The organism is Bacteroides congonensis (genome assembly GCF_900130125.1).
Lineage (GTDB): Bacteria > Bacteroidota > Bacteroidia > Bacteroidales > Bacteroidaceae > Bacteroides > Bacteroides congonensis.
On record NZ_FQXY01000008.1, the window covers coordinates 576716 to 692058 of the forward strand.

Genomic DNA, 115343 nt, shown 5'->3' on the forward strand with positions numbered 1-115343 from the left:
TTGAAGCGTCCTTTGACGTTGGCCGAGAAAATTTTGTATGCTCATCTGTATGATGTAGCCGATGTAAAGGATTACAAACGAGGAGAGGACTATGTGAATTTCCGCCCCGACCGGGTGGCTATGCAGGACGCGACTGCCCAAATGGCGCTGCTCCAATTTATGAATGCAGGCAAAGACCGGGTAGCAGTGCCTTCGACTGTGCATTGTGACCACTTGATACAAGCCTACAAAGGAGCGAAGGAAGACATCGCTACCGCAAGAATGACCAACGAAGAAGTTTATGATTTCCTTCGCGATGTATCTTCCCGCTACGGTATCGGCTTTTGGAAACCGGGCGCAGGCATCATCCACCAGGTAGTGCTTGAAAACTACGCATTCCCCGGCGGAATGATGGTGGGAACGGACTCGCACACTCCGAACGCAGGTGGTCTTGGCATGGTGGCTATCGGTGTCGGTGGCGCGGATGCCGTGGACGTGATGACCGGCATGGAGTGGGAATTGAAGATGCCGAAGATTATCGGTGTCCGCCTGACCGGAAAACTGAACGGATGGGCCTCTCCGAAAGACGTGATTCTGAAACTGGCGGGCATCCTCACCGTAAAAGGCGGAACGAACGCCATCATCGAATATTTCGGTCCCGGCACCGAATCTCTTTCCGCCACCGGAAAAGCAACCATCTGCAACATGGGAGCCGAAGTAGGGGCTACCACCTCACTTTTCCCGTTTGACGGGCGCATGGCTACTTACCTGAGAGCCACAGGAAGAGACTGTGTTGTCGACTGGGCGGAATCTGTCGGCGCCGACCTTCGGGCGGACGAAGTGGTGACGGATGAACCTGCGAAATATTACGACCGTGTCATTGATATTGACCTGTCGGAACTCGAACCTTACATAAACGGCCCTTTCACGCCGGACGCTGCTACGCCTATCTCCGAATTTGCGGAGAAAGTATTATTGAACGGCTATCCTCGTAAAATGGAAGTCGGACTCATCGGTTCGTGCACCAACTCTTCTTACCAGGACTTGAGCCGTGCCGCTTCTTTAGCGAAGCAGGTAGCCGAAAAGAATTTGAGCGTAGCCGCCCCGCTGATTGTGAATCCGGGTTCGGAACAGATTCGCGCCACTGCCGAGAGAGACGGAATGATCGGTGCTTTCGAGCAAATCGGAGCTACCATTATGGCAAACGCCTGCGGCCCTTGTATCGGCCAGTGGAAACGTGAGACGGACGACCCGACACGGAAGAACTCCATCGTCACCTCTTTCAACCGTAACTTTGCGAAACGTGCCGACGGCAATCCCAACACCTATGCTTTCGTCGCTTCTCCCGAACTGACTATGGCACTGACCATCGCGGGCGACCTCTGCTTCAACCCCTTGAAAGACAGATTAGTGAACCACGATGGCGAAAGAGTAAAATTGGCTGAACCTGTCGGCGACGAACTTCCTTTGAAGGGCTTTACACAGGGCAACGAAGGCTATATCGCCCCGCACGGAGCAAAAACGGAAATCAAAGTGAAACCGGATTCCCAACGCTTGCAACTGCTGACTCCTTTCCCTGCCTGGGACGGTCAGGACTTGCTGAATATGCCCCTGCTCATCAAGGCGCAAGGCAAATGTACCACCGACCATATCTCTATGGCAGGCCCGTGGCTTCGTTTCCGGGGACATTTGGAGAATATTTCCGACAATATGTTGATGGGAGCTGTCAATGCCTTCAACGGTGAAACGAACAGCGTTTGGAACCGTTCGACAAATACCTACGGTACAGTTTCCGGTACAGCGAAGTTGTATAAGACACAGGGGATTTCTTCTATTGTCGTTGCCGAAGAAAACTACGGCGAAGGCTCCAGTCGCGAGCACGCAGCTATGGAACCCCGTTTCCTGAATGTCCGTGTGATTCTCGCCAAGAGCTTCGCCCGTATCCATGAAACGAATCTGAAGAAACAAGGAATGCTTGCCCTGACATTTGTTGATAAAGCCGACTACGACAAGATTCGCGAACATGATGTTCTCTCCGTGCTTGGTTTGGTGCATTTCGCGCCGGGACGTAATCTCACCATCGTTCTCCACCACGAAGACGGAACGAAAGAGAGCTTTGAAGTACAGCACACATACAATGAACAGCAGATAGCCTGGTTTCGTGCCGGCTCTGCCTTAAATGCAAGATAACCATGAATAAAATAACCATGAAAGCAGATGGTACGCTGCTGGTGCCCGATGTGCCTACCGTACCTTATATTACCGGAGACGGAGTGGGAGCTGAAGTGACTCCTTCCATGCAGGCCGTAGTGAATGCGGCCGTTCGGAAAGCCTATGGCGGCAAGCGCCGCATCGAATGGAAAGAAGTGCTGGCAGGTGAACGTGCCTTCAATGAGACAGGTTCCTGGTTGCCGGATGAAACGATGAAGGCCTTTCAGGAATATCTGATAGGAATCAAAGGCCCGTTGACAACTCCCGTTGGTGGCGGCATCCGTTCGTTGAATGTAGCTCTGCGCCAGACGCTCGACTTATACGTTTGTCTCCGTCCCGTCCGTTGGTATCAGGGAGTGCAGTCGCCTGTGAAAGCGCCTGAGAAAGTGGATATGTGCGTATTCCGTGAAAATACGGAAGATATTTATGCCGGTATCGAGTGGGAAGCCGGTACTCCGGAAGCTGAAAAGTTCTATAAATTCCTCAAAGACGAGATGGGCGTGACGAAAGTCCGTTTCCCGGAAACATCTTCTTTCGGCGTGAAACCTGTCTCCCGTGAAGGCACGGAACGTCTTGTACGTGCAGCCTGCCAGTATGCGCTCGACCATCATCTGCCTTCCGTGACGTTGGTGCACAAAGGTAATATCATGAAATTCACCGAAGGCGGTTTCAAGAAGTGGGGCTACGAACTGGCGCAGCGTGAATTTGCCGATGCCTTGGCAGATGGCAGACTGGTGATAAAGGACTGTATCGCCGACGCTTTCCTGCAAAATACCTTACTGATTCCCGAAGAATATTCCGTAATAGCCACCTTGAACCTGAACGGGGACTACGTCTCCGACCAATTGGCAGCGATGGTAGGCGGCATCGGTATTGCTCCGGGAGCGAATATCAACTACAAGACAGGTCACGCCATCTTTGAAGCCACCCACGGAACTGCCCCGAACATTGCGGGAAAAGACGTAGTGAACCCTTGCTCCATTCTGCTTTCGGCAGTGATGATGCTCGAATATTTTGACTGGAAAGAAGCGGCGGCTCTTATAGAGAAAGTCTTGGAACAAAGTTTCCTTGAAGCTCGCGCTACACATGATCTAGCACGTTTTATGCCGAACGGAATCTCCCTCTCAACTTCCGCTTTCACACGCGAAATAGTGGAACGAATTGAAAAGTAAAAGCAACGAATAAAAACAAAGAAAAATGAAGAAAGAGTACTTGATTTACAAGCTTTCCGAAGATATGAAGGAAGCAACCCGGATTGATAATGAATTGTTCCCCAAGTTTGACGTGAAACGCGGACTGCGTAATGAAGACGGCACAGGTGTATTGGTAGGCCTTACTAAAATCGGTAATGTAGTTGGCTACGAACGTATTCCGGGCGGCGGACTGAAACCCATACCGGGCAAATTGTTCTATCGTGGCTATGACGTGGAAGATATTTCACACGCCATCATCAAGGAGAAACGCTTCGGCTTCGAAGAAGTGGCTTACCTGCTGCTCTCCGGCCGTCTGCCGGATAAGGAAGAACTGCTCTCTTTCCGTGAACTGATTAACGACAACATGCCGTTGGAACAGAAAACGAAAATGAATATTATCGAATTGGAAGGAAACAACATTATGAATATCCTTTCGCGCAGCGTACTCGAAATGTATCGTTTTGATGCCAACGCGGATGATACTTCCCGTGATAACCTGATGCGTCAGAGCATCGATCTTATCTCGAAGTTCCCGACCATCATCGCCTATGCTTACAATATGCTTCGCCACGCCACTTTCGGTCGTTCCCTGCATATCCGCCATCCGCAGGAAAAACTGTCTATCGCCGAAAACTTCCTGTATATGCTGAAAAAGGACTACACCGAACTGGATGCCCGCACCCTCGACCTGCTGTTGATTCTTCAGGCAGAACATGGTGGTGGTAACAACTCCACATTCACCGTCCGTGTCACTTCTTCTACCGGAACAGATACGTATTCGGCCATCGCCGCGGGTATCGGTTCGCTGAAAGGCCCGCTTCATGGTGGCGCGAATATCCAGGTTGCCGACATGTTCCAGCACTTGAAAGAAAATATCAAGGACTGGACTAGTGTAGACGAAATAGACACTTATTTCACCCGTATGCTCAACAAAGAAGTGTACAACAAAACGGGATTGATTTATGGTATCGGCCATGCTGTCTACACCATTTCCGACCCTCGTGCGCTCTTGCTGAAAGAACTTGCCCGCGACCTTGCCCGTGAGAAAGGCAGAGAAAGCGAATTTGCTTTCCTCGAACTGTTGGAAGAACGTGCCATCGCCACTTTCGGTCGTATCAAGAACAACGGAAAGACCGTTTCCAGTAACATCGACTTCTATTCGGGTTTCGTCTATGAAATGATCGGATTGCCGCAGGAAATTTTCACTCCTTTGTTTGCCATGGCACGTATCGTAGGTTGGTGTGCACACCGCAATGAGGAACTGACTTTCGAAGGCAAGCGTATCATCCGTCCTGCTTACAAGAATGTGCTCGAAGATTTGGCTTATGTACCTATCAAGAAGCGTTGACAAAGACAAATCCTTTTGTTGAATATATAAAAGTACTCCCCGAACGAAGATTGAATTTCAACTTTGTTCGGGGAGTTGTGATAAATAAGAAACAGTTCAAAACTGTGCAGAAATGAGCCAAGTATTTAGCTTCATCAAGATTTAAAATGATATAATTATCTTGCACACCTACACTCTTTGCATCTATTCAATTGATACATAGAAATATAAGTATGTGCAAGATACCGTTGCAGATGCGTGCAAGATAAAAGTATCTTGCACGCTGTCTGCTGTGATTACTTAGCTATTCATTCCTGTTGACGGTAGTTCCCATTTGTTTCAAGTACTTGAAACAAAGTGTTCATAGGCTTGAAACAAAGTGTTTACTTACTTGAAACAAAGTGTTTCTCTATAGCAAACACTTTGTTTCATTACTTTGAACAAGTCATTTGATGCCTTGATTCTATAAATGACTGCATAGTTTTCGGGAATTATCAGGAACTTTTTGAAAAAGACAAAGCGTGCAAGATACTTTTATCTTGCACACATCTGCAACGGTATCTTGCACACGCTTATATCTCTATGTATCAATCAAGTAGATGCAAAGAGTGTAGGTGTGCAAGATAATTATATCATTTTAAACTCTATGTAATGCAGGAACTATTATGATTTTGTTCAAAACCTGTACTGTTATGAGTTAATCTCAATTGGTCTTTATTTATTTTCTGCGTTCAATGAATTTATCTCTAGTATGCATAACTCATTCGTCTGGCAACTGTTTCTTTTTGGAGTTTGTAATTAAAAAATGTACAGCTTGTGGTGAGTTTTTTATTTAAAGGGAATTTTGTGTTGTAATTCCTTTCATTTTTGTTATTTTTGCGCATTACATAAAGACTTTTAATATGAGTTTGGCAGCCTTTAATCTGTTCCTGGGTGTGATGAGTTTGATTGCCCTGGTGGTTTTTATCGCGCTTTATTTTGTGAAAGCGGGATACGGTATTTTTCGCACGGCGTCATGGGGAGTAGCTATATCCAATAAAATAGCTTGGGTACTGATGGAAGCTCCGGTCTTTTTGGTGATGTGTGGTATGTGGATGTATTCCGAACGTCGTTTTGAACCGGTAATATTGACTTTCTTTTTGTTTTTTCAAATTCATTATTTCCAGCGTGCCTTCATTTTCCCGCTGTTATTGACCGGAAAAAGTAAAATGCCACTGGCAATTATGTCAATGGGGATTCTTTTTAATCTGCTGAATGGCTATATGCAAGGTGAATGGATATTTTACCTTGCTCCCGAAACGATGTATCAGCCCGACTGGTTTACGTCTCCGTGGTTTATAGCGGGTACTCTGCTGTTTTTTGTGGGTATGCTGGTCAACTGGCATTCGGATTATGTCATCCGCCACCTGCGCAAACCGGGAGACACACGCCATTATCTGCCGCAAAAGGGAATGTATCGCTATGTCACGTCCGCCAATTATTTCGGTGAAATAATTGAATGGGCAGGTTGGGCAATACTCACTTGTTCGCTTTCCGGACTTGTCTTTCTTTGGTGGACGATTGCCAATCTTGTTCCGCGTGCCCATGCGTTGTGGTGTCGCTACCGCGAAGAATTCGGTGACGCGGTAGGAGAGAAGAAACGGGTATTTCCTTTCCTTTATTAAGAATGATTGTTATCACAAATTAAATAAGACTTGAATAATTCTCACTACTATGAAATCTAAGCTTTTTACTCCGGTCACTTTCGGGCCTTTGACGTTGCGGAATCGGACGATTCGTTCGGCGGCTTTCGAGAGTATGTGTCCGGAGAATACTCCTTCACAAATGCTATTGGATTATCACCGCTCGGTAGCTGCGGGCGGGGTAGGCATGACGACAGTGGCCTACGCTGCCGTGACACAAAGCGGACTTTCTTTCGACCGCCAGTTGTGGCTGCGTCCATCCATCATTCCCCGTTTGCATGAATTGACCAAAGCTGTGCACGACGAAGGCGCTGCCGTAGGCATACAGATAGGACATTGCGGAAATATGTCCCACAAAAATATTTGCGGTGTCACCCCCGTGTCCGCTTCTTCGGGATTCAATCTCTATTCTCCCACGTTTGTCCGCGGACTGGAAAAAGAAGAGCTTCCGGAACTGGCGCAAGCCTATGGAAACGCTGTCAATCTGGCAAGGGAAGCCGGATTTGATGCTGTGGAAGTCCATGCCGGACATGGTTATCTGATTAGCCAGTTCCTGTCTCCCTACACGAATCACCGGAAAGATGAATTTGGCGGTTCACTGGAAAACCGGATGCGTTTTATGGAACTGGTGATGGAAGAAGTCATGAAAGCGGCAGGCAGTGACATGGCTGTTTTTGTGAAAATGAATATGCGTGACGGCTTCAAGGGCGGAATGGAAATAGACGAATCCATCCAGGTAGCCAAACGTTTGCTGGAACTTGGCGCTCATGGATTGGTGTTGAGCGGCGGTTTCGTAAGCAAAGCGCCGATGTATGTGATGCGGGGCGCGATGCCCATCCGTTCGATGTCTTACTATATGAATTGCTGGTGGCTGAAGTATGGAGTGAGGATGTTTGGAAAATGGATGATTCCGTCAGTCCCTTTCAAAGAGGCTTATTTTCTCGAAGATGCGTTGAAGTTTCGGGAAGCTCTTCCGGGAGCTCCCTTGATTTATGTCGGTGGCCTTGTTGCCCGTCAGAAGATAGATGAAGTGCTGGATGCGGGTTTTGACGCTGTGCAGATGGCGCGCGCTTTGCTCAACGAACCGGGATTTGTCAACCGGATGGCACAGGAAGAGCAGGCTCGTTGTAACTGCGGACACAGTAATTACTGCATCGGACGTATGTACACCATAGAAATGGCTTGTCATCAACATTTAAAAGAACCAATCCCTTCTTGTTTGCAGAAGGAGATTGAAAAACTTGAAAAGCGATGAGTGAAGTAAAATGGGCAATCATCACCGGTGCCGACGGAGGAATGGGACGGGAAATAACACGTTCTGTAGCCCAAGCCGGTTATCGGATAATAATGGCTTGTTATAATCCGTCAAAAGCAGAAATTGTCCGTCAGCGTTTAATCGAAGAAACCGGAAATCCGAACCTGGAAGTGATGGCTATTGATTTGTCTTCCATGCGCTCGGTAGCTTCTTTTGCCGGACAGATTCTGGAGCGTAATATTCCGGTTTCCCTGTTGATGAATAATGCAGGGACGATGGAAACAGGGTTTCATGTTACCGCCGACGGATTTGAACGGACGGTGAGTGTGAATTATGTAGGGCCTTATCTGCTTACGCGGAAATTGGTTCCCGCAATGGTGCGGGGCGCGCGTATTGTGAATATGGTTTCTTGTACTTACGCAATCGGGCATATCGACCTGCCTGACTTTTTCCATCGGGGAAAGGTGGGAAAGTTTTGGAGAATCCCTATCTACAGTAATACGAAACTGGCTTTATTATTGTTTACCCTCGAACTGGCTGAACAGCTCCGTGACAAGGGTATCACTGTCAATGCGGCTGACCCGGGGATTGTTTCTACAAATATTATTACTATGCATCAATGGTTTGACCCATTGACCGATATTTTTTTCCGTCCTTTTATCCGCAAACCGAAGAAAGGGGCTTCTACGGCCATCGGACTGCTGCTGGATGAAAAAGAAGTAGGAGTGACGGGACAGCTATATGCAAGCAATCGCCGGAAAAAACTGTCTGACAAGTATGCTCATCATGTGCAACAGGAACAGCTTTGGGAAAGTACGGAGCGGACGGTAGCGCAATGGTTGGAATAAAAATAAGAAACGAAGGCGTATCCAAAGCCTTTATAAAAATAGAAAACACCCGCGCTACATCTATTTGCAACGCGGGTGATTTTGTTAAAAAGGGAGTTTTGATATTCCCTCATTATTTCTTTTTTCTAATGATTGGATGAAACTTCTTTCGTTTAGATAGAAAGTTCTTTCAATACATTCACAAGATCTCTTTTTATCGGCTTGTCATTCTTGATAGCCTTGCTGAACGGTACATAAACGATTTCGTCATGTTCGATACCAATCATTACGTTGCGTTGGTCTTCCATGATAGCGTCGATAGCGGCAGCACCCAGGCGACTTGCCAGGATACGGTCGTGAGCAGTAGGACTACCACCGCGCTGCAAGTGTCCGAGGATAGTTACACGTACATCGTACTGCGGATACTCGTTTTTCACACGTTCCGCGTAATGCATGGCCCCGCCGGTCAGTTCACTTTCGGCTACCAGTACGATACTGCTATTCTTTGACTTACGGAATCCGTTCTTGATAAATTCTTCCAGTTGGTCGACTTCCGTGCTGAATTCCGGGATAATGGCTGCTTCAGCTCCCGAAGCAATCGCTCCGTTCAGCGCGAGGAAACCGGCATCACGTCCCATTACTTCCACAAAGAACAAACGTTCGTGCGAAGTGGCTGTGTCGCGAATCTTATCCACTGCATCCAGGATGGTATTCAATGCTGTGTCGTAGCCGATAGTTGTGTCAGTTCCGTAGAGGTCGTTGTCAATCGTTCCCGGTAGTCCGACACAGGGCACATCAAATTCCTGCGCGAAAATACGCGCGCCCGTCAGCGAACCGTCACCACCGATGATAACCAAGGCATCGATGCCTTCTTTCTTCATATTATCATAGGCTAGTTGGCGTCCTTCGGGAGTAGTGAACTCCTTACAGCGGGCTGTTTTCAGGATTGTTCCACCCAGTTGGATGATGTTACTTACGTTTTGGCTTTTGAATTCCTTGATTTCGCCTGTCACTAAGCCTTTGTATCCTCTATATATACCTTTAACTTGTAATCCGTTATAGATGGCTGCACGTGTCACTGCACGTATAGCTGCATTCATTCCCGGAGCATCACCCCCGGAAGTCAAAATTCCGATACATTTCACTGTTCCCATATCACAATCTTTTCATTAATTAGTTTGATGTGGCAAATGTACAATAAAAAGTTGAAAGCAATGTTTACGAAGTTTTTTTTCACTTGATGAAAACATTAAAAAAGTGCAAATGTCCGCTTTTTGCTTTCTTTTTATTCTTATCTGTTACTTTGCTGTTACTTTTTTATAAGCGTCTGAATGTGATTGTATATCTTTTCCATCAGCCATTTAGGGGTGGAAGTAGCCCCGCATACACCAATCGACTGTACGTTTTGGAGCAAAGAAGTATCTATCTCCTTTTCGTTGTCTATCAAATGTGAGTTAGGATTCACTTTCAGGCATTCTTCAAACAGCATTTTCCCGTTCGAACTCTTTTTCCCGCTGACGAAAAATATCAAATCATGCGTAGCTGCAAACTCCCTTAACTTAGGCATGCGATTGGCAACCTGACGGCAAATCGTATCGTAATACTCGAAAGTCGCGTCCTGAGATATATTCTTCTTGATATACTCTACAATTTCCTGAAATTCGTCGAGTGACTTGGTTGTCTGCGAAAAAAGACGGATGTCCTTGTTTAAATCCAGCTTCTTCGCTTCTTCGGCTTTTTCGATGACAATCGCTTTTCCGTCTGTCTGCCCCACCAGTCCCAACACTTCTGCGTGACCGGTTTTACCGTAAATGATAATTTGCTTTTCTTTATTTCCGTCTTGCAGGAACTCCTGCTTGATACGCTTCTGAAGGCGCAATACCACCGGACAAGTCGCGTCTATGATTTCAATATTATTCTCGCGGGCAATCATGTAAGTTTCCGGCGGCTCCCCGTGTGCCCGCAGCAGTACCTTTGCGTTTCGCAACTGCTTGAACTCTTCGCGGTTGATGGTGATTAATCCCATTGTTTTCAGCCTGTCCACTTCCCGGCTGTTGTGCACGATATCTCCGAGACAATAAAGCGTTTCTCCCTTTGCCAACTCTTCTTCCGCCTTGTGAATGGCTGTCACTACCCCGAAGCAGAATCCTGACCCTTCATCTATCTCTACCTTAATCATAAAGAAAACTCCTCAATTTAGATAAGAAACTCCTTAAAACTATACGGAAAAACTACTTTCCCACCTTATTAAAATGCTCGAACAGCCATCCTTTCTGTTGCTCGATTGTCAAGTCCGTATTGTCCAGTAACAAAGCATCATCAGCCTTACGCAGCGGACTTACTTCCCGGTTCTGGTCAATATAGTCCCGTCGCTTTACATTCTCCAGGATTTCGTCGAAACTCGTTTCCTGTCCTTTCGCTTTCAGTTCGTCGTAACGGCGTTGGGCACGGACTTCAGGCGTGGCAGTTACAAAAATCTTCAATTCGGCATCCGGGAAAACCGTGGTTCCGATGTCCCTTCCGTCCATTACAATGCCTTTTTCTTTTCCCATCGCCTGCTGTTGGGCCACCATTGCCTCACGCACGAAGTCGAGCGCACTGACAGGACTTACTTTGGACGAGACTTCCATCGTGCGGATTCTGTTTTCCACATTTACCCCGTTGAGGTAAGTGTCCGGACGCCCCGTTTCAGGGTTCAGACGGAAAGAAATATGGATATTTTTGATTTCGTTTCTTAGTTTTTCCGTGTCGATGACATCTCCGTTGAAAATTCCGTTCTCCATACTATATAAGGTGACCGCCCGATACATGGCTCCGCTGTCAATGTAAATGTATCCCACTTCACGGGCAAGATCCTTGGCCATAGTACTTTTTCCACAAGAGGAAAAACCGTCGATTGCTATTACTATCTTTTTCATATTCAGTTCATCTAATTTGTCCGCCAAAGATACGCTTATTTTGAAAATCAGCCATATGTTTGCCGTTAAAAGGAAGCAGGCAAGTACGAAAGAATTAAAAAAGTTAAAAAGCCGGATAAAAAGACCGGAAGAAACAGACGGTTAACTGAAAATGTACTATATTTGCCCGGAGACACATAGGAAGACACTTTTTTTATTAATCTATTATATTAATTATTTTATGGAAGTTAAAAAATCACCCAAAGCAGACCTGGAAGGCAAGAAGTCTACATGGTTGCTCGTTGGTTACGTGGTAGTGTTGGCTTTCATGTTCGTGGCGTTCGAATGGACCCAGCGTGACGTGAAAATTGATACAAGCCAGGCAGTAGCTGACGTTGTGTTTGAAGAGGAAATCATTCCTATTACCGAAACCCCTGAACAACAAGCTCCACCACCACCCGAAGCCCCGAAAGTGGCCGAATTGTTGGAGATTGTCGACGATAAGGCCGAAATTGATGAAACAACAACCATTATCAATGAAGATAATGCTGCTCCGGTAGAAGTAAAATACGTGCCGGTACAAGTTGTTGAAGAAGAGCCGGAAGAACAGACCATTTTCGAAGTTGTAGAAAACATGCCGGACTTCCCGGGCGGACAAGCAGCTTTGATGCAGTATCTGGCTAAGAACATCAAATATCCGACTATCGCTCAGGAAAACGGAACTCAAGGACGTGTTATCGTACAGTTCGTTGTTAACAAAGACGGTAGTATTGTAGACGCGAAAGTTGTACGCAGCGTTGACCCGTATCTGGATAAAGAGGCTCTCCGTGTGATAAACACCATGCCGAAGTGGAAACCAGGTATGCAGCGTGGTAAACCGGTACGTGTTAAATTTACGGTTCCTGTAATGTTCAGACTGCAGTAATTTGTAACACAATAATTTAAGAGGCTGCTTCACGGCAGCCTCTTTTTTCATTCATTTATATTTTTCATCCATCATGTTCACAGCTTCTCAATTACTTGATAAAATAAACACTCATATTTCTGAAATTCAGTTTACCCGGACACCGAAAGGACTCTATGAACCGATTGAATATATCCTTTCTTTAGGGGGGAAGCGGATACGTCCCGTATTAATGTTGATGGCGTATAACTTGTATCGCGAGGATGTCGCGTCTATCTACGACCCTGCCACCGCTATCGAAGTTTACCACAACCATACGTTGCTACATGATGACTTGATGGACCGTTCCGATATGCGCAGAGGAAAGCCGACCGTACACAAGGTCTGGAATGACAACACTGCCGTACTCTCGGGAGACGCTATGCTGATTCTGGCGTTTCAGTACATGACAGCGTGCCCGTCGGAGCATCTCAAGGAAGTGATGGAACTGTTCAGCCTGACTACACTTGAAATTTGTGAAGGACAGCAACTGGATATGGAATTTGAATCCCGTTGCGATGTCACTGAGGATGAATATATTGAAATGATTCGCCTGAAAACAGCCGTATTACTGGCAGGCAGTCTCAAAATCGGTGCTATTCTGGCAGGAGCGACTGCTGAGGATGCCGATAATCTTTATAATTTCGGAATGCAGATAGGAGTCGCGTTCCAGTTGCAGGATGATTTGCTGGATGTCTATGGTGACCCGGAAGTGTTCGGTAAGAAAATAGGCGGTGACATCCTTTGCAACAAAAAAACATATATGCTTATCAAGGCGCTGCACCGTGCGGACGAGAAGCAAAGAGAAGAACTGGATCGTTGGCTCAATGCTGATACTTATCAGCCTGCCGAAAAAATAGCTGCGGTGACAGAACTGTACAATCAACTGAATATTCGCAATATCTGCGAAAACAAGATGCGCGAATATTATACACTCGCCATGGAAAGCCTTTCGGCAGTAGCGGTGGCAGAGGACAGAAAAAAAGAACTGAAGAACCTGGTGAAAGTACTGATGTATCGTGAAATGTAACTAAGTTCTTGATAATATGCCATACAGACGACTACCAAATACAGACCAGGCAAGAGTTCGGGCGTTGAAAACAGCGGTCGAAAAGGGTGAACTGTATAATGTGCGCGACCTGGCAATTACACTAAAGACATTGTTTGAAGCGCGCAATTTCCTGCAAAGGTTTGAAGCGGCACAAATTTATTATACGCAATGTTATGAAAATCAGTCGCGGGCAAGCAGGAAGCATCAGGCAAATGTGAAAACCGCCCGGCTGTATATTTCCCATTTCATCCAGGTGCTCAACTTGGCGGTACTCCGTGATGAAATAAAGGTAGCCCACAAAGAATTATATGGTCTGCCCAATGCAAATACCGTGCCGGATTTGTTAAGCGAAGCCGCATTGGTGGAGTGGGGGAAGAAGATTATTGAAGGTGAGCAGCGGAGAACGTCACAGGGCGGCATACCGATTTATAATCCTACGATTGCACGCGTGAAAGTGCACTATGATATTTTTCTTGACAGCTACGAACGGCAGAAGAATTATCAGGCATTGACCAGTCGGAGCCTTGACGAACTGGCTTCCATGCGTGACCGTGCCGATGAGTTGATACTGGATATATGGAATCAGGTGGAAGCCAAGTTTCAGGACGTCACTCCCAATGAAGCTCGCTTGGACAAATGCCGTGACTACGGCCTGATATATTATTATCGCTCCAATGAAAAAGTAAAAGAAGAAAACGAAATATCATGTTGATAGACACTCATTCCCATCTTTTTTTAGAAGAATTTTCCGAGGATTTGCCACAAGTGATGGAACGCGCACGCGAAGCCGGCGTCTCCTATATTTTTATGCCGAATATCGACAGCACGACAATTGATTCGATGCTGTCCGTATGTGCCGATTACCCGGACTTTTGCTATCCGATGATCGGATTGCATCCTACCTCGGTCAATGAAACATATGAACAGGAACTGGCGGTAGTACGCGAGCAGTTGGCAGGGAACAATCAGTTTGTCGCCATCGGTGAAATCGGACTTGATCTCTACTGGGACAAGACTTTCCTGAAAGAGCAGTTGCTGGTCTTTGAAAAGCAGATTGAGTGGGCGCTCGAATACCGGTTGCCGATAGTCATTCATTCAAGGGATGCGTTCGAGTATATATATAAGGTAATGTCGGCCTATAAAAACACCCCTCTCACCGGCATTTTTCATAGTTTCACCGGAACGCCGGAAGAAGCGGCGAAATTGTTGGAGTTTGAGGGCTTTATGCTAGGCATTAACGGGGTTGTCACTTTTAAGAAATCGACTCTGCCGGAGACATTGCTCACAGTCCCTTTGGAACGTATCGTGCTCGAAACCGACTCGCCATATTTGACTCCGGTGCCGAACCGTGGCAAACGGAATGAAAGTGCCAATGTGAAAGATACCCTTGCGAAAGTGGCGGAAATTTATCGAATGTCCTCTGAATACGTGTCTCAGGTCACTTCAGTAAATGCACTAAAAGTGTTTGGAATCCGCAAATAATGTTCGCAAGGTTTTAAAATATATTAATTTGCAGTATTTATTCAAGATAAAAAAGGGATAATGCTTCACGAAAAGAAAAAAAAGGATACATTTGTAGCTGAAAATGCGGAAAACTCATAAGGAGAGATGCTCGAGTGGTTGAAGAGGCACGCCTGGAAAGCGTGTATACGCCTAAAGCGTATCCGGGGTTCGAATCCCCGTCTCTCCGCAGAATTGAAAACGGAACGAGAAGTAAAAACAATAATAATAATCAATTAATTAATCTTAAAAATTAGACACACAATGAAAAAGTTATTCGCAATTGTTGCTGTGATTGGTGCCTTTACATTTGGCTCTATTCAACTTGCTCAGGCTCAAGATGCTCCTGCAGCAGAACAAACTGAACAACAAGCTGTTGCTCCTGCCGCTGAAACTACAGCTGCTGCTCCTGTTGCAGAAGAAGGTGGTATTCACAAGGAAATCAAAGTTAAATTCATTGAAGGTACTGCATCTTTCATGAGTTTGGTAGCTATCGCTTTGGTGATCGGTTTGGCTTTCTGTATCGAACGTATCATCTATTTGAGCTTGGCTGAAATCAACACAAAGAAATTCATGGCATCTATCGAAGCTGCTTTGGAAAAAGGTGATGTTGAAGCTGCTAAAGACATCGCTCGTAACACGAGAGGTCCTGTTGCTTCTATCTACTACCAAGGTTTGATGAGAATTGACCAGGGTATCGATGTTGTTGAAAAATCAATTGTTTCTTACGGTGGTGTACAAGCCGGTTACCTTGAAAAAGGATGTTCTTGGATTACACTGTTTATCGCAATGGCTCCGTCACTCGGATTCTTGGGTACTGTAATCGGTATGGTGCAGGCATTTGACAAGATCCAACAGGTAGGTGATATCTCTCCGACGGTTGTTGCAGGTGGTATGAAAGTAGCCTTGATTACAACTATCTTCGGTTTGATCGTTGCTTTGATTCTTCAGGTATTCTACAACTACGTACTTGCTAAGATTGAAGCTCTTACAAGCGAAATGGAAGATTCTTCTATCTCTTTGCTTGACATGGTAATCAAATATAACTTGAAATACAAAAAATAATATAAGATGAGTAAGTTAACATATAAAGCATCGTATTACGCACTTTATGCGATGTTTGCCATTATCCTGATCGTTATGGCACTCTTCTTCTTCGGGGGAAACGCTACAGGCGATGCAGTGATAGCGGGAGTAGATCCCGAAATGTGGCAGCCTGCCCAAACAGATTCCTTACTCTATCTGATGTATGCTTTGTTTGGCCTTGCTGTTGCTGCTACTGTTCTTGGTGCTATATTCCAATTCGGTGCAGCTTTGAAAGATAACCCGGCAAATGCAATTAAGTCTTTGCTTGGCTTGGTTCTTTTGGCTGTTGTTTTAATTGTAGCTTGGGCTATGGGTGATGGCACGCCGATGCAAATCCCGGGTTATAGTGGTACAGACAACGTTCCTTTCTGGCTGAAACTGACTGATATGTTCCTTTATTCTATTTACATCCTGTTGTTTGTAACTGTAGTTGCAATCATTGTGAGTGGTATAAAGAAAAAATTATCGTAATCAATTGGGAAAACTCAATTAAATAAGTAATTACAATGGCAAAAGGAAAAAGAAAAGTTCCTGATATTAACTCAAGTTCTACGGCGGATATCGCTTTCTTGTTGCTGATCTTCTTCTTGATTACGACATCAATGGATACGGACCGTGGTTTGGCAAGACTTTTGCCACCGCCACCCGAAGATCAAGACCAACAGAACACGGATAAGATCAAAGAACGTAACGTTTTGCAGGTTTATCTGAATAAGGATGATGCATTGATGTGCGGAAATGATTATATCGGCGTTGATCAGTTGAGAGATAAAGCCAAAGAATTTATTGCTAATGTTAATAACGCAGAAAATATGCCTGAAAAGACACAAGAAAATGTGGAATTCTTCGGTACATATATGGTTAACAACAAGCATGTAATTTCTTTGCAGAATGACCGTGGATCTTCTTATCAGGCATACATCAGTGTGCAGAACGAATTGGTTGCTGCATATAATGAATTGAGAGATGAGTTGGCTCAGGAAAAATTCGGAGTTACATATGCAGAGTTGAGCGACGCGCAGCAGAAAGCTGTTCGTGAAATCTATCCGCAACGAATTTCTGAGGCAGAACCTAAAAAATACGGAGAAAAAAAGAAGTAAGTAATGGGAAAATTTAATAAGACTGGTAAACGTGAAATGCCGGCATTGAATACTTCTTCGTTGCCTGACCTTATCTTTACTTTGTTGTTCTTCTTTATGATTGTAACAACAATGCGTGAGGTAACATTAAAGGTGCAGTTTACACTTCCGCAAGGTACTGAACTCGAAAAACTGGAGAAGAAATCACTGGTGACATTCATTTATGTAGGTGAACCTACTCAGGAATATCGCGCGAAAATGGGTACTGAAAGTCGTATTCAGCTTAACGACAGCTACGCTGAAGTTGGTGAAGTACAAGACTTCATTTTCCAGGAACGTGCTAGTATGAATGAGGGGGATGCAGCTAAAATGACTGTATCTCTGAAAGTAGACCAAAAGACTAAGATGGGTATTATTACTGACGTAAAAAATGCTCTTAGAAAATCTTACGCTTTGAAGATTAACTATTCTGCTACTAAACGTGGTGAGAAATAATTAGTTAATTCAATATATTAAAGAAAGGGCTTCCAAAATGATTTGGAAGCCCTTTCTTTATTTAGGAATATCCCTATTTTAGCTATTTCTACTACTAATAAGGCTTTTACTACTGCTGCTCTGCTAATAATATCCTTTATTTTCTTTTATTCTTTTACTCCGTAAACGATTGTGTGAAGTTTCTTCCTTATCATTTCGTAGTCTTTATCCGGGTTGAGGTTGCCGTGTACCATTAGATACATAGGCAGGAAATCGTCTCCCGGCTTGTAAGGTGGCTGGTAATAGTCTTTTTCCCACAAAACGAACCCCTGGCGTTGATAGAATCCGATACGGCGTTTTGCCATCTCCTCTACCGGGCGTTCCACTTCGAGTACAATCGGTTGCTTCAAGTAGTTGCACAAGTATTCGAGGGTGCGTTTTCCATATCCGCCGTTTCGCAGGGCAGGGTTGGTTGCGAAGTGCTCTACGTAGTAGAAGCTGTCAAAGTCCCAGTAAGTGATAAAGCCGATAGGCAAGTCATCATCAAAGATAATATTATTGTAAAAGTTACCTGTGCGGTCAGTGTACTCACGTAATTGGTCTAACTCACGGTATTCTTCCGGTGGAAATGCATCGATAAGTAACTCTTCCATAAACTTGTAATGCTGGAAATCCGATGTACTAATCGGCTGAAATCTAATCATACGGTTTGGGTTTTAAGTTTGTACTAATAGTGTATTCTTTATATTGATATTATATTTTGTACCCTTTTGTATCCATATAACCTTTAAGGGATATAGAATTCAATCACGCGGCGGATGGCGCGTTGGCAAACCGGACAGAATTCCGGGTAACCGTTTGTTCTCATACGACAGTCGTAGGCAGGACGATAGATGCCTTTGGCTGAGTATCCGCCTCCTTCATAGACTCCTACCGGATATTTTTTCCTTTCGGTGGCAGGGGTGGGGATGGGAGTACCTTTGGTGAGCATATTTTCCCACTTGGAAGCGAAATCTATGCGTGTCGAGATATTCTGTTCCCATGGTTCAATATCCAGTGGATAGGTATCTGTCATTGTGTCGTCCTCATAGAAATACTCGTCGGCTAATCCTGCAAAGCTGTGCCCGAACTCGTGTACCACTACGGGCTTGAACATCGGATGATGGGCAGTAGTCAGCGTATACGAATTATAAATACCGCCACCACCGTATACGTCAGTGTTGGCGAGAATAATAATGTGTTCGTAAGGGATGCCGGCTAAGGCGTTATGGATAGATTTTACCCGGCTGGTAGTCAGGTAACGATCCGAATAGAAAGTATCGAAATGAGAGTGTACGGCCGTTTGTTTCCATTGGTTTTCGCGGGGCACACTGACACCACTGTCCGTAGACGGACTGGCAACGGCAATGATATTGAACTTATCTTTCATGGAGAGGAACGGTTCATGTGAAAACAGGCTTTCACAAGCGTTTTGCGCATCCTGATAGAACAAGTCCATTTCCTTCCCGGTATATCCTTCAGCAAGGATGGCGATGTCGATACATTCTTTCTCGTTGCCACTTTGGAGCATATAGCGATGCGGAGTGACGTGTGACACTCCCCGTTTATGAATCAGGATATCGTCAGGGCGGACTATATGCTTGTAGTTGGCCATCACTTCCCTGCGCGGAGAATACAGGACGATTTCCACTTCTACCGGTTGTTTGGGATAGGGCAGAAGAAAACTGTTCTCGAATCCCTTTGCCGTTTCTTTGGCTTCGTCCGTGGTGAGCCATTCCTGAAACAGGGAAGAGAAGGAAGTCTTGTAGATGCACTGTTTGGTAGCAAGGTCTTTCACGATGATTTGACCGTTGCCTTCCAGTGGGAGTTCGGATAAATGATGCTGGCGACCTGCCCAGGAAGGAAGTTGTGACAGTTCGTCGAGATAGATAGCCTGTTGCCCGGTATCTCCGGTGAAGATGTAGTCCACCCGCAATGTTTTGTCTTGAAAATAATCGTCAAAGTTCTGTGCATAACCTTCCACAAAAGTGAAGAAAAATAGAACAATACAGCAAATTTGTCTCATATAAATGGTATATTTATGTTTTTTGCAAAGATACAAACTATTGTTGATTTAACTGCTTCGTATAAATAAAAGTAATAGTTTATAGCATTTGTTGCCGGAAAATCGCTAACTTTGCACAAAAGATTCACTGATTAAAACAATTTGATTTAAGAAATGGGACATCATCAATTAGATACGCTGGATGAACAAATACTGAAACTGATTGCCGGCAATGCACGTATTCCTTTTTTGGAAGTGGCGAGAGCTTGTAATGTTTCCGGTGCCGCGATTCATCAACGTATTCAAAAACTAACTAACTTAGGGATACTCAAAGGTTCAGAATATGTCATTGACCCCGAAAAAATAGGATATGAAACTTGTGCTTACATCGGTATCTATCTGAAAGATCCCGAATCTTTTGATTCGGTAACAAAGGCTTTGGAAGCTATTCCCGAAGTAGTGGAATGTCATTTCACTACCGGAAAATATGATATGTTCATCAAGATTTACGCAAAGAATAACCACCACTTGTTGAGTGTTATCCATGATAAATTGCAACCACTGGGATTGGCGCGTACAGAAACGTTAATCTCCTTCCACGAAGCCATTAAGAGGCAGATGCCTATCATGGTCGAGGTGGACGAGGAAGATTAATTTATCTCACTTTCTTACGTAATCTACAAAGGCATAGGAGCAGAGATGTTTCTCATCCGCAGGGTGAGTTTCTCTGCTTTTTTCTTGCCAACTCTTCGAAGAAACTTCAGGGAAATATACGTCGGCTTCGGGAGCAGTGCTGTCTATCTCTGTCAGGCAGAGTTCGTCAGCAAAAGGAAGTGCTTGCCGGTAAATGCTTGCACCGCCGATTATATACACATGTTCCTCTTCTTTGCAGCTTTGCAAAGCCGCTTCAAGCGATGGGAACACTTCTGCACCGGGACATTCCGTAGCCGGATTAGAAGACAGTACAACGTTTCTGCGATTGGGCAATGCACCTTTCGGTAGAGATTCGAAAGTCTTGCGGCCCATTATAATGGTGTTTCCGGTAGTCAACGCCTTGAAACGCTTCAAGTCGTTGGGCAGCCAGAAAAGAAGTTTATTCTGAAAGCCTATTGCCATACGCTGGTCTATGGCGGCGATAATGGATACTTTACTCATAGGAATTATACGGCTACTACTCCTGCGATATGCGGATGCGGGTCATAATTTACTAATTCAAAGTCCTCAAATTTGAAATCGAAGATACTTTTCACATCCGGGTTGATTTTCATTTGTGGCAGCGGGCGAGGTTCACGCGACAGTTGCAGTTTCACCTGTTCCAGGTGGTTCAGGTAGATGTGGGCATCACCGAACGTATGAACAAAGTCACCTGCTTTCAATCCCGTCACTTGCGCCATCATTTGCAATAACAATGCATAAGAAGCGATGTTGAAAGGAACGCCGAGGAAGATATCGGCACTGCGTTGGTAAAGTTGCAGGCTCAATCGTCCGTCTGCTACGTAGAACTGGAAGAAAGCATGGCAAGGCGGGAGATTCATCTTGTTCAGATCTGCCACGTTCCAGGCACTCACGATGATACGGCGTGAATCCGGGTTATGCTTGATTGTCTCTACCACTTCGCTGATTTGGTCGATGAATCCACCGTTGTAGTCAGGCCACGAACGCCACTGGTAACCGTAGATATGACCTAAGTCACCGTTCTCGTCCGCCCATTCATTCCAAATACGCACTCCGTGCTCTTGCAGATATTTCACGTTAGTGTCTCCTTGCAGAAACCAAAGCAACTCGTATATGATTGATTTCAGATGCAGCTTCTTCGTTGTCAGACAGGGAAAACCGTCTTCGAGGTTAAAACGCATTTGATGGCCGAAAACGCTGATGGTTCCCGTTCCGGTGCGATCACTTTTTTCCGTGCCTTCCGTCAGTACACGGTTGAGCAAATCCAGGTATTGTTTCATAATGAATAAATTTTCAAATCATTGGTGTATTCACGGAGGAACTACACGCTTGCGCAAAATTACAAAAATGGTGTGAATAAATTAGCAAACCATCCGACGAACTTCTTCCAAGGTGAACGCTTTTTCCAAAATTCAGGTGTCAGTTGGGTGCAGTGTTCGATATCTTCATGGAACATGGTATTCAGTTCGGCTGTCGTTTTCTTGTCAAAGATGAAAGCGTTCGTCTCGTAGTCGTATCGGAGGCTTCGGCTGTTTAGGTTGGCAGTGCCGACTGTGCAGAACAGGTCGTCGACCATCATGATTTTCGAGTGATGAAATCCGCCGTTGTACATATAAACGGTAGCTCCCCTTTTCATCAACTTATGCAGCTTATAAAGCGCGGCATCCGGCGTAAACGGAATATCAGAAGCGGAAGAAACCATAATTGTCACGTCCACTCCCCGGTCAATGGAGCGGTTCAGTGCTTTCTTGATGGAAGAAGTCGGCACGAAATAAGGATTGACGATGTGTACATTCTTTTGCGCCGAATAAATACTCATCGCATATGCGTGGCTCAACATACGACTGTTCTTCTTCGGAGTACGGTCTACGATGGCGACTACAATATTGGTGCTGTCCGTCTGTCCCGCATGTTGCGGAAAATAAGCTTCCCCGCCTATATTCTGTTTCGTCTCTTTGTTCCAAATCGTGAGAAATATTTCCTGCAGGTCGTTGACGGCATCCCCTTCGATACGCGTGTGCATATCCCGCCAGGTTCCGATTTTGGGCAGACCGTTGATGTAATAATCGGCGATATTCATTCCGCCCGTATAAGCCACTTTTCCGTCGATGACGGCAATCTTCCGGTGGTCGCGGTGGGCGGCGTGGTTGATGTAAGGGAAGGTAAACGGGTCGAACTTGACAATTTCGATGCCCCGTTCACGTATTTTCTTGAGATGTTTCTTTTTGAGCGGCTTGTTATTCGACCAGTTGCCGAAGGCATCGAACATAGCCCGCACTTCAACGTCTTCTTTTACCTTTTCGGCCAAGAGGTCGAATAAAGCATTGGCGATGGAGTCATTGCGGAAATTGAAATATTCAAGGTGAACATGGTGTTTGGCTTCCCGTATGGCTTCAAATAAATCGATAAACTTCTCCCGTCCGCTTTTCAGCAGCTTGACTTTATTGTTATCGGAGATGGGAATACCTGATTCTTGCAGGAAATGTAATACTAGAGAATCACTTGTTAGTCCGATAGAGTCCCGTGGATGCGTCATCAAACTGTCGATGACATCCGCCTGGGCGCGTAATAAAGACAAAAACAGAAATAAAATAAATATACGTAGTTTCAAAACTTTTCTCTCTATTTTAGTTTACAGAACAACAAAGATACAACATCTAAGTTTGGGGCGACTTGGAATAAAGGGTAGATTTATCATTGTTTAACAGATGGAGCGGCTCATAAGAATTTCTTTGTCTAAAGAATAAAAAAATCCCGGAGATACACAGAATTCCGGGATTGTAATTATATATCCTTTTGATGGCGCTTATGCCAACGAAGCCACTTTACGTGTCGCCATAAACAGCAGGACGACGGTAGCGATAATTATTGATTTCGGGTCAAGGCTTGTAGCGCCATGATTAATCATACCGATAAACACTTCCCTGATGGTTCCCCAAGCAGCTTCCAAACCGCCCATCCAAACGAAAAGTACAGTTGCAATCGCCATTACGAAAACACTCCAAAGACGTGCCAGCCGATAGCTGCGGTCGGGCAAGTGGTGCATGACACGGCGACTGAATCCGTTGTCCGCTATTTCCTGCTTGTTTTCTGCGAAGAAATCGCGCAAGAGCTTATCATTGTCTACTTCTTTCATAACCGTTTTGTTTTAAATACGTTGCCAATTTCTCTTTACCACGCGACAGATGGCTTTTCACCGTCCCTGCCGGTATTCCTGTTATCCCCGCAATCTTGTCGATGCTTACATCTTCCATGTAGAACAACGTGATGCAGGTTCTTTCCACTTCTTTGAGCGTCTTGAGCGACTGGTAGACATCCATTTTCTGACCGACATTCTCCTGCTCGGTACTGTTGATGGCGTCTATTTCCCTTGTATCCAAGTCAGCCGTTTCCTTCCGGCTGCGAATATAATCATAAAAAACATTGTACGCAATACGATACAGCCACGTGGAGAAGCTTGATAAGTTTCGGAAAGAAGCAATATTCGTATACGCCTTGATGAATGTATCTTGTGCCAAGTCGTCACTCAATTCGTTGTCGCCGCAAGTCAGATTCAGGAAGAACCGCCGGACAGGCGACTGGTACTTCCCCACCAACTGGTCGAAGGCCCTGGTGTTCTTGAACACCACGACCTGCGCGACTAGCGATATATCGTTGAGTTGGCTCATTTTTCTTCTTCGGGCTTTTCTTCATTCAGCCCATTACCTTTGTTTTCGGATTCGGGGGAGAAGATATTGGAACTGTCGGTTTTGATGTTGTCGTTTTGATTTTCGCTTTTATTGATATTGCGCATCCATGCATCGGATGCTTCCGGATTTTGCTTCTGCTTGTAACCTATAATCCATTGCCCGATGCCCATAAATGCAACTAGCAGTCCGATAGTTCCGATTCCGAATTCTCCTGTAATTGCCCAAAGGAAGATGAAAAGTCCGATACCGGTAAATGTGTTTTTGATACCTTGTGAGCATGGGTCGGCAGGTTTGTTTTCCCGGATAAAGTCTGCCGGCAACGGTTGTCCTGTCGCAAGTGCCTGTTCGGCAAGGCGATAGCGTGCCTTCCGGTTCTTGTAGCGGAAGAAGAAGACTATGAACAGGATCAATACTGGCGAGCCGAATACAGAGATTATAGCTATGATCGGTATTAAAAGGCCGCTAACGGCATTTTCGAAATCGTAGAATGGAAAGTCATCGTCATCCGTATTGATTGAGAAACTGGCGCTACCGTGACTCACACTGCTTGAGTCAGCGTCAATGTCGGTGGAATCAGCATCCGTAGCGTCTATGCCAACCACTGTTACAGCAGTGTTATTCGCGTTTGCTTTGTTGCTTTTCTTTACGCTGACTTTTACGTTTCCAACAGAATCTTGTACGACAGTCGTATTATTTTGGGCGATAGCCAATGTGCAAGTGGTCAGTACGACCATCAATGCAAGTAGAAAATTCTTCATATAAATAGTTTTTTTATTTGTTTCTTTGTCTGTTAGACGTAGTTAATATCCAGGAAAGTTGCAAAGAGACGAAATATTTTTGATATTTGCGAAAATTAATAAACGAAAATGAATTTACCCGCTTCTTTCATAGATTACACCCGCTCTTTATTGGGCGACGAAGAATACGACAAACTGGCTGCTGCCTTGCAACAGGAACCGCCTGTCAGCATAAGGTTGAATAAGTTGAGAATGGACTCTCAACTTCTCCCGGTTCCCTGGTCATCTGAGGGATTTTATCTCGATGAGCGTCTTACTTTTACGTTCGATCCTTTGTTTCATGCAGGCTGCTATTATGTTCAGGAAGCCTCTTCCATGTTTGTAGAACAGGTGCTTCGGCAATACGTCACAGAACCGGTGGTGATGCTGGACTTATGCGCTGCTCCCGGTGGAAAATCGACTCATGCCCGCAGTGTGCTTCCTGAAGGAAGTCTGCTGGTTGCCAATGAAGTTATCAGAAACCGTTCGCAGATTTTGGCGGAGAATCTGACTAAGTGGGGACACCCGGATGTCGTTGTAACTAATAATGACCCTGCTGATTTTTCATCTTTGCCCTCTTTCTTTGACGTGATTTTGACTGATGTTCCCTGTTCGGGCGAAGGTATGTTCCGCAAAGACCCGGTGGCGGTTGAAGAATGGAGTCCGGAAAATGTAGCGATATGCTGGCAACGGCAACGGAGAATTATCGCAGATATCTGGCCTAGCTTGAAGCCCGGTGGAATCCTTATATATAGTACATGTACTTATAATACAAAAGAAGACGAAGAAAATGTTCGTTGGATTCAGCAAGAATTTGGGGCAGAACCGTTGGCTCTTGAGGTAGGGAAGGACTGGAATATTACAGGAAATCTTTTGCGGGACGAATCTAACAATTCTGAGAACTCTGTGCAAGAAGCACCGGTCTATCATTTCTTCCCTCATAAAACCAAAGGCGAAGGCTTTTTCTTAGCCGCCCTTCGCAAACCGGAAACGGAAGAAGACGCTACACCCGCCTTTTCTTTTGCTAAAGGCAAAACTGCAAAGAAAAAGGACAGGAAAGGCGGAGCAACGCCGTCACTTGTCACCAAAGAACATCTGAATATGGCTAAGAACTGGTTGAATGAAGAAAAATCCGCCGGTTATCTGTTATCCACAGAAGGAACAACTATTCAAATCTTTCCGCAACAATACACTGACGAACTGGCGGCCATGAAGCAAAGCCTGAAAATCGTGTCGGCAGGTGTCGGAGTGGGAGAGGTGAAAGGAAAAGATTTAATCCCCGGCCATGCTTTGGCAATGAGTTCCGCACTGTTGCGCCGCGAAGCTTTTGCAACCGAAGAAGTAACTTACGAACAAGCGATTGCCTACTTACGGAAAGAGGCCATTACCTTATCGGCAACAGCCCCTCGCGGTTATGTTTTACTTACCTATCGGAATATCCCTCTCGGCTTCGTAAAGAATATCGGCAACCGTGCAAATAATCTTTATCCGCAAGAGTGGCGTATCCGTAGCGGATATTTACCGGATGAGATAAAAACGTTATAGTTTACTCTTGTAAATCCGTGCCATCGCCTTCTGATACTGATTTTCCAGTTGCAGATAGTTCTGGTGGCTTTGGTAGATTACAGATACTTCTACGAAGTACTCAATCATGCTGATTTGTCCGCCGGTCAACGCCTGCTTCAACAATGCCAGGTCTTGTTGTGACTGGAAAGTCTTGCTGTATTCTTCCATCGAAGCGTGCAATGCCTTGGCTTCGCGGTAAAGCTGTGCCAGTTCGGATTCCACTTGCAATGTTGCGTTATCCTTTTGCAAGTCGATATTCAGCGCCTGCGCTTTGGCAATCTTCACCTTATTCCGGTTCTCGAAAAGCGGGAAAGAAAAGCCGACTACCACGCCATTGAACGGTACTCCCGTTTCTGTATTCCGTCGGTACCCCAGCTCCAACTTCGGCAACCATTGGGACTTATTGACAGCAATCTGTTTGCGGGCAACCAAACTTTCGTTGCCGAGAGCCATCAACGTGCGGTCTGCGGACATCATTTCGGATTTCAGAATCTGATAGTCAGACGGGAAAGGTACAGACGGGTATTGGTTTTCCTCGAAAACTACCGGGATATTTCCGTTCAACGTATTCAGCTCCTGCAATTTATTGCGAAGTGCCGTTTCGTTCAGCGACGTTTCCGTCTTGACGTTCAGCAATTCCAGATTAATCTTGTTCGTCTCGAGCGCATTCGCATCCCCTGTTTGCAGACGTTTGGCATACATCTTCGCAAGCTCTTCCGCATTGCGAAGACGTTCTTCCAATATATTTTTCTGCTGACGGAGCATAATAATATCCAGACAAAGTTCTTTCGCCAGTAATAACTTCTCCTGGCGGAAAACATCTGCCTGACTGTCATAAGCTCCCGCTTTCAAGCGGTTCAACTTATTGCGTGTCACGTATAAACTCGGAAAATCGAAGCTCTGTGAAACAACCAGTTCACCGATTGTCTCACTCTTATCCTTCGACCCCCAAAGATGCGCATAGGAAAGTGTAGGATCCGGCAGATTATTATCCGTTTTAGCTTCCAGTTTTTGCGACTGAATCAGTTGCCCGTTCGCCTGCAACTCCTTATTATTTGTTTCTATATTTTTTAAAACTTGGTCTATGCTGCTCTGCGCCTGCATATTGCCTGTCAGGGCAAAGAACACAGTGACAGCGAAAGAGCCTATAATGATAATTCGTTTCATACTTTCTTGTTTTTTTATTATATATCACGTTAAATGATAATTTTTAGGCACGGATTACGCGGATTTCACGGTTTTAGGAAATGCGGTTTATAAAACAATCGTGTAATCCGTGCCTGAAATGCCTTCATGCCGCAAGGAAATCTTGCTCCAGCGTTACGCTGACTACTTTGGTGCCGCAGGGGAACTTTGCTCCAACACTACGCTGGCTCCATCGGTGCCGCAAGGAAACTTTGCTCCGGCGCTACGCCGGTGGTGCATTAGTAGGTAAACAATCGGGACGATGAAACCGTTCAGGAATGTAGACGTTAACAGTCCGCCCAAGATAACTTTGGCCATCGGACTCTGTATTTCGTTGCCCGGCAAATCACCGCCCAAAGCCAACGGAATCAATGCCAGCGCGGAAGACAAAGCCGTCATCAAAATTGGATTCAAACGGTCGAGAGAGCCTTGAATCACACTGTCGTAGACATTCAGCCCCTCTTCCTGTTGCAGATGGTTGTAATGACTAATCAGCAACATACCGTTGCGAGTCGCGATACCAAACAGAGAGATAAAACCGATGATGGCGGGGATACTGACCTCACCTGTCGTAATCACCAGTGCGAAAACACCGCCAATCAACGCGAGCGGCAGATTCAGCAAAATAACTCCCGACTCCTTTACACTGCGGAACTCATGGTAAAGCAATAAGAAAATGACAGCAATACTGATAAACGAAGTCAGCGCCAACGTCCGGCTGGCCGCCTGTTCACTCTCGAACTGTCCACCATACTCGATATGATACCCTTCGGGTAACTGCACCGACGAATCAATCTCTTTCTGAATATCATTCACCACACTGCGCAAGTCACGGTCGGCTACATTGGCAGAAATCACGATTTTCCGTTTCACATTCTCGCGGTTGATGGTATTCGGGCCCATGGCCGATACCACTTCCGCCACATAACTCAAAGGAACTTTGCGGCCATCATTCGTATCCACCATCAGATTGCGAATCTTCTCCATCTCGTCACGAGCATCATCCTTCACCTTCACAATCAGGTCGAAACTCTTCCCCTGCTCGTAAACTTGCGAAATCACCTTTCCCGCCAAAGCCACATTGACATATTCCGAAAACTCCGGCAACGTAATCCCGAACTTGGCCAACATCTCCCGTTTCGGCTGAATTTTCAACTGCGGACGCTCAATCTGCTGTTCCACATTCAAATCCGCCACACCGGGAATATCACTGATAGCCTCTTTTATCTGATTGCCCAACGAGAACATCTTGTTCAAATCATCTCCGAACAACTTAATCGCGATATTCGCCTTCGTCCCGGACAGCATAGCGTCGATACGATGGCTGATAGGCTGACCGATTTCAATATTCGCTCCCGTAATCGTCCCCAACTTCTCGCGCACCTCTGCCACCAATTCACCGCGCGGACGGTCTTTCAACTCAAACGGAGCCTCTATCTCCGACACATTCACGCCCAGCGCATGCTCATCCAACTCGGCACGTCCCGTTTTGCGGGCCACCGTCTGTATCTCCGGAATCGTCATCAGCAACTCTTCCGCACGCTGCCCCATTTTATTACTCTCTTCCAGCGAAATACCCGGCAGAGAACTGATATTAATAGTAAACGAACCCTCATTGAAAGAAGGAAGGAAACTGCGTCCCAGCGTAAAGAACACCCCTAACGCAACGAGAAAGAGCGCAATCGTTCCGCCCAATGTCACCCGCTTGTGTGCCAGCACCCAAGTCAGCGCCTTCCCGTAAATACCTTTCATCCAACGCGCTACAAAAGATTCTTTCAGTTCCTTATTCGTCTTGTTGCTTCCCAACAGATACGAACAAAGCACCGGAGTCAACGTCAGCGCAACCACCGTAGAAGCAAACAGCGCCACGATAAAAGCAATCCCTAATGGCACGAGCATCCTGCCCTCCATGCCACTCAGGAAAAACAACGGCACGAAGCTGACCACAATAATCAGCGTCGAATTAAGAATCGGCATACGTACCTCTTTCGAAGCATTGAAAACCACTTGGATTGTACTCAGCCTTTCCGCTTCCGCCTTCAATCGGTTTTCGCGTAGCCGCTTGTACACATTTTCCACATCGACAATCGCGTCATCCACCAGTGAACCGATAGCTATCGCCATACCGCCAAGGCTCATCGTGTTGATAGTCAGACCCATGTAATGCAGCGTCAATATGGAAACCAACAACGAAAGCGGCAATGTCACCAACGAAATCAGCGTAGTCCGCACATTCGCCAGGAACAGGAACAGGACGATAACGACAAAAATACCTCCTTCCAAAAGCGACTTCTTCACATTGCCGATAGAACTTTCGATAAAACTGCTCTGACGGAAAATGTCCGTTGATACCTTTACATCCGGCGGCAGATTCTTCTGAAGGTCTTTCAAAGAAGTCTCCAATTTATCCGTCAACTCCAACGTACTGGTGGCGGGCTGCTTGGTAACGGTCATTAGCACCGCCGGTTTGCCACGTTCCGAAGCCGTACCCAGTTTCGGGGCTTTCGGGCCGATGGTCACATTCGCGATATCTTCCAGCGTGACAGGGAAACTGTTCACCGTCTTAACCACCGCCTTACCGAGCTGTCCGGTCTGCGTGGTGGACAGTACGCCACGTACAATATATTCATTTCCAAACTCATAGAGCACACCACCGTTCGCGTTCAGGTTCATGTCCTGCGTCACGGTCATGACTTCGCCCATCGAGATGCCATAGTGGCGCATCCGTTCCGGGTCTAGCTGAATCTGATATTCTTTAATATCTCCACCGAGCACAGCCACCTGCGCCACACCACCGGTAGACAGCAGACGGGGACGGATTGTCCAGTCGGCAATCGTCCGGAGATCAAGCATCGAAGTCGAGTCGGCAGTCAGCCCGACGATAAGCATCTCGCCCAGGATAGAAGATTGTGGGCCGAGAGTCGGCTTGCCGACGTTGACAGGCAGCGATTCGCTGACTACCGCCAGTTTTTCGCTCACAATCTGGCGGGCAAGATAAATATCCGTTCCCCAGTCGAACTCTACCCACACAACAGAAAAACCATTGGTAGAAGAAGAACGCACGCGGCGTACACCGGTAGCGCCGTTTACGGCAGTTTCAACAGGGAAAGTGACGAGTTGTTCAACTTCCTCGGCCGCCATGCCGTTCGCTTCGGTCATGATGACCACTGTGGGGGCGTTGAGGTCGGGGAATACGTCTACTTCCGTATGCATGGCGGTATATGTCCCCGCGATGAGCAGGAGAATAGCCGCACAGAGCACGACCAACCGGTTGTGCAGGGAGTAATGTATAATTTTATTAAGCATGATAATTCATTCGTTGAGTTATAAAAAAGGATAGATGCGCCGCAAGAAAATCCGGCTGCGGCACGTTGCCGCTTAATGTTCGTGGCTGTGTGCGGGAATCGCATTGCTTGCGCTTGCCAGTCTCACCTGATAAGCCCCTTCGGTCACCACGCGGTCGCCGGGCTTCACACCTGTAAGAATTTGCACACTCTTGCCATTGTCGGCACCAATCGTAACTTCTTGTTTTTTATAACCCTCCTCGTCCAGTTGCAGATATACGAAATAAATGCCCTGTTCCTCTGTCAGCGCAGTGCGCGGAAGCGAAATCACATTCTCCATCGGCGAAGAAAGTAGGAATACTTCTACAAAAGAACCGGGAATCACCTCACCTTTATTGTCAAACTCGAATGTGACAGGCACATAAAAGGAATTATCTCCGGCAGCCTTTCCGAAAGAAAGCAGTCTGCCGTTCAATGCCTTCAGTTCGTACACCTGATTATTATAAGGTGTCTGAAAGTTTGCCGAACTAATTGTACGAAGATACGTGTAATACTTCTCCGATACCTCCGCGCGAAGGAACAGACGACGGTTCTGCGTCACACTTACCAACGGCTGGCCGATAGTCACGTAATCTCCTTCTTTCACGAGAATACTTTTCACGTATCCGGCAATAGGAGCGGTGATATTTTGTCCGATAGCCGAATGGTTCTTGGAGAGGGCTTCGTAGCTGATGCGTGCGTTTTCGTAACTCTGTTCAGCCTGCGCAAAATCCTTGTCGGATACAATCTTGTTTTGGACAAGCGCCTTCATGCGTTCGTACTCCTTCTTCGACACTTCGTAGGCGATACGTGCACGCTGCACCGGGTCGCCGTCGGCAATGTTGTGCGAAGAAATCGTGATGAGGGGAGTGCCGTTGCCTACGCTCATTCCTTCCGTAACCTTTCCACGGAAAGAAACAACGCCGGCTACCGTAGCTACGGCAACCGATTCGTCTCCCTGGGCAGCCAGCACTTGTCCGCTCGTCTTAATCACCTGTTGGAAAGGAGCAGGCTCAACGGTACTTACCTTCACTCCGGCTGCGTCGGCTTTCGCTTTCGGAAGAATAATTTCATCACTGTGGGCTTCTGCGCCTTCCTTGTGACTGGCGGTTGCTCCGTGGCTGTGGTCGCCGCTACATTCGCTGCCGTGGGCGCTGTGGTCGTGGCCTTCAGCTTCATGGTTGTGACCTTCCGCTTCATGATTATGACCCTCTGTCGCATGATTATGTCCTTCCGCTTCATGTTCATGCTCGTTGTGCGTGTGTGTGACGGTGCTATTACAAGCCCCCAAGACGAACAGTCCCAGGACTCCGATAAAAATAAATTTCTTCATAAATGATATTTTCCTACTAAATTTTACTGTTTTTGATTTACGCTACAAAGATAAAGTAACGCGGATGCAACAGATTTGCATTCACGTTTTTACGCAAAAACAGAGTAGGGAGGGGCGCGAAGGGAAGTGGCACGGGGAGTATCCGTACCATGCAGAGAGTCTCGGTAGACGTAGTAGTTCTTGACCCGTCTCTCTTGCGGTCGCAGTAAATGTTCTATGATTACATCCGTAAACAGGGTAGCGATGAATACGTAATCCGGGCCGCTGTCAGTGTGTATGGATGGGATAGGCGATTGAAACCTTGTCAGGCATTCGCTGTTGCAGCAGGAATCGCTTCCGGGCTGATGGTTTTGGTGGTGATGGTGATTATGCATGGGACACTGCTGTTCGACCGGCAAGTCCTGTTTCATGCAAATCATTCCGTTGGGGTGGTGATGATGGGGAATAACTGCCGCCACCAACATGATAATGTTGATAAAAAACAGCAGAGTTACTATAATTCGTTTCTTCCCTTTCATCCTTTCTTTTAGAGAAATTATTTTTTTAGTGGTTCTTTTTCCTTTTCCTGCAAGCGTTCCAGTAATTCGGTTGCTTTCCAAGTCCTGCTATATTAATGTGCACAAATATACAAATACTTTTCTTTCCTCTTCTAGCCATCACCCTCTTTTTATTATTTATTAGGGTGTTCAAAGTTGATAAGTTCAGACATAAGAACAAAAGAACATAAGAGTTGCGCTTAGAAAATTATTCCTGCTGTTTATTTAACTACTGTTTTAATTTTTGTTCTTATGTTCTTCTGTCTAAAAAATATTATTTCTTTTCCAACTCTTGCAGCGAATCCATTTTCTTCTTTTCGAGGAACTCGTAGATGCCGCAAAGGTGCTCCGTCACCTTCTGATTGCCAAACTCATACACCTTCGTCACCAGTCCGTCAAGGAAGTCACGGTCGTGCGAAACGACAATCAGCGTGCCGTCAAAATCGAGCAGCGCCTGTTTCAGAATATCCTTCGTCTTCATGTCGAGATGATTCGTCGGCTCATCGAGAATCAGCAGATTAACCGGCTCCAACAGCAACTTAATCATCGCCAACCGCGTGCGCTCGCCACCGGACAACACTTTCACCTTCTTCATCGACTCTTCCGGCCCGCCAAACATGAAAGCACCCAGCAAATCCCGAATCTTGTTCCGAATCTCTCCCTTCGCCACATCATCAATCGTCTGAAATACCGTCAGATTCTCATCCATCAGCGAAGCCTGATTCTGCGCGAAATACCCGATCTGCACATTATGTCCCAGTGTCAGCGTACCCTCATGCTCTATTTCCCGCATGATACACTTCACGAGCGTAGACTTACCCTCACCGTTCTTGCCTACAAAAGCCACCTTATCCCCGCGCTCAATCGTCAGATTCGCGTTACGGAACACTGTCTTCTCACCATATGTCTTGCCGACATTCTCCATTATCACCGGATAACTGCCCGACCGTGGCGAAGGCGGGAACTTCAACCGCAATGCCGAAGTATCCTCCTCGTCCACTTCGAGCAATTCCAGTTTCTCCAACATCTTCACGCGGCTCTGCACCTGCAACGTCTTCGAGTACGTACCCTTGAAACGTTCGATGAACTCCGTCGTCTCGGCGATAAACTTCTGCTGCTCGTCATACGCCTTCTGTTGCTGCACCCGGCGTTCCTTGCGCAGTTGCAGATATTGGGAGTAATTTACTTTATAGTCATAGATGCGCCCCATCGTCACTTCGATGGTACGCGTCGTGATATTATCCACAAACTTGCGGTCGTGACTAATCACAATCACCGCCTTACCATTATTGATCAGAAAATCTTCCAACCACTGGATAGATTCGATATCCAAGTGATTCGTCGGCTCATCGAGCAACAACACGTCCGGTTTCTGCAACAGCAACTTCGCCAGCTCGATACGCATCCGCCATCCACCGCTGAAATCACTCGTCTGACGCTGGAAATCAGCCCGCTTGAACCCCAGTCCGAGCAAAGCCTTTTCCACATCCTCCTCATAATTCGTGGCATCAATCGAATAAAACTTCTCACTCAATGTCGACACTTCCTCAATCAGTGCCATATAACTGTCGCTCTCGTAATCCGTCCGCGTCTCCAATTCCTTGTTCAACCTCTCGATTTGCGCCTCCATTTCGTGCAGATGAGCGAACGCCTGTGCCGTTTCTTCAAACACCGTCCGTCCGTCTTCCGTCATCAAGTGCTGCGGTAGATACGCCACCACGCAATCTTTGGGAGCCGAAACCCTGCCGCGGGTAGGCTGCCGCGCACCCGCCAGAATCTTCAGCAGTGTACTTTTACCAGCCCCGTTCTTGCCCATCAGGGCGATGCGGTCTTTCTCATTAATTACGAAGGAAATGTCACTAAATAAAGTAGTGCCGCCAAATTCTACGGCCAATCCGTCAACAGAAATCATACTATTCTTTTAAATTGAAGCGCAAAGATAGCGAAATATATGAATCTTTTTTATAACTTGCGGGCTGAAAAGGAATGCAACCTTTAAAAACAGATAAAATAACAATAGTAAAACAATATGGAAGGCGTACAAACTAATGAATTCCGTCCACTGATTCTGGTGGCTGAGGATGATGACAGCAACTTCAAATTAATAAAGGCTATCATAGGTAAAAAATGTGATATTGAATGGGCTAGAAACGGAGAAGAAATGGTGCAGTTGTTCAAGCAGCACCACGAAAAAGTCAAAGCTATGCTGATGGATATCAAGATGCCCGTGATGAACGGACTGGAAGCAACGAAAATAATCCGTGAGTCCAATACAGAAATTCCCATTATCATGCAGACAGCCTATGCTTTCAGCTCCGATAAGGAGAACGCGATGAACGCGGGGGCGACGGAAGTGCTGGTGAAGCCGATTACTTTGGGAATTCTCCGCACTACACTGAGTAAATACCTGCCCGACTTGCAATGGTAGAATGGATATTTAAAAAAAATAAATAGGGTAAGCAGATAGAAATGGTATCTGTCAGTAGAAAAATGGTATCACAACGTATGCCGGATTTCCACTTTCCCGGTCTGTTTGTCTTCTGAATTTAAGAAATAAATGCCGGCGCATAAATAAGGATGAATTGCGATACGCGGTATATAAAAAGTAAAATAGGCGAACCTCACGGTTGGCCTATTTTTGTTCGCTTCTGTTAATTTGTTAGAGTCAGAAACGACGCAATGTAAAGTCTCTCCTTTGAGAGATGTAAAGTACGGTTATCGGCTTCCGCCAGCCCACCAGACAGGTTCGCTATATACATAGTCACCGTTGCCGTAGGCAGCCTTCACTTCCGGGTTGGCAGTGGTGTCACTGTTGCCGTAAGAGTAGCGCAGCGGGAATTTAGTCGCGTTGAGAGGGTTGGACAGCGTAATGAAATTCTCGTTCATACCCTTCATACGACGGATATCGTTGTACGTTTCCGTAGCTTCGCCCGAAGTTCCCCACAGGGCAAAATACTTCTGAATCATTGTTTCCTGCAACGGATTGGCAGTATATCTCGCTTTCACTACATTGTCGAAATATGCTTCGGCGTTGGTTGCGTCAAACGGTGCAGAGCCATTCGTGTTCAATGCAGTTCCCAACTCCTTGATAGAGATAGAAATACTGTTTTCAGCATTGAGCAATCCGGCAACTACCGCGTCTTTCAGAGCCGCTTCCGCGTCACGTCCCAAACGAGCCAGTGCTTCTGCTTTCAAGAACAACAGTTCGTGATAGCTCAACAGTAGTGTAGGCGCAGTCTTGGCGTACATAAACGCGGAAATTCCGTATTTGGAAGTACTCTGGTCGGGCGAACCGTTGGGTGCAGGCACTAAGGCAGCGTCGTTGGCAGCCACTTGTGTACGTTTCTGGTTGGCAACCGGAGTGAAGAAAGCACGTCCTGCGCGCGGGTCGTTATTGGCAATCAGCTTGTTGCACAAACTCTGACTGGCTCCGAGAGCGGCACGGGCAGTATAAAATCCGTAGAACGGATTGATGTTCGTTGCGTCGTAAAGGCTGAACGCAGCCTGCTCGTCGGCCGAAGTGAAAGACTTGCTGACGTATTCGAGCACCTTTTCCAAATCAGCGGTCTTGTTGCTCGAACGGTGGATAAGTCGCATCGTATAACGCGCTTTCAGACCGTAAGCGAATTTCAGCCACTTCGCTGCATCCCCGTCGTAGAGGAAGTCCTGACCGGATACGTCCGCCAAGTCATCCTTCTGAAGATTCACGATAGCATCGTCCAGATACGCCATGATTTGCGTATAAATCTCCTGCTGGGTATCCATTTTCGGAGTCAGGTAGACCGGCGAACCGTATTCATCTACCAGCGCAGCCTGACTGCAAGGGGCGTCTCCGAAGAAATCCGTCAGCAGAGCGCAGTTGTAGGCAGCCATCACTTCGCCCATGCCTTGGGTGAGGTAATTTCCGTGGTCTCTTCCGCCTTCGCCGCACTGCTTCACGATGATTCGTGCGTTTTTTAGCGTAGAGTAGATACCGTTCCATACATTATTATAGGTGGACGAAGCAGAAGGTTCGCTTTCACGCATTTCGGCGTAAAAAAGCTGGTTGTCAACGCCTACTTCATATTCCACGTAAGCCGAAGCATACGTGTTGAGGTCACCGCTGGAGTTGGAGAAAGCGGTGGAAGTGATTACGTCTGCCAGGATAAATCTTGCGGCAACGCTAGTGGTGTGGTCGTTGTCCTTGTTGATTCTGTCCATGGCGTCCTCTGAACAAGCGGAGAACAGAGACAGCGCGGCAACCGCCAGCACACCTGTTATTTTATTGTATCTTTTCATAATTTCTTTCGTTTAGCTAATTAGAATTTCACATTTACACCAAAACCGTAGCTGGCAGTTCCCGGCAGGGAGAAACGCTCGAAAGCTCCACCCATGTTGTCGTTACCTTGCGATGCTTCGGGGTCGAATCCTTTGAGTTCAGACCATACGATGAGGTTACGTGCAAACACGTTCACGTCTACGTTCAGCCATTTGCTGTTGTACACCGGATAGCTCACCGAGAGTTCACGCAGCTTGATGAATGACGAGTTGTAGATGTAAGACTCGTTGATGGAGCGCAGACGCGTATAGTAAGATTGCGCGTCGGTCACAGCGATGTCGTTGGTTGCATACGTCGGGTTGCCTTTCGCGTCCGTACCCGTTTCCTTCACGGAGTTGGGGACTACGAAACTGCCGCCGTTACGCTTGTCAGCCGTCTCTTTGGTGACACCGTAGAAGTTCATTTCGCCTGCCGTACCGCAGTACATCTGTCCGCCCTGCTTCCAGTCGAAAACGGCAGAGATACGGAATTTGTACAGTTCGATATTCGTATTGAATCCCAGACGGAAATCCGGAGAAACGCGGCCGATAACATCATCCTCGCCCACTTGCGGAAGTCCGTTGGCGTCTACTACGATTTGTCCGGCACTGTTGCGCTTGTACGTGCTGCCATATACGACGGGGAATTTCTCACCGATACCGGCACGCACCTGTGGAGTGACGAAACCACCCAGATAGATGCTTTCCACGCCCGGAGCCAGTTCGTCCACGTAGTTGTCAATCTTCGAGAAGTTGAAAGCGAAGTCGAGCTTGAAGTTGCGGTTGTTCACCGGCGATACGCCCAGCGTGATTTCGTGAGCGTTGGTGTGAATCTTACCACCGTTCATAATCATACTGTCATAACCCGTAGAACCGCCCAAGGGCACTTCAAATATCTGGTCTTTCACGTTCTGGCGAGAATAGGTATAGTTCAGGGTGAACAAGCCGTTGAAGAACGTCAGGTCGGCACCGATTTCGTAAGATTTCGTGTTCTGCGGTTTCAGGTTGGGGTCGTACACCTTATAATAAGGTATATACGCCATCGTACCGTTGAGCGGATACGTAATCGGCGTGCCGTTGAAGAATCCGCCGCCGTAAGTCGGGGTGTAGTAGTAACTTTCCATGTAGTCGCCCGCCATACCTACTTCGGCATACGAAGCACGTAGCTTACCGAAGGTGAGGATGTTGTTTTTCAACGGTTCCAGTTCGGTGAACACAAAGCCCAGTGACACGGACGGATACGTGAACGAACGGTTGCCGCGCGGCATGTTCGAAACAACATCGTTACGGATGGTTCCGTTCAGGTAAACCATGTTCTTCCAGGCGATGGAGAGATTGGCGAAGTTACCTACGGTACGTTTCTTCTTGTACGACTTGTCGCTCAGATAGCTCGATGCGTTGTTCAGATTGTTCCAGCCGGGGAAGTTGAAGTTCGCGCCGTACGAGTAGTTGTGCTGCGTCTTCTTCTCTACAAGCTCATTACCGATTAAGGCGTCCAGTACCCAGTCCTGCGTGATGTCCCAACGGTAAGAAGCAGTGAGCAGTGAGTTCAGTTCGTTGATGGTGTAGGAGTATTCGATGTCCTCGCCGTAGTCAGCCATCGTGCTGCCGTATCCGTAGATTTCGCTGTAATTGCTCGTGTAGGCGTCGTCACCGATTTGGTATTTAACGTCCAACTTATGGTTGTCCGTACCGAATTTGGTGGTGAACTTCACGAACGCGTTTCCGAAAAAACGTTGTGAACGTTCGGTGAATACGTTGTTGTCTACCGCCCAGTAAGCGTCGTCAATCCATGCCTGGCGATAAGTGTTCTGCGTGTAAGGGTCGCCTTCGATGTGCGAGGGGATGCCTTTCATGTTGTAGCTCACGGGAGCGTTGTAGATGGTAGCCGTCACGCCGGAGTTGGCGGTAGACTGCTTCTTGATTTTGGAAGTCACGAAGTTACCGTTGAAACCGGTCGACCAGTTGGGGCTGAGCTGCACTTCGGCAGACAGCTTGGCGTTGTATCTGTCCATACCTGTGGTGGGGATGATGCCTTCCTGATGCGTGTTACCCAAGGAGAAAGAGTAGCTGCCCTTCTCCATATTCTGGGAAACGTTGATGTTGTTGCTCCACGTGACACCTGTTTCGAAGAAGTCTTTCATGTTGTTGTAAGCCTTCGGGGTAGCCCACGGGTCAAGTCCGGCTTCGGCGCGTTGGGGAACGTAGTATTGTCCCTGATGCTTGCCGAGGCTTTGTGTGTAGTCGTTGACCGTGTTGCCGCCGTAAACGGGGTCGTTGGCGAGTTCCGAGATTTTCGGGCCCCAACTGTGTCCTGAGTACGGAGAGTACTCGCCGCCGCTACCTTGCGCAAATTCCTTTTGCAGTTCGGGCAACGTAGATACCACGTCGAAAGAGACATTGCTGCGGAAGTTAATCACCGGCTTGCCTTTGGCAACGCCTTTACCGCTCTTGGTGGTGATAAGAATCACACCGTTCGAAGCACGCATACCGTACAGGGCGGACGCTGCCTGACCTTTCAGGATGTTGATGCTTTCGATGTCGTTGGGGTCGATGTCCACCGAACGGTTCGCGTAGTCGGTACCGTAAGCACCGCCGTTGGCGTAGTCCGTAGTAGACACATCGGCTGCCGAAGCGATAGGCATGCCGTCGATAACGTAGAGCGGTGTATTGTCGCCTGTGAACGAGCGCGAACCGCGGATAGTAATTTTGGACGATGCGCCCGGCATACCGGAAGACGGAGCGATGTCCACACCCGATACTTTACCTTGCAAAGCTCCGGCAAGGTCGGTGTTCGCCGCGCGTGTCAGGGCGTCGGACTTCACGTCTTGAACAGCATACCCCAGCGCTTTCTTTTCGCGTGAGATACCCATTGCCGTGACTACCACCTCATCCAAGGCCTTGGCATCACTTTTTAATACTACTTTGATAACTCCGGGCTTGATAGCCACGTCTTGCGAAACCATTCCTACATAGGAAACGCGCAAAGTCTTAGAAGAACTTGGTAGACGGGCTTTCCGCTTTCACTATCGTTAATAGTCCTTTCGTATATTTATAGGTGAAAAATGACGAAATGTTAGCCGAATGAGTGGATTTATAATGTTTTTGTTTTGAAAATCTCCGTTTTTAACACTTTCTTTCTGCTAGTGATGATGTTTTAAAAGTTGCTAAATCAGAAATGTTTTGTTTTAAACTCTCGTTTTAAGGTATTCTAGTGCTTATAGTATGATAGTTTTTAGTTAAAAGTGTAACGCTTTTTTCGGTTTTCTATAATTTGTGTTATCTTTGCAACCTGTTAGAGACAAAAAATCTGTTTATAGGTTAAATTTAAGAGAGAATTTATGAAAAGAAAATTGATGTTCTTTATGACCTTCCTTTTTATAGGTATAGGTCTGATGACAGCGCAAACGTCTGGAGTTACCGGTTTGGTAACCTCTGAAGAAGATGGGCAACCTGTCGTAGGTGCTTCAGTATTGGTGAATGGCACTTCCCTTGGTACTATCACTGATATTGACGGTAAGTTTACAATCAACAATGTACCAAGTTCTTCTAAGACTTATTAGCCTTTTTTCTCTCTATTCTTCTTTCACATTTTCTCTATCTTATTGTTAATCAGCTTTTCTGTTTCGTATTCCGCAATTTAACATTCCATCTTGTTTTCTATTACTGAAACTGGTACTTCATGCTCTTGTGATATGAGTGGTCTTGTCTCCTTTTTACTTTTTGTGGACGGGTGCTGAGATTCTACCCGGTTGGTTGGAATGGCTAAGGGCAAAATATTGCTTTTCTTGAGGAGGAAAACACCTACTTGACTATGAAACAATATGTAGAAGACTTGATGCTGACAAGTACTACGTTCAGGTAAATGATGTAGGAGACTTAGGTAATTCTGATACATGGTTTCATCTGTTTCTGTACTACAATCCCATAATTATGTTTAAGCGTTTTCAGTGCAGTGAACAAGAATTTTCAGTGCAGTAAACTATAATCTTTTATGTAGTCGGGAAGTTGTCACCTTGCAATGTGACTATTGTCATCTTATAAGGTGATAAATGTCACTTTATAAGGTGCTATTTGTCACTATGCAGAATGACTGGTTGTTTGGAAAAGACAGGAAACACTAAAGATACGAAATAAATTGGCGAAAAACAAGAGGGGGGAGTAAATATTACTTCATGTAGCGTACATTATGTTCTTTTGTTTTTGGGTCATGAGGTTGTGTCAAAACGCTGACACAGCCTTTTTTTATGCGCAAAGCCCAGACTTTCTCAAGCCCGGGCTTTGTTATTACCCAAAGTTTTCGTATCTTTAGGTATAAAGTTTTTCGTTATGGCAAAGTTACATTTTCGTCCTTACATTCCCAACCAAACCGTTCTTTTTCCACAAAGAATTGATGAAAACATAGCTGCGACCGACCCAGTCCGCATCGTGAATGCTGTTATTGACAATCTCAATCTTGAGAGTTTCAAGAAGCTTTATAAGGAAACGGGCCGTTGTCCTTATCATCCTAAAATGATGCTTAAGGTGATAATCTACGCCTACATGAATAATATCTATTCTTGCCGTAAAATAGAGAAGCACCTCCTTCGTGACATTCATTATATTTGGCTTGCCGGTAATGAGCATCCGGATTTTATCACGATCAACCGTTTTCGTAACCGTGTAAAGGAGGAAATAAATAATGTATTTACCCAGTTGGTTCTTGTCCTTGCCGATAAAGGTTTCATCAGCCTTGATGTAGAGTATATCGACGGCACCAAGATTGAATCCAAAGCCAACAAATATACTTTTGTCTGGCGCAAGACAGTCGAACGGAACCGTACGATACTAATGGATAAAATCCGTATTCTCTTGGAGCAGGTGGATCAAGCCATTGCACAGGAGAACTCTATAAAAGACACATCCGTGGAGTTTACTCCCTGCAGGCTCTCTGACATAGTGGATGAACTTAAAGAAGCCCTGGAACGCCAGCCTGCAACAAAGGATAAGGAAGAAAAGAAAGCCCTGCGCAAAAAGAAGAAGCAGGTCATGGAACTTGAAGGGTATCGTGACAAGCTGATAGAATACAACAATCACCTTGATACCCTTGGAGAACGTAACTCCTATTCCAAAACCGATCCTGGTGCCACATTCATGCGCATGAAAGAAGATGCCATGAAGAACGGGCAGACCAAACCCGGATATAATCTGCAAATAGGTACTGAAAACCAATTCATCACAGACTTCCGTCTGTTTCCCAACCCTACCGATACACTGACCCTCATACCTTTTTTCCACTCTTTCCAGTACCGCTATAACCGTTTACCGAATATCTGTGTGGCAGACTCCGGTTACGGTTCGGAAGAAAATTACCGGTTCATGCAGGAGAATGGGATAGAAGCCTTCATCAAGTACAATTACTTCCATAAAGAACAGCGTCCTCGTTATACTCCCAACCCGTTCCATGCCGAAAGTCTCCATTACAATGCCCAAGAGGATTATTACGTTTGTCCTATGGGACAGCACATGAACCGTATAGGAACCAAACGTGACAAGACAGCGAGCGGATACATCATCGAAAGTGCCCGGTATAAAGCAAAAAGATGCGAAGGTTGCCCTTTGCGTGGCAGTTGTTTTAAAGCTCGGGGGAACCGTATTATAGAAGTCAACCACCGATTAAATCAATACAAACGGCAGGCACGGGAAAGGTTGCTCTCAGAAGAAGGTATCAAGCATAGAGGCAGGAGGTGTATAGAACCAGAGGCTGTGTTTGGACAAATGAAATACAACATGGCATACAGAAGATTCCGGCATGTGGGAGAAGACAAGGTTACAATGGACTTTGCTTTCTTTGCTATAGCCTTTAATATCAAAAAAATGTGTGCTAAACTGATAAAAGAAGGAAAGGGGCTCATTACAGTTGCCAAATATATGTTTATGGGACTATTTATAACCCGATATAATTGGAATATAGCAACTTGTTGCCAAATGCATGAGGAAAAAGCAGCATAGCCAAAAGAAAATATAGCAGAACTGTAAAATATAAAAGAGGTTGTGCCAACGTTTTGACACAACCTCATGACTTTTTTTAGTATCTGTCTGTTCAGGATATAGCCGGTGGGCTCTATGGCATTTCATTTTCCATCTGGAACTTGCGGCTTACTTTCATCAGGTTGATGGTGTAAGTCACTACGTTCTGCGCTTCCTGAACCATTGTCAGATAGACCATGCTCACGCGGATGCTTCCCGGTTGGCTCTGGATACGTTGGAGTTCCTTGCGTTTCAATAGGGAGAGTTGACCGTTGAGGTCGTTGGCACGGCGGATTTCTTCTTCCAGATTGTTGTATTCGTTGTTTTCCAACTTCTTGCGGCATTGCTGTATCAGGTAGGTGATGTCTTCGGTGGCATCGCTGAATTCGCCTTTCTGAATAGCGTCCAAGGGGTTGAAGTTGTTGTCGATATGTTCCAGACACGGTTCGCAGAGACGGGAGATGCTGTACACCAGTTCGCTGGCGAAGTCATTGCCTTGGTAGTAATAGAGTCCTTTATCGAGTACGGTGTTGTTGTCAAGACGGCACATGGCTACGGTTCCTGCGCGCTTCATCTGTTTGATAAGTTGCTTCTCGAACTTCGTGGAACCCATGGCACGGCGCAGTCCGCGGAGGTTCTCGTGCAGGAAGGAGGTGACGGTGAGTTCGAAGTTCGTTTCTGCGTATTCCAGTACTTTGGCGAGCTCTTCGCGGGTGTGCTTGCGCATCAGTTGGAGGGCTTCTTCGGAGTTGGAGGTCTGCATAAGTTGTTTCAGGGTTTCGTTGCCTTGGGCTTTCGCTTTGCGTTTCTTGTACATCACTTGGCTGCGTATCAGGATGAATACGGCGAGGGCGATAAGGGCGATAATGGAGATGTTGCCACCGTAGTGGAGCACGAGGGCGACGAAGAAACAGATGGTGAAGGCTGCTCCGGCGGTGATGAACCAGCCACCGATGACACTAAGTACGCCGGTGATGCGGTAGACGGCGGAGTCGCGTCCCCAGGCACGGTCGGCAAGCGAGGTACCCATGGCTACCATGAAGGTGACGTAGGTAGTGGAGAGGGGAAGTTTCAGTGAAGTTCCGAGGGCGATGAGCAGACCTGCCAGTACGAGGTTGACCGATGCGCGGACAAGGTCGAAGGCGGCTCCGTCAGCGATGATGGCTTCGTCTTTGCGGAAGCGGGAGTTGAACCATTCTTTTGTGCCTGAAGACATGATGCGGGAGATACTGTTGGCCATTGTCATGCTGATGCGCACTACGGTGCGGGCTATCGGGGTGCTTCCGAAGGTTTCTTCGCCTTCATCCTGGCGGGAGAGGTCGACGGATGTCTTGATGACGGCGTGGGCTTTCTTGGAGGTGCAGAGGGCGTAGACCATGACGGCACCGGCGCCGATGAGGAAGTACCACGGGGTTTTGGCGGGGCCTAGCAGTGAGGTCATCAGGAAGCCGTTGGCGTTGCCTGCCCCGTTGGCGGTATAGTCCATGAAGGAGGAGAAGCCTGCGAGGGGTACACCGATGAAGTTGACGAGGTCATTGCCGGCGAAGGCGAGGGCAAGGGCGAACGTGCCCATGAGGACGACGACTTTGAAGACGTTGACTTTGAGCCAGTGGAGCACTTGCATCAGTATGGTGAAGAATACGAAGAACGTGGCAATGAGAAGCCAGGTGTTTTCTTGTATCCAGAGTTTGTTGTCGGGAGTCATGAAGGAGCTGTCTTTCAGTCCTTTGATGAGCATGAAGTAGATGATGGATGTAGCAGCGATACCGCCGAAGAGGGCGATGCTGTATTTCATCTTTTTCTTATAGTTAAAGGTGAAGATGACGCGGGCTATCCACTGAACGAGCATTCCGAAGAAGAAGGCGATGGCTACGGACACGAAGATGGCCATGATGACGGAGAGGGCTTTGTCGGTATTGATGAGGTCGCCCAAGCCGAGGGTGTCGCTGTTGTGTACTTTGATGAGGGAGAGGGCGAATGTTCCGCCTAGAAGCTCGAAGACGAGGGAGACGGTGGTAGAGGTGGGCATGCCCATGGAGTTGAATACATCGAGCAGCACTACGTCGGTCAGCATGACGGCGAGCAGGATGCACATGATTTCGGCAAAGTAGAAGTGCTCGGGTTGGTAGATACCGTGACGGGCGATGTCCATCATTCCGTTGGACAAGGCGGCGCCAATGAAAATGCCGATGCCGGCTATGAACAGGATGGTTTTGAACGAGGCTGCTTTGGCGCCCACCGCGGAGTTCAGGAAGTTGACTGCGTCATTGCTCACGCCGACGATGAGGTCGAACACGGCAAGAACGAAGAGGAAGATGATAATGCATAAATAAATTGTCTCCATAAATAATATATGTGTGTATGTTACTTTATTCGGGGACAAAGGACGGAATTTCAGGTTGCAGGGAGGTGTCATATGTGTTACATTTGTGTTACAATGGGGAGTGTTCTTTCTTTTCTCTTGAAAGAAAAGAAAGAACCAAAGAAAAGTTCAAGGCTTACTTTTTTCTCCTACTCGCTTCCTGCACTACGCTAAAGGGCAGAAACTCGCTACGCTCAAACAGTCTGCCCTTCTTAACGCTTCGTTACGGGCACTCGCTTGACGGAGGAAAAAGTAGGCCGGGAGACCATTCGGGTGGGGCTTGTTGCGGAAGGGATTATATGGTGGGATAGGTGGGGAAAGTATTTATTCCGTTCTGTTTGTTTGGATGATGGAAAAGTGTATCTTTGTAAAAAAGAAAAGGAGGATAGCATATGGATGCGATGTTAAATTTGAGTTATAATCAGATATTGAATCTGGTTCAACAACTTCCGCCACGTTCTAAGTTGAAATTAGGACGGACACTTACCCAACAGGCAACAAGGGCGGAATTGAAACATTTTCTGGATACTTTCCGTACGGATGAAATAACTGAGGATGATATATTAGCTGAAGTCAAACAGGTTAGAAAAGAAAGATATGAGCGTCGTAAGAAAGAAACGGGTAATCGTTGATACGAATTGCTGGATTAGTTTTTTGATTGGACGACGGTTGGGAAAACTTGTGACATTGTTGTCTGACGAGAGAATAGAGCTCGTGTTATGTTCGGAATTGTTAGAAGAATTGCTTGAAGTAACCCAACGACCTAAATTTACCCGTTATTTTCCGTTAGAGGAAGTTGAGTCTTTATTGGAGTTCTTACGTTTACGTTGCTCTTTTTTTACTCCGACGGAAAATATAAAACTTTGTCGGGATATAGAAGATGATTATTTATTGAATTTGGCACACGTGGCTAAAGCACACTATTTAGTAACGGGCGACAAGGACTTATTGGTTCTAAAACGCATAGAACGTTGTAAAATAGTTGATGTAAAAGAGTTTGAAGAAGTATTCCGTGAGAAATGATATTTTTTTATGGAGTGATGATGCGGCTCTCGCTTTATTGTTCACTAATACTGGTACACATTCGGATTTGTTTTTAAGGAAATACTAATATATGTATGGAAGAAAATGAGGGTGCTCGAAGCACTCTCATTTTTTATTTAACCAGTCATAGAAACTGTATTGCGCCCGGACGGTGGGGGTGCCGGGTGTTCTCTTTTTGAATACGTTTTGGAGGCGGTCGTCCACCCAGCAGGCTTTTTGGTTATCGGCGAGTTGGATATTGAGCATTTCAATCAGGCTGTCGCGCAGGTCGGGGGCGAGGATGGGCGTGATGGCTTCGATGCGGCGGTAGAGGTTACGACGCATCCAGTCGGGCGAGCCCATGAAGACTTTGGGGTTGCCGTTGTTGCCGAAGTACCAGATGCGGGCGTGCTCGAGGAAACTGTCTACAATACGGGTGACACGGATGTTGCGACTGTATGACTGGCCGGGGATGAGACAGCAGATGCCACGGACGATGAGGTCGATTTGTACGCCGTGTTCGGATGCTTCGTAAAGGCGGTCTATCATGGTGGGGTCTTGGAGAGCGTTCATTTTGAGGATGATACGGCCTTGCTTGCCTTCGTCGGCAAGGGAGATTTCACGGTCGATGAGGCGGTTCAACTCGGGAATGAGGTTGAAGCGGGCGACGAGGAGGGTGGTGAATTTCGGGCTTTCCTTGCCTTGGAGGGTGCGGAAGAGGTTGTAGAGGTCGTTCACTATCTCCTTGCGGCAGGTGAAGAGTCCGCAGTCGGCGTAGAGGGTGGCGGTCTTCTCGTTGAAGTTGCCGGTACTGATGTAGGCGTAGCTAGGGAGCTTTTCGCCGTTCAGGCCGCGGCGGCGGATGAGGGCTACCTTGGCGTGGACTTTCAGGCCGGGGATGCTGTATATTATTTTGATGCCGGCGGCTTGCATCATTTCGGCGGTGGCGAGGTTGTTCTCTTCGTCGAAACGGGCTTTCAGTTCTACGAATACGGTGACTTTCTTGCCGTTTTGGGCGGCGGCTATCAGGGTGTTGATGACGGCGGAATTTTCGGCTACGCGGTATTGCGTCACCATGATTTCACGGGTTTCCGGGTTGTGAACGGCTTCGTAGAGAAAGTGGATGAAGTGCTCGAAAGAGTGGTAAGGGTAATATAAGAGCAAATCCTTTTGGGCGACATAGTTGAAGATGGATTCCTTTTCGTCAAGGATGGTGAGCTTCATCGGTTTCGGTTTCTCAACCGTGTGCAGGGATTTGTTCGGGTTGGGGAGATGGCGCAGGTCTTCCAGGTTCAGGTGCTTGTCGCCGGGGACGAGTTCGTCACGGTGGATGTGGAAGGCATCTACGAGGAAGTCAAGGAAGTCTTGCGGCATGGCACGGTCGTAGACAAAACGGCATACGTCGCCTATCTTGCGTTTCTTAACTTTTTTCTTCAGTTGGGCTACGAGGTCGGCACTGCTGGCGGTGTCGTCAATCAGGATGTCGGCATCGCGGGAGATTTTGATGCAGTAGCTCGAGTCGATGTCGTAGCCGGGGAAGATGAGGTTGAGGTTTGCCTTGATGATGTCTTCGGTGAACATCAGGTAGTGGTTCTTCTCGTGAGACGGGAGTTCGATGAAGCGGGGGACTTTGGCGTACGGTTGCTTCATGACGAAGTAGTAGGGGATGCGTTGGGCGTTTTCTTTTGGGGTGTCTGCCTTGTCGGTATCGTTTTTCAGATAGACACGAATGGCAAGATAAAGCCGGTTGTCTCGGAGGAAGGAGACGATTTTATCTTTGGATACGGGTACCGGTTGCAGGTAGGGGAAGATTTCTTCTTTGAAGAAGTCTTTGATAAATTTCTGATGGAACGGTTCTACGTGTCTGTCCTGATAGAATATGATATGGTTTTTGCGCAGGGCGGGCAGTATCTTTTGCTCGTAGATAAGCACACGGTCGTCCAGTTGCCGATTGACTTCCCGGTTGATTTCTTCTACGAGTTCGCGGGCGGATTGTACGGTTTCTTCGTCGCTTTCCGTGGCTCCCGAAGCGACCGCCTTATGGTCGGCCACACGGATTTTGTAAAATTCTTCGAGGTTGGAAGAGTAGATGGAAATGAAATTAATGCGCTCGTAGAGCGGGAGATGCTCGTCCAAAGCCTCCATCAATACGCGGTAGTTGAATGATAGCCAACTGATATCTCGCTTAAAATAATTATATTTGCTTTCCATGTGCTTTAAGATTTTTCCAAATATAGTATCTTTGTGGGATTAAACAAAGAATTTTATGACAAGAATTGGATTATTATCAGATACTCACGCTTACTGGGACGAGAAATATCTGGAATATTTCGAGCCGTGCGACGAGATTTGGCATGCTGGAGACATTGGTTCAGTGGAAGTTGCGGAGAAGTTGGCGGCGTTCCGGACGTTCAGGGCGGTCTATGGAAATATAGACGGGCAGGAAATCAGGAAACTGTTTCCACAGGTGAACCGTTTTACGGTGGATGGCGCGGAGGTGCTGATAAAGCATATCGGCGGTTATCCGGGGAAGTATGACCCTTCGATAATCGGCAGTCTCATGGCGCGTCCGCCAAAACTTTTTATCAGCGGACATTCGCATATATTAAAGGTGAAGTATGACAAGACGCTCGACATGTTGCATATCAATCCGGGGGCGGCAGGGATGTCCGGCTTTCATAAGGTGCGGACGTTGGTGCGGTTTGTAATCGACCAAGGGGCGTTCAGTGACCTGGAAGTTGTCGAACTGGCGGATAAATAATGTGTTAATTCACCAATGTGATGCTGTCCGATTAAACGACAAGACAGTAAATAGGCAGGTCGGCATATTGAAATATTGGCTCATTATTTTTGTCATTTCAGATTTCTTTCCGACCTTTGCACGCAGTTAATGATTTAACTCAGACGAACATGAAAGGAATTATTCTCGCCGGGGGAAGTGCCACCCGTCTTTATCCGCTTTCTAAAGCGATTTCCAAACAGATTATGCCTGTGTATGACAAACCGATGATTTATTATCCATTGTCTACGTTGATGTTGGCGGGAATACGTGAGGTGTTGATAATCTCGACTCCGCGTGACTTGCCGATGTTTCGCGACTTGCTGGGAACGGGTGAAGAGTTGGGAATGTCCTTCTCTTATAAGATTCAGGAACAGCCCAACGGACTGGCACAGGCTTTCGTCCTGGGGGCCGACTTTCTGGACGGTGAAGCGGGATGCTTGATTCTGGGTGATAATATGTTCTACGGACAGGGATTTTCCGCTATGCTTCGTCGGGCTGCCAGTACGGAGAAAGGGGCTTGTATCTTCGGTTATTACGTGAAAGACCCGCGCGCTTATGGTGTCGTGGAGTTCGACGAACAGGGAAATGTGATTTCTTTGGAAGAAAAGCCGGAAGTGCCTAAAAGCAATTATGCCGTGCCTGGACTCTACTTTTATGATGCCAGTGTGACGGAAAAAGCGGCGGCTCTCCGCCCTTCGGCACGTGGAGAATATGAAATAACGGATTTGAACCGCCTTTATCTGGAAGAAGGTACGTTGAAAGTGGAGCTGTTCGGACGCGGATTCGCTTGGCTGGATACGGGAAATTGCGACAGTCTGCTGGAAGCTTCCAATTTTGTCGCTACCATTCAGAACCGTCAGGGTTTCTACGTGAGTTGTATCGAAGAAATAGCCTGGCGTCAGGGATGGATTCCTACGGAACAGTTGCTTCTGTTGGGACAGCGGCTCGAAAAGACCGAGTATGGAAAATACCTTATCGAATTGGCGAAACAATCCTAAAATCAACATAATAAATAACATATGAAAACTTATCTAGTGACCGGTGCCGCAGGTTTTATCGGCGCGAATTACATTAAGTACATCTTGGGCAAGTATAGCGACGTCAAAGTCGTGATACTGGACGCTCTGACGTATGCGGGTAACTTGGGGACGATTGCCAAAGACATCGACAACGAACGCTGCTTTTTTATCAAGGGAGATATTTGCAGCCGCGATGTGGTGGACGGTCTTTTTGCTGAGTATCGTTTTGACTATGTGGTGAATTTTGCTGCCGAAAGTCATGTAGACCGCAGTATCGAAAATCCGCAACTGTTCCTGATTACGAATATTCTCGGGACACAGAACTTGTTGGATTGCGCACGTCGCGCATGGGTGATGGGTAAAGACGAACATGGTTACCCGACCTGGAGAAAGGGTGTACGCTATCATCAGGTATCTACCGATGAGGTGTACGGTTCGCTCGGAGCTGAAGGGTATTTCACCGAGGCTACCCCGCTTTGTCCTCACAGCCCGTACAGTGCTTCCAAAACGAGCGCGGATATGTTCGTAATGGCTTATCATGACACGTATAAGATGCCGGTTACGATTACCCGCTGTTCAAATAACTATGGCCCGTATCATTTTCCTGAGAAGTTGATTCCGTTGATAATCAAGAATATCCTCGAAGGAAAGCATCTGCCTGTCTACGGTGACGGCAGCAACGTGCGCGACTGGCTTTATGTGGAAGACCACTGCAAAGCGATTGACGTCGTAGTGCGTGAAGGTAAGGAAGGTGAAGTGTACAACGTAGGTGGACACAACGAGAAGACAAATCTCGAAATTGTGAAGTTGACTATCTCTACCATTCACCGTCTGATGACGGAGAACCCCGAATATCGCAAGATTCTCAAGAAGAAAGTGAAAGATGCCAACGGTGAGATTTCTATTGATTGGATTAACGAAGACCTGATTACTTTTGTCAAAGACCGTTTGGGACACGACCAGCGTTACGCTATCGACCCGACGAAGATTACAGATGCTTTAGGCTGGTATCCGGAAACGAAATTCGAAGTTGGAATTGTGAAGACTATCGAATGGTATTTGGAAAATCAAGCCTGGGTGGAAGAAGTTACCAGTGGCGATTATCAGGGATATTACGAAAAGATGTACGGAAAATAAAGAAGAGTTCTTAAATTGAATGAATGAAGAGTTTTCTTCATTCTTCATTTTTAAAGAACCATTCCGATAGATAAAAGAATACCCATAAGCAGCATATTGCGTGAAGTCTCGCCTAATATGCTGTTTAATTTTTTGCCACTGTATATATTTACCATCCGTCTCCAGGTGAGGAAATGCGGAATCAGGTAAAGTTGCGGGAGAAGGGCGGCATAGATATGTCCTTCAAAAAGGAAAAACAGGCAGAGGAGAGAAGCCGCAATTCCTAGTGTCAGATAGAAATAGCGTCCGAACTTCTCACCGAAACGGACAATAACCGTTCGTTTTCCGCTCCGTGCATCCGCTTCGCGATCCCGATAGTTGTTTACTACCAGTAAAGTGTCGATAAGCAGTCCGCAGACAAGGGAAGCGACGGTGACATCCGGCGTCCATGTCAACGCTTGCACATAATAAGTTCCGCCCACGGGTACGAATCCAAAAAAGACAATGACCAGTATATCTCCCCAACCATTGTAGGAGAGGGGATAAGGCCCCGTAGTATAAAGGAAAGCGAATAATACGCAAAGTACTCCGACAATAATAAGCTCCCATCCGGCAAAGAAAAGCAATGTGCAACCGATAAGACAGGCAAGGGCAACGGTCACAATAATTCCTGTTTTCATCGCTTGCGGAGAAATCCATCCTTGCGCGCAGGCGCGTTCAGGGCCCAGGCGGTCTTCACGGTCGGTTCCTTTGAGAAAGTCGAAAAGGTCATTGATGAAATTGGCGGCAATCTGCATCAAACTCGCAAACAGGCAGCAGATAAGTGCGGGCAACCAATGAAAATGTCCGTCCATCGTGGCGAGTGCCGTACCTATCAAGACTGGTGTAATGGCTCCTGTGAGTGTCTTGGGACGTGCTGCTAATATCCATGCTTGTAATGAGTTACGCTTTACTGCTTCCATACTTTTATATATTATAAAGAGTTTTGACGGACAAAGATACATGATTTTTCGTATCTTTACGCCCCAAAAAACTTCAAACTATAGAGAATATATGGAGAAGATTGAGGAAATATGTAAAGAAGATTAAGAAAGTATGCAGAGAAAACTAAGAGCAATAGAAAAATAACTAAGAGAAAAATAGAGAGAATATTAAGAGATAAATAAATAGAAAATGAAGAAAACAATATACCCTTTTATCCTGTTGACGTTGCTTTTGTTGGTTTCTTGCAAATCGAAAAAGAACCTGGTAGCAACCTTGCCACGCCCAGTTTTGAACATCGACTCCGTTTCCACGGATATAACGGATACTACCGGCGCCATTGCCGAAATGTTCAATCCCGACCATTCGCAACTCAAAGACTTGGACGTCTCAAAAAACAAGAAACGTACACCCAAGAAACAAGAAACCCTTGCCGACGACCAACACTCTGACTGGGTGCTTCGTGGCACAAAGATAACCTCTTCGACAGTCAAACTCTCTTCTGCCTATACGGGCATAGACCGTGTCGTGAACTACGACTTTACTCACCGTGACGTTCCCGAAGCATTCGAGGGTTTCCGCATCGCTTTCATTTCCGACTTGCACTATAAGAGCTTATTCAAAGAACAAGGCTTGAACAGCCTTGTCAATCTCTTGATTGCTCAAAAGGCGGATGTTCTCTTGATGGGCGGTGATTACCAGGAAGGCTGCGAATACGTAGAACCTCTATTTGCCGCACTTTCGCGCGTAAAGACACCGATGGGAACTTATGGAGTGATGGGGAATAACGACTATGAACGTTGCCACGACGATATTGTACGTACGATGGAATATTACGGAATGCGTGTGCTGGAACATAAAGTGGATACGCTTCGCAGAGACGGCCAGCAGATTCTCATCGCCGGAGTGCGCAACCCTTTCGACCTTGCCCGCAATGGCGTATCACCGTCTTTGGCACTTTCTCCCAAAGACTTCGTGATCCTGCTCGTGCACACACCGGATTATATAGAAGACGTTTCGATAGCCAACACCGACCTCGCCTTGGCGGGACATACACATGGCGGACAAGTCCGTATATTTGGAGTTGCTCCGATACTGCCCTCGCATTACGGCAATCGTTTCGTGACCGGACTGGCTTATAACTCGGCAAAGATTCCCTTGATTGTCACCAATGGTATCGGTACCTCACAAATGCCAATCCGTATCGGTGCTCCGGCAGAAATAGTAATGATAACGCTCCATCGGCTGACGGAGTAAGTACACTTTCTTGCATCACTTTCTGTAGAATATCACACTTTTCTGCACGACTTTTTGCATGTTTACTACACTTTTCTGTACCACTTTGTGTTAAATCCTGCACTTTTTGGTGCGACTTTTTGTAAGTCTCCTCTTTGCTGTTTATATTTGTATCTCATAAGTAGTTGATAATAAAAGAAAAGAAGAATGAGAAGAGACGCAATGCAGCAGTTGTATGATTGGAAATCAAAGGCTTCGAGGAAGCCTTTGATAATTCGTGGTGCACGCCAGGTGGGGAAAACATGGCTGATGAAGGAATTTGCTGCAACTTCGTATAAACAGTTTGCTTATATCAACTTCGAAGATAACGAAGTGATGAAGGACGTTTTTCAGAAGGATTTTGATATTGAACGTGTTCTGATGGCTATACAGTTGGTCACCGGAGTAGTAGTGGATACTGATACATTAATTATCTTTGATGAACTTCAAGAGGCATCGCGCGGACTGACAGCTTTGAAATATTTTCAGGAGAAGGCGCCACAATATCATGTGGTTGCGGCAGGTTCTTTGCTGGGTATTGCTATGCACAAGAATGACTCTTTTCCGGTGGGAAAGGTTGATTTTATAGATTTGTATCCGCTTTCTTTTTCCGAGTTTTTGGAAGCTGCGGGGCAGGAGTCTTTTGCCCGCTTACTTGTAAAACAAGACTGGAAGTTGATATCTGCTTTTCGCTCGAAGTTCATTGATTTTCTAAAGCAATATTATTTTATAGGTGGAATGCCCGAGGTAGTGAATGCTTTTATAGAGCATAAAGACTATGCGGAAGTACGCCGGTTGCAACAAAATATTTTGGATTCTTATGACCGTGACTTCTCCAAGCACGTGCCAATTGTCGAAGTACCCCGTATTCGTATGGTGTGGCGTTCGGTGCCGGCGCAGTTGGCGAAAGAGAATCGTAAGTTTATCTATAGAATGGTGAAAGAAGGGGCAAGAGCTAAAGATTTTGAACTGGCTATAGAGTGGTTGATGGATGCAGGACTTATTTATAAGGTAAACCGGGTGAAGAAAGGCGGGATTCCTTTGTCCGCCTATGAAGACTTTTCGGCTTTTAAATTGTTTCTGCTGGATACCGGACTGATGGGGGCAATGAGTGGACTGCCGCCACAGGCTTTACTAGAGGGTAATGTCTTATTTACTGATTATAAAGGAGCAATAACCGAGCAATATGTATTGCAGCAATTGAAGTCTATAAAAGGATTGAATGTATATTATTGGTCTTCGGATACTTCCAGGGGAGAATTGGATTTTCTTCTGCAAAAGGATATTCGGATTATTCCGGTCGAAGTAAAAGCTGAGGAGAATTTGCAGTCAAAAAGCCTGCGTTCTTTTATTGAAAAGAATACAGCACTACATGGTGTTCGATTTTCTATGTCCGATTATCGGGAGCAGGATTGGATGACAAATTACCCGTTGTATTCCGTCGGATATGTGCTTTAAGTATTTCTCAAGCCTTTTATAGCTTCCCAAACTTTCGGATGCAGAAAATATCGGATATCTTTTCCTGCGTCCAAAGCCTCACGGATAAATGTAGAACTGATTTCGAACACAGGGGAGTGAACGAGACGTACCGTTTCCGGCAATTCCTCTTTATTCACGGGAAAGCCCGGACGGGGGTAAATGATGATTTGGTTCTCCTTGATGATACGCTCCGACTGATACCAACGGTCGAAGCGTGCCCAATTATCCGAACCGATGATAAAATGAAATTCACGTTCGGGATACGCTTCGCGCAATTTCTCCAATGTATGTACGCTGTAAGAAGGGCGTGGCAGATGACACTCGAAATCCGAGACTTGAAAGCGAGGATAATCACTGATAGATAACCTGACTAATTGAAGACGGAGCTCGTCACTCCATAACTCATCCTGCGTTTTTAAAGGGTTTTGCGGGCTGACCATAAACCAAATTTCGTCCAATCCCTCGTACTCACAAAGATAATTGGCTAAAGCGAGATGCCCGATATGAATCGGATTGAATGACCCGCTAAAGATTCCAATTTTTGGTTTGCTGACTTTTTCCGCCATCCCTCTACTTCGTTATTTTTCCAAGAATTCCCTGATAACCTTCAAAGCTTCCCCCTTAGCTATTTCCAAATTATCATTCACGATGACACAATCAAACTGCGGAGCAAAACCTAATTCATACTCTGCCTTCGCGATGCGGCTTTCAATCACCTCAGGCGCATCTGTTCCGCGACCTTCCAACCGGCAGCGCAGTTCTTCCACCGAAGGCGGCTGTACGAACACCGACAAAGCCCGGTCGCCATAAAACTTCTTGATATTGCACCCGCCTACCACATCGACATCGAATACCACATTCTGTCCGGCTTCCAGTTGCTTCTCCACTTGTGCTTTCAGCGTGCCGTAATAGCGGTCTTTGTATACTTCTTCGTATTCAAGAAATTCATTGTTCTCTATGCGGCAGCGAAACTCTTCGGGAGTAAGAAAGAAATATTCAATCCCGTGCTGCTCTGTTCCACGCGGCGGACGACTGGTGGCAGAGATAGAAAACGCAAGATTCAAGTTCTGCGTCAGCAGATAATTGATGATAGTAGATTTGCCTGACCCTGACGGAGCAGAGAAAATAATTAATTTGCCTGTCATTGGTGAAATGATTTGAATTACACTCAAAATTTAAATTACATTCAATGTTTAAATTACATTCAAGACTTGAATTACATAACGTTCAACACCTGCTCCTTAATCTGTTCCAACTCATCCTTCATCTGAACGACGATTTTCTGCATTTCTGCGTGATTGGACTTGCTGCCCAGCGTATTGATTTCACGCCCCATCTCCTGAGCGATAAATCCGAGTTTCTTGCCCTGTCCGCTACCACTTTCCATCGTACTGATAAAATATTTCAGATGATTGCCCAAGCGTTGCTTCTCTTCGTTCACGTCTAGTTTCTCGATATAATAAATCAACTCCTGTTCCAGGCGGTTCTTATCGTAATCCACGCTCAAAGTCTTTTCGAGAGCATCCGTGATACGTTCTTTCACCTTCTCTACACGTTCCTTCTCGTACGGAGTGATTTTTTCGAGCAAGCTGTTGATATTCGCAATCTTCTCACGGAATTTCTTTTCCAGTGCGGCGCCTTCCTGCTTGCGGAAATCCACCAGATGGCCGACCGCTTCGAGTACAGTGGCATGAACCGTATTCCATTCCTCTTCCGAAAGTTCCTGAATTTCCGTTTTCGACATCACGTCCGGCATGCGGAGCAATACCTGAAGCCAGTCTCCCGGTTCCGGACGAGGAATACCCAGTTCGTTGCAGATTGAATCCAGTTGAAGATAGTAATTTTCAAGAATTGCTTTATTGACAGGGATAGCGTCCGCACCCTCTTTCTTCTCAATCCACAGGCTGAAGTCAACCTTTCCACGTTCCAGCACTTTCGAAATCTCGTTGCGGATTTCAATCTCTTTTTCACGGTAAGCCGGAGCAATACGGGTGGACAAGTCCATCGCTTTGCTGTTGAGCGACTTGATTTCTACATTTATTTTTTTATCGGGGAGTTCGGCCGTAGCTTTGCCGTATCCTGTCATAGACTGTATCATAAACTTAAAGTTTTGTGCAAAAGTACACGAATATTTTAAGAATTGGAAATAATCACGTAAATTTGCGACAATTTAATAAGTTGATTTTTATGTCGTGTATACTGAATATTGAAACCTCTACCTCTGTTTGCTCGGTAGCGGCCAGTCAAGACGGACAGACGATTTTTGTGAAAGAAGACTTGAAAGGCCCTTCACACGCCGTGTCTCTGGGAGTATTTGTAGATGAAGCGTTGTCTTTCATTGACAGTCATGCCATCCCGTTGGATGCGGTCGCGGTGAGTTGCGGCCCGGGTTCTTATACAGGACTTCGGATAGGGGTTTCGATGGCAAAAGGAGTTTGTTACGGACGCAATGTCCCCTTGATAGGAATACAGACGCTTGAAGTATTGAGCGTCCCCGTGCTGTTGTATCACGACCTGCCCGAAGACGCGTTGCTCTGCCCGATGATAGATGCACGCCGCATGGAAGTCTATGCAGCCATCTACGACCGGGGCTTGAACGTGAAGCGTGCCATCGCCGCCGACATCGTCGACGAAACGTCTTATCTGGAATATCTCGACCGCCAGCCTGTCTACTTCTACGGCAACGGAGCCGCCAAATGCCGCGAAAAGATTACGCATCCCAACGCGCATTTTATCGATGACATCCACCCGCTGGCAAAAATGATGTTCCCGCTGGCAGAGAAAGCGGTAGCCACCGAAGATTACAAAGACGTGGCCTACTTCGAACCTTTCTACCTGAAAGAATTCGTAGCTTCCATGCCTAAAAAACTATTATAAGACTTGCTTGTTATGAATTATCCATCATCCATTGTAGAATTATCCATTAAAGATATGCAATATAACACTCAACAGAAAAGAATGCCGCTTCCTGAATACGGACGCAGCATCCAGAACATGGTCGATTATGCATTGACTATCCAGGATCGTGCAGAACGTCAGCGTTGTGCCAACACTATCATCAACATCATGGGAAATATGTTCCCTCATCTGCGTGATGTGCCCGATTTCAAGCATAAATTGTGGGATCACCTCGCCATCATGTCCGGTTTCGAACTGGATATCGACTATCCTTATGAAATTATCCGTGAAGATAACCTGGTGACACGTCCAGACCACATTCCTTATTACACTTCCCGTATGCGTTACCGTCACTACGGACGCACATTGGAAATTCTGATAAAGAAAGCCATCGAATTTCCCGAAGGAAACGAAAAGAGAAACCTCGTAGCCCTCATCTGCAACCACATGAAGAAGGACTACATGGCATGGAACAAGGATACGGTAGACGACAAGAAGATTGCCGAAGACCTCTACGAACTTTCCGACGGCAAACTTCAGATGACGGATGATATCGTCCGCCTGATGGCAGAACGTTTGAACCAGAACTATCGTCCGAAGACGAACTATACCAATAACCGTCAGAACACTAAGAGAAGATATTAGGAAAAAGTATTAGGGATTAAGTAAATACCTGATATTTAATGCCTGCTACTTTGATACATGACGCTAATACTTAATACTTAAAACTAAATATCAATGGCTTCATTTGTAATTGAAGGGGGACATCGGCTCTGCGGGGAAATTCATCCGCAAGGTGCCAAAAACGAAGTTTTGCAGATAATCTGTGCCACGTTGCTGACCAGTGAGGAAGTGACAGTGAACAATATACCTGACATTTTGGATGTCAACAACCTGATACAGCTCCTGCGTGAGATGGGTGTCACAGTTGCAAAAAAAAGCATTGACTCTTATAGCTTTAAGGCTGAAAACGTAGACCTCGCTTATCTCGAAAGCGATGAATTTCTGAAGAAATGTTCCAGTCTGCGTGGTTCTGTGATGCTAATCGGGCCGATGGTTGCACGCTTCGGCAAAGCACTGATATCCAAACCGGGTGGAGACAAAATCGGTCGCCGTCGCCTGGACACTCACTTTGTCGGCATTCAAGCCCTGGGTGCGGATTTCCGCTACGACGAGGAACGTGGAATCTACGAAATCACCGCCGACAAGCTTCGCGGTAACTATATGTTGCTCGACGAAGCATCCGTCACCGGAACCGCCAATATAGTGATGGCCGCCGTACTTGCCAAAGGCACTACCACCATCTACAACGCTGCCTGCGAACCGTACTTGCAACAGCTCTGCCGCCTGCTCAACCACATGGGAGCGAAAATCAGCGGCATCGCATCCAACCTCCTCACCATTGAAGGCGTGGAAGCACTGCATGGCGCGCAGCACACCGTACTGCCCGATATGATTGAAGTCGGCAGTTTCATCGGCATGGCAGCCATGACAAAAAGCGAAATTACCATAAAGAATGTCTCTTACGAGAATCTGGGCATCATCCCCGAGAACTTCCGCCGTTTGGGCATCAAGCTCGAACAAAGGGGAGACGACATTTACGTTCCCGCGCAAGAGACATACGAGATAGAATCCTTTATCGACGGCTCCATCATGACCATAGCCGACGCCACCTGGCCGGGACTGACACCTGACTTACTGAGCGTGATGCTCGTAGTAGCCACCCAAGCCAAAGGAAGCGTACTCATCCATCAGAAAATGTTCGAAAGCCGCCTGTTCTTCGTAGACAAACTCATAGACATGGGTGCACAAATCATTCTCTGTGACCCTCACCGTGCGGTAGTCATCGGACACAACCACGGCTTCAAACTGCGCGGTGCCCGCATGACGTCTCCGGACATACGTGCAGGTATCGCCCTTCTGATTGCTGCCATGAGCGCCGAGGGAACCAGTACCATTAGTAATATTGAACAAATAGACCGCGGTTATCAGAACATCGAAGGACGTCTGAACGCCATCGGAGCCCGAATCACCCGAATATGATAAAGAAAGAAGAAGTATATAAAATAGGATTATTCAACAAACCTCACGGCATTCACGGCGAGTTGCAGTTCACTTTCACGGACGATATTTTCGACCGGGCGGACTGCGATTATCTGGTCTGCCTGCTCGACGGCATCTTCGTGCCCTTCTTCATCGAAGAATACCGCTTCCGTTCAGACTCCACCGCCCTGGTGAAACTGGAAGGAATAGATACCGCCGAACGTGCCCGGATGTTCACCAATATAGAAGTCTACTTCCCCGTGAAGCACGCTGAAGAAGCCGAAGACGGTGAATTGTCCTGGAACTTCTTTATCGGTTTCCAGATGGAAGACATCCACCACGGGTCTTTGGGCGAAGTGGTCGATGTAGATACAACCACCGTCAATACCCTCTTCGTAGTCGAAAAAGACGATGAAGAACTGTTAGTTCCCGCCCAGGAAGAATTTATCCTAGGCATAGACCAGAAACAAAAACTCATTACCGTAGAGCTTCCCGAAGGGTTGCTGAACCTGGATGAACTGGAGGCGGATGACACGGCTTCCGGATAAAATCAGGCACGGATGACACGGTTCCCTTGCGAACCTTGATTGACAAAAACCGTGAAATCCGTGTAATCCGTGCCTGAAAAATAGTACAAGTCCCGAATTTTTATTTTAATTTTTTAATTACCAAAGATGCCGAAGAAAAGACGAAGTAAAGCTTTCTGGAAAAATTTCAAGTTCAAGTATAAATTGACGATTGTCAATGAGAATACGCTTGAAGAGATTGTGGGACTTCGTGTATCCAAACTCAATGGCCTTTCGGTGTTACTCTGTGTACTGGCAGTACTTTTCCTGATTGCCGCCTGCATCATTGCCTTTACTCCTTTGCGCAACTACCTTCCGGGCTACATGAACAGTGAAGTCCGTTCCCAAATCGTAGACAACGCCCTGCGTGTGGACTCCCTACAAGAGGTTCTCAACCGGCAGAACCTTTACATTATGAACATTCAGGATATTTTCAGCGGCAAAGTCCCCATCGACAGCGTGCAGACGCTCGACTCACTGACCGCCGTCCGTGAAGACACATTGATGGAACGCACCAAGCGCGAAGAAGAATTCCGCCGCCAGTACGAGGAAAACGAGAAATACAACCTGACATCCATCACTTCCCAACCGGACGTAACGGGGTTAATCCTGTATCGCCCCACCCGTGGAATGGTTTCCGACCACTTCAACGCAGAAAAGAAACATTTCGGCACGGACATTGCCGCCAACCCCAACGAGAGTGTGTTGGCTACGATGGACGGAACCGTTATCCTCAGCACATACACCGCCGAAACAGGTTATCTGATTGGCGTACAGCATAATCAGGATTTAATCTCGATTTATAAACACTGCGGTTCCCTGCTCAAAAAAGAAGGAGACCGTGTGAAAGGTGGTGAAGCCATTGCCTTAGTAGGAAACAGCGGAACTCTTAGCACAGGCCCGCATCTGCATTTCGAGCTTTGGTACAAAGGTCATCCGGTGAATCCGGAAAAATATATCGTATTTTAAAAATGAATATAGAAAAGAATAAAAAGAAGAAACAAATAGCCATCTTAGGTTCCACAGGCTCTATCGGTACACAGGCATTGCAGGTTATCGAGGAACATCTCGACCTGTACGAAGCCTATGCACTGACAGCCAACAACCGCGTGGAACTACTGATTGCCCAGGCACGGAAGTTCCAGCCGGAAGTAGTCGTGATAGCCAACGAGGAAAAGTATTCTGAATTGAAAGAAGCATTGAGCGACCTGCCCATCAAGGTATATGCAGGAACCGATGCCATCTGTCAGATTGTGGAAGCCGGTCCCATCGACATGGTATTGACAGCCATGGTTGGTTACGCCGGACTGAAACCTACTATTAACGCCATCCGTGCCAGGAAAGCCATCGCGCTGGCAAACAAAGAAACGCTCGTCGTAGCCGGCGAACTGATTAATCAATTAGCGCAACAATACCGCACACCGATTCTGCCCGTAGATTCCGAGCACTCGGCGGTGTTCCAGTGTTTGGCAGGAGAAGTCGGCAACCCGATAGAAAAAGTAATACTAACCGCTTCAGGCGGCCCTTTCCGCACCTGCACCCTGGAACAACTAAAATCTGTTACCAAAGCGCAAGCCCTGAAGCATCCCAACTGGGAGATGGGAGCCAAGATAACCATCGACTCCGCCTCCATGATGAACAAAGGTTTCGAGGTAATCGAAGCCAAATGGCTGTTTGGCGTCCAGCCCAGCCAAATCGAAGTAGTGGTACATCCCCAATCCGTCATCCACTCGATGGTGCAGTTTGAGGACGGTGCAGTGAAAGCCCAACTAGGCATGCCCGATATGCGCCTGCCCATCCAGTACGCTTTCTCTTACCCCGACCGTATCAGCTCTTCTTTCGAGCGTCTCGACTTTGCCAAGTGCACAAACCTGACATTCGAGCAACCGGATACAAAACGATTCCGCAACCTCGCCCTGGCCTATGAAGCCATGTACCGGGGTGGCAATATGCCTTGTATCGTCAATGCCGCCAACGAAGTAGTGGTAGCCTCCTTCCTGAAAGACGGCATCAGCTTCCTCGCCATGAGCGACGTAATAGAAAAGACCATGGAACGCGCTATGTTTATAGCGAATCCTACATATGACGACTATGTAGCCACCGACGCAGAAGCACGAAGAATAGCTTCCGAACTCGTGTGCCGGCAAAGTCTCTGAGCAAAAAACGGTAATTCGTAAATAGTATTTTGTAAATAGTAATTAGTAAATTGTAAATAGTAAATAATAAACATGGAAACATTTTTGATTCGTGCCCTGCAATTGATTATGAGCTTGTCTTTGCTCGTCGTCATTCATGAAGGCGGGCATTTTCTCTTTGCCCGTTTGTTTAAGGTACGCGTAGAAAAATTCTGCTTATTCTTTGACCCTTGGTTCACCCTGTTTAAGTTCAAACCGAAGAAAAGTGAAACAGAATATACCGTAGGCTGGCTGCCACTGGGCGGCTACGTAAAGATAGCCGGTATGATTGATGAATCAATGGATACCGAACAGATGAAACAACCCGAACAACCGTGGGAATTCCGTTCCAAACCGGCGTGGCAACGCCTGTTAATCATGGTCGGCGGCGTACTGTTCAACTTCTTGCTGGCGCTCTTCATCTACTCGATGATACTCTTTGCTTGGGGCGACCAATATATAAAGGTACAGGAAGCCCCCCTCGGTATGGACTTCAACGAAACCGCCAAATCAGTCGGCTTCCGGGACGGTGACATACTTCTCTCTGCCGACGGCGTTCCTTTCGAACGTTATGACGGCGATATGTTAAGCCAAATAGCCGATGCCCGTGAAGTAAGCGTTCTCCGTAACGGCGCGAAAGCATCTGTTTACATTCCCGAAGACCTGATGCAACGCCTGTTGGCAGACAGCGTCCGCTTTGCATCCTATCGTTTCCCATACGTTATCGACAGTGTAATGGTGAACTCTCCCGCTGCGCAGGCAGGCATCCTGCCGGGCGACAGCATCATCGCCCTGAACGGAAAACCAATCTCCTTCTCCGACTTCAAAGAAACAATGGCAGAGCGCAAGAAAAACGAAGCCACTCTGCTCAAAGACAGCATCGACCCACGTCTCATCACACTGACCTACGTACGTGGTGGCGTGACAGACACATTAAGCATGCGTGTAGACTCCGCCTACCTTATGGGAGTATCCGCCTGCCTGGTGACAGACCGTCTGCTGCCAATGGTGAAGAAACAATACGCTTTCCTCGAATCTTCCCCCGCCGGTGTATCCCTCGGTGTAAAAACCCTGAAAGGTTACGTTGGCAACATGAAATACCTTTTCTCCAAAGAAGGAGCGAAGCAACTGGGTGGTTTCGGAACCATAGGCAGTATCTTCCCCGCAACATGGGACTGGCATCAATTCTGGTACATGACAGCCTTCCTTTCCATTATCCTGGCTTTCATGAACATCCTGCCCATCCCCGCACTTGACGGTGGTCACGTCCTGTTCCTGTTCTATGAAATGATAGCCCGTCGCAAACCAAGCGACAAGTTCATGGAGTATGCCCAGATGACCGGTATGGTTTTGCTTTTCGGCCTGCTGATTTGGGCGAATTTTAATGATATATTGAGGTTCTTCTTCTAACTTCTAAAAAATAGGTTTAGGCACGGATTACACGGATTTCACGGTTTTGGTTAATCACATCATAAATGATTAACTACCGTGAAATCCGCGTAATCCGTGCCTTTTCATTTTCAATTTAACTTGTTTGGATTGTACGTTTCTATTTAACGTAACCATGTGGACTGCTCTTATATCGAACTGACGTTATTTGCTTTTTAGCGTAGAAGGCTGTGACAACCTCAAACTGCTGACGATAGCCGCCACAACAGCAAATCCGCTTCCTACCATCAAGCAGACAGCCGTGCTCCGGTCATGTGTGACAAAGCTGAAAAGCAAAGCCACCAACGTCGTTCCCGTTGTCTGTCCCATCAAGCGAGCCATCCCCAACATTCCACTGGCTCCGCCCGAACGCTGTGTCGGAGCTGAAGAGATAATCGTACTGTTATTAGGCGTCTGAAACAGCCCGAATCCCGCACCGCATAACATCAACCTCAAAATAATACTGATATCAGACGACTCGGCAGTCAGGCTTGAAAGCGAGAACAGCCCGACGGCAAACAGAACCATCCCGATGCTCCCCAATATCCCCGGATGAATCCGTTCGACGAGATATCCCGCCAACGGTGCCGTGACAAGCGTTGCCAACGGCCACGGAGTGAGCAGCAACCCGGTCATCACCTCGCTATGCCCCAACGTATTCTGAAGGAAAAACGGCAAAGACACCATTGCCGACATCTGCGCAATAAACGAACAAATGGAAGTCAGGATAGACAACCGGAAAATCGGTATCCGCAGCAAATCGAGCGGTAGGAGTGGAGTCGCCTGTGTCAACTGCCGACGTACATAATACGTCCCGACCACTGCTAACACCACCAACTGAACAACAAGGAAATCCATTTTCTCATGATGCGCAAACCCATCCAGCGTATAAATCAGCAACCCGAAAGTAACCGCATTCGCTATGGCGCTGATATAATCGAACTTCCGTTTCGAAAGCTCTTCCTGCTTCGGCAAATGCTTGATACCCAGTACCAGCGCCGTAATTCCCAACGGCACATTGATAGCAAACAACCAATGCCAACTGGCAATGGAAAGAATTCCACTCGCCACGGAAGGCCCGGCTGCCGCTGATATAGCCACCACCATCGCATTAATTCCCATCCCTCGGCCAATCTGACTTTTCGGGTAAATATACCGTAACTGCGCCGTATTCACACTTGTAATAGCTGAAGCGCTGAACCCTTGAAAAATACGTGCCACCGTCAGCGTCCAAAACGAATCGGACAGCGCACAAATCAGCGAAGTGATACAAAACAATCCGATGCCCGAAAGAAACACCTTCCGGTAACCTATTATTTCGCCTAAAGCGGAAAAGGACAACAGTGAAATAACGATTGCCAACTGATACCCGTTGATAATCCATGTCGTCACGGCAGGCGTTGTCCCGAAGTCGTGCGAAAGCGTAGGCAATACGATATTGACTATATTGATGTCCAGTACAGACATGCAAAGAGCGAATCCGACGGATACTACCGCCCAAATACGTTTAGGCATCGGCAATCCGTCGGATTCGTCAGATATATTATGAGTTGTATTTATTGTTTGTACCATAAAAAACTTATTCTTGTAGAAATCTCTTTTGTCCGTAAAAGTAAACAAAACAACCATACAGGTGTTTTTGTTTTCTTTGAAAAATAAGTTTTTTTAGTGGTGGAGAAGTCCTGATCTCAACTTCAGATTTACTTCAATTTCAGTGTAAGTTCTATTGCAGGTTTACCTCAATTTCAGAATCCGCTGATTACTACTCCCCCGAAACTCCAGATAAGGAGAAAAGAGCGACTGCTCGAAACGTCCGTCCACCAAAACATCAATGTATGGAAGAACGGCTTTCAACCGTGGTTCCGCCTGAATCTCCTCATACGTGTACCCGGTGTAGCACCACACATTCATCCCCGTCTCTTCTTTCACCCGCCTGGCAAGCGACAGAAATTCTTCGGGATGAAAGAAAGGATCCCCACCGGAGAAAGTCACCCCGTCCAACAACGGATTCGCTTTAATCTCCCTGATGATAGACGAAACCTTCTCTTCCGTCAACAGTTCCCCCGCTTTCGGATTCCAACTTTCCGGGTTGTGGCAACCGTGGCAGTGGTGAGCGCATCCGGCAAGATAAATAGAATACCGGATGCCTGCACCGTCCACTATTGTTTCAGGATAAGTTCCTAATAAATTCATTGGTTTACAGATGTTTCACACGGTCTTTTTCTTCCGCCCGTTTGGCAGAGTTCCATGAACTCAAGTCGCCCGTCAGATAACCCGTGATGCGGCGCATACGGAGAATACTTTCACTTTGGCAAACCGGACATTTGTCGAAAATCACTCCTTTGTAACCGCAGTTGTGACAAGTGTCCACCGGGTGATTGATAGAACCGTAGCCGATTCCTTCGTCATGCATCACCTTCACAATTTTAGCGATGGCACGTACATTCTTCTGCGCTTCACCGTCCAGTTCCACATATGTGATGTGTCCGCCACGTGTGATGGCATGGAAAGGAGCTTCGCTCTTAATCTTCTCCACAATGCTGATCGGCTCTTTCACATCCACATGGAATGAGTTTACATAATAATCACGATCCGTCACTCCCGGAATCTTACCGTATTTCCGGCGATCCATCTTCGTGAAACGTCCTGAAAGCCCTTCCGCCGGAGTAGCCAGTACAGAGTAATTCAGATTATATTTCTCCTTGTATTCGTCCACTACCTTATTCATCTCCATCACCGCTTCATACAGTGTGTCCCATGCCTTCCGGCTGTGTCCGTGTCCGTTTCCGTAAAGAGCCACCATCGCATTGTGTCCGCCGATAAATCCGATTCCCAGCGTACCGCTGCGCAATACATCGCCTACCTGCTCGTTCGGATTCAACTCTGCGCCACCTTTCCATACGTTATTTCCCATCATGAACGGGAACTGACGAGCCAGTGCCGTGCGCTGATATTGATAACGCTCGTAAAGCTGGTCGGCCACCAAAGCAGACATCGTGTGTACAGACTCGATGAAAATCTCCTTCGCTTTCTGCTCGATAGCATCCGCATTGCGTTCGTCCTCTATCAGGTTTTCAGCCTTGATGCGGGCTTCGATAGCCAGTCTCGGCATATTCAGCGTAGTGAAAGAAAGATTACCACGTCCCAAAGAAGACTTTTCTCCCGCCACATTCTCAAATACACGTGTGCGGCAACCCATCGTAGCCAATTCGTAGATATAACGTTTCGGGTCGTCCGCTTTCCATTTCTCATTCGTGTTGAAAGGCGTGTCGAGGAACATGAAGTTCGGGAACAGCGCTTTCGCGGTAGTCTGACAAGCCTTCAGCAACAGGTCAAAGTTCGGAGCTTCGTAACTGTCCTTCATCGCATCCTCTATGTTCTCCGCTTTCATCGCTTTCTCAAAATCCTTTTCCGAGTAAGATACCCCGTCCTTCACCTTGAAAATCTGAATCGGGAATACAGGCACCTCGCCCCGTGTGCCCAAGCCCTCAATCGTAGCTTTCAGCAATTCCTCAATCACCATACGGCCTTCCGCAGAAGTGTCCGTTCCGTAATTGATAGAGCTGAATACCACCTGATTACCGCCGCGTGAGTGCATCGTGTTCAGGTTGTGGATAAATCCTTCCATTGCCTGATGCGTATCCTTGCGGGTTTGCTGGTATGCCTTCTCCGTGATGCGTGCCAGGTGTTCCTTATCTATAATGATTTGCAGCGCTATCAATGCGATGCGTAATGTCTCGCGTTCTGCCTCAGTCGACTTGATAGACGGAAGATATTCCTTGATTAACGTGCGGATTGCCTTCTCGTCTGCCTGACTGCCATTCTCCATCGCTACATAGAAATTGATGAAAGAAGCCAGATGTTTGCGGAAAGACTTAGCCACCCCTTTCGCCATGAAGAAGTCGAAAGCGGGAATTGCCTGTCCTCCGTGCTGCTCGTTCTGATTCGTTTGGAAAATGATAGTAGCCAGTGTCGCATAGCTCTGAATACTTTGCGGGGTACGGATACTACCGTTCTTTGTGCGGAATCCACGTTCGAAAAGATCGTCCATGTCATACTGGATGCAAGTCGTTGTCTTGGTCGGATAATAATCCAGGTCGTGGATGTGAATGTCACCCAACTGGTGCGCTTCGGCAAAACGCTTCGGCAACAGATATTTATAAGTATAATCCTTAGTCACTTCAGATGCGAAAGTCATCATCTGTCCGGCAGGGGTGTGGCTGCTCATGTTGGCGTTGCTCAGGTTGACGTCATTCTTGTCGATGGCAACGATACCGTCCATCACGTGCTTCATCTGGGTTTTCTTGTCCCGTTCCGTATTCCGCCATTCGCGATAGATGATATACTTCTTCGCCACTTCCGGCCGCACCTTCATCAATGCCTTTTCCACTAAATCCTGAATCTCCTCTACGGTAATCGTAGGAGTGGCAAACTGACTGATTACATTCATCGTGATGTCAGCCACCAACTGCTGCTCATCCTGAATCCCCGTTGCACTGAATGCCTTGCTGATTGCATTCTTAATCTTACTGATAGAGAAATCTTCTCTTTTACCATCACGTTTGATGATACAAATTTCCGCGTAGTTCATAACTTTAACTCCCGAAAGTGATTAATAATATGGTTTATTTCGATTCCGGCAGGTCTTCTGACTTATCCCTCCCTCGCAGCGCCTTCCCACACCTACCGGTGCAGTGACATAGTGTGCGGATTCACAGAGAATTACAGCAGCGGGTACTGTCGCCGATTTGCACAGCGTTCCCTCATTGACTAAACCTCTTTTAGCTCCGAAAACGGATACAAAGATAGAAGATAATCCAATACCCCGGTTAGCTTTTAACATTAAATTTTGGGAAACTTTTCTTTCTCGCTGATACAGAAAGTTTTCCAAAACGGAAAACTTTTTTTTGAATTTAACTTGTGAAGTATTTGCTTTTCGTCTGTCTCTTTTCTCGAAATCAGACATGGTTTTGTGTACTTTCCTTTATTCCGGCTGCAAAGGTGCGAAAATATTTTCTTATGTTCCGTACAAAAGCAAAGAAAAGAATCAATCATTAATGCTCTTTTTTCATGCATTGTTACCAATGTTACAGGAGAGGGCGAATCATACATGTCTTTCCGACTCGACTTTAGAACCTTTATACAGAGAAATAGATACTGTGTAATTTAATTTTGATATGTCTGTTATGGAAAAAGACTACGTAGTTTGTCCGTTGATTGGACGTTCCCTTAGTAAAGGGGGGCGCTTGCGCCGTTTATCAAATGTAGAAGAAATGCTGGCAAGTACTTATGGACATTTCTTCCGTCAGGTGGAACAACCTTATTCGTGTGTGGAACAGGAGATTCTCACGCGGATTATAAAATCATTGTCTTCTTTGCTTCAAGGTGATTTGCCCCGCCCTTGCTCTTCTTGCAAGTTTGCAAAGGATGACCTTGTATTTTGGGGACGGGTGGAATTCTTCAGACTGGAACTTCCGGCAAAAAATCCTTTTAGCGTTTCTTCCCGTTTGTGTTGTTTGCGTGAGTTGGAAAACAAGTTGAATTGTTATTTCGTGAATGAAGGAAGAAATAAACCTTATTCGTTTAGAGAAATGCAAGTGATTCGGCGCATGAAGAAGATGTTTGTCCATGAACTAAGAAACACGTCAAAGTATAGCTTATTCAAGGGGACTCATGTTCGTCGTGTTTCTGAAGAGGAACAACTGGAATTGCAACGTCAAAAGACAGATGAAATCCGTTTGAATCATGTGTCTATTTGTCATTACAATCCGCTTTCGGAGAAATTCAAGAAGAAGAAAGAGGAATATCTGAAGGAGATTGAAGCGAAGTTTGGGAAATCATGAATTTCTGCTGTGTATGTACTTGGAGATATTGCTTCCAGATAGGTTGATTTGTTAGACATGAAACAACTGCCCTGACATATAAGTGTTACGCTTTATGTTAGAGCAGTTGTTGTATTTACATCAGATAATATCAATCCTCAACTATCAGGTTAGTAGCAGGTGTAAACTCCCATCCTGTTAAACCGGCAGTTTCGATTGCGTTTTTTAATCGTTCACTTACATAAGTATTGGCATCAAGTATGCTAATGACAAAGAAATCTAATTTATGGTCGAAGGCTTTATTCATGACAATGTTGTTACCCCATATGCCCCAGGAAACACCTTTTTCAACTTCTATGGCATTTCTTTTCTCCCAGAAATCTTTTTTTGAATGAACAAAAAAAGAATCGGACTTGTAATTGCTAATTATGTCATATTCCTGAAATGAGGTTTTTTCATAATCTACAAAATCGGAATAATCAGAAACAAATTTAAAAAGAAAATAATCATGTTTTATCTTCCTCTTATATAATCCGAGCGGATAGAATTGATGAGGGCATAAGTTATATTGCTCAAGGATAGCTTTGGCTCTGGGGCTTATAATACGCAGGCGATTACTGAATCCGTTACTTATAAAATCTGTAAGTTTGGCATAGCCAGCTAGCATAACTCCGTCAAGATTTGGTACATAATCGGGAAAAGCATTTCTGTATTTATATAAACTGAATAAAGCATTTGGCGCATCTTCGTCATATCCTTTTATGAATTTATATACTTGAGGAAAATCACTACCTATGATCTTTTCATTTAAAGATTCTTCCATTATAAAATATTTCATAATACTATAATTTAAATTAAGCATCCCAAGGGTTAATTACCTTAACTGGTTTAATTGGTTCCACCGGTTTAATAACTTTTATTCCATCTGTTGGCAAAGTTAAACTTTTTAATTCCAAATCGTTTATTTTTGTATTAGGATTGTTCTCTATTGCGTTTTTAGCATTAGAAACTTGTCCTCTCACAAAATTAGCACTTTGCTCAGGTGAGGCGTTAGGGTTCTTCTCCATAAAATCATCAAATTTCTTTTCTAACTGTTCTGTATATTTAGGATGTTTTCCATGCTGTCCCTTGCCGGTTGCTTTGCTAAATTTGTCAACAGTCATTTTATTTTCTTTTCCTTCAAGTTTGAATCCGCCTTCTCTTGCCGCTTTTACAACATCATTTTTACCTAGTGATCTTGGAATAATATGGTGTTCCTCTTTAGGCAATGCTTTAACAACCTTATCTGCTGTACCCAACATTGTCATGCGGCTACCTGCTGTTATCAGTGGATTGGCAGTCCCCCAAAAGAAAGGTGGTATTTGTGCCGCTCTTCCATCAGGGTCGATTAGTTTTACCGGATTATTGTTGCAGTAATTATAAGGAGTTAATGAGTGTTCTTCTTCAGATTTAGGATCCACCACATGCCATCTTCCCAATGTTGCATCATAATGTCTCGCCCCATAATCGTACCAGTCCAGTCCCCCCTTCCTGTCCAGCTCTTTTCCGTTATATTTATACGGCTGAGCAGAGACGGAAGATGAAGCCATCAGACCACCGAAAGGATAATAGTCATTTCTTTCTTCCACCTTTCCGGTTTCATCAACCACCACACGGTTATTTCCCTGATGGTCTTTCAGATAATAATGGTACTTGCCGTCAGTAAGAGATACGTAGCCAGTCTCCGCGGATAGCGTCTTTGCTATTCCATTTTCATAGATCACGTTGTCGCAATAGTCTGTTACAGTGGTGTCATTTCCTATTATATGCGTTGTACGGAGTTTGGTGCCGTCAGCAGCGTAAAGATAAGAAGTGATGTTACCATCTTCAAATTCTATGCGACACGGTAAATTTAAACAATTATATTGGATATCAGTGATTTTCTTGTTTAAATCTTTAGTTAAATTTCCATTGGCATCGTAAGAATACTCTACTGTCTGCTTTGCATTGTCCTTGAATTCAAAGCCGTTGCCGTAGGCTTGGATTGTGGAAGCGTCATTTACTGACTTCAACCGATTGCCGTCTAAAGCAAAAGATAGGTTGTCAACCAGACCATATCCTGCTGAAGATGTCTTCCCATAGCGAAGTAACCCTAGGATATTTCCCATTTTGTCATAATCGGTAATCTGCTCAGTGTAGTGGTCGGAATTTTCCGACAGTTTGCTTCCTTCGCCATAATGAGCGTTTGTCAGACGGTCTAAAAGGTCATATTCGAATTTATAGCCACGTTCCGGTTGACCTGTTCCGTTCTGCCAGGTCATGCTACTGATATTTCCACTATAGTAGGAAGTGCCTATACCATCAGTATAGTGTAGTGTCTGCCGGAATAAAGGATTGGATAGTTCCTTTAGCCACGAGCGGATGTTATAACTGTATTCAGTCTGTAGGGATGGATTCCCGTTGCGGTTATCCTTTTGCAGGTGTCCCAGCACATCATACTTATTGTCTGTCAAAAGAAATGGGGCGGAGTCATCCAGTTGATAGGAAGTGGTTAATAAGCGTCCCATCAGGTCATATGTATGGGTGAGTTGTTCCGTCAACGTCTTTTCATTATTACCAGTGTGATGGATATGCTTCTCAGCGAGAAGTTCATCAGCCAGATTGTAAGAAAGATATGAATAGTCGTAGCCACCCAAATGATTAAGGGATTTTGTTTGTACAATGCGTTCAAGAGCGTCGTAATAGTTTACAGTGCAATTACAGGATACAGTTGTATCGTTATGTAAGTGCATATATACAGTACCCGTCAGCAGGTCATGAGGAATGGCAGAAGAAAGCGAACTGAATCCCGCAACATGCTTATCACCGGAAAGAGACGTTTTGTGGGATGAGAGAAGAGGAACGTCCAGAAATGAATAATCATCATAATAGTCTGTCTCCAGTAATACCGGAGAAGATAGAGAGATGCCTGTAACGTCGTATCCAGAGCCCTGTTGTCCGTCTGTGGCTTTCACGGCGGTAACAACGGAAGTTTTCAGAGGATTATTCCAAACCCGTAAATCATTCCGGCATATTCCTTTCATGCAAACTCTTCCTTCCATATCCGGGATGGTAAACATCCATTCACCTCGATTGCGTTGCACGCCGTCTTGTGTAAATATCAACCGGTCGGCACTATCGTACACATAATATATCCATTCACAGCCCGGTAGTTTCTTTGCTATGCAACGGTTGCGTGCATCGAATTGGTAGAGATAAGCATATTTCGACAGAATATTGTTTACTGTTTCCTGTTCATTGACAGTAGCATCCAATGAATCGGAAGCCACAGGCGGAAGTACTACACGCAGATTCCCATAGTCGTCATAAACGTAATAGGTATCGTAAAATATGTCTCTGGCTACTTGCCGGGTTAAGATATTTTGCCCGCGTCCGTTGGTGAAATTGAGTGTCCTTTCATTATCTTCCCCTTTTTGAATAGTTATATTAAACATATTTCTGCAATCCACAGACTTACAAGATAGATGCATAATCGTATCATTCGGAAAATTCTCTACTTTGTAATATTTGCACGAATATAAATTATTAGCAGATTGGCTGGCAAGATATTCATTGCTGATGCCTTTCATTCGGTACTGCCATTCGCTTCCGGGGCCATATTGCATGGAGAAGCGATTCAATGGAGATGGTTCATATTCATTAAGAGAATATGGCCTTTCATCTCCATATATGGTAGGCGTACTATTCTTTATTGTACTGGTAGGTACATAATTGATGTCATTAGGCATGGCTAAATACGGAAGCCATTTTTTTGTTTCACGCCCCAACCCGTCATATTCGTCAAGAAAAACCATATGTTTGTTTTCCGGTGATGCATTTAGTTGTAATAATTCGGAAGGTCGCCCCAAGCCGTCATAATACTGTATATTCGTTTGGGAGCAGATACTATCTTTAAACGTTCGGCTTGTAATGTAATTCTGCTCCTTCGATTGTGCGTTTAGCAGGTGTGTTGCTAGCAGGATTCCTGCTAAAAACAGAGTGAATCGTAAACGGTTATTTGTTTTCATAATGTTTTAATATTTATATGTTTCAATTTTCGCGATAATGATAATCAAATATCTTAAGTGTCTGTTCTTGCTCATTTGCATTATCTTTTTCTTTAACATAGGTTCGGAACAGACGCCCTAGTTCATCATATTCATAATAGGTTGTATGTCCTGCCGGAGAAGTTTTTTCTGTCATGCCTAATCCTGGTTCATACTTGTAGGTCGTGATATGTGCTTTGGGAAGTTGTTCACGTAATGAATCAAGTTCTGCAAAATTTGGGTTGGTAGTGCTGGAAAGTGATTCTGGTAGCTTTCCGTTCAGTGCTCTTTGTACATCCTCGTAAGAGGCGTTCGAAATTTCAGCTATGGGATATTGTCCTCTATATCCCCATAGATATATATAGTTGACCGTCCCGTTTAATACTACATGGATTGGATTACCATACTGATCATGTTTGCAATTCTCTACATTGTCTGAAGGGTAAATATCTTTATTAATTTCTCCTTCGAAGAAAGTAGACGTATCCTTGGGTAAATTACTACTTATTTCTGAAAAATGTATCTTGGATGGCAATAAGAGACTGGTTTTACTATCTTTTTTGTATTCCTGCAATTTGCATGCTATCAAAGAACCGTCCTTGAAGAACTTCTCTTCAACGATAGGAGAAAGAATGTGTTTCTCTGTCATCTCGTGATATACAGTTTTGTTGACATCGTTGGGATATGTATAGGTGGTAACTAATGCATACATGTCCGGGAATATCTGTTGTTTTTCTACCAGTTGTAGCGTTTGAGGATTATAAGTGTAGTCCTCTTGGATAGTTACTCCGTCCTGCATCACAGTTTTTTGTTTTAAAGTCACGTTGTAGGCATTCAGTGGATGTAGGATTAATGCAAGCCGATCATATAAATACGGTCCCTCTACACTTCGATGATTAAATTTCCTTTCCGAATACACCGTTTCGTAATTGCATCGTCGTGTGAAAAAGGATTCGCTTGTTTCACTCATCTCTAACATAGTCCATAATGTCCCATTGAATATATTCGGAAACAGGTTTAAACGGTCATGGAAAGTAAAACCGTAATAATAATGATAGATTTCAGCCATATAATTATATGTTTCGCTTTTTATCATCCTTTCCGGTTGTTGGTAATATTCTACTTTTCTCATTTTCCCATTAAGTGGATCATGTAAGGAAATAGAGTGTTCTGCCGTCTTGGGCTCTTCATTATGAAAATAATAAAGAGTATACCCTGTGTTTTCTCCATCCGCTTGCCTAGTCTCTTTGACACAAGTATATCCTACATCTGCAAATGATTGGTAAGGAGTAGATATGTAATTATCGCTTCCAATTTCAAACTTATCAGAAGAGTAAGTTACTTTATCTATTCGTAAAAAGTCACAAGGGGTAGGATGTGAAATTCCTATTACATCGATTGTTTGTGGATAGAAATTTACAAAACGAAGTTTCTTTTGCAAAATACCACTACTTTTCTTTGTAGCTGGATTGATATATTCATAACTAGTTCGTTTTAATACTTGCTTTCTATCTGGAGAGTCATAGACAACAAGTTCTCTAATCCGCACTCCAGCGCCTTCGTTTTCCATTTTGTCTTCTATCGCCACCTTAAAAGATATGTCCATTGTAATATCTCCGCCTTTGCCGTATTCAGTTTGGTTACCTAGTCCGTCAGGAAATTCTACTACAAAATAAACTGTTCCTTTTTTGACAAGCACTTCTTTCACCTTCGATACTGAATATCCTTTGTTTATATGATATTTATCCCAATCTGCTTGCATTGCCTGACATTCGGCGCGCATGTTCATGTCTGCACTAACCGAGCCGCTTATATATGCTTGATGACCGCTTACACTTCCCCAACTATTATCCCCGCGATAAACGCGTACACTTAAGGTCACATATGTATCCCTATCAAAAGTGTGAGACCATACTTTGACATTAGGAGGTGTCTCCGATGAATTGTTGTCTCTAATCTGCCTTTTAAAATTAATAGTATTATCTTGCGTCTGTGCGGCAGTGGGAATGATATAATCCACAAAAGTATTTGGCTCATAAACAAAATTTGTATAGCCGCCTGTTGGGTATTGGATACCAGTCAACATGCCTGCTGTGCAATATTCGAAATCGTAGCCACGTTGTGCGAAGGGGAGTGATACACCGCTTTGGGAAGGCATATTTTTTATCTTGTCATAATCCATAGTCTTATTCCACATAAGGTTGTATGCTTCGGGAATATAAGAATGGTTGCCGGTCCGTCCATTATAATATCCCCAGTAATCCACTGCATAAGAGTCTTTGCGAGGGAGATTTTTAGTTTCGTAAAAAAAAGAATGTTTGTCTACTTGTTTTTCTTGTTTCGTCAAAGTATATACAGATAGTAACTTCAACCTTTTTATAAATTGTTCAGGAGTACTTTTTTGTGAAAGAAGATCGCTTCGAAAACTTAGAGTCCAACCATTATTATCGACGTTACTAAGAAAGTAATTATATTCAAAACGGATATCTCTAATCACTTTCTTACCGTCTGATATGATAATCTGATCCAGTTTTTTCACATCGGGCAAATCTTCCCGGCTACTATGGGTAAATGATACATTGTAATTGTCAGTAGATATACCTGTTAGCACAAATTCGCGCCCGATTCCATCTACCAGTGAACGGCTACCCCAAGATTGTTGCAAGTCTACAGGTAATCCAATACTGCTGTCTGTACTGCTCAGGCTTCTTGCTGTCCGGTTGTCGCCGGATTGTATTTGTTCACTGTAAGTAAAGTTGTAATGTGCATAGCTGTCATATGCATATCGTATTGTTTGTCCATTTGGATATACCGTCTGAACGAGTACATATGTCTCGGAAAGAGGTTTGGCATCTGCATCGGAAGAAGTCAGAACCTTGCTGAAATAATCGTAATAATGTACGACTCCATCGGGTAATGTAATTCTGAAATGCATGATACCTTTGGCATCTGGCGTTATACTTATTGCCGGACAATGCTGTTCCATCACAGGTTCTATCTTGATATCGCTTTCCCTGTCTATGATATACAGGCTATTATCTCTTTGATCTATGATAAACTTACCTGCTCCTCCGGGATAAGAAAAGTAGAATACGTCTGGGCTTAATCTGCCTTCATCCAGTACTAGACGCATAGAAGGTTCGCGCAAGTACCAGTCAAATGCTTCGCGCATCGTTTGTGACCAAGGTGTAGTGATAAAGTCCGTCGGGTTACGATTATGATCGGGATCATAAATATCCATTATTGCTTTCAAATTTTTGTCAGCATTGAAGGTTTCACGCCCACGAATGGGTTGACGATCAATGCCGCCAACTGCTTGGCGTGTGATTACTCCCCCAACATTCAGGTTCCAACCTAGTCCAACCCAACTGGCTTCCTCATTTACTTTTATACCGGAAGTGTTGTAACGCAGGGTGATAGGTATTTCGATGGCTCCGTCTTTTAGTGTATAAAGAGGAATATTGACTTCCGGTGTGCCATTGTACAGACCAATAGGATTGTCAATGTATTTATTGAATGAAGCTGCATTGGGTGCTTCCACCTTTAGCATTTCTGGTGTCCGGTTAAATAGATATTGGTTTGCTTCCTCTGCATAGAGGATGCTGCACACGGACAAGTTTAAAAGAAAAAAAAGTATCTTTCTCATGTTTCTATTTTTTTTATTGGTTTTAATGATATCGCTAGATAAAATGGAAAGAAGTTTTGCACAGGGTACCTATGTGCAAAACTCTTTCTTTAAAATTTTCTGATTTTACAGATTCATCGCATTAGCACCTAATACTCCTGCTACTGCCGAAGCCACCGCGATGACTACTTTCAAAATCATATCCCAAAGGGATTTCTTCATTGCCATAACTTTACACACCTCCTTTCTGCTACTTTAAATGATTTGTTATTTCCTGAAAACTTACTTGTTTACTTTCCTGAAAACTCGTTTACCTCATACCGATAACTTTACTATTGAAAAATGCTACTTTGTGTCGTGAAAAAGAACTATACAGCGGGACTGTCGAACTCGTCTTTCACCTCAAAGCACGGGCACGCCTTAATCCACTCTTCCGGTTCAATCTCTCCGTTTCCGTTGCGGTCGGGCGATAGGTCGCGGTGTCCGCACACCCGGCAGCCGGGAAACTTCTCCTGCAACCGGTTTACCAATTGCCATAGTGAAGACCATTGTGCCGGTGTCCGTGTGTCTGCCGGGCGTCCCCGGCAGTCTAGTCCGCCTTCATAACAGATACCTATTGAGTGAGCATTCCATCCCCGGGCGTGTGCTCCGATGCGGTCAATCGGTCGGGTGAGATACACTGTGCCGTCCTTGCGGATGTAATAGTGGTAACCCGTTCCGTTGAATCCACGCCGGCGATGCATCAGTTCCAAGGCATCCGGAGTGAGCGAACGGTCGGCGCGTGTGGCGGAACAATGAATCACGATTAAGTCAATCTTTCTCATAATGAAGCTTGTTGAGTGTCCGTTACTTTATTACCTGCCGGCCGGTTATGCTGCCGGATCCGGAGTCTCGCCGTCATCCCCACCCGGATTCGGGTCGGGATTTCCGCCCGGTTTTTCCGGGTCGCTTTTGTCTCCGTCGTTGTTTTCAGGTTTATATTTGCTGTATTCCAGCGTTTTCAGCGCATTCTTGATTTCCTTACCGGGACGGAAACGGACGCGGGCGCCTTTAATCAGTCCCTCTTTCACGTCTTTCGGGATGAGTGCGCCCGAACTGCGCAGCGTGACATAGAACGAACCGAGGCCACCCAGACGGACGATTTCCGCTTTTTTGAAACTCTCTATCATTTCCGTCTGGAGCGCACGCAGCACGCAGAGCACGTCCGCCCAGTTCACGGTACTCGAACGCTGGATGCGTTCCGCCATCTCGTCGATATCTATCTCGCCGCTCGACTTGGTCAGGGCGTAATACATATCCGGCTTTTCCTTGTCCAGCATGTTTTTACGAAGCACGCTGGTGAATGAAAATACTTTTGCCATAAAATTCTTTGATTTTTAATCGTTAATTATTAATTGTCTAATAGTCTCATAAGTGGTTCCTTGCTTATGACACTACGAAGGTACGGCAACGGGGATGGGGGATGTCGGTATTTGTCCGCAGGTGTCCGGTATTGTCTGTTATTGTCGGATAATGTCTTTTAATGTCTATATCTATAAGAAAATAAAGGTTGTATTATTTGACAATTAGGCGGATTCTTACTATCTTTATACCATTATATAATACCAATAAATAACAATAATGAACACAACGAAAGAAGAGAAAAATTTTGAATTGAGAGCGTATGACAAAGTCGAACTGGCGTTGCTCTACTGTCCCGGCCGTTCGGAAGAAACGGCGATGAAAACACTGACACGGTGGATTAACGGATGCGGACAGTTGGTGCAGGCATTGCGCGATATCGGATACAATTCGCGCCGGCATCGCTTTCTGCGTCAAGAGGTGGAACAGATAGTCCGCTATCTGGGAGAGCCTTGAGGAAAAATGCGATAAAAAAATGAAGTACTTCTCCCTTCTTCTTCCGGTACATCTTTTGGCTTGAGTCTGTACTTGGTTTGTCCGGTTGTTGTACTTCACTTCGTTGGTTCTACTACTTGTCCGCTATGGGTCAAGTACTTGGTTTCTGTTCGGCAGATACGTCTTTATACTGCACAAACGTACATATTAAATACTGTTTTCATCTACCCGTTTTACTGCCACTACTGACAACTGCCAACTATGGGCTTATTTGTCAGTGATTTTTTTGATACGTATATACGTATTCTCTTGTTTATCAATATATTGATTCTCTATCGCATGTTTCAGATATCTACATGCGCTTCTTTCGCTGATGCCAATTTTCTGTGCCTTGTCGATGAATTCTTTGTATGTAAATTTCTTGTTAATCTGATTGATTACAGGCCCTATGCGGAAGTAAGATTTCAATGGTTTGGATTTCACATCATCTCCCGGCAGTGAAGAAGAGAGCAGCAGACTGTGGCTGGTGGTGGTCTTCACAATGCCCATTGCCGCATGGAAATCCTCATCCGAGCAGATATACTCTTTCATCTGCAAAGTTCCTTCACACTTGCGCAGGGCGGTGAGGATACTGGCTATACGCACCACGATTAATGCGGCACGAAGCACGATAGACCCGGGAGCATCGGCCTTTTCACTGGCTACTTCGTCCAGAAGTCGGGAGAAGTAGGCGGTATGCTCTTCCCACTGGCTGTCGCTCAGGGTGACTTCCGTAGGCGACTGTTGCAGGAATAAGAACATATCGAGCACTTCACCGCTGAGTTTTTTGAAGAAAGTGTCGTAGTCTTCCTTGCCTCTGATGGGCGCGGCGGAACGGTACTTCCAGCGTGATTCGGCGGTGAGTATGACGAAGCGGCTGTACAGCCCGTTGCCCAAAGAAGGGATGAAGAAAGCAAGCTGGTTGGGGGTGCCGGTGAACGAGAGAGCCAGATGCGGGTCTTCGGCACAGATAATCTGGTCGTCTACCTTGTAGTCCGTTGATACGGGTTCGTGGTGGAAGGCGGCGCGGAACACATCGTCATGATGTCCGCACTTTTGTCTCATGGCACCGGATATCATATCAAGTTCAGAGGCGTTGATGATGAGCCCGAGTTTGCCGTTGATTTTCAGACGCCTGATTAACTGGTTCTTGGATGTGTTGGGGGCGCCGCAGAGATACAGGTATTCGGGTTTTTCGGGCATGGAAGGGAGAGCGGTAGCAGCAGGCGATGCTCCTTTCTTGTTGGGCAGGTTGGCTTTCTCCCAAGTCTCCAATTCACGTTCGTAGGCTTCTTTTTTCTTTTTGTTCTCTCCTTTCAGATAGTTGTTGATGGATTCGGGAAGCCTGCTTGCTAGTGTGAGAAGTCCTTTTCCGGAAGCCGATGAAGCAATGACGAGAAGAAAAATATGAGGGCTGTAGTAACGTTGGTCGAAACTTACGGTTACGTTGGGCATGCATCCGCTCAGGTTCGCCAGTATGCCCAGCAGGAGAATGTCACGTTCGCGGTCGGTGCGGGCGGCTGTGAGGGCTCTTTGAAGGAATGAGGGGAGATGCCGGTAAACCTCTGCCGGAATACAGGGTGATGAAGAGCGGAGTTCTTCGTCTTTTATTGACAGTTCCTCTTCATCGGCGGTGGTATTTTCCGGATAATTCTGCCCATAGTTGGCAGTTGGCAGTGTTGGCAGTAGATTAGGGGTGTTTTCGGGCTTGTATGATAAGTCAACGTATTGATATCCAGAAGACAAGTCTTTCTGTAATTCTTGGCGGGTATATCCGTTCCCTAAAATTTCTGCTGCCATAACAGATGTTAATTTTTCAAGTTCCTCTTTTGAAAATCCCTTACGTCGTGCGCTTCTTCCCAAGGCGAGCATGGATTCGTGTCGGTTTCCTTTCTGCCAGGGGTGGTACTGGAAGAAGGTGTGGACGAAGGCTTCGATATATCCGCAGGCTTCGGTGAGGGGCGGGATGGGAGAGAACTTGCCGTTGATGCCTGTGGGGTAGGGGGTACTGTTGCCGTTGGTATATGTATATCGGGGGGAGTGGACGAGTTGTGCCAGGGAAGGGTCGGTAGCCAGTTCCTCACGCCAAGGGTAAGGTTCGGGAGCAGGGTTGTAGTAAGCGTCGGGATCCCATACGCAGGAACAGGGTTGGGTGATGCGGGCGCACTGCTCGTCGCAGGGATGTCCGGCGATGCGTTGCAGTGTTTGCTGGCAGATGGCGTAGGCGAGGGGATACTCTTCGGGGGTGTTGACATCGAGGTAGACGATGATTTTCAGGCCTTCGTCGGAGATGCTGTTGTGGGCGTAGGTCACGTAGGGGAGACGGCAGATGAGGGCTTTGATTTCCAAAGTCCGCTGTCCGCAGTGGTCAAGGTCGTACATGGCGAGGCTGCTCATCTTTTCCAGGTTGGCGGCTGCGTGGCTGCAATGAGGGCGGCAGATGCCTTCGACGATGACGACGGGCATCGAGTCCTTGGTCATCTTGGCTTCGTTTTCGCGGTCGGGACGGCCTTTCAGTTTCCGGTACGATTCGGTTTTGGGCTTCCATAGGGGGCTCGTTTCTTGCAGGTAGAGGTCGTGCAGGGTGATGATGGTGGATTCTTTGCTCCACAGGTTGTTGAAAAAAGAAAAGGAGAATTGTCTGGTTGCGGGTTGCGACGATGGGGCGGTTGTTTCCATAATGAGTTGTTTTTTATTTATTATAATGTGTTTTGTGAGATAAAGAAGGGAGAATAGTAGTGGCGACAGATGCGCATAGAATGGTCGGTTCCTTAAGTCGGGGGACAAAAGTAGGAACAATGTAAGGAAGGTGGAAATGTTAAAAATAAGCGTAAATGTCGTGTCAACGGATTTTTATTCTGCCACGATGACCTCGATGTCATAACCTATGAACAGTCCGCTTTCTATGACGCCGGTGATTTTCTTCAGCCGTTCTTCGAGGGAATCGTCAATGGAGCTGAAGCGGGTGTCGAGGATGAAGTTGCCGTTTTCCGTAAAGATTGGCCTGTCTTTTCCGTGGGCGGGGCGCAGGATGATTTCCGAAGCGCCCAGTCGTTGCAGTTCGCTTTCTACGTAAGTCAGTGAATCGGGAAATATTTCCACGGGGACGGGGAATTTGCTTCCCAGCCGGTCGACCCGTTTGCCGGAGTCGATGATGATGAATGTCTTGCGGCTGCTCCGGATGAGCAGCTTCTCTTTAAACATGGCTCCGCCGCGACCTTTTATAAGGTTCTGCTGCGGGTCTACTTCGTCCGCTCCGTCGAAAGTCCAGTCGGGGCGTTTGTTCCAGAGGGTCGTTTGGGGGATACCTAGCTGTATGCAGGTCATGGCGATTTCTTTGGACGCGGGGATAACTTCGATGCGTAGCTGTTCTTCGCGAATCCGCCGTGCCAGTTCGAACAGCGTCAGGTAGACGGTGGAGCCGGAGCCGGCTCCGACGGTTTCACCGTCTTTGGCTATTGCGGCAATCTCACGAGCTACGTGTTCTTTCGCTTCACGGTTGATAATGGTGTCCGACCATTGAAGATGCTTTATCAGATGATTTTCCCAGTCCATAGGTTTGCGGTTTATATTTCTCTATTATATATAACGGGTGAACGGATAGGTTTGTTTATTTATATGTATCTTTGTTGAGTTAATGATAAATTTAAACATGATTATAGCACGTTTAATTTGTTGATAATTCATCTGTTAATTTTTAACTTAATAGATTTAAATGTTAACGAACCTCTGTATTCTATTAAACCGTGTTATAAATCACCCCGATCGGCTCCGTAAATTTGGAGATATGCAGAAAGTCCGTATCTTTGTACTGTGTTTTTCATAGTATTAGATTTAAGGTTAACAAAGATTGGCTGTCTGGGATAGATAGCCTTTTTTTTGTCCCTACCCTTCGTTACAGAATCAGCCATATGGCAATGATGTGCCCTATGCTTCCGCCCAGGCAAAACAAGTGGAAAGTGGCATGCATATAAGGTTTGCGCAATGAATAGAAAATAGCTCCTGCGATATAAGAAATGCCACCGCCTATCAGCCACCAAAAAGCAGGGGTGGCACCTGTCATTTCCAACTGATCCAATAAAGGTTTCAGAGCGACCAATATCGAAGCACCCATACCTACGTAACAGACAGTTTCGAGGTTGCTGTGCTCTTTCAGCTTTTTAAAGCTGAGGACGAAGCCGACAGCGGCCGACAGCCATACGAAAGAGAATATTCCCCAACCCCAACCGCCTGCATGGCGCAGGGTGAGCAGCGTAAAAGGCGTGTACGTCCCTGCAATATGCAGATAGATAGCTCCGTGGTCGAATTTGCGAAGCAATTCCTTCAACTTCCCCGGGCGACTGCCGTGATACCACGTCGAACTGACGTAAGACGACAGCATACCCATCAGATAGACAATGACACAAGGCACTGCCCATTGCGGCTCGGCGTTTCCAGAAGCTTTCGCCAACAGGAAATATCCTGCCACAACCCCGAGCAGGATACCTGCCCCATGACTAAGCGTATTCGCCCATTCTTCTCCGTTACTGTATCGTTTGTTCTTCAATGTTTTCTTTTTTTGATTTGCTGAGTCGCAAAGATACTTTTATTTTCCGTAACGTATGGTTTCCCTTATTCCTTTTTTAAGATGATTTTGCCACCGTATTGTCCCGCAACCAACTTGCGGAAAGCGATGAATGCCAGGTATTCATCGGGAGCGTAAATACCTTTCGGCATGAATAAATGATGAACGATGCAAATCTCCTTCTCCTTCACCTCGACGGTGGAATGGAAACTCCCGAATTTGCCCGTTACGTCAATCGGTTTGGGAAGTCCCTCGATGGCATATCCGTCCGGCAGATGGATGCGGATGCTGTCCGTGTCCGAGTAGCCGTAGTTGATGTGGATGGGATACGTGCGCTTCGTGACGGAAGGGACGCTGAACCCTTTTCTGAAAATGTTGGCAGGGATAAACAGGCGGTTTCCCGTCTTATTCCCGTACTGGTTGCTGCTGACGGAATAGTTGAACGTGATGGATGGAGCCGTCTCTTTGCATTCTTTGATTTGCAGGTTCAGAATGTCAGCCTGCGACAGGTTGATGTCCCTACGGATGCGGTCTTTCTGTTTGTTGGGTGGCAGGTAGACGATGCCTGCTTCGCTTTCGTACTGGAATAGCCGGGATATTTCGTTGACCGATATTTTAGCTTCAGCCGTGGGCGAGAGCGTGATGTCGGCAACGATGCGTTGCGTGTTCAGCGAATCGGGATAGGTAGGCAGACGGTGTATCCTGCCGCCTGCCGGTTCTATCAGCAGTGCGTCGTGTCCGGCAATGCCCTGATGGACGTAGCCGAAAGGAAGTTGCGGATTGGTGCATTCCAGCCAGAGCGTGTCCTGCGGGAGCGGAACTTGCAGGATGACGTGGTTCATCTGGTTGGCGCTCGAAAAATCGGGGAGAAGCCGTTCGTTCGTGGTACTGATGACGGTGTAGGTAGAGGGGATGCCCAATTCTTTCAGCATGGCACGGGTGTAATTGGACAAGCCTTTGCAGTCACCGAACCCTGTGCGGCAGACATCGGTGGCGGCGATAGGCTGCAAACCGCCGATACCTAACTGGATGCTGACGTAACGGGTGGTCTTGGCGAGATAATCGTAGACGGCTTTCACTTTCTCACGGTCGGTGGAGCAGTTGGCGGTCAGTTCGTGCAGCTTGGCGCGGAAAGGCTCGGTGAGCAGGTCGCGTCCGTCGAGAAGTTTGTATTGCCATTCTCCGTATTTTTGCCAGGTGCTCAAGTCTCCTTCGGATTTGTCGTACTTGAAAGCGGAAGGAGCAAAGTAAACGCGGGGAAACAACTCCGCAAAGCTCGGGCCGAAAGGCTCTTTGAGGATGGGAGGTAATTTCAGGGCGGTCACTTCGATGATTTGTTGCCCTTCGGCACCGGTGGATTCCTTCACTTTGATGCCTTGGCCTTCTGCACCTTTGCTTTCGGTGATTTGACCTTCAATGCCTTTGTTTGTTGTTTCCGGTTCCTGCGTGTTCAATTCACGATAGCGGCAACCTTGTCCGGCAGGAAGTTCGATGCGGTAGGTCGCTTTTTCTACGGCTTGGCTGAAGCTCGTTTGCGGGATGAAGGTGGAGTAACCGATCAGCCCGTTGTTGCATTTCATTTCCCATTCATATTTCACGGTGAAGGGGAAGGAAGGGTAGTTGCACTCGTAATAATAGAAATAATCGTCTGTGGTGAGCGAGGAACTGTATTCGCTCTTTTGAAGGTCGGATTTCTTTATCTTACGTACAGTCTGTCCTGAAGCGTTGATGATTTCTCCGGAGAATTTCTGCAGGGAACGAAACATGTCGCATCCGCAATAGAAGGCGGCATCTTCCAGTCCTTTACGGTTGAGTATGGTGATAGTCCGGCTTTCCTTTTCTACGGATTGGGTCATTGACTTGCAGAGAATTTCTGTCCGGGCGTCCGTGACGACGGAGTTGGCATCCTTCATCGTGTCTTGTGCGCGGACGGGCGTTGCCAAAGAACATAGGCAAAAAACGACATAAGACAGGGCGGGTACTTTCTTTAGGAAGTGCTTTATCAAGTTGGTTTGATTGGGATGTTTCATAATATATAAAGATTAAGCATTGTAGGTGCTATGTCACATGAATGATAATTTTAAATTAGGCACGGATTACACGGATTTCACGGTTTTAAGAAATATGATTATATAAAGCAACAGCGTAATCTGTGTAATCCGTGCCTAAAATACTAATACACCGAATGGAAACCTTGCTCCGGCGCTACGCCGGCTATATTTTTTTGAGTACTAATATCTCGTTGTTTTTCTCGGCAATCAGTTCCCAGAACGATTTCACCAACTTGTATTCGCTGGTGGGATAAATCAGTTTGTTGGAACTGAACGAGTAGGTGATGATAAGCTGGTTGCCGTTCTGATGTACGAGGTAGCGGCAGAATCCCTGTTTGTCTTCCGTAAACGCATTCAAGGGAGCCGGCAGTTCGTCGACGGTATATCCTTCGGGGATAGTGAGGTTGGTCACCTGAATGATTTGTTCGGCATAAGGCATTTCCAGCGGCAGTTGGCGTTCGGCCTGGGTGAACGGACATTTGCTGACATGCAAGAAAATCATCGGGTTGATGTAAATCAGATTGTCGTTCACGTTCGCTTGTTTTTCAAATTCGAGACTCTCCTTTACGATGGAAGAGAAAGCGTTCACGCCTGTGGTTGAGAATGTTTTCACTTTGATGTTTTCTTCCGTTTCCAGTTTGGTGATAAACTCCGCGCTGTCTTTGGCGGCGTGATAGTTTCTGCGGAAGTTGGCGGCGTGCTGTCCGGTGTATCCGGTCTGGCGGGTTCCCGTTATTCGTCCGTCGGCATGAATCTGCGCATTGATGGACGAGCGGATTTGGTTCTTGCCGAGTTGGCTGAGGTCTATCCAGTTACCCCCGTCCGCTTTGCTGAGGAGACGGGCGCGGTCTACCATCAGTACGGGTGGCAGCGTGTTCATATATCCGTTGGTGACGGAGCCATCGAGGAATACGAAAGTGCTGTCCGTGTCCGCTATGCCGACTACGAACGTGTTCAACTTTTGGATGGAAGGGTGCGAGAGTGGAAGAATCCCCAACGTCTTGCGGCTCATCACGGCCGGATAGCAGGGAATCTGCGCGTCACGCAGCATGCTCATGAGTACGAAGTTGATGTCTGCGTTGCTGCCGGTTCCGTTCTTTATCGCTTTTCTCACTTCGCTGCCGTAAAGTCCGTATTGTCCGTTCCATGACATTTTCTTTTTGAGGAAGGTGTAGATGGCGGCAATCTTGTCCTGTCTGTCGGTCAGTTTGTCGAGCGCCAGTGCAGTCATCTCGTCGCGGTAGGGATTACGCATTTTGAGCAGGGAACCGAAGTCCTCGTCTTCGAGCAGCATCTTGTCGATAGTCTCCCAGGTATTGGTGAACGATTTGTAGAGTGAGCCGGGGAAGTTGATTCCACGCAGTTCGAAGCCGACACCGCTCATGTAATCGTCCGCGCACCATACGTATTTGTCGAGACGGAGAGCGGGCAGTTGCTTGCCGGTAAAGCTTAGGTGGCGTCCGGTACAGAGAAGCTGTTCCACTTGGCCGTTTTGGTAGTGGAGCGTGTAGGAAAGGCTTTCCGACTGGTCTTTCATGTTCAGTGAATGTGAGCCTCTCATGTCGAGGTTGAACAGGAAATATTCGGGGATGGTGATGTCATATTGCGTGTGGATGACGGGGATGCTTCTCTGCGCTTCCCAGTGGTTGATGCTGTAATAGAAGTCGGAATTGAGCTGGTATTTGTACTCGAATACGGTTCCCTCACGGACGGCGGGGATGGAGAATTTTATCTGCATATAACTCTTGTTGAGTCTTTCTTCGAAGACGAGGTCTCGCTTCATCTTGGTGCGGACTATCTTACCGTCTTCGAGGTTGTAGGCGGAAGCGTCGAGCTGGGTGATGTTTTCTTTCATGGTGCCGCCCCCTCTTTCTTTCGAATAATAAGGTATGATGATGTCCGCATAAGACGCACCTTCGGATTTCAGTACCTTTATTTTTATCTCATAAGTGTACACGAGCCGGAAGTCATTGTTCAGCAGGTCGTAGCGGGCGTTGTTTCTGGAGTACAGTACGACGGCGGTTGCGGCGGTGTCCGGTGCGTAGGTGGTCATCTTCAGCTCTTCCATGGTGGGCTTGCCGTATTTCATACTGGGGGTGATGACGTCTGTGACTGTTTGCTGCGAGTAAACGGGCGACAGGAGTTGGAATAGTAATGCGCAGAGAATGAATAGTTTTCCCATTGTTAGTGTGTTTTTTAGTACTATTCTCGCAAAGATAAAAAAAATAGAGAAAGGCAGTGCACCTTTCTCTATTTTTTTATTTACCGGATGGATAAAATATTATACTAAGTGTCCGATCCACTCTTCACGGTCGCCCGGAAGGAGGTCGATTACCGGCACTTCCACCATAGTGTAGCATCCCGGTTGTTGTCTCATGGAAGCGCGTGCCACGCATACCAGTACCTGTGCGGTCAGTGCGGGGTTGTTGATGCGCATATTAAATTCGAACAACTGGTTCTGGGTTTTTCCCGATACACCTTTGCGAGTCAGATTTACACCGTGTCCCATGTCGAGCAGCGCGTCTACGCTCGGAACGAGTTTCACGTGTGTCTCGTCGTTCACGAAGTACGGGTCTGCCTTGATGGCGGCGGCTACTTCTTCAAATTTGTATCCGTCTTTCAGTTCGATATACACCATGCGGCGGTGGATACCTGTGCCCGTAGGGATCGTCATGGAAAGAGCGGCTTTCACTCCGTCGATGGCTTTCACGGCTACGGTGTGTCCCATGCTCATGCCCGGACCGAAGTTGGTGTAGGTGATGCCTTTCGGGGCAATTGCTTCGAGCATCGTACGCACGATGGAGTCACTTCCCGGGTCCCAGCCTGCGGAGATGATGGATACGGCTTTGTGTTCCTTGGCTGCTGCGTCCAGTGTGCGGCGCAAGTCAACGATGCCGGTGTGAATATCGAAGCTGTCTACGGTATTGATGCCCATAGCCAGGTATTCTTTTGCATATTTTTCAACGCTGCGGGTCGGCGTGCAAAGAATTGCCACGTCTACGCCTTCCAGCTCTTTAATGTCCTTTACTACTGCATAGTTTGCCAACTCTTCCGGCTTGTTCTCTGCTCCTGCACGACGAACGACTCCGGCTATTTCGAAATCAGGCGCTGCCTGTAGCGCTTCAAGTACATAGTGTCCAATGTTGCCATAGCCAACGATGGCGGCTCTTACTTTTTTCATTCTTTTCTTGGTTTTATATGAACATTTTTCTTTATTTCTGCCACAAAAGTAAACAAAATATAAGGAAGGATTGTTTACGGGCGGCATTATTTTTATTTTTTTTAGATTCGCTACAGTTTGCATGAAATGCGCCGGTTGATGCCCTCAGATTTTAACTGTCGGGCTACGGAAAAGAATAATCTGTAAAAAACAGGAGAATCTGTGGCGGGAAAGTTTTATCTTTGTGGGCATTATGATAGAGTATGTTAGAGGCGAGCTTGCCGAACTTAGTCCGGCAACCGCAGTGATTGACTGTAACGGGGTGGGGTATGCCGCCAATATATCCTTGAATACTTATTCGGCTATTCAGGGAAAGAAAACCTGTAAGTTGTATATTTATGAGGCGATTCGTGAGGATGCGTATGTGCTTTATGGCTTTGCCGAGAAGCAGGAGCGGGAGATTTTCCTGCTGCTGATTTCTGTTTCGGGCATTGGCGGGAATACGGCGCGTATGATTCTCTCCGCTCTTTCGCCTGCCGAACTGGTGAATGTAATCAGTACCGAGAACGCGAATATGCTGAAGACGGTGAAGGGTATCGGGCTGAAGACTGCGCAGCGTGTGATTGTCGACTTGAAGGATAAAATCAAGACGATGGGAATGTCTGCTGCCGGCGGTGTTGCCGGTGCGGGTGGCATGTTGCTGCAAGCTGCCAACGCGGAAGTGATGGAAGAGGCTGTGGCCGCATTGACGATGCTCGGTTTTGCCGCTGCGCCTTCGCAGAAGGTGGTGATGGCTATATTGAAGGAAGAGCCGGATGCTCCGGTAGAAAAGGTGATTAAACTGGCTTTGAAACGATTGTAACGACTGAAACATTGTAACGACTGTAACGATGAAGGAACAGAAGATTTATATGCGGGCATGGACTGAGATACATGGTCGTGCGAAGGTGATGGCCACGGATGAGTGGTATCTTAATCTGGCTAACGAACTGTTGCCGTTGGTGGCGAACTCTTATATGTATCAAGGCAGGGAAATGGTGGAAGACCAACGGCGGGTGGCTTTGTCGTGTGCCCTGTATCTGGAAGATTGCGTGGCGGACGCGGGACACTGGCGGGAGTTTATTCACTGGCATAAGGAGAATTACGGCCGTTACCTGCCGTTCTATCCGCTGTCTGAGGACTACTTGCCGGATGAAATCAACCGTGAGGACATCGCTTTCCTGCTGTGGGCTATCAATTCGCCGGTCGGTGATGATTTCGACTGGGTGGAGAATCCGATGGACAAGGATTTGCTGGAGTTTGCGGATGTACTTTACGAGCGTTTGGATGCTGTTTTCGAGTCGGCTCCTATCAGTGAGTATCTCGCCCCGGGGTGGATGATGGAGACGGAACTGATGCAGAAGAAGCGCGAACCTCTGCCGGTGGCTTTGCCGGGAGAGAAGATGCCGACGAATGTGGAACGTTTCTTCGAGGCAAGTAATGGAGAGTCGCTCATGTTCTTTGGTTCATACAATGCTCTGAAATTCTTCTTTGTAAATTCTTTGAAGTGGGAAGATGAGGAAGATGCTCTGTTGCCGGATTTGGCGGAGTTCGATAATTTCGTTGTTTATGGCAATCCGAAAGGGTTGTTGATAGGCCCTGATGTGGCTCAGTTTTTTGCTGATAAGAATAATCCGTTTTATAGTGTCGAAGAGGCTGAGGAAGGGGCGTATGAAATGTTCTGCGAAGAAGGGTTGTGTCCGTTCGACTTGCTGAAGTATGGAATGGAGCATAATCTGCTGCCGGACGCACAGTTCCCGTTCGAGAACGGAAAGGCGCTGTTGCAGGAGAATTGGGATTTTGTGGCTCGCTGGTTCTTGGGCGAGTTTTATGAAGGAGAATAAGGAGTAAGCTATGCCAATAAAAAAAAGTAATAATCCTTTTGCCGGAAAGGCAAAGTCCGGAGCAGGGAAAAAGAAGAGTTCCGGAAAACGGGTGGGGAAGTCGAAGCAGGAAAAGGCTAATAATCAGTTGAATAGAAGGGTGAAGTGAGGCGGTGGCAGGTAACGCTGTTTCTCTGAAGCAGGGGAATGGAGAACGTGATAAGATAGTTGACGGGAATAGTTGTTGATATGAAAAATCACGACTATTCCCGTCTGTACTTTGTTTTTTGCCGGAGAGGTACCTTCTTTATTGTCGGTTACCTCTATTTATTAGTAGCCTTTATTTATCGGCAACCTCTTCCTGCGCTTTCCGTTCTTTTTTCTTATTGATAAACTCGATTTTCAGATTGGCTTCTTCTTGTTCTTTCTTAATCTGCTGCATGGCGGAAAGAATCTGTGCCAACTCGTAGACAGATGCCGCAGCCTGGCGGTCGGTCGGGCTCATGGTTGTCTTGTAGGCACGGTCGCCGAGGTATTCTACGCGTAGATTCTTGTCTTTGTTGAGGTTGATGAATCCGATAACGTTTCCGTCCGCTCCCAGTTTGTAGTCCGCTTTCTCTATCTTTTCATTCATGTCGGTTGTTTCATAGCTGTCCTTGGAAGCCGGAGTTTCGGCAAAGCTGCCGTCGGGGGCAACTACTTTGACACCTACATGATGGATATTGCCTGCGCCGCAATAGATGGAAGTCATGCTCATGTTGCCCAGTTCGTCCACCTGGAAGCGGAGAAAGGAGCGGTGCATGTTCTTTTCAACAGTCTGTGCAGGATGAAGGTAATTGCCTACCTGCTGATATTCGGCGTCTTTCTCAAGGATAAACTTATCTTTGATAGCGTTGAATTCCCCGGTCTTTGCCTGGAAGGCGCTGTCGAGGTAAGCGAGTGTCTTCTGCTGTGCCTTAGTCTCTACATCGAGCATCAGTGCCTGTCCCGCTTTGCGTGCTTCGAAGGCTTTGGGGTAGAGGATTTTGATACTGTCGATTTGCGACTTGGCTTCTTCGTAGTCGCCACGTTCGTAGGCAGCTTTGGCAACTGCCAGTTTCTCATTGGCTTTTTTCTCAAGCCCGTTGCCGCAGGCAGCCAGTGCCAGCGTGCCGCAAAAGAGGATAATCAGTTTTTTCATCACAAGTCTTATTTACTATTTTATTGTTTACAGTTTACGATTCAGGACAGACGGCCTGTTTATGGTGCATTGTTCACTTATTAATGGCAAAAGTACAAATATATCCCTTATTTTTGTAATTTTGCACCCTCAAAACGTATAACTAAAAGGAATGATAGAGTTGACTCAAGAGGAATTGAAGCAGCAATTCAGCGAACCCATCTTCGGACAGATAGCCGAAACGGCGGATGCGCTCGGTTTGGAGTGCTATGTGGTAGGCGGTTATGTTCGCGATATTTTTCTGCAACGTCCCTCTAAAGATATAGATGTAGTAGTTGTAGGCAGTGGAATTGCAATGGCGGAAGCACTCGGCCGGCATTTGGGACGGGGGGCGCACGTTTCTGTTTTCAAGAATTTCGGAACGGCACAGGTAAAATATAAAGGTACGGAAGTCGAATTTGTAGGTGCGCGCAAGGAGTCGTACCAGCGGGATTCGCGCAAACCGATTGTAGAGGACGGTACGCTGGAAGATGACCAGAACCGTCGGGATTTCACTATCAACGCCCTTGCAGTTTGTCTCAATAAGGCACGTTTCGGTGAATTGGTAGACCCGTTCGGCGGGTTGGAAGATATGAAGGAGAAGACGATTCGTACTCCGCTCGACCCCGATATTACTTTTAGTGACGACCCGTTGCGCATGATGCGCTGTATCCGTTTTGCCACGCAGTTGGGCTTTTATATTGATGATGATACTTTCGATTCTCTTTGCCGCAATAAGGAGCGGATTGAAATTATATCCCGTGAGCGCATTGCGGACGAACTGAATAAGATTATTCTTTCACCGATTCCGTCCAAAGGGTTCATCGACCTCGACCGTAGTGGGTTGCTGCCTTTGATTTTTCCGGAATTTGCAGCTTTGCAAGGGGTGGAGACACGGAACGGGCGTTCGCACAAGGATAATTTTTATCATACGTTGGAAGTGTTGGATAATATCAGCAAGAAGACTGATAATCTTTGGTTGCGTTGGGCGGCATTGCTGCACGATATTGCCAAGCCTGCTACGAAGCGTTGGGAGCCGAAGGCGGGATGGACGTTCCACAATCATAATTTCATAGGTGAGAAGATGATTCCGTCTATCTTTCGGAAGATGAAGCTGCCAATGAATGAGAAGATGAAGTATGTGCAGAAGTTGGTTAGTCTGCATATGCGTCCTATTGTGATAGCGGATGATGTGGTGACGGATTCGGCGGTGCGTCGTTTGCTCTTCGAGGCGGGGGATGATATTGATGACTTGATGATGCTCTGCGAAGCGGATATTACTTCTAAGAATATGGAACGCAAGCAGCGCTTCCTGAATAACTTCCAGTTGGTACGTCAGAAACTGAAGGACTTGGAAGAAAAAGACCGGGTACGTAATTTTCAGCCGCCTGTGAGCGGGGAGAAGATTATGGAAATCTTCGGTTTGCAGCCGTGCCGGGAAGTGGGTGTGCTGAAAAGCGCGATAAAGGATGCCATTCTGGACGGTGTGATTCCCAATGAATATGAAGCTGCCTATGCTTTTCTGATGGAGCGGGCGAAGAAGATGGGGATGACGCCTGTGGGTTGATATATTGGAAGTTTAAGACATAAGAACAAAAGAACATATTATTTTTGAGAATTATAATTTATCATTGCTTGATAAAAAGTACTCATTAATAATATGTTCTTTTGTTCTTATGTCTTAACTATAAATCATCTATTTGGGCAACGTCACAGAGAAATGTTGATTCGGAGTATGTTGCTCAAAGATGATGGCTTTCATCTTTTCCACGATCTCAGGATGTTGGAGTGCTATATCGTTGTCCTCGTGAATATCCGTTTTCAGATTGTAGAGGGAAGGCTTTCCCTTCTTGACGATTAGTTTCCAGTCGCCCATGCGTACCGCTATCTGGTTCGTTTCATTGAATTCCCAATACAGGAAGTCATGCTGTTTCTGTTTCTTCTTGCCCAGCAATGTCGGGGCGAAAGAGATTCCGTCGAAATAATCCACCTCTTTCTCTTTGTTGCGGTATTTCTTTTCGTAGTTCTTGATGCCGGCTACATCGCAGAAAGTAGGCATTAAGTCATAGAAAGCACAGATATGGTCGTTCACTTCACCTGCGGGTACACGTCCCGGCCAACGGGCGATAAACGGAATACGTATGCCGCCTTCGTGACACTGGCGTTTCAGTCCGCGCAGTTTTCCGTCTCTGCCGAAGAAAGTAGGGTCGGCTCCGCCTTCCTCGTGAGGGCCGTTGTCACTGGAGAAGATAACTAATGTATTCTCGTCCAGTCCTTTCTCTTTCAGCTTTTTCAGGACTTCGCCTACGTAATAGTCAAGGCGGGTAATCATGGCTGCAAATTGGGCGTGTGTATGCGTGATGGCGTTGTAGCGTGAGCCTTCACTGCCTTTGAATACTTTGTCAGGGTCGAACTTTGCCTTATATTCGTTCAGAAGAGAATCTTCCGGCTGAACCAGTTCCGCATGAGGCAAAGTGTAAGTAAATACCCCGAAGAACGGTTGCTTGCCGTCCTGATTGTCCAACCACTCCATTGCTTTCTCGTGAATCATGTCGGCGGAATACTGCGGACGTTTCTGGTAGTCGGGACCGTACATCGGATATTTGATGTTTTCGTCCATGATGACACGTACTACGCCTGTGTCGCCCAGCGCTTTGCTGTATCGGTTCAGGAAGTTGGGGTAGTAGAGGTGAGCCTGGAACTGGCAGATATAGCCGTAATATTCGTCTATGCCCCGTTTGTCGGGAGTGGAGCAGGAGCCTTCGTAGCCGCCCGCCCATTTGCCGAACATACCTGTGGTATAGCCGTTGTCTTTCATGATTTCCGGCAGGATGATGTGGTCGGGGTCGTAAGGATGTTGTCCCACTACGGAATATTCTTTGTTGTTTCCGTACATGATGATGGGGGAATTTCCCCAATATTCCTTGTTGCCGCGTACTTCGCAGTGGCCGCTGTGTTGTCCTGTCATGAACGAAGCCCTCGAAGGAGCGCTGACGGGACTGCCCGCATACGCTTGCGTGAAACGTATGCCTTCGCTTGCCATAGCGTCTATATGGGGAGTGCGTATGAACGGCTGGCCGTAGCAGCCCAAATCTCCGTATCCCATGTCATCGCAGAGGATAAATATAATATTAGGTCGGGCATTCTTTTTCTGTGCATTGGCGGATAGGGCGGATAAGAGCAGTGTGCCGCCAATTATTGAGATTGATTTATAATCCATTAGGTTGTTTTATTTTTAAAGGTTGAATGTCTGTTTTTTAAGGTTGAATGTATGAGTATCCGGAATTATTTGCCTATAATATCCTTTCCGTCGCGTACACTTTGGAGAATATTTTGCAGTTCGGTCACTTTTTCAGGCATTTGGGAAGCATAGTTGGTCACCTCTTTCACTTCCTGCATTTTGTAGAGCTGAGGTTCTTTGGAGTTTCCGGTTTCAATCTTCGGTCCCCACTGAATCATTTTCGGCCCGTTACTGGGTTCGATGTATTTCCAGTCTTTGGTGCGGACGGACAGTGTGTGGTTGGAAGCCTGCTCGATAACCCACGGACGGTCTTTCTTGTCTTTGCCCAACCAGCTTCCGAGGAAATTGTAGCTGTCCGGAGCGGTGTTTTTGGGCATAATGGCTCCCGTCAGTGAAGCGAGCGAAGCCAACCAGTCGATTTGTGAAACCAACAGGTCTGAAGTCATGCCTTTTTTCACTCCGGCAGGCCAGCTAAGGATGGCAGGGATACGGGTTCCGCCTTCGAAAGCACTGTATTTATTACCTCTTAGTGGTCCGGCAGGGCTGTGTCCGTTGAGGAGTTCTTCTGCTTTATCATCATATCCGTCATCAACTACCGGGCCGTTATCGCTTGAAAGGATGATGAGGGTGTTTTCCCTCAATCCCAGTTTCTCCAGTGTGTTCAGTATTTCGCCGACGCAATAGTCGAACTGTACGATGGCGTCACCTCTCAACCCCATCGGATTCTTTCCTCTGAAACGGTCGTGAGGGAAGCGGGGAACGTGTACGTCATTTGTTGCGAAGTAAAGGAAAAAAGGCTTGTCCTTGTTTTCTTCAATGAATTGGATGGCGTGGGTGGTTAGTGAGTCCGCTATATTCTCGTCTTTCCAGAGTGCCTTTCCGCCGCCTTTCATGTAGCCGATACGGGAAATTCCGTTGACGATGGACATGTCGTGACCGTGGCTGGGTTTCAGGTTATACAGCATTTCAGGGTTGCTTTTTCCGGTAGGTTCGCCTTCGAAGTTCTTCTGGTAGCTTACTTCGATAGGTGCGCTGGGGTCGTAGTTGGCTACTTTCCCGTTTTCGATGTACACGCAGGGAACGCGGTCGGCTGTGGCAGCCATGATGTAATGGTAGTCGAAGCCCAAATCGCCCAGTGCGCAGGGCAGGGGAGCGTTCCAGTCTTGTGTGCCCGCCTTATCGCCGAGTCCAAGATGCCATTTGCCGACGGCAGCGGTAGTGTATCCCGTACTTTTGAACATATCTGCCATCGTGTATTGTTTGGGACGGATAATCATTCCGGCATTTCCGGCAGCTACGTCCGTTCCTTTTTTACGCCATGCGTATTCTCCTGTCAGCATGGAGTAGCGGGAAGGAGTACTGGTGGCGGCTGTGGCGTGGGCATTGGTAAAAAGAATACCCGATTTTGCCAGTCGGTTGACATTGGGAGTTTCTACGTTTTTGGCTCCGTAGCATTGCAAGTCTCCGTAGCCGAGGTCGTCAGCGTAGATGAATACGACGTTAGGGGTTTTTGACTTTGTCGGTGTTGTGTTTTCCGGCATTTTGTTCGTTGCGGTTGCGGTGCAAGCAACAGAAGATACAAGGGTTAGAATCAAAGGTTGTTTCATCATCTTGTTGGGGGTATTATTAAATTGATTAAAAAATTGATATAATGGGCATGTTTGTCAGTGTATGTATAAAATTGATTGGAATAACAGAGAGCCTCTTTTTGTGTTTGAGGCCCTCGTTATAGTATGTTTTTGGTGTCTTTTATAATACTCTTGTAATGAAAGAATTATTTCAATTCGATAATTTCTTCATTGCAATTAGTTAGCTTTTCGATTCCTTCATTAGTGACTACCCAGGAGTTTTCTATGCCGACAGGGCCTACACCCGGAAGAACGATTTTCGGTTCGAGGGCAAACACCATTCCCGGTTCCAACTCCTGCTTGATGCGAGGGGCGAGGACAGGGGCTTCATTGATTTCAAGACCGATACCGTGACCGATAAACTTGGCTTGCTGACCTGTACCCATGAATTTGTCTGCGAATCCGGCTGCGGTGACTATTTCGATGGCAGCATCATATAGTTTTTCACAAGCAACGCCCGGTCTTGCCATGGCAGCAATCTTTTCCTGAATATCGAGACAGACTTGGTGAGCCGCATAGGCTTCTTCCGATAGTTTCCCGATGGAGAATACGCGGCTCATATCGCCCATATATCCGTTGAAGTTACCGCCTATATCTACCATGACGCTTTGTCCTTCTTTCAGCGGAGTCTTGTTAGCTCCCCCCGGAAGGGCAGGGTCAAGTCCCTGACCACCTAAAGCAAAGTCATAAGGAGAAGGATAGCCGGCGTTGTCTCCCGTCAGTACGCTACCCATGAATATTTCCATACTGCGTCCGAATACGCGGAAAATGCCCAAGCAACCTTGCAGACGCATCAGGCGTTCTATTTCGATAGAAAACTCGACATCGGTCATGCCGGGGCGATATACGCTCGGTATCAGGTCATATGCCTTTGCGTGGGCAATGCCCGAACGGCGGAGCATTTCTATTTCAACAGGGGTTTTTACACTGCGTGCCTGGCGGATTAACGGGGTTCCGTTCACAACTTCCGCTTCAGGAAACAGGCTTGCCAAACGGCAATATTCCGTGTAGGGAAGTTCGTCGCCTTCCAGCATCAGTTTTGCAGGCAACGGCAGTCCTTGTTCTTTCAGCAAATCGACAATCTGTTCGGGTTTGCGGATAGGGAACGCATGTTCGCCTGTGATATTATTGGGACGTTTGAAAAACAGCAATGCAGGTGAGTGGAGAGGGAGATAAATATAACCGCTGACTACGCAGCCATAAGTATAAATTAAATTTGCATTACAAGTGATTAGCGCGGCGTCAATGCCCTGTAACGCCATCAGACTGCGAATCTTATCGCGGCGGAATTTTAATTCGGGTTGTAGCATCTTTATTTATTTGTTACATGATTATTTCTTACAAAATTATGCGTGATAAATTATTAGTTGTGAGTTAATTATCCCGAATAACAATTTCACAATCTATTATTTACCCTACAATGCCACAAAGATAATTAATTCCATTGAAAATATTGTTAATTTCAAAAAAATAGCGCTACCCGCGTTCTGTCACAGGAGGCGAGTAGCGCAAACCACAAATACAAATACAACTAAACAAAGTCTTTCTAAATGACGCCTTGTCCCATCATTGCGTGGGCTACTTTCATGAATCCGGCAATGTTGGCACCCTTCACATAATTAATGTATCCGTCGGGTTCTGTGCCGTACCTCACGCATTGCGCATGGATACCGTGCATGATTGCGTGGAGTTTTTCGTCCACTTCGGCGGCACTCCAGCTCAGGTGCATGGCGTTTTGAGACATTTCCAGTCCGGAAGTGGCAACACCACCTGCGTTGACTGCCTTGCCCGGGGCATACATCTTCTTATGTTCGATGAAGAGGTCGATGGCTTCCGGCGTACAGCCCATGTTGGAAATTTCTCCGACGCAAAGTACGTCATTTTTTATGAGATTTTGAGCATCTTCTCCATTTAATTCGTTCTGAGTCGCGCAAGGAAGCGCAATATCAGCTTTCACTTCCCAGGGACGTTTGCCTTCTACGAAAGTTGCGTTCGGATATTTTTCTGCGTAAGGCGCAACGATGTCATTGCCCGAAGAACGAAGTTCAAGCATATAGTCTATCTTTTCGCCGCTGATGCCATCCGGGTCGTAGATATATCCGTCCGGGCCGGAGATGGTGATTACTTTCGCACCCAGTTCGGTAGCTTTGGTTGCTGCACCCCAGGCAACGTTTCCAAATCCGGAGATGGCTACTGTCTTCCCTTTTATATCTATATTTTTTGCCTGCAACATTTGATGAACGAAGTACAGACCACCGAAACCGGTAGCTTCGGGACGAATCAGTGAACCGCCGAATTCCAATCCTTTTCCGGTGAAGGTTCCTGTAAATTCACGGGTCAGCTTCTTGTACATACCGAACATATAGCCTACTTCGCGTCCGCCTACGCCGATGTCGCCAGCAGGCACATCCATATCCGGGCCGAGATGGCGCCATAATTCCAGCATGAATGCCTGGCAGAAACGCATGATTTCAGCATCGCTCTTTCCACGTGGCGAGAAGTCGGAACCGCCTTTACCGCCACCCATAGGCAGGGTAGTCAGTGCGTTCTTGAATGTCTGTTCGAAACCGAGGAATTTCAAGATGGAAAGGTTCACGGAAGCATGGAAACGGATACCGCCTTTGTACGGGCCGATAGCGTTGTTGAATTGTACGCGATAGCCGAGGTTGGTTTGCACTTCACCTTTATCGTCTACCCACGTCACACGGAAAGTAAAGATACGGTCGGGCTCTACCAATCTTTCTATGATTTTGGCTTTTTCAAATTCAGGATGTTGATTGTATATATCTTCAATGGAGAGAAGGACTTCTTTGACTGCTTGAAGATATTCAGATTCACCGGGATGCTTTGCCTCCAAAGAGGACATGATTTTTTGGATGTTCATGATACTATATTTTAAAAGGTTAATTCTGATAAAATGTCAACTAACTCACTGCAAATATAGGAAAATTTTTCAGATTCGATTATTTTCAAGCCGATATTTTGATTAAATAATGATAAAATGTCAAATTTTTCTGCTGAAAAACATAAAGCCCCGTGACCTGTAATGTAAAAAACAGGCTACGGGGTTTCTATGTGCTTACAAATAGAAAGTTGTGCTTTAGAATTTCGGCTTCATTCCCAGGTTATACATAATAAATCCGTAAATGTCTGCTTGTTCTTCCAGTACTTTCGCCATCGGTTTGCCGGCGCCGTGTCCGGCCTTGCTGTCGATACGGATAAGTGTGGGGTTCGTGCCGTCATTGTCTGCTTGCAGGGTAGCGGCAAACTTGAATGAGTGGGCGGGAACTACACGGTCGTCGTGATCGGCAGTGGTGACAAGAGTTGCAGGGTATTTGGTACCCGGTTTCAGGTTGTGTAGCGGAGAGTAACCTTTGAGGTATTCGAACATCTCTTTGCTGTCTTCACTTGTTCCGTAATCGCTTGCCCAGTTCCAGCCGATGGTGAATTTGTGGTAGCGGAGCATGTCCATCACACCTACTTGCGGGATGGCAACGCGAAACAGGTCAGGGCGTTGCGTCATGCAGGCGCCTACCAACAGTCCGCCGTTGGATCCGCCTACGATTGCTATCTTGTCCTTATTGGTATATTTCTGGTCGATAAGGTATTCGGCTGCCGAGATGAAGTCGTCGAATACGTTCTGTTTCTGCATCTTGGTTCCGGCTACATGCCAGTCTTCACCGTATTCGCTACCGCCACGAAGGTTGACCTGGGCGTAGATTCCGCCGTTTTCGAGGAACGGGATGCGGGTGGCGCTGAAGCCCGGATTGAGACTGATGCCGAAGCCGCCGTAACCGTAGAGGAATACGGGGTTCTTGCCGTCTTTCTTCAGGTCTTTCTTATAGGTAAGGAACATCGGGATTTTCACGCCGTCCTTGCTGGGATAGAACACTTGTTCGGTCACGAAGTCGTCCGGGGTGAATTGCACTTTCGGAGCACGGTATAGTTCGTAGGTGTTGTTGTCCATGTCATATTTATAGGTAGCGCCGGGGATGGTGAATGAAGTGAATCCGAAGAAGCATTCTTTGTCGTCCTTGTTGCCGCTGAAACCTACGGAGCCGAGCGACGGTAATTCGATTTCCTGCAATTGCTTGCCGTCGAGGTTGTAAACATAGGCGTGGTTAGAAGCGTCCTTATCGTAGGTAAGGAACAGTTTGCCGCCAATCACTTCTGCGTTTGAAAGAACTGCTTCCGATTCGGGGACGAGTTCTTTCCAGTCTTCCAGTTTCGGGCGGTTGATGTCGGCTACCATGATTCTGTTTTTCGGTGCACCGTAGTTGGTGGAGATATAAATCTGGTCACCAATCACTTCAATAGGATAATATTGGTAGTCAAGGTCGGTAGTCAGTTGGATGAAAGGAGAGTCTGGCTTTTTCAGGTCACGGATAAACAGGTTGTTTCCTCGTCCGGCACCGGATTCTGTGAGGAAGAGGATACGTTCGTCTTCACTGGTGCTGGAAGTATAGAAGCGTTTCGGATAAGCCGGATTCTGATAAACCAGTTTGTCTTTCGATTGCGGTTCGCCTATTTTATGGTAATAGATTTTATGGTTTTCGTTCACGTTGGAGAATTCCTTTCCTTTGCTCGGAGCATCGTAGGCGCTGTAATAGAAGCCGTCTTCCTGCCATGCGGCACCGGTGAATTTGGCCCATTCGATATGGTCTTCAAGCAGTTTTCCGCTTTCGGTGTCCATTACGTAGATTTCAGACCAGTCCGAACCGCTGCGTGAAATGCTGTAAGCTGCGTACTTGCCGTCGTTGGAGAAGTAAAGACCCGTGAGGGCTACCGTGCCGTCTTCCGACAGCTTGTTCGGATCGAGGAATACGCGGGGCTCGCCATCCAAGGAGTCTTGTACGTAGAACACACTCTGATTCTGCAAACCATTATTCTTGCTGAAATAATATTTCCCATGCTTTTTGACCGGAGCACTGATTTTTTCATAATCAGCCAGTTCCGTCAATCGTTTCAGGAGGTTTTCCCGGAAAGGAATTTGACTCAGGTACTCGTTTGTTACTCTGTTCTGTGCTTCTACCCAGGCGGTAGTAGCTGCGCTAGTGTCATTTTCCAACCATCTGTAAGGATCGGGGACTTGTGTGCCGAAGTACACGTCTACTGTGTCTACCTTTGCCGTCTCGGGGTAGACCACCTTTTTCTGTTGGGGGGCGCATGACATCACCATGATTCCACTCATTAACAAAGTTACTTTTTTCATGTGAATAGAAAGTCTTTTTGAATAAACTTAAAGTTACAAATCTACAAAATAATAGGAGATAAACAAGTAAACTTTATAAAGAAGTATGGTGGAAAATGAGATTTAAAGAATTAACTTTGCAAAATATGATTTTGAAGAATGACAACTTGAACAAATGAAGAGTGACGACTTGAATAAGAAAGGAGAATTATTTTATGCTCAGTAAATATAAGTTAAACCAGCTTTACTTCAAAGATACGCAATTCGCCAATTTGATGACCCGGCGGATTTTTAACGTGTTGTTAATAGCCAATCCTTACGATGCTTTCATGCTCGAAGATGACGGACGCATTGACGAGAAGATTTTTAATGAATATACTTCATTGTCTCTGCGTTATCCGCCCCGCTTCTCGCAGGTGTCTACGGAAGAGGAAGCGTTGTCGCAGTTGGAAAGTATGTCATTCGACCTGGTGATTTGTATGCCGGGCACGGGGGATAACGACAGTTTCGATATCGGACGGCATATCAAGGAGAAATACGAACATATTCCTATTGTCATCCTGACTCCTTTTAGTCATGGTATCACAAAGCGAATCATCAATGAGGATTTGAGTGCATTCGAATATGTGTTCTGTTGGCTGGGTAATACCGACTTGCTGGTATCTATCATTAAATTGATGGAGGATAAGATGAATCTGGAGCATGATGTGCAGGAAGTAGGGGTACAGTTGATTCTTTTGGTGGAAGACGGTATCCGTTTCTATTCTTCCATTCTTCCGAACCTGTATAAGTTCGTTTTGAAGCAAAGTCAGGAATTCTCTACGGAAGCCCTGAATGCGCATCAGCGTACGCTCCGTATGCGTGGACGTCCTAAAATTGTATTGGCACGTACGTATCAGGAAGCGATGGAGATTTATCGCAAATATCAGAATAATATATTAGGTGTAATTACCGACGTTCGTTTCCCGAAAGTGGAACGGGGTGAAAAAGACGGTTTGGCAGGTATCAAGCTATGTGCCGAGATACGCAAGAATGACCCGTTTGTACCTTTGATTATCCAGTCTTCCGAGTCGGAAAACTCTTCTTACGCAGCGAAATACGGCGCGAGCTTTATTGATAAGAACTCGAAGAAGATGGACGTCGATTTACGCCGTATCGTTTCTGATAATTTCGGTTTCGGTGATTTTGTTTTCCGTAATCCCGAGACGGGGGAGGAGATAGCTCACGTACGTAACTTGAAAGAATTGCAGAATATCATATTTGCCGTACCTGCCGAATCTTTTTTATATCATATCAGTCGTAATCACGTATCCCGCTGGTTTTATTCGCGAGCTATGTTCCCTGTGGCAGAGTTCTTGAAGCCAATCACCTGGAGCAGCCTTCAAGATGTGGACGCACACCGCCGCATCATCTTCGAAGCTATCGTGAAATATCGCAAGATGAAAAATCAGGGTATCGTTGCGGTCTTTAAGCGTGACCGTTTCGACCGCTATTCCAATTTTGCCCGTATTGGTGATGGTTCGTTAGGCGGAAAGGGACGTGGACTGGCTTTTATTGACAATATGGTGAAACGTTATCCTGAATTTGACGAGTTTGAAAATGCACGGGTGGCTATTCCCAAGACGGTAGTGCTTTGTACCGATGTATTCGACGAATTTATGGATACTAATAATTTGTATCAGATAGCTCTTTCTGATGCGGACGATGATACGATTCTGAGATATTTCCTGAAAGCAAAATTGCCGGACAGGCTGGTCGAGGATTTCTTCACTTTCTTCGATGTAGTGAAGTCTCCGATTGCCATCCGTTCTTCTTCCTTATTAGAGGACTCTCACTATCAGCCTTTTGCCGGAATCTATAACACCTATATGATACCTTATCTGGACGACCGCTATGAAATGTTGCGTATGCTTTCCGACGCTATCAAAGGTGTTTATGCTTCGGTATATTTCCGGGACAGTAAAGCTTATATGCAGGCTACTTCCAATGTAATCGACCAGGAAAAAATGGCTGTCATCCTGCAAGAAGTAGTCGGCAATCAGTATGGTGACCGTTATTATCCTTCCATGTCCGGTGTAGCCCGGTCATTGAATTATTATCCGCTAGGTGATGAAAAAGCGGAAGAAGGAACGGTGAACCTGGCTTTAGGATTAGGTAAATATATTGTAGACGGTGGCATGACTCTCCGTTTCTCTCCTTATCACCCGAACCAGGTATTACAAACCAGTGAAATGGAAATTGCCCTGAAAGAAACCCAAACCCGTTTCTATGCTTTGGACTTGAAGAACGCAGGACACGATTTCTCTATCGACGACGGCTTCAACCTGTTGAAACTTCACGTGAAAGAAGCGGAAAATGATGGTGCTTTGCGATATATAGCTTCCACATACGATCCGTATGACCAGATTATCCGTGACGGACTCTATCCGGGTGGCCGTAAAGTGATAACTTTCGCCAATATCCTGCAACATGATGTTTTCCCGTTGGCGCGTATTCTTCAATTGGTATTGAAATATAGCGAACAGGAAATGCGCCGTCCTGTCGAAATAGAGTTTGCAGCTACGTTGAGCCGTGAGCAGGATAAAACCGGTACTTTCTATCTCCTGCAAATCCGCCCTATCGTGGATAGTAAAGAAATGCTGGACGAAGACTTGAACGAGATACCGGATGAAGACGTTCTTCTTCGTTCGTATAACTCGTTAGGTCATGGGATTATGAACGATATCTGTGATGTCATCTATGTCAAGACCGACGGTTACAGTGCTTCAAATAACCAGACCATTGCCTGGGAGATAGAGAAGATAAACCAACAATTCCTGAATGAAGGTAAGAATTATGTTCTCGTAGGCCCGGGACGTTGGGGAAGCAGTGACACATGGCTCGGTATCCCGGTAAAATGGCCGCATATCTCCGCCGCCCGTGTAATCGTAGAAGCCGGATTGACCAACTACCGTGTAGACCCCAGTCAGGGTACGCATTTCTTCCAGAACCTGACATCTTTTGGAGTGGGGTATTTCACAATCAACGCCTTTATGAATGATGGAATTTATAATCAGGAATTCCTCAACGCACAGCCGGCAGTGGAGGAAACCAAATTCCTTCGCCATGTTCGTTTCGAAAAACCGATGATTGTCAAGATGGACGGAAAGAAAAAACTCGGAGTAGTCCTGATGCCGGGCATTGATAAATAAAGTTCTGTTAACATTGTTCGCTCAAATAAGAAAAGTTCTGTTTTTCATCTGAAAGGCAGAACTTTTCTGTTTTACCTCTTTTAAATGGTCTATTTTTTAGATATAACATGCTAATTGTGTTCCTATTTTCATATTTAGGAATAAAACTTTCTTTGGATACTTTATTATAAAGAAGGAAAACTGTATTTTTGCGCTCGGTTTTATACATTTAAGAGATTCTAGAGAGATGAGTAATAGACAACTAGTGAAACTAGCTTTTTGTATATGTCTTTTGCCTCTGTTTTTTTCTTGTTCTTCAGAACGTGACGAAGGTAGTGAAGGAAGTGGGACATTACATGTACAGGTTAATGCAAATCCCGAGGTGGTAGTGGGAACCAATACCCGGGTGGATGATGGAACAGAATTGGGAGTTCCTGATGTAAATGATTTCTCTTTTTCTATATTTAAGGGAGAAACTCTTCGAGGTCAATGGGCTACTTTGGCAGATTTTCTGTCTGATGATGAGCTTACACTTCGCTCTGGCAACAATTACCTGGCAAAAGCCGCATACGGTGATGTGAATAGTGAGGGGTTTGAATTACCCTATTATGAAGGAAACCAGCCTTTTACTATCACTAAAGGTAAAACTACGGACGTGGAAGTTACCTGCTACTTGGCCAATGCTAAATTAGCAATTGTTTATACTGATGCTTTTAAGGATTATTTTGCTACTTATACCTCAGAAGTTTCCACTTCATTGGGTAATACTGTAGAATATGCATCTTCCGAAGAGCGGTATGCTTATTTCAAGCCGGGGAATTTGGTTGTCCGTGTAAAGGCCCGAAAGAAAGAGGGATATTCGCAAGAGGTGACATTAAAAGCAAAAGATTTCACTGCTGAAGCACGCCACGCTTATATTCTCACATTGGACGTAGATGCCGGCACTCCATCTTTAAATATTTCATTTAGTGACGATATTCCTAATCAGAAGCCTGTAACCATTGAAATCTCAGATGAAGCATTAAGTGCTCCTGCTCCTTATTTTCAGGCGAACGGTTTTAATGAGAATCAGGTTATGACTGTTGTAGAAGGCAAGTCTGCCGAAGCTTCTGAAGTCTACGCTTATTTGCATGCTGCCGGTGGAATAGCCAATTGCTCTTTAATTACTCATTCAACTTCGTTGGTAGAACAAGGGTGGCCTGAAACGGTAGACTTGGTTAATATTCCTGCGGAAACATTGAGTGTTATGCAGAAACTGGGTTTGCAGATTGTAGGATTAGGAGAAAAAAAAGATAAAATAGCGAAGATTGACTTTACAAACGTTATACCTTTTCTGGAATATAACAGTGAAGAAGCCGAACATGTTTTTGAGTTAAGAGCCACTGATAAATTGGCAAAAGAAAATCAGGAGCCATTGACATTTAGAGTTCACAGTAGTGATAATAAGTTTGCAGTGAGTGCTGGTGAGCCTGTACTATATGGAACAACGAAGATGAAAGCCAAATTGACTCTTGATGGTGATCCGACTAAAGTTACTTATTGGTTGAAGAAAGATGGAACTGAGCAACAAGTGATGCCAAGCGATGTTAAGTCTGAGGGAATTTCTCATGAATTGCTATTTAAGTTTGATGAATCTCAATATTCGGATATTCAGGTTGAAGCTCGTTATTTACGTCGTACAGATATTTTGGCTTCAGAGATGGGAGAACCTGAGGTGACTTTGAGTTTGCGGTATCCGGGGGATGTATGGACAAAGCAGGCTACTTTGCAGTTAGCAGGCAGTGTTGACGACTGGGATTTTCAATGTTCTAAAAAAGATAAGAATGGAAATGAAGGCGTATGGAATAAAGAGGAGTGTAATTTGTCAGGTTCGACAATTTCCCTTTCTAAACTTACTCCTGGTATCGGATATACATATCGGTTTGTAAAAAAGGATAGAGAAGGAGATGTGATTGGGGCTTCTAAGCCGTTGGATATTGAAACAGAAGAAGAAATACAAATTCCTAATTCAGGATTTGAAGAATGGTTTGCGGAGAAGAGATGGTCTGAAGGAAGTTCTTTAGGTGGGCAAGATATATATGCTTATTTCCCTTATAATAGTGCTGAGCAATGGTGGAATACTCAAAACTTGACTACAACGCAGAAATTAAGCGGAACCTATTATTCTTGGTATTATGCTACTTATCCAGGGACTGTACCAACGAATGCTGAAGAATTGCATACTGCTACTTGGCATTTGAATAAATATGATAAAAAGAATTTTGTGATAGAGTCACATGGAGGAAATACGGCAATGGAAATAGCTACGATAGGATGGGGATTTAATAATTGGGGACCAGGAGGAGGATCGAGTCCGCAACAAATAACTGCTGGAGGATTATATCTAGGAGAATATGATGAAGATGCTCATAAAGAAATTCTAGGAAAGAATTTTTGTTCACGTCCAACATCCGTGTGCTTTTTTTATAAATATTATTCGTATAATGATGAATATACTGTTCCTTCTGTTATTGTATTTGCATCTGATGGCAGTAGAATAGGTAGTGGGGAATTAATGATTAATAGTACAGTTGACAGTTTTACAAAAGGAAGCATATCCATAAAGTATGATGAACCAACAAAGAAAGCTAGTTCTATAGTGATTCAATTTTTATCTACGACAGTAGATACCCCTGCTGTGAAAGCTGTTAAAGGTAACAAGGGGCTTTTTGGAGGATATGGTGATTCACGTCATATAGGTAGTATTTTGACAATAGATGACGTTAGTTTAGAATATGAAAAATAATAATGTTATACAATGATTATGAAACAAATAACTTATATATTAGTAACATTAATCGTAAGCCTTTTTATCTTTTCCGCTTGCGACCGTGAAAAAATGGATTTTGGAAATGACTCTAATGGCTACGGACAATTAAATCTTGCATCACTGAATTTGGATGTAGATGTAAAGGCCGTTCCACTGAGTCGTGCTGCTACATCAGTAGATATTAATAAATATATCGTTGGTATTTATAGGGCAGAAGAAGGAACGTTAGTATCAGAATGGATATACAGTGAAATCCCTGAAATATTCCAATTGGAAGTTGGTAAGTATAAAGTTATAGCCCATGCTCCGAATAGTAATAAGCCGGTGTTTGACGAACCTTATTGTGAGGGTTCCAAGACATTTGAAATTTTAAAAGACCAAGTGACTAATATTGCGACAATAGAATGTAAACTCCATTGTATTATGGTGAATATTAGCTACACGGATGATTTAAAGGCTATATTGGGAGAAGATACGGAAGTGACAGTCATTGTGAACAAGGACAAAGATAATTCTCTGACTTTTAAGAAAAACGACGAGACTCGTTCTGCTTATTTCCCTGCAGAAGAAACTGGCAATATGGTGGATTTTAAATTCTTGAGTACACTTGAAGATGATGATGAACAGACTGAAAATACACGTTCTGTTTCAAATGTTGCAATCGGTTATCTCGTAACAGTCGCTTATTCTTTGGATGATGCCGACGGTGACCCGAATACAGGTGGAAGTGCCGATGCTTCTATAAAAGTAGATAGTAGTTGTGAAGTGGAAGATATAAATGGCAACGTTCGTCCCGAAGAGCCGGGGATTGATGATTTCCCGAATGGTGGTGAGGAACCGGAAGCAGGCAAACCTGCAATTATTTGCAAACAATTCGATTATATTTTAGGTGACGATGTAACCGAGGATAATCCGTTGGAAGTTATAGTGAAGCTTGAGGCTCCCGAAACTATTGCACATGTAAATATAAAAATAGAAGCAGGTAGTCCAACTTTTGCAGAAGCCATTGCAGCAATGTTTGGTGAAGCAGGTGCTTTTGATTTAGCCGAGCCGGGAGAATTTGAGGAAACATTGAAGAATGTTTTAAAATTCCCTGTAAAGGACGAGGTGATTGGAAAGAAAACATTGGATTTTGTAATTACTCAGTTTACACCAATGCTGAAACTCTTCCCGGGAAAACAACCTCATAAATTCCATATAACTCTGATTGATAAGAAAGGGCAAAGTGAATCGGCTACATTAACATTCAATGTTCCGGAATAAAAGAGGATGAAAATGAGAAAGTATAATTTATATATATGGTTACTTCTCTTTGTTCTGACAGCTTGTCAGCGGGATGAGTATGCTGCTGAAGTCGGGGAAGGAACACTTCGGCTGACTGTGGGGATGAAGAATGACTTGAAGGTTGTGGCGACCCGTTCTTTGACTACGGAAGAGGAAGATAATCTGAAGAAGGATTGCAAGGTACGTATTTATGATGGTAATAAGTTGGTTCGTAAATATCAGGGGATTGATAACATTCCGGCTGATATTGTGTTAGCGTCCAGTGAAGATTATCGTGTCAGAGTAACATCCGGTGATTCTGTAGCTGCTTCGTTTGATAAGAAATTCTATGAAGGGATTACCCCTTTTATTATAACCAAAGGAAGTGAAGTGAAAGTAGATGTTGTCTGTAATATTGGCAATACAGTTACATCAGTAGCATTTGGAGAATCGATAAATACTTATTTTGAAGATTGTTCTGTGAAAGTGGCTGTAAAAGCAGAAGATGGTGCATTAGATTTTCCGGCAAACAATGATGGAAAATTAGGATATTTCTCTCTTCCTGCAGAATGTGATACATTGTTCTGTACATTCACCGCCATTAATAAAATAACAGGTGAACAGTGTGAGCATATAGACACGATTCCTGATGTCAACTCAGCTACCCTTTATAATTTGACATATGAATTTAAAGACTTGGATATAGAATTGCCGGATACCGGAGGAGGTATATTGGAATTGAAAGTAGATGTTACTCCTCTTGACGAGATAAAGGTAGAAGAAGTGATACACCGTCGTCCGGCTATTAAGGCGGAAATGAGTGGACAGCCGTTAGTGCTGACTCAGCCTACTTATATGGAAAAAGGGGCAGGAGATGCCGTTACTGTGATGATAACCGGCTCTACAGTGTTGACGCAAGTTGAAATTTCTTCAGAGCAGTTCCCTGAATATTTGGGTTTATCCCAACAAAGTTTTGATTTGAAGAATCTAACTTCTGAGCAAGAATCAGATTTGGCTGATGGCGGAATAACAATTGATAAAAAAGAGTCTTCTTTAGGACATGCAATGAATATTGAATTTTCAGCTTCGCTCATTCAGAAATATACGGCAAATGATGGAACACGCAGTATTCGTTTCTCTGTAACTGACCAAAATGGTTACAATCGGATAGTAGAGTGGCAAATTGTAGCCTCAGATATATCAGTGCAGACAGAGGATATACCGAATGACAAAAGGTATTTGATATGGGCAACGAAAGCTACATTGTTCGGTTCCGTGCTTCCGGGACGTACTCCGCAGGCAGAATTGTCTTTCCGTTATCGGGTAGTAGGAACTCAGGATTGGAACACTGTTCCTGCAGTTCTGGATGGTTCAACTATAACTGCTGAAGTGACTGGATTGGAAATTGATAAAGAGAAACTATGTTCGGAATACGAATACCAGTTAATGGAAGGAGAGGTTGCTTCTAATGTAACATGTCGTTTTGTTACAGAGAAAGCTATTCAGTTGCCCAATAGTGGGTTTGAAGAATGGACAGGAGCTAAACCTATGTATGTAGCTGCTTCTACATCGGAAGATAAAATCTTCTGGGATTCAGGTAATCATGGTTCATCGTCAGTCTCTTTATTTGCTACAGACCTGACAACGAAAGATACTTCATTAAAAGTAGAAGGAACATGTTCAGCTCAATTGCAGTCAAAGAGTATTGTTATAAAGTTTGCAGCCGGCAACTTGTTTACAGGGCGTTATTTGGCTACAACAGGTATGGATGGAGTACTGGGATGGGGGCGTCCTTTTACTTCGCGGCCAATAGCTTTAACTGGCTATATCCGATACAACTCGGGCATAGTAGATAATCCTAAGGATGGTTATATTGCTGAAGGAGAACAGGATAAAGGTTATATGTTTATAGCTTTGGGTGATTGGAAAGAAGGAGAAACTTATGAAGATAAGGGTACATGGCCTGTTATTATCAAAACGGCAAGTGCTAGTCAACAGTTGTTTGACAAGAATGATCCTCATATTTATGCATATGGTGAGAAGACATGGGATAATTCTACTGATGGAGAGGGAATGCATCATTTTGTCATTCGACTGGACTATAGGGAATTTGCAGCGACAGAAATTCCAGCTTCCATTATAGTGGTAGCTTCGGCAAGTAAATTTGGTGATTATTTTGCGGGAAGTACAAAGAGTACCATGTGGCTTGATGATTTGAAACTGGTGTACGACGAAGACGAAATAAAGGAATAAGTAAACAATATGAATTTAGTGAAGAAGATTATATTTTTCTTGCTGCTGATAATTGCCGGAGCAGGAATAACTATTGCGCAAACGCAGGAGTTCAAGCGTAACATAGAGGCTCGTACTTTTGTTCCTAAGGGGCAATGGATTGTAGGAAGTTCAGTATCTTATTCCGAACATAATGAGCAGAATTATCAATTCTTGATTGTTGATGGTTTTAATTCGGATGGATACATGTTTAAGATCAGTCCGATGTTCTGTTATGCGCTGAAAGATAACTTAGCTGCCGGAGGACGTTTTTCCTATGGGCGTTCATTGACCAAACTTGATGGGGTAACATTGAATCTGGATGATGATACCCATTTTGACGTTAATGATTTATATCAGTTAAAACATTCTTACAGTGTAATTGGTATTTTGCGGAACTACATAAATATGGGTACCAGTAAGCGGTTTGCTCTTTTTGCTGAGACACGTTTGGAAGTGGGAGGAAGCCAGTCGAAAATGGTAACCAAGAATGGAGGAACATTGACCGGAACCTATTCCACAACTGCGGATTTCGGTCTAGGAGTAGCTCCGGGAATTGTCGCCTTTATTAATAATTACACAGCAGTGGAAGTTAGTATAGGGGTGCTTGGACTTGATTTTAGTAAAGTAAAACAGACAACCGACCAGGTGTATATTGGAGAACGTTCATCCAGTTCTGCAAATTTCAAAATAAACCTGTTCTCTATCGGTTTAGGTATTGCATTCTATTTATAAAAAGACGGGGAGATGAGTAGATTAATCTATATATGTATTGTTATTTTGTTGGTAAGCGTACAAGAGTTACAAGCACAACAGCGAGATACAATTGTGATACATGATACTGTGTATGTAGACAAGGCTGAGTTGGAATCAATGCAGGCAAAGAAGGATATTGCCGCCAATAATACAGGGCTGATTCGTATCAAGCCGATTGGACGTTATGACCGTGGTATTATCAGTTATCGTTTTATTCCCAAAAAGAAATGGATTGGCGGATTGACTTTTTCTTATGTCAATTTTGATAGCGATGATAGCAAATTGTTGTTTTCTATATTAAAAGATTTTGATTGTAACTTTAAAACGTTTTCAGTAAATCCATTTGTCGGATATGCACTGGCGGATAATATGATTGTCGGTATGAAATTGGGATATAGCCATACGATAGCTGATTTAGGCAATATATCACTGAATATTGACGATGATCTTGATTTTTCTTTGGATAATATCCGCTATACGGAAGATTTACGTTCCGTCGGTGTATTCCATCGCTCTTATGTCGGACTTGACCATGGTAAACTTTTCGGCTTATTCAATGAAACGACATTGACTTATAAGAGAGGAACCTCTAGCTTTTCTCGTGGTGAGGGAGAAGAATTTAAACGTACGGATACGACGATCAATGAGATACATTTGGGCATTAACCCCGGATTGGCAGTGTTCATCACACAGAATGTTTGCGCGGAATTGTCTTTTGGAGTTGTCGGCTTTAAATATCGTATAGAGAAGCAGAAGAATAATTTGGGAGAAGAGGGTAAACGGAGAGATAGTGGTGCCAATTTTAAAATAAATCTCTTTAATATTAATATCGGCTTAACCTTTTGTATGTAATGAAAATGCGAATCATATATAATTTGTTGCTTGTAGCTGCTATGGCCGGCTTATTGCAAGGATGTATCAAGAATGATATCGGCTATCCGCAGATAGCTTTATCTATAACGGGCCTGCAAGTGGATGGTCAAAAGGAGAATGCAGTAATTTCTGATAGAGATCAGACTGTGACCTTGAGGTTGGAAGAGAATATTGATTTACGAAAAGTCCGTGTGACTAAATTGTCCGTGACAGAAGGTGCGAAAAGTACACTTGCCGTACAGGATGTAATAGATTTGACTAAACCTTATGAGGTGGTTTTGTCTCTTTATCAGGAGTATCATTGGAAAGTGATGGCTCAACGGGATATAGCACGTTCGTTTAAAATGGTGAATCAAGTAGGTTTATCTGATATAAATGCTGACACTAAAATAGCTTTAGCCAGTGTTCGTAAAAATACAAAATGGAAAGATTTGGAGTTGTTGGAGCTAAAACTTGGACCGGCAGGAGCAACCTATAATGGTAAAACGGGACTACCGGCATTACAATGGACTGTTTATTCCAATTATGCTTCTGCGCAGGTAAAAGTGAAGTATCAGGACTTCTTTGAAGAAGATTGGGAACTCCGTGTGTATCGTAAAGATAAAGATGTGGAAACCAAACGGGCAGATGGATGGGTGAATGTGGCATGGCTTTATGCAGAGGGCATTGAGGGAGCCGACAATGGATTTGAGATTCGCGAATCTACAGCAGAAGAGTGGACCAAAGTAGATGATTCATACATAACGACAGATGGGGCCGCTTTCTCTGCACGCGTACCGCATTTAAAAGCACAAACGACCTATGTCTGTCGTGCATATTCGGGCGGGGATTATGGTGATGAATTGACTTTTACTACGGGAACAGCTATGCAATTGCCGAATGCTAAATTTGATGATTGGCATTTGAAGGGTAAGGTCTACAATTTTTGGTCGGAAGGCAGTGAGGAATTTTGGGGAAGTGGAAATAAAGGAGCTTCTATTCTTCGAAGTATAACGACACCGGATGAAACAAATACTTGGGATGGTAAAGCGGGAACTTCTGTTAAAATGGAATCGATTTATGCTTTGGTTAAATTTGCGGCAGGAAACTTGTTTGCCGGTTATTGGTATGGTTTTGCAGAAGGTTCTATGACAGATGGGCATTTGAAGTTTGGTCGTCCGTTTACCGAACGTCCTACGAAACTGACCGGATATTATAAGTACACTACCGGAGCTATCAATCAAATGGATAAGGGGTCGGATAAGTATGACGAATTATATCCTCTTTTGAAAGATAAAGATGATACTTGTATCATTTGGGTTGCTTTGGGTGATTGGGACGCTCCTATAGATATTATAACCGCCAAAACTTCGAGTAAGCGAAAGATGTTTGATCCCAATGATTCGCATGTTATTGCCTATGGCGAATTTACTCAAGGAAAAACAATCCATAACTTTGAACGGTTTAGTGTTGAATTGGAATATCGGGACACTTATCGGGTTCCGAAATACTTGATAGTAGTATGCTCGTCCAGTAAATATGGTGATTACTTTTTCGGTAGTGACCAGAGTGTGATGTGGGTTGACGATTTTACTTTAGAGTATGATTATGATGATTAATTCTTATTATAATAAAAGACTGAAGTACGAGTTTTCAAGCAAGTGATAGATTTGACGATAGCCTAGGAAGAAAAGAGTGAAACGGTGCCGAAATGAACTAATTCGATTTCAGAACTAAACACGCACTCCAAACAAAAGTTTTCACGATTTACCCTCATACCCTCATAAATTTCTTCAAATCCTTTATTCATCGTAGCTTCAGCTATGAGAGCAGGTCATGATAGCACCCTGAGAGTAACT

90 protein-coding genes, 1 tRNA gene, 1 pseudogene and 1 riboswitch (1 of these 93 cut by a window edge) are annotated in these 115343 nt (G+C 45.7%); of the genes and pseudogenes, 47 read left to right on the plus strand and 45 right to left on the minus strand.

The genetic code is table 11. The features are described 5' to 3' along the window. From BQ7997_RS05695 to BQ7997_RS05720, 6 genes are all read left to right on the plus strand, one after another. Positions 1-2169, plus strand: partial view of an aconitate hydratase gene (locus tag BQ7997_RS05695; protein ID WP_073344410.1) — the 3' portion only. Its footprint begins 75 nt before the window's first position; 2169 of the gene's 2244 nt are visible here — the last part of the coding sequence; its start codon lies beyond the left edge, outside the window; the stop codon is at positions 2167-2169. A gap of 2 nt (positions 2170-2171) precedes the next feature. After that, positions 2172-3362: an NADP-dependent isocitrate dehydrogenase gene (icd, locus tag BQ7997_RS05700; RefSeq protein ID WP_073344412.1), complete on the plus strand. Its 1191-nt coding sequence runs from the start codon at positions 2172-2174 to the stop codon at positions 3360-3362. Positions 3363-3387: 25 nt separating this feature from the next. After that, a complete protein-coding gene (locus tag BQ7997_RS05705; protein WP_044655774.1) occupies positions 3388-4731 on the plus strand; it encodes a citrate/2-methylcitrate synthase in 1344 nt (447 codons plus the stop codon). An 881-nt stretch (positions 4732-5612) separates the two neighbouring features. Continuing rightward, positions 5613-6374 (plus strand): DUF1295 domain-containing protein, encoded by a 762-nt coding sequence (locus BQ7997_RS05710; RefSeq protein WP_022136562.1) that lies wholly within the window; start codon positions 5613-5615, stop codon positions 6372-6374. 49 nt (positions 6375-6423) lie between these two features. Further along, complete coding sequence (locus BQ7997_RS05715; protein ID WP_044654093.1) at positions 6424-7647, plus strand: NADH:flavin oxidoreductase; 1224 nt, start codon at positions 6424-6426, stop codon at positions 7645-7647. Then, positions 7644-8495: an SDR family oxidoreductase gene (locus tag BQ7997_RS05720; RefSeq protein ID WP_073344414.1), complete on the plus strand. Its 852-nt coding sequence runs from the start codon at positions 7644-7646 to the stop codon at positions 8493-8495. The genes BQ7997_RS05715 and BQ7997_RS05720 overlap by 4 nt, the downstream gene beginning before the upstream one ends. A gap of 152 nt (positions 8496-8647) precedes the next feature. On the opposite strand, the gene pfkA is transcribed toward BQ7997_RS05720, so the two are convergent. The 3 genes from pfkA to cmk form a co-directional block, all read right to left on the minus strand. Continuing rightward, complete coding sequence (pfkA, locus tag BQ7997_RS05725; RefSeq protein WP_022136558.1) at positions 8648-9628, minus strand: 6-phosphofructokinase; 981 nt, start codon at positions 9626-9628, stop codon at positions 8648-8650. Between the two features lie 155 nt (positions 9629-9783). Beyond that, entirely contained in the window at positions 9784-10653 is an 870-nt protein-coding gene (locus BQ7997_RS05730) for a 4-hydroxy-3-methylbut-2-enyl diphosphate reductase (RefSeq protein WP_073344416.1), read from the minus strand. 52 nt (positions 10654-10705) lie between these two features. Further along, complete coding sequence (gene cmk, locus BQ7997_RS05735) at positions 10706-11392, minus strand: (d)CMP kinase (RefSeq protein WP_073344832.1); 687 nt, start codon at positions 11390-11392, stop codon at positions 10706-10708. A gap of 220 nt (positions 11393-11612) precedes the next feature. Between cmk and BQ7997_RS05740 the strand changes: the two genes are divergently transcribed. From BQ7997_RS05740 to BQ7997_RS05780, 9 genes are all read left to right on the plus strand, one after another. Then, positions 11613-12296, plus strand: a complete 684-nt coding sequence (locus tag BQ7997_RS05740; protein WP_022136555.1) for an energy transducer TonB — start codon at positions 11613-11615, stop codon at positions 12294-12296. A gap of 73 nt (positions 12297-12369) precedes the next feature. After that, a complete protein-coding gene (locus tag BQ7997_RS05745) occupies positions 12370-13344 on the plus strand; it encodes a polyprenyl synthetase family protein (RefSeq protein WP_022136554.1) in 975 nt (324 codons plus the stop codon). Between the two features lie 16 nt (positions 13345-13360). Then, on the plus strand, positions 13361-14077 hold the full coding sequence (locus BQ7997_RS05750; protein ID WP_022136553.1) for a hypothetical protein: 717 nt from the start codon (positions 13361-13363) through the stop codon (positions 14075-14077). Further along, positions 14071-14847 (plus strand): TatD family hydrolase, encoded by a 777-nt coding sequence (locus BQ7997_RS05755; RefSeq protein ID WP_073344418.1) that lies wholly within the window; start codon positions 14071-14073, stop codon positions 14845-14847. The genes BQ7997_RS05750 and BQ7997_RS05755 overlap by 7 nt, the downstream gene beginning before the upstream one ends. Before the next feature lie 120 nt (positions 14848-14967). Beyond that, positions 14968-15055 (plus strand) — tRNA-Ser (locus BQ7997_RS05760). Positions 15056-15129: 74 nt separating this feature from the next. Then, positions 15130-15930: a MotA/TolQ/ExbB proton channel family protein gene (locus tag BQ7997_RS05765; RefSeq protein ID WP_044653898.1), complete on the plus strand. Its 801-nt coding sequence runs from the start codon at positions 15130-15132 to the stop codon at positions 15928-15930. A 6-nt stretch (positions 15931-15936) separates the two neighbouring features. Then, the gene (locus BQ7997_RS05770; RefSeq protein ID WP_044653899.1) at positions 15937-16422 is read left to right on the plus strand and encodes a hypothetical protein; all 486 of its coding nucleotides are present in this window, start codon (positions 15937-15939) and stop codon (positions 16420-16422) included. Between the two features lie 35 nt (positions 16423-16457). After that, positions 16458-17051 (plus strand): ExbD/TolR family protein, encoded by a 594-nt coding sequence (locus tag BQ7997_RS05775; protein WP_044653900.1) that lies wholly within the window; start codon positions 16458-16460, stop codon positions 17049-17051. 3 nt (positions 17052-17054) lie between these two features. Then, the gene (locus BQ7997_RS05780) at positions 17055-17525 is read left to right on the plus strand and encodes an ExbD/TolR family protein (protein WP_004315772.1); all 471 of its coding nucleotides are present in this window, start codon (positions 17055-17057) and stop codon (positions 17523-17525) included. A gap of 146 nt (positions 17526-17671) precedes the next feature. Here BQ7997_RS05780 and BQ7997_RS05785 read toward each other — a convergent pair whose 3' ends face one another. Together BQ7997_RS05785 and BQ7997_RS05790 are read right to left on the minus strand one after the other, a co-directional pair. Next, positions 17672-18208 (minus strand): GNAT family N-acetyltransferase, encoded by a 537-nt coding sequence (locus tag BQ7997_RS05785; protein ID WP_073344421.1) that lies wholly within the window; start codon positions 18206-18208, stop codon positions 17672-17674. 83 nt (positions 18209-18291) lie between these two features. Then, on the minus strand, positions 18292-19569 hold the full coding sequence (locus BQ7997_RS05790) for an IgA Peptidase M64 (protein WP_073344423.1): 1278 nt from the start codon (positions 19567-19569) through the stop codon (positions 18292-18294). Between the two features lie 153 nt (positions 19570-19722). Between BQ7997_RS05790 and BQ7997_RS05795 the strand changes: the two genes are divergently transcribed. After that, on the plus strand, positions 19723-20202 hold the full coding sequence (locus BQ7997_RS05795) for an Lrp/AsnC family transcriptional regulator (RefSeq protein ID WP_022139345.1): 480 nt from the start codon (positions 19723-19725) through the stop codon (positions 20200-20202). Positions 20203-20208: 6 nt separating this feature from the next. Here BQ7997_RS05795 and BQ7997_RS05800 read toward each other — a convergent pair whose 3' ends face one another. The 6 genes from BQ7997_RS05800 to BQ7997_RS05825 form a co-directional block, all read right to left on the minus strand. Then, positions 20209-20703, minus strand: coding sequence for a dihydrofolate reductase (locus tag BQ7997_RS05800; RefSeq protein ID WP_073344425.1), 495 nt, complete (start codon positions 20701-20703; stop codon positions 20209-20211). A 5-nt stretch (positions 20704-20708) separates the two neighbouring features. Next, the gene (locus BQ7997_RS05805) at positions 20709-21503 is read right to left on the minus strand and encodes a thymidylate synthase (protein WP_022139347.1); all 795 of its coding nucleotides are present in this window, start codon (positions 21501-21503) and stop codon (positions 20709-20711) included. 59 nt (positions 21504-21562) lie between these two features. After that, positions 21563-22834, minus strand: coding sequence for a cardiolipin synthase (gene cls / locus BQ7997_RS05810; protein ID WP_073344428.1), 1272 nt, complete (start codon positions 22832-22834; stop codon positions 21563-21565). A 195-nt stretch (positions 22835-23029) separates the two neighbouring features. After that, complete coding sequence (locus BQ7997_RS05815) at positions 23030-23359, minus strand: DUF5056 domain-containing protein (protein WP_073344430.1); 330 nt, start codon at positions 23357-23359, stop codon at positions 23030-23032. Beyond that, positions 23340-23891 carry an RNA polymerase sigma factor gene (locus BQ7997_RS05820; RefSeq protein WP_022139350.1) on the minus strand — a complete coding sequence of 184 codons (552 nt, stop codon included), beginning with the start codon at positions 23889-23891 and terminating at the stop codon, positions 23340-23342. The genes BQ7997_RS05815 and BQ7997_RS05820 overlap by 20 nt, the downstream gene beginning before the upstream one ends. Beyond that, positions 23888-24670, minus strand: coding sequence for a DUF6249 domain-containing protein (locus tag BQ7997_RS05825; RefSeq protein WP_073344433.1), 783 nt, complete (start codon positions 24668-24670; stop codon positions 23888-23890). Before BQ7997_RS05825 ends, BQ7997_RS05820 begins: the two co-directional genes overlap by 4 nt. 108 nt (positions 24671-24778) lie before the next feature. On the opposite strand from BQ7997_RS05825, the gene BQ7997_RS05830 reads away from it, so the two are divergent. Next, the gene (locus BQ7997_RS05830) at positions 24779-26233 is read left to right on the plus strand and encodes a methyltransferase RsmF C-terminal domain-like protein (protein WP_073344435.1); all 1455 of its coding nucleotides are present in this window, start codon (positions 24779-24781) and stop codon (positions 26231-26233) included. Here the strand turns inward: BQ7997_RS05830 and BQ7997_RS05835 are convergent. The 5 genes from BQ7997_RS05835 to BQ7997_RS05855 form a co-directional block, all read right to left on the minus strand. After that, the gene (locus BQ7997_RS05835; RefSeq protein WP_073344437.1) at positions 26228-27421 is read right to left on the minus strand and encodes a TolC family protein; all 1194 of its coding nucleotides are present in this window, start codon (positions 27419-27421) and stop codon (positions 26228-26230) included. The genes BQ7997_RS05830 and BQ7997_RS05835 overlap by 6 nt on opposite strands. A gap of 162 nt (positions 27422-27583) precedes the next feature. Continuing rightward, on the minus strand, positions 27584-30745 hold the full coding sequence (locus BQ7997_RS05840) for an efflux RND transporter permease subunit (protein WP_073344439.1): 3162 nt from the start codon (positions 30743-30745) through the stop codon (positions 27584-27586). A 72-nt stretch (positions 30746-30817) separates the two neighbouring features. Then, the gene (locus tag BQ7997_RS05845; protein ID WP_073344441.1) at positions 30818-32095 is read right to left on the minus strand and encodes an efflux RND transporter periplasmic adaptor subunit; all 1278 of its coding nucleotides are present in this window, start codon (positions 32093-32095) and stop codon (positions 30818-30820) included. Between the two features lie 89 nt (positions 32096-32184). After that, the gene (locus BQ7997_RS05850; RefSeq protein ID WP_022139356.1) at positions 32185-32613 is read right to left on the minus strand and encodes a DUF6769 family protein; all 429 of its coding nucleotides are present in this window, start codon (positions 32611-32613) and stop codon (positions 32185-32187) included. 292 nt (positions 32614-32905) lie between these two features. Next, the gene (locus tag BQ7997_RS05855; RefSeq protein WP_073344443.1) at positions 32906-34543 is read right to left on the minus strand and encodes an ABC-F family ATP-binding cassette domain-containing protein; all 1638 of its coding nucleotides are present in this window, start codon (positions 34541-34543) and stop codon (positions 32906-32908) included. A 117-nt stretch (positions 34544-34660) separates the two neighbouring features. Between BQ7997_RS05855 and BQ7997_RS05860 the strand changes: the two genes are divergently transcribed. Continuing rightward, on the plus strand, positions 34661-35059 hold the full coding sequence (locus BQ7997_RS05860; RefSeq protein ID WP_022139358.1) for a response regulator: 399 nt from the start codon (positions 34661-34663) through the stop codon (positions 35057-35059). A 287-nt stretch (positions 35060-35346) separates the two neighbouring features. Here the strand turns inward: BQ7997_RS05860 and BQ7997_RS05865 are convergent, their stop codons facing one another. Continuing rightward, positions 35347-36909, minus strand: a complete 1563-nt coding sequence (locus BQ7997_RS05865) for a SusD/RagB family nutrient-binding outer membrane lipoprotein (RefSeq protein WP_022139359.1) — start codon at positions 36907-36909, stop codon at positions 35347-35349. A 20-nt stretch (positions 36910-36929) separates the two neighbouring features. Next, positions 36930-39935: pseudogene (locus BQ7997_RS05870) on the minus strand (SusC/RagA family TonB-linked outer membrane protein); the annotation flags it as partial. Between the two features lie 333 nt (positions 39936-40268). On the opposite strand from BQ7997_RS05870, the gene BQ7997_RS05875 reads away from it, so the two are divergent. Both BQ7997_RS05875 and BQ7997_RS05880 read left to right on the plus strand, forming a co-directional pair. Beyond that, on the plus strand, positions 40269-40490 hold the full coding sequence (locus BQ7997_RS05875; RefSeq protein ID WP_022139361.1) for a carboxypeptidase-like regulatory domain-containing protein: 222 nt from the start codon (positions 40269-40271) through the stop codon (positions 40488-40490). Positions 40491-41256: 766 nt separating this feature from the next. Then, the gene (locus tag BQ7997_RS05880; RefSeq protein WP_073344447.1) at positions 41257-42918 is read left to right on the plus strand and encodes an IS1182-like element ISBf3 family transposase; all 1662 of its coding nucleotides are present in this window, start codon (positions 41257-41259) and stop codon (positions 42916-42918) included. Between the two features lie 112 nt (positions 42919-43030). Here the strand turns inward: BQ7997_RS05880 and BQ7997_RS05885 are convergent, their stop codons facing one another. After that, positions 43031-45280: an inorganic phosphate transporter gene (locus BQ7997_RS05885; RefSeq protein ID WP_073344450.1), complete on the minus strand. Its 2250-nt coding sequence runs from the start codon at positions 45278-45280 to the stop codon at positions 43031-43033. A gap of 410 nt (positions 45281-45690) precedes the next feature. Here BQ7997_RS05885 and BQ7997_RS05895 point away from each other — a divergent pair, with 410 nt between their 5' ends. Together BQ7997_RS05895 and BQ7997_RS05900 are read left to right on the plus strand one after the other, a co-directional pair. After that, complete coding sequence (locus BQ7997_RS05895; RefSeq protein ID WP_073344453.1) at positions 45691-45930, plus strand: hypothetical protein; 240 nt, start codon at positions 45691-45693, stop codon at positions 45928-45930. Next, positions 45896-46321, plus strand: coding sequence for a putative toxin-antitoxin system toxin component, PIN family (locus BQ7997_RS05900; RefSeq protein ID WP_073344455.1), 426 nt, complete (start codon positions 45896-45898; stop codon positions 46319-46321). The genes BQ7997_RS05895 and BQ7997_RS05900 overlap by 35 nt, the downstream gene beginning before the upstream one ends. A 126-nt stretch (positions 46322-46447) precedes the next feature. On the opposite strand, the gene BQ7997_RS05905 is transcribed toward BQ7997_RS05900, so the two are convergent. Beyond that, positions 46448-48532: an RNA degradosome polyphosphate kinase gene (locus tag BQ7997_RS05905; RefSeq protein WP_073344470.1), complete on the minus strand. Its 2085-nt coding sequence runs from the start codon at positions 48530-48532 to the stop codon at positions 46448-46450. 55 nt (positions 48533-48587) lie between these two features. On the opposite strand from BQ7997_RS05905, the gene BQ7997_RS05910 reads away from it, so the two are divergent. The 3 genes from BQ7997_RS05910 (at position 48588) to rfbB (ending at position 51259) form a co-directional block, all read left to right on the plus strand. Continuing rightward, positions 48588-49082, plus strand: coding sequence for a metallophosphoesterase family protein (locus BQ7997_RS05910; protein WP_044654112.1), 495 nt, complete (start codon positions 48588-48590; stop codon positions 49080-49082). 149 nt (positions 49083-49231) lie between these two features. Next, positions 49232-50101 carry a glucose-1-phosphate thymidylyltransferase RfbA gene (gene rfbA / locus BQ7997_RS05915; protein WP_073344472.1) on the plus strand — a complete coding sequence of 290 codons (870 nt, stop codon included), beginning with the start codon at positions 49232-49234 and terminating at the stop codon, positions 50099-50101. A 21-nt stretch (positions 50102-50122) separates the two neighbouring features. Beyond that, entirely contained in the window at positions 50123-51259 is a 1137-nt protein-coding gene (rfbB, locus tag BQ7997_RS05920) for a dTDP-glucose 4,6-dehydratase (protein WP_044654110.1), read from the plus strand. A gap of 50 nt (positions 51260-51309) precedes the next feature. Here rfbB and BQ7997_RS05925 read toward each other — a convergent pair whose 3' ends face one another. Beyond that, positions 51310-52200 (minus strand): 1,4-dihydroxy-2-naphthoate polyprenyltransferase, encoded by an 891-nt coding sequence (locus BQ7997_RS05925; protein ID WP_073344834.1) that lies wholly within the window; start codon positions 52198-52200, stop codon positions 51310-51312. 211 nt (positions 52201-52411) lie between these two features. On the opposite strand from BQ7997_RS05925, the gene BQ7997_RS05930 reads away from it, so the two are divergent. Both BQ7997_RS05930 and BQ7997_RS05935 read left to right on the plus strand, forming a co-directional pair. Further along, the gene (locus tag BQ7997_RS05930) at positions 52412-53476 is read left to right on the plus strand and encodes a metallophosphoesterase (protein WP_073344475.1); all 1065 of its coding nucleotides are present in this window, start codon (positions 52412-52414) and stop codon (positions 53474-53476) included. A 186-nt stretch (positions 53477-53662) separates the two neighbouring features. Then, positions 53663-54952 (plus strand): ATP-binding protein, encoded by a 1290-nt coding sequence (locus BQ7997_RS05935; protein WP_073344478.1) that lies wholly within the window; start codon positions 53663-53665, stop codon positions 54950-54952. Here the strand turns inward: BQ7997_RS05935 and nadD are convergent. From nadD to BQ7997_RS05950, 3 genes are all read right to left on the minus strand, one after another. Continuing rightward, positions 54949-55539: a nicotinate (nicotinamide) nucleotide adenylyltransferase gene (nadD, locus tag BQ7997_RS05940; protein ID WP_073344480.1), complete on the minus strand. Its 591-nt coding sequence runs from the start codon at positions 55537-55539 to the stop codon at positions 54949-54951. The two genes, BQ7997_RS05935 and nadD, sit on opposite strands and share 4 nt — an antisense overlap. Before the next feature lie 12 nt (positions 55540-55551). Then, complete coding sequence (gmk, locus tag BQ7997_RS05945; protein ID WP_022139372.1) at positions 55552-56118, minus strand: guanylate kinase; 567 nt, start codon at positions 56116-56118, stop codon at positions 55552-55554. A 71-nt stretch (positions 56119-56189) separates the two neighbouring features. Further along, positions 56190-57071 (minus strand): YicC/YloC family endoribonuclease, encoded by an 882-nt coding sequence (locus BQ7997_RS05950; RefSeq protein ID WP_073344483.1) that lies wholly within the window; start codon positions 57069-57071, stop codon positions 56190-56192. An 89-nt stretch (positions 57072-57160) separates the two neighbouring features. On the opposite strand from BQ7997_RS05950, the gene tsaB reads away from it, so the two are divergent. From tsaB to rseP, 7 genes are all read left to right on the plus strand, one after another. After that, positions 57161-57850, plus strand: a complete 690-nt coding sequence (gene tsaB / locus BQ7997_RS05955; RefSeq protein WP_044654927.1) for a tRNA (adenosine(37)-N6)-threonylcarbamoyltransferase complex dimerization subunit type 1 TsaB — start codon at positions 57161-57163, stop codon at positions 57848-57850. Between the two features lie 54 nt (positions 57851-57904). Continuing rightward, positions 57905-58516 carry a DUF4290 domain-containing protein gene (locus BQ7997_RS05960; protein WP_044654931.1) on the plus strand — a complete coding sequence of 204 codons (612 nt, stop codon included), beginning with the start codon at positions 57905-57907 and terminating at the stop codon, positions 58514-58516. Between the two features lie 93 nt (positions 58517-58609). After that, positions 58610-59914 carry a UDP-N-acetylglucosamine 1-carboxyvinyltransferase gene (murA, locus tag BQ7997_RS05965; RefSeq protein WP_022139376.1) on the plus strand — a complete coding sequence of 435 codons (1305 nt, stop codon included), beginning with the start codon at positions 58610-58612 and terminating at the stop codon, positions 59912-59914. After that, positions 59911-60462: a ribosome maturation factor RimM gene (gene rimM / locus BQ7997_RS05970; protein WP_073344485.1), complete on the plus strand. Its 552-nt coding sequence runs from the start codon at positions 59911-59913 to the stop codon at positions 60460-60462. Before murA ends, rimM begins: the two co-directional genes overlap by 4 nt. A gap of 126 nt (positions 60463-60588) precedes the next feature. After that, entirely contained in the window at positions 60589-61449 is an 861-nt protein-coding gene (locus tag BQ7997_RS05975) for a M23 family metallopeptidase (protein WP_022139378.1), read from the plus strand. A 2-nt stretch (positions 61450-61451) separates the two neighbouring features. Continuing rightward, positions 61452-62636 (plus strand): 1-deoxy-D-xylulose-5-phosphate reductoisomerase, encoded by a 1185-nt coding sequence (locus BQ7997_RS05980; protein WP_073344488.1) that lies wholly within the window; start codon positions 61452-61454, stop codon positions 62634-62636. A 72-nt stretch (positions 62637-62708) separates the two neighbouring features. Next, the gene (rseP, locus tag BQ7997_RS05985; protein WP_073344490.1) at positions 62709-64064 is read left to right on the plus strand and encodes an RIP metalloprotease RseP; all 1356 of its coding nucleotides are present in this window, start codon (positions 62709-62711) and stop codon (positions 64062-64064) included. Positions 64065-64247: 183 nt separating this feature from the next. On the opposite strand, the gene BQ7997_RS05990 is transcribed toward rseP, so the two are convergent. From BQ7997_RS05990 to BQ7997_RS06000, 3 genes are all read right to left on the minus strand, one after another. Beyond that, positions 64248-65654 carry an MFS transporter gene (locus BQ7997_RS05990; RefSeq protein WP_073344837.1) on the minus strand — a complete coding sequence of 469 codons (1407 nt, stop codon included), beginning with the start codon at positions 65652-65654 and terminating at the stop codon, positions 64248-64250. A 162-nt stretch (positions 65655-65816) separates the two neighbouring features. Next, entirely contained in the window at positions 65817-66275 is a 459-nt protein-coding gene (gene nrdG / locus BQ7997_RS05995; protein WP_073344492.1) for an anaerobic ribonucleoside-triphosphate reductase activating protein, read from the minus strand. Positions 66276-66279: 4 nt separating this feature from the next. Then, the gene (locus BQ7997_RS06000) at positions 66280-68673 is read right to left on the minus strand and encodes an anaerobic ribonucleoside triphosphate reductase (RefSeq protein ID WP_073344494.1); all 2394 of its coding nucleotides are present in this window, start codon (positions 68671-68673) and stop codon (positions 66280-66282) included. A 30-nt stretch (positions 68674-68703) separates the two neighbouring features. Next, positions 68704-68889: riboswitch (cobalamin riboswitch) on the minus strand. 379 nt (positions 68890-69268) lie between these two features. Between BQ7997_RS06000 and BQ7997_RS06010 the strand changes: the two genes are divergently transcribed. Continuing rightward, positions 69269-69925, plus strand: coding sequence for a hypothetical protein (locus tag BQ7997_RS06010; protein ID WP_073344499.1), 657 nt, complete (start codon positions 69269-69271; stop codon positions 69923-69925). Positions 69926-70055: 130 nt separating this feature from the next. On the opposite strand, the gene BQ7997_RS06015 is transcribed toward BQ7997_RS06010, so the two are convergent. The 6 genes from BQ7997_RS06015 to BQ7997_RS06035 form a co-directional block, all read right to left on the minus strand. After that, the gene (locus BQ7997_RS06015) at positions 70056-70742 is read right to left on the minus strand and encodes an imm11 family protein (RefSeq protein ID WP_139260887.1); all 687 of its coding nucleotides are present in this window, start codon (positions 70740-70742) and stop codon (positions 70056-70058) included. Positions 70743-70758: 16 nt separating this feature from the next. Continuing rightward, positions 70759-73950 (minus strand): DUF6443 domain-containing protein, encoded by a 3192-nt coding sequence (locus BQ7997_RS06020; protein WP_083589173.1) that lies wholly within the window; start codon positions 73948-73950, stop codon positions 70759-70761. 22 nt (positions 73951-73972) lie between these two features. Then, on the minus strand, positions 73973-77614 hold the full coding sequence (locus BQ7997_RS06025; protein ID WP_073344507.1) for a hypothetical protein: 3642 nt from the start codon (positions 77612-77614) through the stop codon (positions 73973-73975). A 105-nt stretch (positions 77615-77719) separates the two neighbouring features. Continuing rightward, the gene (locus tag BQ7997_RS25460) at positions 77720-77815 is read right to left on the minus strand and encodes a smalltalk protein (protein ID WP_022302478.1); all 96 of its coding nucleotides are present in this window, start codon (positions 77813-77815) and stop codon (positions 77720-77722) included. A gap of 146 nt (positions 77816-77961) precedes the next feature. Next, complete coding sequence (locus BQ7997_RS06030) at positions 77962-78417, minus strand: N-acetylmuramoyl-L-alanine amidase (RefSeq protein WP_073344509.1); 456 nt, start codon at positions 78415-78417, stop codon at positions 77962-77964. Between the two features lie 45 nt (positions 78418-78462). After that, the gene (locus tag BQ7997_RS06035; RefSeq protein ID WP_073344512.1) at positions 78463-78954 is read right to left on the minus strand and encodes an HU family DNA-binding protein; all 492 of its coding nucleotides are present in this window, start codon (positions 78952-78954) and stop codon (positions 78463-78465) included. 259 nt (positions 78955-79213) lie between these two features. Between BQ7997_RS06035 and BQ7997_RS06040 the strand changes: the two genes are divergently transcribed. Continuing rightward, the gene (locus tag BQ7997_RS06040) at positions 79214-79450 is read left to right on the plus strand and encodes a DUF4248 domain-containing protein (RefSeq protein WP_022138895.1); all 237 of its coding nucleotides are present in this window, start codon (positions 79214-79216) and stop codon (positions 79448-79450) included. 246 nt (positions 79451-79696) lie between these two features. Here the strand turns inward: BQ7997_RS06040 and BQ7997_RS06045 are convergent, their stop codons facing one another. From BQ7997_RS06045 to BQ7997_RS06070, 6 genes are all read right to left on the minus strand, one after another. After that, on the minus strand, positions 79697-82147 hold the full coding sequence (locus BQ7997_RS06045; RefSeq protein ID WP_073344514.1) for a DUF3987 domain-containing protein: 2451 nt from the start codon (positions 82145-82147) through the stop codon (positions 79697-79699). A 174-nt stretch (positions 82148-82321) separates the two neighbouring features. Further along, on the minus strand, positions 82322-83023 hold the full coding sequence (gene rpiA / locus BQ7997_RS06050) for a ribose 5-phosphate isomerase A (RefSeq protein ID WP_073344516.1): 702 nt from the start codon (positions 83021-83023) through the stop codon (positions 82322-82324). A gap of 340 nt (positions 83024-83363) precedes the next feature. Continuing rightward, positions 83364-84014: a PAQR family membrane homeostasis protein TrhA gene (trhA, locus tag BQ7997_RS06055; protein WP_073344518.1), complete on the minus strand. Its 651-nt coding sequence runs from the start codon at positions 84012-84014 to the stop codon at positions 83364-83366. A 65-nt stretch (positions 84015-84079) separates the two neighbouring features. Then, the gene (locus BQ7997_RS06060) at positions 84080-86062 is read right to left on the minus strand and encodes a transglutaminase-like domain-containing protein (protein WP_083589174.1); all 1983 of its coding nucleotides are present in this window, start codon (positions 86060-86062) and stop codon (positions 84080-84082) included. A 184-nt stretch (positions 86063-86246) separates the two neighbouring features. Continuing rightward, positions 86247-88265, minus strand: a complete 2019-nt coding sequence (locus BQ7997_RS06065; protein WP_073344521.1) for a DUF3857 domain-containing protein — start codon at positions 88263-88265, stop codon at positions 86247-86249. A 99-nt stretch (positions 88266-88364) separates the two neighbouring features. After that, the gene (locus BQ7997_RS06070; protein ID WP_073344842.1) at positions 88365-89264 is read right to left on the minus strand and encodes a diaminopimelate dehydrogenase; all 900 of its coding nucleotides are present in this window, start codon (positions 89262-89264) and stop codon (positions 88365-88367) included. A gap of 232 nt (positions 89265-89496) precedes the next feature. Here BQ7997_RS06070 and ruvA point away from each other — a divergent pair, with 232 nt between their 5' ends. The 3 genes from ruvA to BQ7997_RS25670 are packed head-to-tail and all read left to right on the plus strand — an operon-like array spanning position 89497 to position 91274. Further along, positions 89497-90105 carry a Holliday junction branch migration protein RuvA gene (gene ruvA, locus BQ7997_RS06075; protein WP_044654431.1) on the plus strand — a complete coding sequence of 203 codons (609 nt, stop codon included), beginning with the start codon at positions 89497-89499 and terminating at the stop codon, positions 90103-90105. A 28-nt stretch (positions 90106-90133) separates the two neighbouring features. Then, entirely contained in the window at positions 90134-91126 is a 993-nt protein-coding gene (locus BQ7997_RS06080; protein ID WP_022136519.1) for a DUF3843 family protein, read from the plus strand. A 10-nt stretch (positions 91127-91136) separates the two neighbouring features. Then, positions 91137-91274, plus strand: a complete 138-nt coding sequence (locus tag BQ7997_RS25670; RefSeq protein ID WP_097677748.1) for a hypothetical protein — start codon at positions 91137-91139, stop codon at positions 91272-91274. A gap of 171 nt (positions 91275-91445) precedes the next feature. Here BQ7997_RS25670 and BQ7997_RS06085 read toward each other — a convergent pair whose 3' ends face one another. Further along, entirely contained in the window at positions 91446-92285 is an 840-nt protein-coding gene (locus tag BQ7997_RS06085; RefSeq protein WP_044654427.1) for an outer membrane protein assembly factor BamD, read from the minus strand. A gap of 151 nt (positions 92286-92436) precedes the next feature. On the opposite strand from BQ7997_RS06085, the gene BQ7997_RS06090 reads away from it, so the two are divergent. After that, positions 92437-93870 carry a CCA tRNA nucleotidyltransferase gene (locus BQ7997_RS06090; protein WP_073344523.1) on the plus strand — a complete coding sequence of 478 codons (1434 nt, stop codon included), beginning with the start codon at positions 92437-92439 and terminating at the stop codon, positions 93868-93870. Positions 93871-93999: 129 nt separating this feature from the next. On the opposite strand, the gene BQ7997_RS06095 is transcribed toward BQ7997_RS06090, so the two are convergent. The 5 genes from BQ7997_RS06095 to BQ7997_RS06115 form a co-directional block, all read right to left on the minus strand. Next, complete coding sequence (locus BQ7997_RS06095) at positions 94000-95523, minus strand: arylsulfatase (protein ID WP_073344526.1); 1524 nt, start codon at positions 95521-95523, stop codon at positions 94000-94002. A 65-nt stretch (positions 95524-95588) separates the two neighbouring features. After that, positions 95589-97151, minus strand: a complete 1563-nt coding sequence (locus tag BQ7997_RS06100; RefSeq protein ID WP_073344844.1) for a sulfatase family protein — start codon at positions 97149-97151, stop codon at positions 95589-95591. Positions 97152-97318: 167 nt separating this feature from the next. Beyond that, complete coding sequence (locus tag BQ7997_RS06105; protein WP_073344528.1) at positions 97319-98482, minus strand: M24 family metallopeptidase; 1164 nt, start codon at positions 98480-98482, stop codon at positions 97319-97321. A gap of 236 nt (positions 98483-98718) precedes the next feature. Beyond that, complete coding sequence (gene gdhA, locus BQ7997_RS06110; RefSeq protein WP_022136530.1) at positions 98719-100056, minus strand: NADP-specific glutamate dehydrogenase; 1338 nt, start codon at positions 100054-100056, stop codon at positions 98719-98721. Positions 100057-100272: 216 nt separating this feature from the next. Then, positions 100273-102384, minus strand: coding sequence for a prolyl oligopeptidase family serine peptidase (locus BQ7997_RS06115; protein WP_073344531.1), 2112 nt, complete (start codon positions 102382-102384; stop codon positions 100273-100275). A gap of 194 nt (positions 102385-102578) precedes the next feature. On the opposite strand from BQ7997_RS06115, the gene BQ7997_RS06120 reads away from it, so the two are divergent. From BQ7997_RS06120 to BQ7997_RS06150, 7 genes are all read left to right on the plus strand, one after another. Further along, a complete protein-coding gene (locus tag BQ7997_RS06120) occupies positions 102579-105554 on the plus strand; it encodes a PEP/pyruvate-binding domain-containing protein (RefSeq protein WP_044656373.1) in 2976 nt (991 codons plus the stop codon). 226 nt (positions 105555-105780) lie between these two features. Next, complete coding sequence (locus BQ7997_RS06125) at positions 105781-108318, plus strand: DUF4493 domain-containing protein (protein ID WP_073344534.1); 2538 nt, start codon at positions 105781-105783, stop codon at positions 108316-108318. 18 nt (positions 108319-108336) lie between these two features. Continuing rightward, complete coding sequence (locus BQ7997_RS06130; RefSeq protein WP_083589191.1) at positions 108337-109605, plus strand: DUF4493 domain-containing protein; 1269 nt, start codon at positions 108337-108339, stop codon at positions 109603-109605. Positions 109606-109617: 12 nt separating this feature from the next. Beyond that, the gene (locus tag BQ7997_RS06135) at positions 109618-111858 is read left to right on the plus strand and encodes a DUF4493 domain-containing protein (protein ID WP_235817259.1); all 2241 of its coding nucleotides are present in this window, start codon (positions 109618-109620) and stop codon (positions 111856-111858) included. A gap of 9 nt (positions 111859-111867) precedes the next feature. Next, entirely contained in the window at positions 111868-112611 is a 744-nt protein-coding gene (locus BQ7997_RS06140; protein ID WP_022136536.1) for a hypothetical protein, read from the plus strand. A gap of 12 nt (positions 112612-112623) precedes the next feature. After that, entirely contained in the window at positions 112624-113484 is an 861-nt protein-coding gene (locus BQ7997_RS06145; RefSeq protein WP_073344540.1) for a hypothetical protein, read from the plus strand. After that, a complete protein-coding gene (locus BQ7997_RS06150) occupies positions 113484-115103 on the plus strand; it encodes a PCMD domain-containing protein (RefSeq protein WP_022136538.1) in 1620 nt (539 codons plus the stop codon). The genes BQ7997_RS06145 and BQ7997_RS06150 overlap by 1 nt, the downstream gene beginning before the upstream one ends. The last annotated feature ends 240 nt before the right edge of the window (positions 115104-115343 follow it).

Bases quoted from the DNA above. Each gene is read 5' to 3' on its own strand.
- nrdG (WP_073344492.1), bottom strand. From the start codon at position 66,275: ATGAATTTATTAGGAACTTATCCTGAAACAATAGTGGACGGTGCAGGC.
- BQ7997_RS06120 (WP_044656373.1), top strand. From the start codon at position 102,579: ATGCTCAGTAAATATAAGTTAAACCAGCTTTACTTCAAAGATACGCAA.
- BQ7997_RS06115 (WP_073344531.1), bottom strand. From the start codon at position 102,384: ATGAAAAAAGTAACTTTGTTAATGAGTGGAATCATGGTGATGTCATGC.
- BQ7997_RS06095 (WP_073344526.1), bottom strand. From the start codon at position 95,523: ATGGATTATAAATCAATCTCAATAATTGGCGGCACACTGCTCTTATCC.
- rfbA (WP_073344472.1), top strand. From the start codon at position 49,232: ATGAAAGGAATTATTCTCGCCGGGGGAAGTGCCACCCGTCTTTATCCG.
- rpiA (WP_073344516.1), bottom strand. From the start codon at position 83,023: ATGGACTGGGAAAATCATCTGATAAAGCATCTTCAATGGTCGGACACC.
- nadD (WP_073344480.1), bottom strand. From the start codon at position 55,539: ATGGCGGAAAAAGTCAGCAAACCAAAAATTGGAATCTTTAGCGGGTCA.
- BQ7997_RS05925 (WP_073344834.1), bottom strand. From the start codon at position 52,200: ATGGAAGCAGTAAAGCGTAACTCATTACAAGCATGGATATTAGCAGCA.
- BQ7997_RS06040 (WP_022138895.1), top strand. From the start codon at position 79,214: ATGAACACAACGAAAGAAGAGAAAAATTTTGAATTGAGAGCGTATGAC.
- BQ7997_RS06145 (WP_073344540.1), top strand. From the start codon at position 112,624: ATGAGTAGATTAATCTATATATGTATTGTTATTTTGTTGGTAAGCGTA.
- cmk (WP_073344832.1), bottom strand. From the start codon at position 11,392: ATGAAAAAGATAGTAATAGCAATCGACGGTTTTTCCTCTTGTGGAAAA.
- BQ7997_RS05710 (WP_022136562.1), top strand. From the start codon at position 5,613: ATGAGTTTGGCAGCCTTTAATCTGTTCCTGGGTGTGATGAGTTTGATT.
- tsaB (WP_044654927.1), top strand. From the start codon at position 57,161: ATGTCGTGTATACTGAATATTGAAACCTCTACCTCTGTTTGCTCGGTA.
- BQ7997_RS05715 (WP_044654093.1), top strand. From the start codon at position 6,424: ATGAAATCTAAGCTTTTTACTCCGGTCACTTTCGGGCCTTTGACGTTG.
- BQ7997_RS05990 (WP_073344837.1), bottom strand. From the start codon at position 65,654: ATGGTACAAACAATAAATACAACTCATAATATATCTGACGAATCCGAC.
- BQ7997_RS05840 (WP_073344439.1), bottom strand. From the start codon at position 30,745: ATGCTTAATAAAATTATACATTACTCCCTGCACAACCGGTTGGTCGTG.
- BQ7997_RS05795 (WP_022139345.1), top strand. From the start codon at position 19,723: ATGGGACATCATCAATTAGATACGCTGGATGAACAAATACTGAAACTG.
- BQ7997_RS05775 (WP_044653900.1), top strand. From the start codon at position 16,458: ATGGCAAAAGGAAAAAGAAAAGTTCCTGATATTAACTCAAGTTCTACG.
- BQ7997_RS06150 (WP_022136538.1), top strand. From the start codon at position 113,484: ATGAAAATGCGAATCATATATAATTTGTTGCTTGTAGCTGCTATGGCC.
- BQ7997_RS05935 (WP_073344478.1), top strand. From the start codon at position 53,663: ATGAGAAGAGACGCAATGCAGCAGTTGTATGATTGGAAATCAAAGGCT.
- BQ7997_RS05805 (WP_022139347.1), bottom strand. From the start codon at position 21,503: ATGAAACAATACCTGGATTTGCTCAACCGTGTACTGACGGAAGGCACG.
- BQ7997_RS06070 (WP_073344842.1), bottom strand. From the start codon at position 89,264: ATGAAAAAAGTAAGAGCCGCCATCGTTGGCTATGGCAACATTGGACAC.
- BQ7997_RS06130 (WP_083589191.1), top strand. From the start codon at position 108,337: ATGAAACAAATAACTTATATATTAGTAACATTAATCGTAAGCCTTTTT.
- BQ7997_RS05980 (WP_073344488.1), top strand. From the start codon at position 61,452: ATGAATATAGAAAAGAATAAAAAGAAGAAACAAATAGCCATCTTAGGT.
- BQ7997_RS05835 (WP_073344437.1), bottom strand. From the start codon at position 27,421: ATGAAACGAATTATCATTATAGGCTCTTTCGCTGTCACTGTGTTCTTT.
- BQ7997_RS06020 (WP_083589173.1), bottom strand. From the start codon at position 73,950: ATGAAAACAAATAACCGTTTACGATTCACTCTGTTTTTAGCAGGAATC.
- BQ7997_RS06030 (WP_073344509.1), bottom strand. From the start codon at position 78,417: ATGAGAAAGATTGACTTAATCGTGATTCATTGTTCCGCCACACGCGCC.
- rimM (WP_073344485.1), top strand. From the start codon at position 59,911: ATGATAAAGAAAGAAGAAGTATATAAAATAGGATTATTCAACAAACCT.
- BQ7997_RS06105 (WP_073344528.1), bottom strand. From the start codon at position 98,482: ATGCTACAACCCGAATTAAAATTCCGCCGCGATAAGATTCGCAGTCTG.
- BQ7997_RS05895 (WP_073344453.1), top strand. From the start codon at position 45,691: ATGGATGCGATGTTAAATTTGAGTTATAATCAGATATTGAATCTGGTT.
- BQ7997_RS05850 (WP_022139356.1), bottom strand. From the start codon at position 32,613: ATGAAAGGGAAGAAACGAATTATAGTAACTCTGCTGTTTTTTATCAAC.
- BQ7997_RS05845 (WP_073344441.1), bottom strand. From the start codon at position 32,095: ATGAAGAAATTTATTTTTATCGGAGTCCTGGGACTGTTCGTCTTGGGG.
- gdhA (WP_022136530.1), bottom strand. From the start codon at position 100,056: ATGAACATCCAAAAAATCATGTCCTCTTTGGAGGCAAAGCATCCCGGT.
- BQ7997_RS05730 (WP_073344416.1), bottom strand. From the start codon at position 10,653: ATGATTAAGGTAGAGATAGATGAAGGGTCAGGATTCTGCTTCGGGGTA.
- BQ7997_RS06125 (WP_073344534.1), top strand. From the start codon at position 105,781: ATGAGTAATAGACAACTAGTGAAACTAGCTTTTTGTATATGTCTTTTG.
- BQ7997_RS05825 (WP_073344433.1), bottom strand. From the start codon at position 24,670: ATGAAGAATTTTCTACTTGCATTGATGGTCGTACTGACCACTTGCACA.
- BQ7997_RS05880 (WP_073344447.1), top strand. From the start codon at position 41,257: ATGGCAAAGTTACATTTTCGTCCTTACATTCCCAACCAAACCGTTCTT.
- BQ7997_RS05900 (WP_073344455.1), top strand. From the start codon at position 45,896: ATGAGCGTCGTAAGAAAGAAACGGGTAATCGTTGATACGAATTGCTGG.
- BQ7997_RS05930 (WP_073344475.1), top strand. From the start codon at position 52,412: ATGAAGAAAACAATATACCCTTTTATCCTGTTGACGTTGCTTTTGTTG.
- BQ7997_RS06100 (WP_073344844.1), bottom strand. From the start codon at position 97,151: ATGAAACAACCTTTGATTCTAACCCTTGTATCTTCTGTTGCTTGCACC.
- BQ7997_RS05975 (WP_022139378.1), top strand. From the start codon at position 60,589: ATGCCGAAGAAAAGACGAAGTAAAGCTTTCTGGAAAAATTTCAAGTTC.
- BQ7997_RS06025 (WP_073344507.1), bottom strand. From the start codon at position 77,614: ATGAGAAAGATACTTTTTTTTCTTTTAAACTTGTCCGTGTGCAGCATC.
- BQ7997_RS05960 (WP_044654931.1), top strand. From the start codon at position 57,905: ATGCAATATAACACTCAACAGAAAAGAATGCCGCTTCCTGAATACGGA.
- BQ7997_RS05855 (WP_073344443.1), bottom strand. From the start codon at position 34,543: ATGATTTCTGTTGACGGATTGGCCGTAGAATTTGGCGGCACTACTTTA.
- BQ7997_RS05705 (WP_044655774.1), top strand. From the start codon at position 3,388: ATGAAGAAAGAGTACTTGATTTACAAGCTTTCCGAAGATATGAAGGAA.
- BQ7997_RS06000 (WP_073344494.1), bottom strand. From the start codon at position 68,673: ATGAACTACGCGGAAATTTGTATCATCAAACGTGATGGTAAAAGAGAA.
- BQ7997_RS05865 (WP_022139359.1), bottom strand. From the start codon at position 36,909: ATGAAAAGATACAATAAAATAACAGGTGTGCTGGCGGTTGCCGCGCTG.
- BQ7997_RS05885 (WP_073344450.1), bottom strand. From the start codon at position 45,280: ATGGAGACAATTTATTTATGCATTATCATCTTCCTCTTCGTTCTTGCC.
- BQ7997_RS06065 (WP_073344521.1), bottom strand. From the start codon at position 88,265: ATGGGAAAACTATTCATTCTCTGCGCATTACTATTCCAACTCCTGTCG.
- BQ7997_RS05875 (WP_022139361.1), top strand. From the start codon at position 40,269: ATGAAAAGAAAATTGATGTTCTTTATGACCTTCCTTTTTATAGGTATA.
- BQ7997_RS06080 (WP_022136519.1), top strand. From the start codon at position 90,134: ATGAAGGAACAGAAGATTTATATGCGGGCATGGACTGAGATACATGGT.
- BQ7997_RS05780 (WP_004315772.1), top strand. From the start codon at position 17,055: ATGGGAAAATTTAATAAGACTGGTAAACGTGAAATGCCGGCATTGAAT.
- BQ7997_RS06090 (WP_073344523.1), top strand. From the start codon at position 92,437: ATGATAGAGTTGACTCAAGAGGAATTGAAGCAGCAATTCAGCGAACCC.
- BQ7997_RS05800 (WP_073344425.1), bottom strand. From the start codon at position 20,703: ATGAGTAAAGTATCCATTATCGCCGCCATAGACCAGCGTATGGCAATA.
- BQ7997_RS05950 (WP_073344483.1), bottom strand. From the start codon at position 57,071: ATGATACAGTCTATGACAGGATACGGCAAAGCTACGGCCGAACTCCCC.
- pfkA (WP_022136558.1), bottom strand. From the start codon at position 9,628: ATGGGAACAGTGAAATGTATCGGAATTTTGACTTCCGGGGGTGATGCT.
- ruvA (WP_044654431.1), top strand. From the start codon at position 89,497: ATGATAGAGTATGTTAGAGGCGAGCTTGCCGAACTTAGTCCGGCAACC.
- BQ7997_RS05765 (WP_044653898.1), top strand. From the start codon at position 15,130: ATGAAAAAGTTATTCGCAATTGTTGCTGTGATTGGTGCCTTTACATTT.
- BQ7997_RS06135 (WP_235817259.1), top strand. From the start codon at position 109,618: ATGAGAAAGTATAATTTATATATATGGTTACTTCTCTTTGTTCTGACA.
- BQ7997_RS06140 (WP_022136536.1), top strand. From the start codon at position 111,868: ATGAATTTAGTGAAGAAGATTATATTTTTCTTGCTGCTGATAATTGCC.
- BQ7997_RS05720 (WP_073344414.1), top strand. From the start codon at position 7,644: ATGAGTGAAGTAAAATGGGCAATCATCACCGGTGCCGACGGAGGAATG.
- BQ7997_RS05770 (WP_044653899.1), top strand. From the start codon at position 15,937: ATGAGTAAGTTAACATATAAAGCATCGTATTACGCACTTTATGCGATG.
- BQ7997_RS06045 (WP_073344514.1), bottom strand. From the start codon at position 82,147: ATGGAAACAACCGCCCCATCGTCGCAACCCGCAACCAGACAATTCTCC.
- BQ7997_RS25670 (WP_097677748.1), top strand. From the start codon at position 91,137: ATGCCAATAAAAAAAAGTAATAATCCTTTTGCCGGAAAGGCAAAGTCC.
- BQ7997_RS05755 (WP_073344418.1), top strand. From the start codon at position 14,071: ATGTTGATAGACACTCATTCCCATCTTTTTTTAGAAGAATTTTCCGAG.
- BQ7997_RS25460 (WP_022302478.1), bottom strand. From the start codon at position 77,815: ATGAAGAAATCCCTTTGGGATATGATTTTGAAAGTAGTCATCGCGGTG.
- BQ7997_RS05790 (WP_073344423.1), bottom strand. From the start codon at position 19,569: ATGAGACAAATTTGCTGTATTGTTCTATTTTTCTTCACTTTTGTGGAA.
- BQ7997_RS05815 (WP_073344430.1), bottom strand. From the start codon at position 23,359: ATGAAAGAAGTAGACAATGATAAGCTCTTGCGCGATTTCTTCGCAGAA.
- BQ7997_RS05905 (WP_073344470.1), bottom strand. From the start codon at position 48,532: ATGGAAAGCAAATATAATTATTTTAAGCGAGATATCAGTTGGCTATCA.
- BQ7997_RS05740 (WP_022136555.1), top strand. From the start codon at position 11,613: ATGGAAGTTAAAAAATCACCCAAAGCAGACCTGGAAGGCAAGAAGTCT.
- BQ7997_RS06060 (WP_083589174.1), bottom strand. From the start codon at position 86,062: ATGAAACATCCCAATCAAACCAACTTGATAAAGCACTTCCTAAAGAAA.
- BQ7997_RS06085 (WP_044654427.1), bottom strand. From the start codon at position 92,285: ATGAAAAAACTGATTATCCTCTTTTGCGGCACGCTGGCACTGGCTGCC.
- rseP (WP_073344490.1), top strand. From the start codon at position 62,709: ATGGAAACATTTTTGATTCGTGCCCTGCAATTGATTATGAGCTTGTCT.
- BQ7997_RS05750 (WP_022136553.1), top strand. From the start codon at position 13,361: ATGCCATACAGACGACTACCAAATACAGACCAGGCAAGAGTTCGGGCG.
- BQ7997_RS06035 (WP_073344512.1), bottom strand. From the start codon at position 78,954: ATGGCAAAAGTATTTTCATTCACCAGCGTGCTTCGTAAAAACATGCTG.
- BQ7997_RS05785 (WP_073344421.1), bottom strand. From the start codon at position 18,208: ATGATTAGATTTCAGCCGATTAGTACATCGGATTTCCAGCATTACAAG.
- BQ7997_RS05830 (WP_073344435.1), top strand. From the start codon at position 24,779: ATGAATTTACCCGCTTCTTTCATAGATTACACCCGCTCTTTATTGGGC.
- BQ7997_RS05745 (WP_022136554.1), top strand. From the start codon at position 12,370: ATGTTCACAGCTTCTCAATTACTTGATAAAATAAACACTCATATTTCT.
- BQ7997_RS05820 (WP_022139350.1), bottom strand. From the start codon at position 23,891: ATGAGCCAACTCAACGATATATCGCTAGTCGCGCAGGTCGTGGTGTTC.
- BQ7997_RS05910 (WP_044654112.1), top strand. From the start codon at position 48,588: ATGACAAGAATTGGATTATTATCAGATACTCACGCTTACTGGGACGAG.
- icd (WP_073344412.1), top strand. From the start codon at position 2,172: ATGAATAAAATAACCATGAAAGCAGATGGTACGCTGCTGGTGCCCGAT.
- BQ7997_RS06010 (WP_073344499.1), top strand. From the start codon at position 69,269: ATGGAAAAAGACTACGTAGTTTGTCCGTTGATTGGACGTTCCCTTAGT.
- murA (WP_022139376.1), top strand. From the start codon at position 58,610: ATGGCTTCATTTGTAATTGAAGGGGGACATCGGCTCTGCGGGGAAATT.
- BQ7997_RS06015 (WP_139260887.1), bottom strand. From the start codon at position 70,742: ATGAAATATTTTATAATGGAAGAATCTTTAAATGAAAAGATCATAGGT.
- rfbB (WP_044654110.1), top strand. From the start codon at position 50,123: ATGAAAACTTATCTAGTGACCGGTGCCGCAGGTTTTATCGGCGCGAAT.
- gmk (WP_022139372.1), bottom strand. From the start codon at position 56,118: ATGACAGGCAAATTAATTATTTTCTCTGCTCCGTCAGGGTCAGGCAAA.
- BQ7997_RS05860 (WP_022139358.1), top strand. From the start codon at position 34,661: ATGGAAGGCGTACAAACTAATGAATTCCGTCCACTGATTCTGGTGGCT.